Raw genomic sequence first — 115,343 nt, 5'->3', positions numbered from 1 at the left:
TAACTTCCTTCCGCTCCACGTCTTTTTAGAAACAGGCTCAAGATGACGGCAGCAAAGAACAAAAACAGGGAGATGCTAAATATAACCGTATACCCCGTAAATTTTTCTAATGTCGAAATAATGTATCCTGCCGCGAAGGGTCCGATCATCCCGCCAATTGACGTTAAAATACCTAGAAACCCATTGAAGAAATCCCTTGTTTCGGGTTCTGTAATCTCAAAAGTCAACACATTAAATGCAAGCCAATAGAAACCATACCCTATCCCGAGTAATGCCCCAAGCATCAAAAGATAGGTGGAAGCCTTGTCTCCGATAAACAAAACAAACAAATAAAAAAGTGCTAAGAATACGACACCTAAACGTAGCACAATGACTCGATCGATTTTTTTTGCCCATCTTCCTGCCAATATGAAGGTGAGTGGCTGGAAAATGACTATTGCTAAATTGTAAAAGCCCAGATCACTGAATTCACCTGATTGCTTCCAAAGGTAGACGTTCACAAATGTGTTGGATAAAGCGATGCTCAACGAATAGAGTCCACCTATGATCAACAGTAGCTTGAGGTCCTTGTTGACTTCTACATCACCAATTAGTTTTTTTAAAGCTGCCATCTTTACCCCGCTCCTTTATCTACGTTTATTGTGGCTTAAAGGAGTGGGAGTTATGTACTTGGATTTATGAACATCTGGGTAGGTTCTGTTTAACGCCGCTGATGCTTTCCGCAAAAGGCTGCGCTTTCCGCGGGACGATGCTTGAGCCTCCTCACTTCGTTGCGGGGTCTCAAGCAACCGTTACTCCCCGCAGGAGTCTTCGCCTTTTGCTCCAAGCATCAGCTATAGATCACATTAATAATAAAAACCCTCATCCACTTAATGATGAGGGTTTTTGGTTTGGCAATTATTTTGCTTCGTTGTAAAGTTTTCCTACTACGTCCCAGTTGATTACGTTGAAGAACGCGTTGATGTAGTCAGGACGACGGTTTTGGTAGTTTAGGTAGTATGCATGCTCCCATACGTCAAGGCCTAGAACCGGAGTCTTGCCTTCCATTAATGGAGAGTCTTGGTTTGGTGTGCTAGTGATTTCTAGTTCACCGTTGTTTACTACTAACCAAGCCCAACCAGAACCGAAACGGGTAGCTGCTGCTTTAGCGAATTCGTCTTTGAAGTTGTCAAAGCTACCGAACTTGCTAGTTAGAGCGTCTGCTAATTCACCGTTTGGAGAAGTAGCGCCACCTGGAGTAAGGATGTTCCAGAAAAGACTGTGGTTTGCGTGTCCGCCACCGTGATTGCGTACAGCTGTTTTGATGTTTTCAGGTACAGCGTCCATGTTGGAGATTAACTCTTCCACACTTTTGCCTTGAAGATCTGTTTGACCTTCTAATGCAGCGTTAATACCAGTTACGTAAGTATTGTGATGCTTTGTGTGGTGAATGTTCATTGTTTCTTTGTCGATGTGAGGCTCCAATGCGTCGTATGCATAAGGTAATTGTGGTAGTTCGTATGCCATAATTATCTCCTCCTAATTTTTATGTAATGAAACTGAATCAAAAAAAGTGTAACCGTTTTTGATCCGTTAGTTTCAGATTACCAAAACTTGTACAATCTTTCAATCAATCTGCTTTGCTCGGCTGGAATTATTTATCTATCCTACAAAAAGGTCGTCACCATTTAAATGGAAAGCTCCTGTGACAGCTTGTACATGCTCTCATCAATCTTATGTGGCATAGAAAAAACTTCATCAAAGGAATAGTCCACAATTTGGTTTTTCTCCATTCCGACAGCTCTTCCGGCTTTTCCTTCCATTAAAAGTTCTACAGCACGGCCTCCCAATCGACTGGAAAGTACACGGTCAAAGGCAGTCGGGGTTCCTCCCCTTTGGATATGGCCCAATACTGATACTCTCGTGTCCAAACTTGTTTCTTTTTCAATTAGTTTGGCAAAGTCCATTCCACTGCTGACGCCTTCAGCCAACACAATGATCGTATGCTTCTTGCCACGCTTTTGACCGCTTTTAATACGGCCAACCACATCTTCGAGTTTAAAGCCAATCTCAGGGATGACGATGGTTTCCGCACCACCTGCAAGCCCTGCCCATAATGCAATATCACCAGCATGACGACCCATTACTTCTATAATAAAAGTACGCTCATGGGAAGTTGCCGTGTCCCTTATCTTATCAATTGCGTCAATCACCGTGTGAAGGGCTGTGTTAAACCCTATTGTATAATCTGTTCCGGCAATATCATTATCAATGGTACCTGGAAGCCCGATGCATGGAAATCCATGTTCAGTCAGTTTTTGTGCCCCTTTATAGGAACCATCTCCACCGATAACAACCAGTCCTTCGATACCGTGCTTTTTTAACTGTTCTATTCCCTGTTGTTGACCTTCAAGTGTTTTGAACTCTTCACTTCTGGCAGTGTACAGAACGGTACCACCTCGGTGAATGATGTCCCCTACCGATCCAAGTTCCAGTTTCTTAATATTACCGGACATCAAGCCTGCATATCCTTGGTAGACCCCATAAACATTCAGGTTATGGTAAATCGCTTTTCTTACTACCGCACGTACGGCCGCATTCATTCCCGGGGAGTCGCCCCCGCTAGTTAGAACCCCAATTGTTTTCAAATTTAAGCCCTCCTTTTTATGTACCTATCATTGCTATTACACGAAAGCGCCAAATGCAAACACTTCTAGTATATCCTTATTAAACCATTCCATTAGGTGATCTATCCACTGATAAGGTTGGTCATATGAAAATAAAGAAAATGATGATCATCACCGCTTGTATAATACCTTTTACAAGGGCACTGCTGAAGAGGCCTACCACCGAACCAAAACCCGCTTTAATGGAAGCTTTCATATCGTTCCTTTTTACAAGTAGCTCCCCTAATATAGCCCCCAGGAATGGACCAAGAATAATACCGGCAACAGGAATGATAAAAGGTCCAACTAATAATCCAATCGTACTTCCCCAGATTGATGCATTACTGCCACCGAACTTTTTCACCCCTAAAAGATTGGCGAAATAATCTGCCACAAAGAGCAATATTACAAAAAGAAAGGTGATGACCCAAAACAGGAAAGTTAGTTCTTCAAAAGAAAACAATACACCGTAAAGTAAAAAGCCCCCTACCAAAAAAAGCACACTCGGAATGATTGGATAGACGAGTCCTATAAATGAAATGACAAATAAAGCAATAATAATGATCCAATATACCACTTCCATGCGAAAACCTCCTTATTGTGAAAAAAACCAGACCCTAATATGAGTCTGGTTCCTAATTTACGGTATTAATTATAGGCTCTGTTAAACACCGCTGTTGATTTCCGCACTAGGCTTCGCTTTCCTAGGGACGTTTGGGGAGCCTCCTCGGCTTACGCCTGCGGGGTCTCCCCTAAACGCTATCTCCCTAAGGAGCCTTCGCCTAATGCTCCAATCAACAGCTATATTGCTGCAAAAACAACAGTATGCTTTAACAGAACCTAATTATTATAAAGTTTCGTGCTCTTCACCAAGAACGGCTTCAGCAATATTTACAGCATGATCGCCAATACGTTCTAGGTTACTGATGATGTCTACAAAAACGATTCCCGCTTGACCTGTGCACAGTCCTTCATTCATGCGCAAGATATGTTTTTTACGAAGGGAGCGCTCCATTTTGTCAATTTGGTCTTCTTTCAGTCTTACATCATTAGCTAATTCTTTGTTGTTCGTTCTTAATGCTTCAATCGCTTCTTTTACAGTTGATTGAGTAAGAGTGAACATTTCCTCAAGGTCTTTCTCCGCTTTATCTGTGAGTTCCACTTTGTTTCTAAGTTGGTAATCAACCAACTCCACGATATTTTCGAAATGGTCACCGATACGCTCAATATCACGAACAGTATCCATTAAAGTGGAGTGTTCTTCTGACTCACTATCAGACAATGAAGCAGAAGAAAGTTTCACAAGATAATCCGTTATTTTTCTATCCAAGTTATTAATGGCATCTTCCAAAGAATACGCTTGTTCTGAATACTTGGAAGTTCCGGTTTTTAAATAATTATGAGTTGATTCTAAACCGACAACAGAGAATTCACCCATTCTCAACACTTCTTCCTTAGCTTGTCCTAAGGCTAATGAAGGCGATTGTTCAATGAAAATCGGGTCTAAATGTTTGGCTTTATACTCAACTATTGCATCATCGCCTGGAATGATTTTAGTTGCAATCAACGCAAGTAATCCTATTAATGGAAATTGGATGATTACATTGGCAATGTTAAAGGAACCATGTGCAAATGCAATTGTCATCGCAGGGTTTAAATTCAAAGCACTTTGTAAAAATAGAATGAATTTCTCAAAAGGTATTAACAGTAGAAGTACTATTACCGTCCCAAACAAGTTAAAAATAACATGGGATAATGCTGCACGTCTAGCAGCAACAGATGCACCTATAGCGGCTAAGATCGCTGTAATGGTTGTCCCAATATTGTCACCAAACAGAACTGGTAATGCAGCATCTAAGGAGATTGCGTTTTGACTATATAATTCCTGAAGTATTCCAATCGTTGCACTAGAACTTTGAACAATAACTGTAAAGACTGTACCTACAACTACTCCAAGGATAGGATTATCACTCATCGATACGGTTAAATCAGTAAAAGCTTGTACTTCACGTAATGGTTTCAGTCCATCACCCATCGTTTTCAGACCATAAAATAAAGCTCCAAATCCGAATACGATTTGACCGAAGTATTGAATCTTTTGTTTCTTAAAGAAGAAAAGTAATACCGCACCTGCAGCAATAATCGGCAGTGCATACTCATCAATTTTAATACCAATGATAAATGCCGTTACGGTGGTACCGATGTTAGCACCCATAATGACACCGATCGCCTGACGAAGTGTCATGAATCCTGCACTAACCAGACCTACCGTTAATGCGGTTGTACCAGAGCTTGTTTGAAGAAGAATCGTTACTAGAATACCCGCTAATACACCCATGAACGGATTTGTCGTAAACCGATCCAAAATATCTCTCAACTTATCACCAGCTGATTTTTGCAGTCCGTCACCCATGTATTTAATTCCGAATAGGAAAATACCCAGACCACCAACAAATTCAAATATTAACCTCTGAACATCCAAGTCCAATACATTCAACCCCTTAATCGTAAAACTTAATTATGTCGACAAAAATCTACAAAACCAAATACAATTATTAACCTAAATGCATTCCAATGTAAATAGACTTCATGATAAATTTACATTATCTTTACAAACCGTAACTTGAAATTTACATTAGCGTTTGTTTGGCAATTAAATATTGTTCACATACCCAAATTAAGGTAACATGAAAGTGTTATATTACATTAAAAGGACTGATAGGAATTGAATATTTTTTCTCAATTTGTAAAAAGTTTGTATTCCCCGAAAGCAATGGCCTCCTTCCGCTTTCAAGGAATTGGAAAAACCATTCTGTACGTATTTTTTCTTGTTCTCCTTACTTCTATTCCCATGTTCATCACTTTTGGAACCAGTGCCATGAATTTAGTGAAAAGCACCGATGAATTCCTAGTAAATGAAACACCTGATTTTTACATTCGAAACGGAGAATTCTATGCGGATGTTGAAGAACCGTTCATTTCCGAAGAGGGCGGTTTTACCATCATCCTTGATCCAGATAATGAACTCACTTTAAATGAAATACGATCTTATCAGGAAGTCGTGGCCATCCAATCCAATGAAATCATCTTCCAGGGAGCCGGTACAACCGACTTTGTACCACTAAGTGACTTTCAGGGAACGGAAGTAACCAAGGAGGATTTGATCGCCTTCATGGATTCTGTAGGCAGTTCATTTCCTATTATCATTACCATCCTGTTGTTGGTTGGCTACGTGTTCTTCAGTGCTATAAAATTTATTCAGGTAACCATCTTGGCACTCTTCGGTCTGATTGTAAAAAATAGCCTTAAACGAAACAATTTACGTTATCGCCATACTTGGATCTTATCAGCATATGCGGTCACCCTGCCTACTTTAATCTTTGCTTTATTACAGGCTATGCAAATTGCTTTACCATTCTCTTCTTTAATAAGTTTTGCGGTTAGCCTTTTCATTCTTTTCCTAATCATTAAAGAAGTAAAAGTCAAAAAGCCAGCCCATAATACAGTCGAATAATTCATTTAAATACACCGACTATTTGCTTTGCAAATATTGTCGGTGTTTTTTTGTTCTACCCGCTCTTGTCGGTCATATAGTGGTAAAAAGCTTGGACAATCAAGGAGGAGTAGTTTCATGATCAGATTATTCATTGCAGCATTAATTCTCATTACTATATACAGCATCTATTACGATCTATCGGCTGGCACAATACCTGAACCGGCAACTCCTGCCACAGCAGTAGTCCCACCAACTACAGCTTCAGAAACGGAAGCAGAAACTTCTCTTCAGCTTTCAAGTGAGAATATGTACATAGAAGTGGAAGTCAAAGCGGGTGATACTGTATTGACGATTGCAGAAAGGATCGCAAATAAGCCTATTCCCGTATCCATCACACAACTGGTGGAAGACTTTGCACATATGAATGAAGGAATCACCCCAGAAAAAATCCAAATAGGTAAAATCTACAAGTTTCCTGTCTACTGAGCATCAGGAAACTTTTTCACTTGTCAGAAGTGGCGGCGATTGTTAAAATATGTTGGGAGTTAGTGGATAATACTAGCTTTTTCCCTCGTTTATAGGTAATCTGATGAGAGAAAGATGTTTTGATCAATAGATCATTCCTAAAGGAGCGATTCACTCGTGAATGAAATAATACATCGTACTAAAACCCGCCCGGTTAAAGTTGGAGACATAACCATCGGCGGTAGTAACGAACTATTTATCCAAAGTATGACTACCACAAAGACACATGATGTGGAAGCAACGGTAGCAGAAATCAAGCGTCTAGAAGAAGCGGGTTGCCAGGTTGTCCGTGTTGCATGCCCGGACGAGCGCGCTGCAAATGCCATCGCTGAAATAAAACGACAAATCAATATCCCACTTGTTGTGGACATTCATTTTGACTATAAGTTAGCACTGAAGGCCATTGAAGGCGGAGCAGACAAAATCCGCATCAACCCAGGTAATATCGGCCGCCGTGAGAAAGTAGAAGCAGTAGTGAAGGCTTGTAAAGAAAAAGGAATTCCAATTCGTATCGGTGTAAACGCCGGCTCGCTTGAAAAGCGCATCATCGAAAAATACGGATACCCTACTGCGGACGGAATGGTGGAAAGTGCCCTTCACCATATCAAGATATTGGAAGATCTTGATTTTTACGATATTATCGTGTCCATGAAGGCGTCTGATGTGAATTTAGCTATTGAAGCTTATGAAAAAGCTGCAAAAGCTTTTGATTATCCATTACACTTAGGTATCACGGAATCAGGTACCCTTTTCGCAGGAACGGTTAAAAGTGCTGCTGGCTTAGGTGCTATTCTAAACAAAGGAATAGGGAATACATTGAGAATCTCCTTAAGTGCAGACCCTGTTGAAGAAGTAAAAGTTGCGCGTGAGCTATTGAAATCGTTCGGTTTATCTTCAAACGCAGCAACATTGATTTCTTGTCCTACATGTGGCCGGATTGAAATTGACCTGATCAGCATTGCTAATGAAGTGGAAGAATACATTTCCACCATCAAAGCACCAATCAAGGTTGCTGTGCTTGGTTGTGCAGTTAACGGACCTGGTGAAGCACGTGAAGCAGATATCGGAATTGCTGGAGCACGTAATGAAGGATTACTGTTCCGCAAAGGGGAAATTGTCCGTAAAGTACCGGAAGCAACCATGGTGGACGAATTAAAGAAAGAAATAGATAAAATTGCAGAAGAATATTTTGCGAAGCAAGAAGAAGAAAAGGCAAAAGCTTGACACCAATTGGTGCCAAGCTTTTTTCTTTTCACTTGATTTTGTTAAAATTTGTTTTTGCTTATGACTAGTTTCTAGCTACTCCAGCGGGGGAGTACCGATAATCATGAGAACCCGAAGTGAAACAGAGGAGGCTTAGGTCGCCCCGCGGAAAGCGAAGCCTATGGTGGAAATCAGCAGCGGTGTTTAAACAGATCCTTTTCAAACAATAAGACTGGTGAGGTTGCCCTCACCAGTCCATGGTGGTGTTAAAACAATGGTAGAACGAATATACCAACGACGATGGAAACGATACCGATTCCGATCGCCCATGCTCCTAACCCAGATGCCCCACGTTTACGGGCAATAAAACCGACGATTATACCGGCAGCTCCCATGATGATTGGCAAAAAGAACAAGGAAAGGATTGATAACGCCAGTCCTAAGATCCCAAGTCCTCTTCCGCTCATCCCCATTACGTCACTGCGCTCTTCTTCAAAAATCGCTTCTCTTTCCCTGCTTCTATCGGATTCAATAACAGGAGGCACCGCAGCCACTTCAGCAGCGTGCTCTTCTAAATAGTCCCGATGTCCCTTCGCTCTCGAAACATGAGGTTCTTCATAAGCTAAGTCTGAATCAAAACGGTCAAGTTTCTCTTCGTTGTTCTCAAATTCACTTGCCATTCGTATCCCTCGCTTTCTTATGGAAGTTAGGAGCATTTATTAGTATGAACAAGGTACCCCAAAATAATTGGTGTCAATCTTTGTTATATTTTTGGTACTGCTTTTAATAAATCATGTAACATAATGACAGATATAAGGACAAAATATGATAAACTATGGGTAGAAAAAAGACTGGAGGCAACTATGAGAAAACGATTCGGAATTGACATTGACGGTACATTGACTTGCCCCACTACATTTGTACCTTTCATTAATAAAACATTGGATAAAAACATAACCTTGGATGACATGACACAATATGACCTTACCCCTTTAATGGGATTGGATGAAGAAGGTTTCTGGAAGTGGATGGACGAAATGGAACCCATCATCTATAAGGATGCCCCACTTGCAAAAGGTGCTAAGGGTGTAGTGAAAAAATGGAAAAGTCAATTTGATCTATTTTTCATCAGCGCCCGAAGGAATCACCTATATGAAGTAACGAACAATTGGTTTGCTAAACAGGAAATTGATTATGATCATCTAGAGTTAATTGGTACCCATAATAAAATTGCCGCCGTCAAAAAACATGATATCGAGCTCTTTTTTGAAGACAAACACGATAATGCATGTGATATCAGCGAGGAATGTGGGATTCCTGTCATTTTATTTGACACCCCTTACAACCGTGAACCTGTTCCATCTAATGTATTCAGGGTTTCAAATTGGTCAGAGGCCGATCATAAAGTACAAGCGATTCTCGAACAGATGAGTGTGACCCGATAAGCTTGCAAATTGATAGTGTATAAAAAAACTGCGTTGCCTCAAAAAGGGCATCGCAGTTCTATTTTGATTTTGATCTGGACATAGCATCTAAAAGTTGACCTTCTATCGCCTTCACAAAGTCTTCCGTACTTATATCTTTTTTGTTTGACCCCATATCTTTAACCTTTTTCATAATGTGTACAAGGTCTTCCCTATTTAGAGAAGGTAGCTGTTCACTCTCTGCTGTCATCTCAGTCACCCTTACATTTCTTTTAGAAAATGGTTCGTGTACAACCAGCTGTTTTCAGAGGGCAAATAGTGAAAATAGGTGGTTATAACTATATATGGGATTATCAAAAAAATGCTACTTTAGATACATTCCGGGCACTTTCCATAAATTTCAAATTTATGACCTGTGATGTCATAACCTTTCAAATTATCTTCGAGGTCTTGCATCGGACAAGATTCAATTTCTTTTGTTTTGCCGCAATCCATACAGATGAAATGATGATGGTGGTGCTTTGTTGAACAGGTGAATCGGAAATGCTTTTCACCGGATAATTCTGTTGTTTCTAAGATACCAAGATCCACGAAAACAGCAAGATTACGATAGATGGTGTCAAAGCTCAAACCGGGATAATTATCCTTCATGGAGTCCAACACATCTTTTGCCGTCAGATATTTATCTTCTGTTGCAAACAGCTCCAGCATTTCCTGCCTTTTCCCTGTATATTTGAACCCCTTATCTTTCATTAAGTTCAGCGCTTGAGTAACATTCACTTTTTTCCACCCCTTATTTTATTCCAAAGAATGGTGATAATCAAAATAATTACAGAAATGATAACAATCGTTCCGCCTGGTGCAAGATCCAGATAGAAGGACGAGATGAGCCCTCCTATTACGGCAATTTCCCCAAACAATATCGCCAAGAAAATAGTTTGTTTAAATCCTCTGCTCAGCCTCATGCTTGCAGCAACAGGCAATGTCATAAGAGACGATACTAGGAGAATTCCGACAATACGCATGGATGCAGCAATGACAAGGGCTACCATGACAATGAAAATCAAATGAAATATCCTTGCATTTACACCTGATACTTTGGCATGTTCTTCATCAAATGAAAGGACAAACAACTCTTTATAAAATGCCACAATCGTGATGATCACCCCTATCGACACAATCAACACCGTCCAAAAATCGGCTCTTGTTACGGCACTGACACTTCCAAAGAGGAAATTGAATAAATCCGTATTAAATCCATCCGCCAACGAGATGAAGATTACTCCTAATCCAATTCCTGAGGAAAGAATAATCGGGATCGCCAATTCTTGATAGTGCTTATAGACTGCCCGCAGCTTTTCAATAAAGAGTGCTCCCGTTACAGAGAAAGCCATCCCGAAATAAATCGGGCTTACGCCTACCATCAAACCGAACCTCTTTTCCACAAGCAAGCTCGCAGCTATCCCTGCCAAAGTGACATGGCTCAAAGCATCAGCAATAAGGGACAATCTTCTTACGACGACAAATACTCCTAACATAGGCGCAAGGAAACCGATCAGAATTCCTGTATAAAACGCATTTCTTAAAAATTCAAATTGCATAAAAGCTGATATCATTACATATGCCCTCCATCATGGTGATGGTGATCATGACTTAAAACATGCACATCATGACCATAAAACTGGGAAAGGTCATTTGTGCGTAATTTTTCAAACTCATCTGTCACACCGTGAAAATGTAAGTTATTGTTCAAGCAGGCCACATGTGTCACCTTTTCGGTAATTGTTCCAACGTCATGGGTGACTAGGATCAGTGTGATGCCAAGCTTTTTGTTCAAATGAGCCAGCATGGAATAGAAATTTTGGACATTTTTAATGTCCACTCCGACTGTAGGTTCATCCAAAATAAGTAGCTCTGGTTCACTGACTAAGGCACGTGCGATAAAAACTCGTTGTTGTTGCCCACCGGATAGATCACCGATATTTCTGTCAGTGAAATCCTCCATCCCTACCGCTCTGATAGCTTCCACTATCTGTTTCTTATGCTGCTTATTGAAGAATCGGAACAGGCCCACCTTTGAAACAAGACCGGTTGATACCACCTCAAAAACAGTCGCTGGAAACCCCGAATTGAAGCTGTTGGCCTTTTGGGAAACAAATCCAATTTTACTCCAATCCTTGAACTTGCGGATATCTTTGCCGAATAGTTCAATGGAGCCCTTTTGAGGGCGCAAAAGCCCGAGTATGCACTTTAAAAGAGTCGATTTACCGGAACCATTTGGCCCAACAAGACCAAGAAAAGCACCTTTTGGTATAGTCAAATTGATATTTTCAATTACATTCTGTTTATCATATTTATAGGAAAGCCCTTTGATTTCCAGCACTTTTTCCATATTTATCACACCTTAAAGGATAAGAATCATTACGATTTTCTAACAATAGATTAGTATACATCAGCTAGGAGGAAAAGTAAATATAAGTGGCCCTGGTTCTGTTGGTTGTTGCTCACTTGTTATTGCTCATTATGAAGATGGTCAAATGCCTATGTAAGTTCGATGATGACAATCTCAGGCGGTTTTTCTTGGTGAGATTGTCTTTATACCCTCGATGATGACAATCTCAGGCGGTTTCTCTTGGTGAGATTGTCTTTATACCCTCGATGATGACAATCTCAGGCAAATTTTCTTAGTGAGATTGTCATCATACCCCAAAGTACTAACTAAGCCAAACAAAAAAAGCCCTATACAGGCTTTTTCTAAAGTAAAGGTAGTCGATAACAAAAAGTCGATCCTTCCCCTGCTTTACTATCAATGAACAATTCCCCATCATGGTCTTCAATGATTTTTTTGCACAGGGGAATTCCTAGACCGTTACCCTTCTCCTTGGTCGTAAAAAAAGGCTTTCCTACACGTTCCAGCACTTCTTCTGCCATACCCTTCCCGTTATCAATGACTGTAATCTCATAAAAGGAGTCAATTTTCTTGGCTCGCAGGAGAAACAATTTGTTTTTCTGATCTTTTGGGTATGCCTCGATCGCATTGCGTAGAAAGTTCAGCATGACCTGCTTGATCATGGCTTCATTAACAAGTACATGTTCTTCCACTTCATCAATTTCAAAGTCAAAATCTATATTATGTAAGAGACATTCTGATTGAAAGATATATACCAGAGATTGATAAATGCTTTGTGGCTGAATGAGCTGTTTCTTGACTTTCTTTCTGGAAACAGACAAGAAATCTTCGATGATGGAATTCATCCTGTTGATTTCAGCCATGATCGTATCGTAGTATTTACTCCAATTGTTCGTAATTTGGGATAGCTGAATAAAGCCCTTAATGACGGAAAGTGGGTTTCTCAGTTCATGTGCCATGCCAGCAGATATCTGGGAAACGGATTCCATCTGCTGTTTATACACAAGCAGGTTCTCAAATTTTTGCTGATAGGAACGGTCATGAATGATGAAGAATACCTTCTCTGTCCGCTCAAAAAGAATTCCTTGAATCTGATAAAGCACTTCATCATCATAACAAATTCGTTCTTTAAACTTTTTATTGGCCAATACTTCTTCATATATTTCAAATAATTTTTCTTTCAAGAAAACAGGCGTGATTATATCATCAAATTCAAGATTTATGTAGTCTTCTTCCACATCCAACTCCAATAGGGTCAAGCAACGCTTATTGATATACTCTATTCTCCCACCTTTTGAAAGCACCAATATGGCAATGTCGAGGGAATGAGTCATAAACTCATTGACCTTTAGAGATTGTTCGATGGTCCCATAATGGAGTGGCAAGATGGTAGATGTGTCTTTATTCTCAATGACATGACCAGATAAGTAAATACGTTCACCAGAACTCACACCGGTATAAACCACTTCAAAGTAGCTACCATTTATCCTGTGAAACAATATTCTTTTTAATGGTTTGCCTTCTGCTTCAATAATTTCCTTAAGATATGTATAGACCTCATGGCGATAACTTGATGGAAAAGTGAGAAAAAAAGAACGGTCCTCCTCCAAGGAGGATAAAAATGTGCTGGCCCTCTCATTCCATTCTTCAATAAAGCCATTTGCGTTAATTATAATACGTAGGTCTGAACTTAAATGCTGAAAGATATCTTGTTCTTTCTCATCTATTATAAACGACAAGGTGACTCCCCCTTGTTACTCCTTTGAATATCAATCGTTTATGGAATATTTTAATTATACAATAATTTCCCAACAGTTGTCATATTATTTCGTAAAGGTAGCCTTTTTGTTTTTTTATCATAGGCTACTATGGGAGGGATAATATGATGAATATTTATCAACAAATCGTCAACAAAAAACTGCATAACATTACTGCAGAAGAATTAATGAAGTATAGCGGGGAATATAATATTTCGTTGACACCTGATCAAGCAAAAAAGGTTTCTGCCCTATTACAGTCGAAAAAAGTGAATGTGTTTAACAGCTCGGAAAGAATCCAGTTGATGAAGGAAGTCGCAAAGATTACCGGACATGAAACGGCAAAGAAAGTGAATCAGCTTTTTTTGGAATTCACCAAGTAATTTTCCCAAAAAAATTTACTATTGGTTCCATTTGGGCTCTATGACGGCTGACTTTCTCTATTTAGGGGTTCTGGTGGTTCCATACGGCCTTTATGACGATTAACTTTCTCCTTTAGGCCAAATGTAAAAAGAAGCCAGGAACTCGGTTCCTGGCTTCAGACTTTTAGTCGTTTAAAATCTTGTTTAACAGTTCCTCATCAAACTGTCGATTTTTAAGCATTTCAATCTCGTGCTTATATGGCGGTTTACGGTCTTTCTTATCTTCTCCGACATAAGGCGTCTCAAGAATCTTAGGTATATGTTTCAACTGGTCATGGTGCACGATATAGTTGATTGCATCAAAACCGATATGACCAAATCCGATGTTTTCGTGACGGTCTTTTGCTGCCCCACACACATTTTTACTATCATTGATATGAAGGACTTTAAGACGGTTTAGCCCAATGATGTCATCAAACTGTTTCAATACCCCATCAAAATCATTCACAATATCATAGCCTGCATCATGAACGTGACAGGTATCCAAGCAGATGGAAATCTTCTCGTTCAGATGGACCCCATCAATGATTGCAGCAAGTTCTTCAAAGGTACGACCACATTCTGAACCTTTCCCTGCCATCGTTTCCAATGCAATCTGGACGTTCTGCTCTTTTGTCAGCGCTTCGTTCAATCCTTTTATGATCTGGGAAATGCCAACTTCCGTCCCTGCACTAACATGGGCACCAGGATGCAAGACAATCTGCTTTGCGCCTATAGCCTCTGTCCTTCTAACTTCTTCTGCGAGGAAGTTCACGCCTAGCTCGAATGTCTCAGGTTTTTGTGAGTTGCCGATATTGATGATATATGGTGCGTGAACGATAATTTCCTTTAGTCCATGCTCTTTCATATGTGCAAGACCTGTTTCAATGTTTAGGTCTTCGATTTTTTTTCTTCTTGTATTCTGGGGAGCACCTGTATAGATCATGAATACGTTCGACCCGTAGGATGCAGCCTCTTCACTTGCTGCAAGCAGCATTTTTTTTCCGCTCATGGATACATGAGAACCAATCAGTAAATTTTCCACAACATCACCTCTTTTAAAATCAGTCTTTATTTTAACATAAGGATGCCGTGAAAGGTTATCCAAGTACTTTGATTATCTCTTTTTGAGGCGACGTTGTCTTTTCTTGTATTGCTCTACCTCGTATTTATGTTTCTTTTTATAGCCAGGCTTGACTTTGGTGGATTTTTTAACAGCTGTTTTGGCCGCTACATCAATCTCATTGATCTGTTTTTTGCGGTTTTGTCGCTTGTTACGTGGACCAATTTCAACAAGTTCGCCATTTTTCAAGTCCATTTGAGTGAATTCAATGCCAAGCTTTTCAATCTGTGCCAATGCATTCTCATCAGCTGGCTCATAAAGAGTGATGGCATTACCTGAATAATCGGCACGTGCTGTACGGCCTACACGGTGAACATAAAAGTCCAGGTCTGACGGAAGTTCATAATTGATGACATGGCTTACCCCTTCAATATCGATCCCTCTTGCCGCAAGGTCTGTCGCTACTACATATTGATATTCAAGATCATTGATCTGCTTCATCATCTTCTTACGTTCACGAGGGTTAAGATCTCCATGAATTCTTCCGACTTTCAGCCCCTGTTCCAATAGGCTGTCTGCTACTTCATCTGCTTTCTTCTTCGTGTTTGTAAACACAATCGCCAAATAGGGATTATATTGGACAAGGACATCATGCAAGAGCTTTGTCTTGCTTTTTGATTTGACTGGAATCAATAGATGCTTGATTTTTGCTGCTGTCACCTGCTTCGGGGCAACATGTGTATACCTTGGGTTTTCCATATACTTACGCAAGAAAGGCTTCAACTTTTCTGGGATTGTCGCCGAGAATACCATGATTTGTAGGTTTTTAGGCATTGCCGCTGCAATTTTATCAATATCCTCTATGAATCCCATATCAAGCATTAGATCCGCTTCATCCACGACAATCGTTTTTGCTGTATGGACCAAAAGGGCATTTTCCACCATTAGGTCTTTAATTCTACCAGGTGTACCCACCACTATATGGGGCTGTTGCTTTAAACGATCAATCGTTCGTTGCTTGTCCGTTCCGCCGATATAACATCGCGCTGTGATCATTTCTTCCTCTGAAGAGAATTTAGTGATCTTCAGCACTTCTTGGTAAATCTGATTCGCCAGTTCTCTTGTAGGCGCAGTGATGACTGCTTGTACTTCCTGCACTGATGGATCGATTTTACTTATAATTGGAATAAGATAGGCATGGGTTTTTCCTGTCCCTGTTTGGGATTGGCCAATGGCGCTTTCACCATTTAATAAAGATGGAATCATTCTCTCTTGGACTTCTGTCGGCTTCTGAAAACCCAATTCTTTTACCGCTTCCAAAATAAACGGCTTTACTTTAAATTTTTCAAACGTTGTATTCATCTATATACCTCCACTTTTAAAATCATGCATGGAATATGTATCTATGTCATTATTTTAAAGTTCTATTTTGATTGTTAAAATATTTATTCTTGTTGTCCTGTTCAGTCTTTTCAACCCAAACCCCTATTATAAAGCAGTTTTTCCATTTTGGCTACACTACGGTTGTGCCCATTCTTTCCACACAATAAACATGCCAAGCACCATTCGCATAAATTATAGGAGACCAGAAAAGATTAGGCTATTTTCATTTATCCACCTTGTGGAAAAACGCCGAACCTAATAACAACAGGCTCTTTTCTCAAAGATTGTTGCTATTCTCTAGTAAAAAGTCGGCAATTGGACTTTTTACTGTTCAGAGACTTTAAAGGTTACAGTAACAAATTAAGTATTGGAGGGAAAAGAGCACGAAAATAACGAAGGTTACGGCCATTTTATCAGTACGTAAAAACAACAAAGTTTACGAAAAGAGCCTAACAAAATAATACATTCTTTTTAGGAAGAAAGGAGGATCACCATGTTTTTTGGACCAAATCGATCTATGTCACCGATGCAGCAATCCCCTTTTCGCATGGGCAATGGCCCATCTCCATTTATGCAGTCACAACCGAATAACATGTTCAATATGTTTACTATGCCCAATTCGAATATGAGCAATATGTCCAACATGCAAAATCCTATGATGATGAGAAACCCTTCTCCATTTATGGGTGGGTCAGGCAGAGGTATGGGAATGGGTATGGGCGGATCAGGCAGAGGTATGGGAATGGGCGGCGGTAAAGGAGGCGGCGGTCTGCTTGCCAAACTTTTCGGAAGGGGCGGGGCTAACAGTATTGGAAATATGAGCGGAATGGGACAGATGGCAGCCAATACAGGTGCAAGAGGAGGACTAAGCCAGCTCGCAAACGCCGGTACCCTTCAGCAGCTTATAAATCCCAACAATTTAACAGGCATGCTTGGCAATGTTCAAAAAGCGCTAAAAATGGCAGAAGGTGTCATGCCGATGGTTCAGCAATATGGACCTCTTGTAAGAAATGTCCCTGCCATGATTAAGCTTTATAGTGAGTTGAAAAATGTCGATGACACTGACGATGAAACAGAAGAAACTTCCTCTGAAGATCAATCAGGTGAGGATACAGAGGTTAAGGTCACTTCTGACAGTGATGATGTGGTAGCCAAAAAGAAAAAAGTACGCCGTAAACCAAAATCTGATAATGCTGATGATGAAGCAAAACCAAAAGGCAGCTCTGCACCAAAACTTTATATCTAATATCTTCTTTTGTACTAACCCTTCATTTTATACTATAATAGGATGTAAGTAGTGAGAGAGTGTTGACCACTCTCTTTATTTAGGCTCTTTTTCAAGCCTATATTGATGTAAGGAGGGTTTTCCCTATATGGAACTTATTAAAATCGCCCCTCGTGGCTACTGCTACGGTGTAGTGGATGCTATGGTGATTGCCAGAAATGCAGCATTAGATAAAACATTACCACGCCCAATCTACATTCTGGGTATGATTGTTCATAATAAACATGTAACAGATGCTTTTGAAGAAGAAGGTATCATCACATTGGACGGTGCAAACCGTCTTGAAATTCTTGACCAGATCAAGGAAGGGACCGTCATCTTTACTGCACACGGTGTATCTCCTGAAGTAAAGGTCCGTGCCAAGGAAAAAGGGTTGACTACCATTGATGCGACATGCCCGGACGTTACACGAACACATGACTTGATTCGCATGAAAGAAGCTCAAGGGTATGAAGTGATCTATATCGGTAAAAAAGGACACCCTGAGCCGGAAGGTGCAGTGGGTGTAGCCCCTTCCATCGTGCATCTGGTGGAAACTGCTGAAGATGTCGCCGCTCTAACCATTGATAATGAAAAAATCATTGTCACCAACCAAACGACCATGAGTCAGTGGGATGTTGCGGATATCATGGTGAAGGTACAGGAAAAATACCCACACGTAGAGCAGCACAAGGAAATTTGCCTTGCGACTCAGGTCAGACAGGAAGCAGTGGCCGAACAGGCAGGACAAGCTGATGTGACAATAGTGGTAGGTGACCCTAAGAGTAATAATTCGAATCGTTTGGCACAGGTGTCACAGGAGATTGCAGGAACCCCTGCCTATCGCATTTCTGATATCAGTGAGTTGAATGTAGAGTGGTTGATGGGTGCCAGCACAGTTGCCGTAACAGCCGGTGCTTCGACTCCGACCCCGATCACTAAGGAAGTCATTCAGTTTGTGGAGCAGTTTGATCCATTGAATAAAGATACGTGGAACACCACGAAGAATGTTCCATTGCAAAAGATTTTGCCGAAAGTGAAGAAGGCGAAAACTTCATAAGGTTCATCGTTTATTGCACCCTCCTATTAGGAGGGTGTTTTTTGAATGAAACGAGATAGTACGCTTAAATCAAAAAAAGAAACAACCCTGCAAAGGATCATTTCTTTTTCCACAACAAAATTATCACATAAACGTAAAAGGATCTGTGTTGGTCTCCGAAACTAGGACGTCGAGCTCCCAATTCTTCTCCTGCACGGCCTTCTCCAGTCTCTGAGCCACACCCTTTTTCATGATTTTCTCGGCATAATGTCCTGGGTCGACAACATTTAATCCAATTGCCATGGCATCATGGGCAGTATGGAAGTAAAGATCTCCTGTCACATACACATCTGCACCGGCAAATTTTGCAGCATGAATATATTTATTGCCGTCTCCGCCAAGCACAGCTACTTTTTCAATCTTGCTGTTTAAATCTCCGACCACTCTGACATTTTCAACACCCAATCCCTTTTTAACATGGGAGGCAAATTCGGATAAGGTCATGTCGCCCTTCAATTTCCCTATTCGTCCCAAGCCAAGTGAGTTCAATGTATTTTCAAGTTTGAAAACATCATAGGCTACCTCTTCATAAGGATGGGCTTTCACCATCGCATTCAATACTCGCCTCTCTAAACTTACAGGATAGACTGTTTCTACCCGTACTTCCTCTACTTTTTCAAGCTGGCCTTTCTTTCCGATAAAGGGGTCTGTCCCATCTAAAGGAAGAAAACGACCTTCGCCTTCCAAGCTAAAAGAACAGTGGCTATAATTCCCGATATGACCTGCCCCTGCCTCTCCAAGGGCTTCCCTTACCTCTTCCGCATGCGAAATAGGAACAAACACACTAAGTTTACGCAGTTCATCCGAATAAGTGGGTACAAGAACTTTCACGTCTTCCAACTCCAAAGCTTCAGCAAGCAGGTCATTCACCCCACCGGTTGCCACATCGAGATTCGTGTGTGCTACATATACACTGATGTCATGTTTGATGCACTTAGTGACAATCTTTCCTGCTGCAGAGTTGTCGGTTACATTTGGAAGAGCTCTAAAGATAGGTGGATGATGTGCAATAATCAAATCCACATCAAGAGCAATCGCTTCATCCACGACCTGTTCAAGCACATCTAATGTAACCATCACTTTGTGTACAGGCTTGTTCAACGTTCCAATCTGAAGGCCGATCTTGTCCCCTTCAACGGCGTACTTCTTAGGAGAGAACTGTTCAAACCATTCTATCACTTGTAGACCGTTAACTGTTTTCAACACCTAATACCTCCTCTACCAACTGGATTTTCTCACCAAGTTCTTTCATTTTCATCTCATTCGCTTCTGTTTTGGCAGCTACCTCCAGCTGTGCTACGATTTTCTTCCAATGGGCAAGCTCATGGGTCCACTTTTGCACAAAGACATCATTTTTTTCTTTAGCGAGGAACGGTCCTACAAGTAAGTACGCATCCTTTTTGAAAGTATATGGCTTTTCGCTATCGCCACGCTCTGCCACTAAAATTTCATATATTCTGCCGTCATCCAGTAATATCTGTTCTGCTATGAGTTGCCATCCATTTGCAAGGAGCCACTCCCTGACTTTTTTCGCACCTATATTCGGTTGGAGAATAAGCGTTTGAACTCCTTCGAGCTTCTCCTTCCCCTTCTCTAGGATGGATTGGATCAGGGATCCACCCATTCCCGCAATGGTAATACAACTAACTTCATTTGGAGAGATGACTTCAAGTCCATCCCCTTTTCTAACTTCAATGACGCGGTCCAGTTCTGTTTTGCGAACCTGTTGAACAGCAGATTGAAAGGGACCTTCCACCACTTCACCTGCTATCCCCTTCTCAATCATCCCTTGCAAATAGGCATAACATGGCAAATACGCGTGATCGGAGCCGATATCAGCCAATACGCTGCCTTTTGGTATAAAAGAAGCCACAGCTTCCAAACGTTTAGAGAGCTTTAATTCATTCATGTCAATATCCTCTTTGTTATGTATTTTAATTGCTTAACACTAAGTATAAAAAAAAATCCTTCACAAATGCAAAGGATCTTTTATATGTGTAACATTTTGCTAATAAAACAAATCTTACTCTTCGCCTTCTTCTTGGCCTTCTTCACTTTCAGCACCATTGGCAAGCCACTCAGCAAGCACTTCAGCTTCTTGAGGTGAAGCTAGGTTAGCTGGCATTGACCCCTGCCCATTGATGATAACGTCTTTAATCTCATCTTGAGAAAGTCTATCGCCCACATCAGTTAATGCCGGTGCAGCTCCTGCCCCTTCCAAGTTGCCGCCGTGACAGCCGATACAAGAGTTTTGTTGGTAAAGTTCTTCCGCAGTTAATTCTACTGTTTCATCTTCGCCAGATGCGATTTTTTCTGCTTGATCAAGTCCAACGAAAGATAGTAAGAACATTAGTCCGAGACCTAATACCGCAATAAATGCAAAAGGAATAAGTGGATTACGATTCATGCTATTCAAACCTCCTTATGTACATGTACGTGAGTCTAATCTTATACAAGCACTCTCTATTTTACTTTATATTTTACTATAGGAAAAGACTAAAATGCCAACTTCTCTCTTAAATTCACAGTTTAGACAAAAACCTTCATCATGAAGGATGAAGGTTTTTATATTTCTTGACTATATTGTACCTCAAAATGTGACAAGTGATGTGTTTTTAGTAATTTTTTTGTGAATAATGAAGCTCTATACCAACACCGCTGTTGATTTCCGCAAAAGGCTTCGCTTTCCGCGGGGCGACCTTGAGCCTCCTCGGCTTCGCCTGTGGGGTCTCAAGATTGTCGCTTCTCCCCCACTGGAGTCTACGCCTTTTGCTCCAATCAACAGCTAGGAAAAATCACTGGCCAATCCCAATTATCAAATCCCTAATGATCTAGCAATGACCATTCTTTGTACTTCGGAGGTACCTTCGCCGATTTCTAATAGTTTTCCATCGCGCATGAAGCGTTCGACGTGATACTCTTTCATATACCCATATCCGCCGTGAAGTTGGACAGCTTGATCGGCAATTTCCATGCAGACCTCTGAAGCGTATAGTTTACACATGGATGCTTCTTTTGAAAAAGGTCTCCCTTGATCTTTTAGCCATGCAGCTTTATAGACCATGTTTCTTGCCAATTCCAGTTTCATTGCCATATCGGCAAGTTTGAATTGGTTGATTTGGAAGCTTGATAGAGATCGACCAAATTGTTTTCTTTCGGTTGAGTAAGCGAGCGCTCGCTCAAAAGCAGCCTGAGCAATACCAACAGCCATGGCGCCAATTCCGATACGCCCTCCATCAAGTGTGATAAGAAACTGCCTAAAGCCTTCCCCACGCTTTCCTAAAAGGTTCTCTTGAGGCACCCTTACGTCCTCTAGTACCAATTCCGTCGTATTGGAAGCATTCAGACCCATTTTTTCATAGTTATCAATCACTTGGAATCCTTTGGCATCCGTCGGAACGATTACAGCCGAGATTTCCTTTTCGTTTCCTTTTTTATCGGTGATAGCAGTCAAGGCCAAATGCTTTGCATAGGAAGCATTGGTAATGAAGCATTTGTTACCGTTTATGATAAAGTCATTCCCATCTTCCACAGCTGTAGTCTGGGTGCCCCCTGCATCAGATCCTGCATTGGGTTCGGTCAATCCGAACGCACCAAGTGATTCTCCCGTACAAATAGGTACTAGATAATTACGCTTTTGCTCCTCTGTACCGAATAAATTTAAAGGTGCCCCTCCAAGTGAAACGTGTGCGGAATAGGTGATTCCAGTAGATCCACAAGCACGGCTCAATTCTTCCACCACAATCGCAAAGCTTACCGTATCTGCACCTGCTCCTTCATATTCCTCTGGAAATGGTAACCCCATCATTCCCAGCTGTGATAACTGTTGAAAAACCTCAATAGGAAATTTCTTATCCCGATCTCGTTGTAGTGCTCCAGGAGCTACCACTTCATCGGAAAATTCTCTAATTGTTTTCTTAATCATCGTTTGTTCTGACGTTAAATCAAAGTTCAAAATCTTTCCCCCCCTGTTGTTTGAAAAACATTAGCCGTTAATTGTTCTACCATCCTACAAAATGTTGAATGCGCTTTCATTTGTATTATAATAGATATGAGGGAATTTTCACAACTTTTTAAAATAAATAAATTATAAGTAAATTACATTGAAATAATATTCACAACAAGCAATACCACGGTTATGATGGCTGCAATGTTCAAATAGTACCACTTTTTAAAGAAACCAAGAATGAACCAAATCAGTGCCTGAAAAGTAATGCTGATAAAGGTTGCGGGCAGCTGGAAGGCATTCAGTTCCAGAAGTTTGATGGATAAGATTAGAAAAAGCAGCGCACTTACAATGACTGGGATATGTATCAGAATTTGTTCTTTTCGAAAAGTAAAATTCCCGATGAAAGAAAGCAGAATAAAAAAAGTTATCAGGACCATTTGCAAATGAACTGGCATTTCAGTAAAATAAATGACAAGAAATGTTATCGGGATAAGTGAAAGTATCAGGCATGTAAAAACGGTAGATAAGATCTTCTTCCTTTTTCTATCCTTACGTTTAACGACTTCTCCCTCTGTATATAACGCCAATAAATAATCACAATATTGTTCTGGAAGCATGCGACTTTTCTTCCAGTATTCAATTTCTTGAACGATTGTTTGTTTCCTTTGTACATTCACGGATTAACACTCCAGTAATAAGTCCGGTTTTAGATAACTGAATATTATAAAAGTAAAGAATTGCAAAAAAAGAGAAATAGCTTACTCTTTTAAGAAAAGCAAACTATTTCCGTATGTGATTTTATTCTAGAAAATCCTTTAGACGTTTACTGCGACTTGGGTGTCTCAGTTTACGCAGGGCTTTGGCTTCAATTTGTCGGATACGCTCCCTTGTGACCCCGAAGACCTTACCAACTTCTTCAAGAGTTCGTGTACGGCCGTCATCCAGTCCAAAGCGTAGACGCAAGACATTCTCTTCACGGTCTGTAAGTGTATCAAGAACATCTTCCAATTGTTCCTTTAAAAGTTCGTAGGCAGCGTGATCGGAAGGAGACGTTGCATCCTGGTCTTCAATGAAGTCTCCAAGGTGAGAGTCATCCTCTTCCCCAATCGGAGTTTCAAGTGAAACAGGCTCCTGCGCTATTTTAAGGATTTCACGGACTTTATCAGGGGTCAGATCCATGTCTTCTGCAATTTCTTCCGGACTCGGTTCGCGACCAAGGTCCTGAAGCAACTGACGTTGCACCCGGATAAGTTTGTTGATGGTTTCCACCATATGAACAGGGATACGAATGGTTCTTGCTTGGTCAGCGATAGCACGCGTGATAGCCTGACGAATCCACCATGTTGCATATGTAGAAAATTTGAACCCTTTACGATAATCAAACTTTTCTACCGCTTTGATCAGCCCCATATTTCCTTCCTGGATAAGGTCAAGGAACAACATTCCACGTCCCACATAGCGTTTGGCGATACTTACAACCAGGCGTAGGTTTGCTTCAGCAAGTCGACGTTTCGCTTCTTCGTCACCTTCTTCAATTCGGTTAGCAAGGCTGATTTCTTCCTCTGCTGATAGAAGGTCGACACGGCCGATTTCTTTCAAGTACATTCTTACCGGGTCATTGATTTTCACACCTGGTGGTACTGTAAGGTCATTGAGGTCAAATTCCTCTTCTTTTGCTAGCTGTTGAGTGTTTGGATCATCATCGGATTCTGCTTCACCAATGATTTCCACACCTTGTTCGCCAAGGTACTCGTAGTATTCATCCATCTGATCGGACTCTATCTCAAATCCAGCCATTTTTTCGGCTATCTCTTCATAGGTAAGGACACCACGTTTTTTACCCACTTCTGTTAGTTGCTCTTTTACTTGTTCGATGGTCAATTCTGTTTCCATCTCTTTTGATTGCGCTGATTTTTCAGCCATCAACTGTCCCCTCCTTCCAACATTGAACGCGATAAAGAGGTATATTTATTGTTTTAACTCTTTTTTCATTTGTATAATTTCCATCGCGATTTGTGCAGCACCCAGAAAGTCACTTTGTGCTTCTGCCTGTTTCTTTTCTTGCTCTTTTTCTTTTATTGTTAACAATTTTGGATAATTAAACACCTGTTTCATATAATCATGTAACACCGCATCACTTAATTCTTCCTCAAGCGTAAGCATACCGAGTTCGGAAATGATCTTCTTGAGCTCCTGTTCGGGGATGCGCTCCATGAAAATGCTGATGTTCGGTTCATAGCCTTCTTCGTAAAAGGCATATAAATAAGTGGCTATAGCCCGATGCTCCTCTATTATGAAGGAGCCTTCAATCGCTGCTTGCACTTTTTCCGAAACATTCCTATCCTTCAGCATATGTGCAAGCAAATAGCGTTCTGCATTTAAATAAGCCGGCTTTAACGCTTGGGAGAAGATTTTTGGCTTATTAGGTATATTTATTCTATTCTGCTCGTTATAATCCTTTTTTTGAACTAAAGATTTGTACACTTGGAACTGCTGCTGCTTTAAAGCATCTAACGAAATGGAAAATTCATCAGATAACTGACGAAGGTAATGATCCCGCTCCACCGCTTTAGTCAGCATGCTGATCTCCTTCAGAACATCTTCCACATACCGCATCCGTTCGCCTTCATCGTTCATGTTTCTTCCTCTGCGTAAATACCTGAGCTTGAATGCCATGAACGTTAAACTTGCCCCTATTACATCCTTTTGGAATGCGTCTGATCCTTTAGCACGGATATAGTCATCAGGGTCCATTTTATCTGGCATCATGGCAATCCTTACATAGCAACCTTGCTGTATCAGTATATTGGCTGCCCTGTAAGCAGCTTCGATACCAGCATTATCTCCATCGTAGCAGATGACGACACTTTCCACATGTCTGCGTATGATACGGGCCTGTTCCTCTGTCAACGAGGTCCCCATTGTAGCAATTGCATTGGGAAATCCCGCTCCATCAGCAGCTATGACGTCCGCAAAGCCTTCAAAGAGGATGACTTGTTCTTGCTTTCTGATATGAGGGCGTGCCTGATGGAAATTGTAGAGAATCTTACTTTTATTGAAAAGGGGAGTCTCAGGTGAGTTCAAATATTTCGGTTCTCCCTCTCCAAGTACCCTTCCCGAAAAAGCAATAACATTTCCTTTATGATCATGGATAGGAAACATAATCCTATTCCTGAAGCGGTCAAAGTACTCTGCCGTATGTTCCTTCTCGATCAACAGTCCCGCTTTCTCGAGAAGCTGTTGGTTATAGCCTCTTTTGGTCAGGAATTTCAAAGCAAAATCCCAACTGTTAAGAGCATAGCCTACTCCGAATTTCTTCAAGGTTTCATCGGTAAAGCCCCTGCCAGTCACATAATCATAGGCTTCTTGACCCTCTTTTGTATTTAAAAGCAAATGATGGTAAAATTTATGCAAAAGCAAGTGAGCATCCATCATCCATTTTGTTTCCTTGGGCTGTCCGGATTGTTCACGTTGTGATGCTTCCGGTACTTCCACCTCTACATTGGATGACTTGGCGAGCTTCTGTGCTGCCTCAACAAAACTTACCCCATCTATCTCCATGATAAAATTAAAAGCATTCCCACCGGCTCCACAGCCGAAACAGTGGTAGATTTGTTTGTCTGGCGAAACAGAAAAAGATGGAGTACTTTCCCCATGGAATGGACATAGTCCGAAATAGTTGCGACCTTGCTTTTTCAGTTGCACGTATTCACTAATTACATCAACAATGTCGGTAGACTGTCTAATCTGATCAATTGTTTGTTCAGGAATTCGATAATTCATAACAACACTCCGTGATTAACTATTTCTATCTCTACTCGAGAATTCCTGCAATTTTCGACAAAGTTTTTTTCAGGGAGTGGACAAATCTTTCTCGGTCATTCGCCGAAAAAGCTTTGGGTCCCTTGGAATAGTTCCCTTTACGGCGTTCTTTCGCGGATAAAAATCTCATATGAAGGCTCAGTTCCATCTCACTCTCTTCATATAGTTTTCCACGAGGAGTGAGAACGTAAACGTTTCGAGACACCAACATACTTGCTAGACCAATATCTTGCGTGACTACTACATCATTCTTCTTCGCATGATTTAAAATATATAAATCTGCAGATTCCTTTTCATCATCCACATAGATCCAGGTACCTTCTGTTTTGTTGGTCATGACATGGGAATAAGAAGCAACATAGCAGACATCTATTTCATATGTATGACTGATCCTACTTATTTCTTCTTTTACAGGACAAGCATCCGCGTCCACCAAAATAATAGGTTTTCGATTATTTTGCATGTTAAATGGTTTCTACATCCCTTCCCAAAAACCTTCTTTTTTCGCTATGTTTTTTTCAGTTGTCGAACGAAACTATAAAATTGCCCTTGACTTATAACTAGTTTTAGTTTATTCGATAATCCTTCACTCTAAACCTTATCAAGTAATTTTTATCACAATTTTTTATTATAGTATAAAGTTTATGAATTGACTACTGTTTCGCACTGATAAATCAATGGATATTTAGTCCATGAAAAAGAGCACTTATAAAAGCGCTCCGTTATTTCAATCGTTTGTTATATATGTTGGCTATTAGGTTGGCGGTCTCTTCTACGGCTTTGTTGGTAACGTCGATAACCTCACAACCTATTTTATTTACAACAGATTCGAAAAATGACAATTCTTCTTTAATTCTTTCTAGGTTGGCGTAGGCTGCTTTATCATTAAGTCCCAACGCTTTCAATCTTTCTTTACGGATATCATTCAATTTCTCCGGGCTGATTTTTAGGCCAAAGCATTTTTCCGGATTCACTTTAAACAATTCCTCCGGCGGATCCACTTCTGGCACAATCGGAACGTTTGCCACTTTAAGGCGCTTATGGGCAAGGTATTGGGATAGCGGTGTTTTGGACGTTCTTGATACCCCTACAAGTACGATATCTGCTTTGATGATCCCCCTTGGATCTCTTCCATCATCATACTTTACAGCAAATTCGACTGCTTCTATTTTTTTGAAATAATCATCATCCAACTGACGTACAAGGCCAGGTTGGTATTTCGGTTTAACCCCATATTCCTCTTCCATCAAGTCAACCAAAGGCCCAATGATATCATAAACAGGAACTCCTTCTTTTTTGGCCAGTGATACGAGGTGCTTTCTCATTTCTGGTACAACAAGCGTGAATGCAATCAACGCCTGATTGAGTTTAGCGATGGAAATCACTTCCGTCAAGGTAGCGATATCCTCTACATAGGGAATTCTTTTCAAGTGAAAGCTTGCGCCATTAAATTGGCTTATTGCCGCTTTGACTGCCAACTCTGCTGTTTCCCCAACAGAATCCGATACAATATATACGGTACGCTTTTCCATGATTCTCCTCCAATCTAGATAATGTCATCGTGTGCAAGTGCCACCAGCACTTTCGTGATGTTAGTTTTGGTGATTCTACCGATTACTTCGTAGCCTTTATCCGTTTTCTTGACGACCGGAAGAGCATCTATTTGTTTTTCTATCAGTTTTTGTGCTACATCAATTATTAGATCTTCTTTAAAGCAATACGTGACATTAGGCATTCTCGTCATGATAATATTAACCGGGATAGAAGTAAGTTCCTGCTTCCCGATGCTAGCTCGCAACAGATCCTTACGGGAAAGCACTCCCACAATGATAGAGAAGTTGTCCACGACAAAAAGTGTCCCTACGTCCTCTAAAAACATCGTACAGATTGCATCATAGACGGAGACACTTTCATGCACAACGACTGGTATGGACTGGTGGTCGTTGACCTGTATTTTGTTTATTTTATCAGACAAAAGCTGTGAGCCCGTTTTGCCAGTATAAAAATAACCGACCCGAGGCCTTGCATCAAGATAGCCCGCCATAGTCAATATCGCAAGGTCCGGACGTAGAGTTGCCCTTGTCAGGTTAAGTTGATCCGCTATTGCTTCACCTGTAATCGGTCCCTGATCTTTTACAATTTGTAAAATGGTTTCTTGCCGTTTATTCAGTTCGATTGTCGTTCACCACCTATTCGGTTATGGGGAGATGAAGGTGCACTCCGCTTTTCTATTTGTGACATACTGTATATGTAATTGATATATACTAATTATACTGATAAACAGAAGAATTGGAAAGAGGCTGACTAAATATTGTGAGGTAATGCCTTTAGTCAGCCTCTTTTGCATGTTTAACTATTTTACCATAGGGATATGGCTTTGTCTTTTCTAATTACTTGACGATGATCCCATTCACATTTCCGAAAATGGAAATGACTTTAGAAAGGTTATCCATTAATGCTAAGCGGTTTGTTTTGATTGCTTCATCATCTGTCATGACCATGATGTTATCAAAAAATGCATCAATGGCAGGCTTCAAGGAAGCAAGTTCATCATAAGCAGATACAAAGTCTTGGGCTTCCGCCGCCTTTAGGACACGTGCTTTTTGGTCATTGTATTGTTTATAAAGCTCTTGCTCTTCCGCTTGCTTAAGCAGTTCTTCCTGTACTTCAACAGAAGCTGTTGCTTTTTTAGCAATGTTACAAACACGACTCAATGATTCCATTATTTCTTTAAAGTTCGTTTCCTCTTTCTTCGCTTCCAACGTTTCTGCTTTTTTCACTGTGGAGCAGATATTCTCCAATGGAAGCTCGAGAATTGCGTCTACGATATCGTACCGAACACCACGCTCAGATAGGTTATTTTTAAGGCGCAATTTGAAGAATGCCAATAGTTCATCAAGAATCGCTGTTGTATCCTTCTTCGCTATCCCTTTCTCCACATAACGTTGGACAACTGATAGAACGAACTTCTCTACCGATATGGTCCACTGCTTGTTAAGGATGGTCTGTAAGATACCTGCAGCCTGGCGTCTTAACGCATAAGGATCTTGAGAACCAGTAGGGATAACGCCGATTGCAAAGAAGCCGACAATGGTATCCATCTTTTCTGCGATGCTTAGGATTGCTCCAACATCAGAAGCTGGTGTCTGATCTTCAGCAGATCGTGGCATGTAATGCTCATTGATTGCCTTTGCCACTATTGGACTTTCTCCTTTGGCCAATGCATATTTTTCTCCCATGATTCCTTGGAGTTCCGGGAATTCATAGACCATATGGGACACTAGGTCAAATTTATAGATGGAAGCCGCACGCTGGACATGGTTCTTTGATTCATTTTCCATATTTAAGAGTTCTGCCAAATCGGAGGCAATGGTTTGTACACGCCTAACTTTTTCACCGGTTGTTCCAATTTCCTCATGGAAAACGATTTTATCCAATTTTTTAACAGCGTCTTCTATAACCAACTTTTCATCTTCTTTGGAGAAGAATGCTGCGTCCGACAATCTTGCACGCAATACTTTTTCATTCCCTCTTGCCACGATATCTAGGTTCTCATGATTTCCGTTACGAACCGTCACGAAATAAGGAAGCAAGGTTCCCTCCGTGCTTTTTACAGGGAAATAGCGTTGATGCTCTTTCATGGATGTGATCAATACTTCTTCAGGCAAAGTCAGATACTCCGATTCAAACGTACCAAATAAAGCAGTAGGATATTCTACTAGATTATTTACTTCTTCAAGAAGATCTTGATCCACCGGTATGTCCCAGCCATTTTCTTCTCCAATGATAGAAAGCTGTTTCCTGATAGCTCCTTTTCTTTCGGATGCATCGACTATTACATAGTTGGAAAGCATCTCTTCCACATAACTTCCTGCATCCTTCAGTTCAACCTGGCCTCCAAGGAAACGATGCCCAGAAGAAACACGGTCTGACTTCACTTTTGCAATCTCAACTGGGATGATATCCTCCCCAAACAAGGCAATCAACCATTTAATTGGACGCACATACCTTAAGTCCTCATCGGCCCAGCGCATATTTTTAGGAAAGTGCAGGCTTGTTGCAACAGAAGCAATAGAGCTAAGAATCTCTTTCGTTTCTTTTCCTTTCACATGCTTTTGAACATGTACATATTCAACGCCGTTAATCTCTTTGAAATATATATCTTCCACTGTCAGTCCTTGCCCTCTTGTAAAGCCTTGGGCTGCTTTTGACCATTCTCCGTCTGAGCTCAGAGCGACCTTTTTGGCAGGACCCTTCGCTTCTAACGTAACATCTTCTTGTTTTTCGACTAGCCCTTCCACTACCACCGCAAGTCTCCTTGGAGTAGAATACGCATGAATGTTTTCATAGCCAAGTTGATTCGCGTCCAGCCAGGTTTTCACTTTTTCCTGAAGTTGATTCATGGAATCTGTCACAAATCGTGCCGGCATCTCTTCTAATCCAATTTCAAATAAAAAGTCTCTTTTATTCATGGTCGCTCTCCTCCTTTTTCAAAATTGGGAAACCGAGTTTCTCTCTTTCCTCATAGAAGGTCCTTGCCACTTTCCGAGCCAGGTTTCTGACACGCCCGATATAGCCCGTTCTTTCTGTAACAGAAATGGCACCTCGTGCATCTAGTTGGTTAAAGGTGTGAGAGCACTTAAGCACATAATCATATGCAGGATGCACAAGGCCATGGTCCATCTGACGGTGTGCTTCTTTCTCATAAATGTCAAATAAGGAGAAGAGCATGTCAGGGTCGGAGGTTTCAAAAGTATATTTAGAATGTTCATATTCTGGTTGCAGGAAAATATCGCGAACCGTGAACCCTTCTGTCCATTCCAGGTCAAATACATTTTCTTTGTCCTGAATATAGGAAGCAAGGCGCTCAATTCCGTAAGTGATTTCTACAGATACCGGTTTACATTCGATTCCGCCAACCTGTTGGAAGTAGGTGAATTGGGTGATTTCCATTCCATCTAACCATACCTCCCAGCCAAGTCCCGCCGCTCCAAGGGTCGGGGCTTCCCAGTTGTCTTCTACAAAACGGATATCATGCTTGAGCGGATCGATTCCAAGTTTTTTCAACGATTCAAGATAAAGCTCCTGAATGTTATCAGGTGAAGGCTTCATGATGACTTGGAACTGATGATGTTGGTATAGACGGTTCGGGTTTTCTCCATAACGGCCGTCGACAGGTCTTCTGGATGGTTCCACGTATGCTACATTCCATGGCTCGGGGCCGATGCTTCTTAGGAATGTATAGGGGCTCATGGTTCCGGCACCCTTTTCTACGTCGTAGGCTTGCATGAGGATACAGCCTTGTTCTGACCAGTGGTTTTGCAGGGTCAGGATCATGTTTTGTATGTTCATTGTGACACCTTCCTTTTGTTTTATTTTGTTACCGGTGAAAACTCCAGTTAATTTCCGTTCCAGGTGTTCGCTTTCCGCGGGGAGGTGCTTGAGCCTCCTCACTTCGTTGCGGGGTCTCAACCTACCTCTTCCTCCCGCAGGAGTCTCACACCTTGCACTCCAATTAACTGGGGGAATCCACCTTCAAGTCGTAAAATAACTTATCATAACTCCATTTGTTGGCTTGAGTACAAAAAGGAAGAACCTCTTGTCTCTATGCCAACTGTTTTGTCAGCATAGGGACGAGAGGTCCTCCCGCGGTTCCACCCTATTTGTAAAAAGGGAAAGCCTTTTTACCACTTTATCCGTATCGCTCCAGAACGCCTTCCTTACCGCTTGATTCCCTAGCTCACACCGTCCTAGGTTCGCTTTAATCGAGTTTGATAAGTACTACTTTCCTTCAACGCAATCTTTATGAATGTAATTGGATAATATATGATTTCTTTTGCAAAGTCAATCAGGTTTTTCTTTTTTTTCAGGCAGACTTGCTTTCAAGGAGCCTATTTGTTTCAGAAAGCGCTTTGATTTTAACATTATACCTGAATAGGCTTCGTAATATTCATCTATGATGAATCGCAGTTCTTTTCTTGTCTCTTCTTTTAAAGAAAGATTGCCGATACGATTCAGGTCATAATAATAAAACGTTCGTAAAAGCCTCAAAGCTGCAGGGGATACTTTGATAAGATATGGATCCTTATGGAAGCATCTGTTACAAAGAAAACCACCCTCTTTTATGGAAAAGGCAAATGTCCCTTCCGTTGCTCCGCAAGAGGCACACCGATTCAATTCCGGTGTGATACCGATCACATCGCACATCTTCATTTCAAAGATGAATGTCAATATCTCGGCATCAAAACCTTCATCGATATAATGCAGAACTTGATAAAGCAGGTCATAAAGAGCTGGATTTCTTTTTCCTTCATCGGTTGTTTTGTCCATCAATTCCACAATAAACGAAGCGTAGGCGGTAAGAAAAATATCTTCTCTTATAGATCTCATGGAATCCATGATTTCGCCTTGCTGGAGACTGCCAAGGCCCGTCCCCCTTTGAAAGACAAAGGTCCCATGGGAAAATAGCTGGGAAACAGCGGTAAAACGGCTGCTCGGTTTGTTCGCCCCTCTGGCCATCACGCCAACTTTTCCGAGCTCTTTGGAATAGATGGTTACAATTTTATTATTTTCTCCATAGGCATTCGTTCGAATGACAATACCTTCGCATTTATGTAGCAAATCGTACACCGTCCATTTTTTTCAGGCTTTGAATTTATTGTAAAGTTTCCAAAATAAAAAGGCAATCCACAACATCCAAGTGTGCAAATTGCCTTCATTATTTGATCATCTGTCATTATGAAATTGGTAAGTCACGATTCGCTAGCTCTTCTGTCTGTTCGGGTAAATCGCCATTTTCTTTCTCAAGCTCTTTAAAAAGTAGATAGGTATCAATATTACCTGTTTCCTTAAACACCTTCCAGGTAAAATCCAACATTGTAAACCCCACCCTTTCTGTAGTAAAGACCAGCATGCTTGTTCCAATTCCTATATGACTATGATGACCTTAGAAGGGTCAAAACATGTTAGATAAATATTGTAAATTTCCTGTTATGATTTGACTGCGTTCCGCTCGTCTTCCCGATTAATATTCATCCTCATTAAAACCAAAATCCCTAAGCTGCGACTGCTTGTTGCGCCAATCCTTCTGAACTTTCACCCAAAGTTCCAGGAATACCTTGGAGCCGAGCAATGCTTCGATGTCCACTCGCGCTTTTTGTCCGACTTCCTTCAGGACTTTCCCTTGCTTTCCAATTACTATACCTTTTTGGGAATCTCGCTCTACGACAATGGTCGCTTGAATATCCACCATGTCCTTATTTTCCCGTTTTTTCATCGAGTCAATTGCCACTGCAATGGAATGTGGTACTTCTTCCCTTGTCAGATTCAACACTTTCTCCCTGATCAGTTCTGCAACAATAAAACGTTCGGGATGGTCTGTCACTTGATCTGCTGGGTAATACTGAGGTCCTTCTGGAAGGAACTTCTTTATTTGGTCCAACAGTACCTCTACGTTGTTGCCTTGTAATGCTGAAATGGGTACGATTTCTTTGAATGGATACAAAGCTTTATATGTTTCCATTAACGGGAGGAGGTCATCCGGATGGACTTCATCGATTTTGTTTATTACCAGATATACTGGAGTGGAAGTTTCCTTGAGCTTCTCCATAATAAATTCATCGCCTTTTCCCAATCCCTCTTTGGCATTAATCATGAATAGGACAAGGTCAACCTCTTTTAACGTGTTTTGCGCCACCTTCATCATAAAGTCCCCAAGCTTATGCTTAGGTTTATGGATGCCTGGTGTGTCAATGAAAACTATTTGCGCGTCATCTTGTGTATATACACCCTGTATTTTATTTCGAGTTGTCTGCGGCTTGTCGCTCATTATCGCAATTTTTTGGCCGATAACCCTGTTCAAAAATGTAGATTTTCCTACATTCGGCCTGCCAATGATGGAGACAAACCCTGATTTATAGTTTGTAGTTGTATGGTTATGCATCTAAATCCTCCGGTGAGAATGCTCCTGGCAACAATTCAGCCACTGTTAATTCCTGTGTATCACCGTGCAGATTTGTCAGGATCACTTTCATTTCAGGTGCACATAGCTCCGAGATAACTTGACGGCAAGCACCACAAGGTGGAACAGGTCGTTTTGTATCGGCTACAACAGCGATGGCATCAAATTCTTTTATGCCTTCTGAATACGCCTTGAAAAGCGCTGTTCTTTCTGCGCAGTTACACATACTATATGCAGCGTTTTCAATATTGCATCCGCGATAGACCTTGCCGTCTTTTCCTAATAATGCTGCGCCTACTTTGAATTGGGAGTAGGGTACATAAGCCATTTCTCTTGCTGCTTTTGCTTCTTGGATTAGAGCTTCGATGTTCACAGTTGTTTCTTCCTTTCTTCTGTAAGCTTCAGTTGCGCGTTACTTATATTTTACCTCAATTGGCATCGTAAATCACCCTTAAATTAAATAAAAATATGAAAAATTTTAAATTTTCAATTTATTTAAAGGTAGCCCATTATATAAGGGCCAAATAAGATTACACCAATTATAACAGAGATACAAGCAAAAACTAAGGCTGCAGAAGCAGCCACATCTTTCGCTGTTTTTGCAAGGGGATGGAATTCTTCTGTCACAAGATCCACCACATTTTCGATGGCTGTATTGATGATTTCGATGACAAACATCCCGCCGATAACTAGGAAAAGAATCATCCATTCCACTTTGGTAATATCAAAATATAAGGATAATCCAATCATCATTAAGGCTATGACTAGATGGAATTTTATGTTTCTTTCTGTTCGAAGTACAAAAAGCAATCCTTCAAAAGCAAAGAAAAAACTTCGAGTGAAGGACCCCCGGTATCCCTTATTGTTACGATCGCGTGAGTCCATATGCATCCAAAATTTCCTTTTGTTTATCAAACATCACTTTTTCATCCGCTTCATTTTCATGATCATATCCTAATAGATGCAATAGTCCATGAAGGGCTAGAAACCCAAGTTCCCGCTTAACGGAATGTCCGTATTCTTTTGCTTGTTCTTCCGCTTTTTGAATGGAAATGATGATATCTCCAAGCATTCTTGGTGCTTCATCATCATAATGAATTTCCATTTCCCCCTCACCCATTTCTTCCATCGCGAAAGAAATGACATCTGTAGGTCGATCCTTGTCTCGATATTCACGGTTGATTTCCTGGATTTTCTCATTATCCACAAAGGTTACCGATAGTTCACCTGTTTGGATGGACTCTATATCAGCAGCAAAGATCAACAAGTCCTTGATATCTTCCCATTGCTCCTCCGTCAGCCTTGACGTTTCGTCCATCATATCGATTTCCATCATGATTCTTCCTCTCCTTTCGGATACTCGATTCTTGAATGAAAGATTCCTTGTAACGTTTCACAGAAGGAACGGCCGATTTCCTCGAGCTCTTTGAATGTCAAAGCGCAGTCACTATATTGGCCATCCTGAAGCCGATCTTTAATGATAGCTTTTACAATACTCTCAATTTTATCGGGGGTTGGATTATTCAAGGATCTCACCGCCGCTTCGATGCTATCTGCTGTTCCCACGATTGCCGCCTCCTTCGAGGAAGCTTTCGGGCCAGGATAACGGTACTCGTCTTCCGGCGTATCTTCATTCTGTTCTTTTGCCTTAAAATAAAAGTACTTTAATAGTGTTGTCCCATGATGTTGGGCTGCAATGTCCACAATTTCTTTTGGCATATTATGTTCACGGAGGATCTGTGCCCCATCTGTCGCGTGGGCGACTATGATATTCCTGCTAGTTTGAGGAGGGAGCTTATCATGTGGGTTGGATCTTCCCATCTGATTTTCAATGAAATAATGCGGCCTTTTTGTTTTGCCTATATCATGGTAATAGGAAGCTACCCGTGCAAGCAATCCATTTGCACCCACGGCTTCACATGCCGATTCTGAAAGATTCGCCACCATGACACTGTGATGGTACGTACCTGGTGTTTCCATCAGGATTTTTCTTAATAGAGGATGGTTTGGGTTGGAAAGCTCCAACAATTTCATCGTGGAAAGCATTCCGAATCCAACCTCGAAGAATGGTAATATTCCGATTGTGAGAACTGCGGAAACCACCCCTGAACCAATGGCCATGGTTCCATTGACTCCAAGCTCCAACAATTCCGTCATTCCAGACAAATCCCTGTTTGTAAGTAGGACCATGGCAATGACGGTTACTACGTTTATGAAAGACACAAACAAACCTGTCTGTAAGATGGTGAGTCTCCTATTATGCTGATTCAAAAATAGAACAGATGCCACAGCAGAAATGATAAGATAGGACCCAACCGTATAGTTCATCGCACCTGGAACCATATTAAAAATAAAGCTGCCACATATTCCGAAAATGATACTCGAAAGTATGGCGATGCGATCATTTATCAGCATTTTAATCAGCATTGCTCCCATCGCAACTGGGGCAATATAACCGATTTCGGTCGTATTCAATGTTTGAAAGAAACTGAAGATCTTTAACAAGATCAGCGTAATGGAAAATATCAATAAGTACATCGTTAAGTACGTATTTTTACTATGAATGGTCGTATCGATGTTCTTAAACAGATAAACTAGTGCACAAATCATTAATCCAATGATGATCAATAAGCCTACAAAAGGGGTGATACTGTTGGATTGATCAACAAATCCAGCAACTGTAAGGAGTCGATAAATATCGCGGTCAATGAATTGACCGGCCTTCACTAATGTATCCCCTTGCGAAATTCTCACAGGCTCAACGGAGTCGATTGCCTGTTGCCGCTTTTCTTGCGTTTGGGCAGAATCATAGATGACATTCGGCACGACAGAAAGGCTGGAAAGGTTAATGATGACACTTGGGACATTACCTGATAGGGATAGTTCTGTTCTGGCAATATTTCTCGCTTCCGTTAGGTTCTCAGGTGTACGTATATCCCTTGACATGGCATTATTAATTGCTGTCACAGAGGCATTCTTGTACCTGATTAAATCGGTTTCTTTGGAAGCCAGTAAAAATAGTAGATCTTCATTATCGAGTTCATCGTTCCATTGTTCCGGCACTTGACCGGCAAGGGATTCATTCAATAGTTTCAATTTTTCGGTATCCGTCAGTTGTACAGCTTCTTGCTCTTCAGGGGTGGCAGAATCCTCCCCCTCTTCTTCAGATGGAGGTGTTGCTTCCGGCGGTTTTTCGAGTTCTGCCACCTGTTTCTTCGTATCAATTAATACGTCGAAAAAGTTTTCTACCCTAGCAACTTGCTGGTAAGCTTGATCCTTGTCTCGATTATACTGGTCCGGAACTTTATCTTCCGCTTCTTTCCTCAGGTTCTCTGTCGCTTCCCTGTCTTCGAAGCTATGAGGTGCCACAATCGTCTTCTCGGCATTGGAAAACAGCTGTACATTTATCTTCTCTGGTTTTACATTACTGAACATGATCCCGAACATGATAAGTCCCAATAGGACGTAAATGATTACATGATAAAACTTAAAGGTCTTTAAGTGTTGAAAAGAAATTTTCCGTTGTTTCGATTTCTTTTTCACTTTTTTTATCCCCTTCCATAAACGACGTGCCAGAAATAATTTATCCACTTCAAGTGAAAAGTGAAAGAGCCCCAGTTAAGGGGCTTTATTTTGATTCCAACTTATCATATGCTTCGATAATTCGAGCCACTAATGGATGACGGACTACATCGGATTGTTCCAATTCAATAAATTGAATGCCTGACGTATTCTTTAATATATCACGTACAACCGCAAGTCCTGATTTCATCCCTTTAGGAAGATCGACTTGAGAAATATCTCCCGTTATCACCATTTTTGATCCGAATCCAAGTCTTGTCAGGAACATTTTCATTTGGGCTGCAGTAGTATTCTGCGCTTCATCCAAGATGACAAAAGCATCGTCTAATGTCCTGCCCCTCATATATGCCAAAGGTGCAATTTCGATGGTCCCTCTTTCAATCAATCTTTGGGTGTGCTCCGACCCAAACACATCATGCAATGCATCATACAGCGGGCGGAGATACGGATCCACTTTCTCTTTTAAGTCTCCTGGGAGAAATCCAAGACTTTCTCCTGCTTCCACCGCCGGGCGGGTTAGGATGATACGCTTCACTTGTCCATTTTTCAATGCGGTGACTGCCATCACGACAGCCAGATAGGTTTTCCCTGTTCCCGCTGGACCGATGCCGAAAACTAGATCTTTTTTACGGATGGCTGAAACGTACTGTCTTTGTCCCAATGTTTTCACGCGAATGGATTTACCTTTTACATTCTTGGTCAATTCTTCATCATAAAGCTCCAGGAAGGAGTCGATCTTGTCCTCTTTGGCGAGCTGTATAGCATAAATCACATCTCGCTCACTGATGGAAACACCCTTACGGATAACCTGTAGTAAATGTTGAATGACGATGTCCACTATCTCCACCTGCTGCACATCTCCTGAAACATTCACTGTTTCCCCGCGTGTCACAATGGACACATTCAACTCTTCTTCCATTCTCTTCAGATGTACATCCTGGTTTCCAAATAGGGCTATTGCTTCGTTTGGATTATTTAATTGTTGATTCATCATCACTAGTTCTTCTGACATTCATTAGTCTCCTTGAATAATTGGTTCGATTTTGACAATATTTTCAATGACTTGGTAATGTATATCTACACTTACTTTACCATTCTCCTTAGAGGTGCGCAAAACTTTTTCACCTTTTATTGACGCATCTCCATCCAAATTGGAGAGAACTTGATTCCTCCCCATATCCAGGGCCTGTTCAATCACTTCTTCATCATCATAAATTCTCTCGACAATTTCTTGTTCATAAACGGTTTTTCCTACATAGGAGATTGGCAGCTTCCATTTCCAGAAATAAAAAGGGCGTTCCGCTTCATATTCCTCTTGTCTTTCAAAGTCCGGGTTAAAAAATCCCCATACCGGCATTTTCAAGCTGCCCACCTTAAGAGAGTGCCTGCTATAAGCCTCCCCTGTTAAAACCGGCAGTGTCGTCTTGATAGGGATATCCACCTGCGTTAAATACCAAGTTTCCCCTAACACCTCTCCAACTGCCGCAATCGACTTTTTATTATCTTCTTTCCCTATAAGTCCAGATACCAAAACTTGCCCTTTATCTACGTAATCATTTACCTGAACAAGTGGTTGTCCTTTTTCCACATATATTTTAGCAATCATCGCTTTTTTCTTGGCGACCAGGCTTCTTGGGGTCAAGGGTTCAATCTTTTTCGGTTCATTTTTTTCTACCACTTCAAAATGGTAGGATGTTCCGTTCAACACAACACCTATCCATGTAATTTCACTTATTGTGTCCGTTAAACTGCGCTGAATACTCTCAACATCCATAAGGAAAAATTGGAACTTCCCCTTTTTCACGCCAAGCTTGTCCAACTCCTGCATGATCTTGTGCTCAGTTGCAGGCTCGGCCCCCTTGATTTCAATACTCCAAACCATATTAGATAATAAGAAAACGGTGAGGAAGCAAAGGATGACGCCGACAATCAATCCGCTATTCTTAAGGGAATACTGCGTCAGGAAAGGAAGTCCTTTTCTCGTAAGGAAACGGAAGGTACAATCCTGCCTTTTAATGAGGGTTCTGAGCTTCTTTACATCCTTTAAAAGTACATGGCAGGTATATGCCTCCTGCCCCAGTTTTTTGACATTCCATATTTGTATGCCATTCCGAGTACAATCATTAAGGAACCTTTCTATACCTTTGCCGTGGACAATTATCTTAACGCTACCTGTAAAAAAGTTCATCCATTGATTTTTCATGTGAATCCCCCTATTTTATTCTTCCAGATACATTACTTGACTGATCTTCCCTTCAAGTAGGATCTCTTCAGGTAAGATGGTTCTGATCACAAACGAATCCCCTTTTACGAGAAGCTGTCCCTGTTTCAGCAGCAAGCGAATTTCCGTATCGCTAAACGTAATCAATCCTCGGTGATTTTCAATATATATATGTATTTGTCCTATCATTGTTATGCGCGGCAGATCCATCATGACATCTGCGGGTAATTCCATATTGTTGGTGATCCAATTGTTCATACGGGAACGAAACTTTTTCAGCATGGAAAAACCCCCTTTCCTTTCATATGTATGAAGGGAGGAGAGGGTTTAACACAGAATTTTTCGGTCTGTTTAGGCGATTGACTCTGTTTGGTTTTCGTTTCAGGCACTTCGCTTTCGTGCAGTCGGTACGGGAACCTCCTCGGCTTCGCCGATGCCACTGAAAAAGTACATAATCCTGATCATCTGAATAACACCGCTGTTGATTTCCGCAAACGGCTTCGCTTTCCTCGGGGCGACCTTGAGCCTCCTCGGGCTACGCCCTGCGGGGTCTCAAGATTGTCGCTATCCCCCGCAGGAGTCTTCGCCTATTGCTACAATCAACAGCTAGAAATTCAAATAGATAAGTTATAGGGTTTTTCAGTGGCCTCGCTTCGCCTATGGGGTCACTTATGTCCCTTCCTGCCGCGGGAGTCTGCTCGCGCCTTCCAATCAGATTATATGTTTTTAATGCACATAAAAACCCCTGTAGAAATTAGTTACCTACAGGGGTTTAGCGCCATTATTTTCTTTTTGAAAAGTGTTCTGCGTAAACAGGGCGATGAGGATTTCTGGAACGAGGTTGGCCTAATATTTCAGACCACATCACACCTTCCACCACATGGTTCGGTTTAATACGATGACGGGAATTCACGACTTTTCCCTCTGAAAGCTTAAGTTCATCCCTTAAGATAGGACTGTCCTTAGAGATTTCCTGACCTTTAATGGACAGCTCTTTCACCTCTTGGGACATCCTCTCTCTTATAGGTGTAACCTGTTCTTTCTTCTTTTCTACCTTCTCGAGGTAAGGGTTCACTTTTTCCCGAACTTTTTGTTCCAGCTCTTCAAGTTTACCTTCTCCAAAAACATCTATATCCCAATCAAAACTTGGTTTTTCTTCACGCTTCGGGGTTGGGGCGCTCTCGCGTCTGTAATCCTCATAGTCTTCCTGTCTTTTTTGGGCAGCTTGCGTTGCAGCCTGTTGGCGTTGTTGACGCTGCTGTTGCTGTCGTCTTTGCTGTTGTTGCTGCTCTTCTTGCTTTTTGCCTCTAAATAGGCTCGAAATGATACCTAGCAGTACAATCAATAGCCAGGGCGCCTGCTGAAGTAAATCAAAAATGAATTCCAATTGCACATCGTCCTCCCTTCCTTAAAGGAGTAGCAGGAAAAGCGATTCAGCTTTTCCCGCCTCATTATCTAGCTTACTTCTCGCCGTCTTCAGGCTGATCAGAAAGTTTTCCAATCGAGTCTCTCATATCCGTATCAGCTGTAATGTTCTTGATATTCATGTAATCCATTACACCGATGTTCCCAGAACGTAAAGCTTCTGCCATCGCTAGCGGTACTTCCGCTTCGGCTTCCACAACTTTCGCACGCATTTCTTCTACGCGGGCGCGCATTTCTTGTTCTTGGGCGACGGCCATTGCACGACGTTCCTCGGCTTTTGCCTGTGCAATTTTCTTATCTGCTTCGGCTTGGTCAGTTTGTAGTTCCGCACCAATATTTTTCCCGATATCAATGTCGGCAATATCGATGGATAAGATTTCGAATGCAGTACCTGCATCCAAACCTTTGGATAGAACTGTTTGAGAAATCATGTCAGGGTTTTCCAGTACTTTCTTATGATCTGTAGCAGAACCGATTGTACTTACAATACCTTCACCTACACGTGCGATAACTGTTTCTTCACCAGCACCACCGACAAGACGCTCGATGTTTGCACGAACGGTGATACGCGCCTTTGCTTTCACTTCAATACCATCCATTGCAACACCGGCGATGAATGGTGTTTCGATTACTTTCGGGTTAACGGACATCTGTACCGCTTCTAAAACGTCACGACCTGCAAGATCAATGGCAGCCGCACGTTCGAATGTCAATTCGATATTTGCACGTTGAGCCGCGATAAGTGCGTTTACAACACGGTCAACATTACCACCAGCTAGATAGTGACTCTCTAATTGATTCGTTGAAACCGCCAATCCAGCTTTATGAGCCTTAATTAGTGGATTAATTACACGACTTGGAATAACACGTCTTAATCTCATCCCTACAAGCGTGAAGATGCTGACTCTTACACCTGCTGCTAATGCGGAGATCCATAGCATTACCGGTACAAATGTCAGTAATACGGATAAAAAGATAATTCCTAGTACAACAGCTAACAAAATTACTAAAGTAGTTGGATCCATATTCTAATTCCTCCTAAATATTATTCAACAGAATGGATTTCCCGAACGATGATACGGGATCCTTCCGCTTTTACAATTCTCACTTTTTTGTTTGCCCCAATAAAGTTCCCCTCTGTGACAACATCAATACGTTCTTCGTTGATAACAGCGGTTCCTGCAGGCCTTAGTGGTGTCATGGTGACCCCTTCTTGACCTACCAATTCAATTCTCGAAACGTTTGATACATAGCCCTGCTCCGTATTGGTCGAATCCCGGAGTACAATCCGGTCGAACAAGCGAATTTTCTTACCGAATACCGTAAATAGCAGCACCATCGCAATTATAGTAACCAACATAGCAATCAATAAGGATAACCCCATTCCTGCAATATCATCTGTAGCCAAAAAGAAACTCGTAATAACTGCACCAAGTCCGATAATGCCAAGTATTCCACCAGGCACAAAGAGCTCTAGCACAATCAACACCACCCCTACGACAAACAGGATGATCGTTTCCATTCCTGCCAACCCAGCCACAAGATGGCCGTAAAAGAATAATAACAGTGCGCTGATCCCCATGGCACCCGGAATTCCAAATCCAGGGGAATACAATTCAAGTACGAGTCCAAGCGATCCTATCGATAATAGAATCGGGACCACAATAGGGTCAGTTAAAAATCGCGCAATCTTCTCAGCGAAAGTCACTTCGGAAGTGACAACCTCTGCATTTTCGAATCCTAAGTTGTTTAGAAGTTCATCCAGAGTGGAAACTGTCCCCTCAGAATATCCAACCTCCAGGGCATTCTTGGGACCCAATGTAAGCAAAGAGCCTTTTGCAGCCCCTACTTCCGGCAGGTCAATCTCTTTATCTGCCATAGCCATCGCGTATTTTGGATCACGATCATTCGACTCTGCAGCATTTTTCATTTCATTAAGCCAATAGGACTGTGCCTTATCTTCGGCAGCATTGCCATCTCCAGTTATGACTGCGGCTGCCCCCATACTAGCATTTGGCGTCATATATATTTCATCCGCATATAATGCCAAATATGCACCTGCAGATAAAGCCCGGTTGTTGACAAAGGCAATTGTCGGTATGGAAGTGCCTTGGAAGCTGTCGGCAATTTCACTTGCAGCATCCACAGCCCCACCTGGTGTATTAATTTCAAATACTATTAAATCGGCACCGGATTCCTCTGCCGTTTCAATGGACCTATTGATAAATGCAAGCAGCCCCTTCTCCACCGTTCCATTGACAGGTATCACATGCACCAACTTCTCGGCACTGCTAGTATGAGATGGAAAAAGCGGTAACGCCGATAAAATAAGTGCAAGTACAAAAGCGCTAACATAACTAATACGAAGAACTTTTTTCATCATGTCCTCCTCTCCAAATACCTTTTCAATTTATTTTCACCTTAACCAGTATGTAATACGCATGGAAAACCACAAAGTTTCATCGTTGCGGATTTTTTTATATATTTCGGCTAAAATGTGGCGGTTATGTGAACAACATGATTTGAAAGGAATTTCAATTCTCAGGAGATTGATTAACGAAATGCAATAAGCCGGAAACTACCAATCCTATCGGTGGACTTGGTAAACTCAGCTTAAAAAATAGCACCTTACAAAGGTAAGGTGCTATTTTGGGTTTTTATGAAAGATGTTGTTGTACAAGTTTGTTAACAAGGCTACCGTCCGCTTTGCCTTTAACTTTAGGCATCAGTGCTCCCATTACTTTACCCATATCAGCTTTCGAAGAAGCATTCACATCCGCTACCGTCTGTTGGATGATGGCAGACAGCTCTTCTTCAGATAGCTGCTCAGGCATATAATGTTCAACTATTGCAATTTCACCCTGTAATTTATGAACCAAGTCTTCACGACCGGCTTTATCAAATTCTTGGAGGGAGTCTTTACGTTGCTTTAATTCACGAGACAATACGGTAAGTTCTTCCTCTTCAGATAAGTCTCTGCCGTGCTTGATCGATTCGTTTTGAATCGAAGACTTAACCATTCGGAGTACGGAAAGCTTCTCTTTGTCCTTATCCTTCATAGCTTGCTTAATATCGGTATTTAAACGCTCGAGAAGACTCATTCTTACACCCTCTTGTTAAAATTTACGCTTTCTAGCAGCTTCAGACTTCTTCTTGCGTCTTACGCTTGGTTTTTCATAGAATTCACGCTTTCTTGCTTCTTGCAACGTTCCAGTCTTTGAAACTGAACGTTTGAAACGGCGAAGAGCATCTTCAAGCGATTCGTTTTTACGAACAACTGTTTTTGACATTCTAATTCCCTCCCTCCAGAACAACCACTAACATTTTCAGAAAAAACATGATTCCATAAATGCAAAAAAGCATGCATAGAACATGTACTTACCAATTATAATATATTCACTATTGATGGTCAACAATTATAAGGAATTGCTTTAAAACTATCTGGACTAACTATTATCCCGATATAGGTTTAACACCTTGGAATCCTTATTTGCCAGCATGTATTGGGACCTCCCCAGGTATAACGGGATCGAAAGTTCATCCCAATTTGGCAGTCCATTTTCGGCAAAAAGGGCTCCGTCTTTGTAAAATCCGGTCATCTCTCCTACAAACCAGTCATGATCACCATACGTCCGCTGATCCATCACTTTACATTCATATGCGATATAAGCCTCTTTTAAAATCGGTGCAGAAACGGTTCTCCCTTGATCATATTCCATTTTCAGTTCTTCAAATTTGTTATGCTTTTTTCCAGTCAGCATACCTGACTGCTGTATGTAATGTGCGAACTTCTCTGGCACAAAGTTTATCGCAAACTCTCTGGAATTCTCAATCAAGTAATGTGTATATCTTTCCTTCGCAATCGCAACCCCATAGATTGGAGGGTCGTATGAAATATAGCTGTGCCAACCTGCTGCCATAATGTTCTGTTCACCGTTCCATTTTGCCGTTACCAGGGCAACCATGCCTGGATAGCTATGCATGACGGTATTGGTCGTCCACTCCCTCATGTATTCTCTCCCCTTTTCTTGTCATTCTTGTCCATCATCCGCCATATATTGAAAAGGAGGTGATGGGCTTGTTTTCTATTATAACGTTATTGTCTGTTTATTTAGCTATTTTTTTGATTGGGATGACTGTCATGAGGTCGGGATTGCTTCAATTGTCCGAGGAGAGGACAAAAGGGTATCTCACCAAGTTCACCGATATGCCTTGGAAAGGTCTATTGATCGGGATATTGATTACAGGTCTACTCCAGAGCAGTTCTGCTGTCATGGTCATCACCGTGGGATTGGTAGCGGCAGGGTATCTCACTTTTTATCAATCAATCGGAATTATGCTTGGAAGCAATATCGGTTCTACTTTTATAACAGAGCTTATCACCATAGATATTTCACAATTGATTCTCCCGATGCTTGTGATCGGATTTTTATTTTTGTTTTCTAAAAAGAAATTACCTTTCAGTTTCGGGTCGAGCATGTTCGGGTTGGGATGCTTGTTTGTTGCTATGAACGGATTTGAATCTTTGGCAGTTCCTTTGTCAGGCTTCCCGAAGGTGCAGGACATGCTTGCCATGACAAATGATCATCATTTATTTGGTGTAGGTATCGGGACTTTGTTGACAGCCATCATACAATCAAGTTCCGCAACAACGGGGATCAGCATGAGTTTTTTGAATAATGATCTATTGTCCCTTCCCGCAGGAATTGCGATTATGCTCGGATCCAATATTGGGACATGTGTGACTGCCTATTTGGCGAGCCTGGGCTCCATCAGGGAGGCAAAATTGACAGCATATGCGCACATTTGGTTGAACGTGATAGGGGTGGCAGTGTTCTTCCCATTGATTCCTTGGTTGGGTGGCTTGGTGGCTATGCTTGCTTCAAGTGCCGATGTGCAGTTGGCACACTCCAGCTTGATTTTTAATGTACTAAGTTCTGCGGCGGCGTTGCCGTTTGTCCGACCGTTTGCGAGGTTTGTGGAGAGGCTGCATGGGTGATTGATATGGAGGAAGTGGAAATATTCCATGACTTAGGTGAGGTAAAAGGGTGGATAGTTTGCGTTTATACGGGAAGTCGTGGAAAGCGGTACTACATGGTAAAGAAATTGAATAGAACACCCATTTATATGGAGAAGAAGCGAGCTTTAATTTTCGTGTGACGTTGAGGCGGAAGTTTTTTTGTAAAAGGTTGTTACTTTTGGACTGTCAGCGTCCCTTTATCTCATCTTTCTAGCTAATTATAGCTTTGCCAACCATCATTGTAACTTTTCGAGAGGTCATTGTGACTATTTTCGAGGCTATTGTGACTTTTATAGCTGTTATTGTGACTTTTCCTGGAGTTATTGCAATAATGGTACAATTTGACCAACCAACCTCACTATATCTATCAATAGTTAGTTGTAAACAAATCAAAAAAACACCCCTTCAAGTAAAAACCTGATGGGGTGCCTAACTAAACTCAGTAAACTCTACATTTACTTCTTAATAATCCGTATCAGCCGTTAACCCTTTAACGATCGCGATACCAGAACTTGCTCCGATACGTGTAGCTCCAGCTGCGATCATTTCTTCCGCACCTTTTGCATCGCGAACTCCACCGGAAGCTTTTACTCCGATTTCTGGTCCAACTGTTTCTCTCATCAGTGCGATATCAGCAACTGTTGCTCCGCCTGTTGAGAATCCAGTGGACGTTTTCACGTAATCCGCTCCAGCTTTTACAGCAAGCTTACATGCTCTAACTTTCTCTTCGTTTGTTAGCAGGCAAGTTTCAATGATCACTTTCGTCAAGGCGCGTCCTCTAGCAGCGTCTACAACTGCACGGATGTCTCGTTCCACTAACTCATCGTCGCCATCTTTAAGTGCGCTGATATTGATAACCATGTCCACTTCCGTGGCACCGTTTTCAATAGCGTTCGTCGTTTCGAATGCTTTGACTTCAGGTGTGTTTGCTCCAAGAGGGAATCCAATTACAGTACACACTTTTACGTTGCTGCCTTCTAAAAGCTCTGCAGATGTTTTTACCCAAGTCGGGTTAACACAGACAGATGCAAAGTTATATTCTCTCGCTTCTTGGCAAAGTACTTCTACTTGTTCTTTTTTTGTATCGGCTTTCAATAATGTATGATCAATCATTTCTCCAATGTTTGTATGCATGTTCATACTCCTTTCAAGTTAAGAGGTCTGACCTCTAACATCATAACATGATTCCATTATTTTGGCGAGTACAATGTTAGTATTGCCTTCAACTTTTTCTTCACGACAAAAAAGTGACTCCATAATAATGGAATCACTCTCTTTATTTTCTTATGAACTCAATCGAACACTTTCTTCTTCCAAGCGTGGCGCATCCTCAAGCACGCGAACGAATTGACCTTCGTTGTATGGATAACCAGCTTTGGTAATTTTTACTTTCACAAGCTTGCCGACCATCTCCTCTGTTGCAGGGAAAACCACTTTTAGGTAGTTGTCTGTGTATCCAACATATAGGCCTTGGTCTGGTGCTTCTTTATAGATTTCTTCCGGGATTACTTCCAATACTTCGTCTTCAAAAGTGGAAGCATATTCTTTTGCCAGTTGATCGGAAAGTGCAATCAGGCGATGAACTCGCTCGTTTTTCACTTCTTCATCCACTTGATCGGTCATTCTTGCTGCTGGCGTTCCTGTTCGCTTGGAGTACGGGAATACATGCAGCTCGGAGAATTTATGTTCCTTGATGAAATTGTACGTTTCCATGAACTCTTCTTCTGTTTCACCAGGGAATCCAACAATTACATCGGATGTAATCGCAAGACCAGGTAACGCTTCTTTCAATCGATCTAGACGTTCTGCAAAGAATTCCATCGTGTATTTACGACGCATTCTTCTTAAAACAGTGTTGGAAGCGGATTGAATCGGAATATGCAAATGGCGGACAATTTTATCAGAATTGTTCAGTACTTCAATTACTTCATCCGTGATTTGACTTGCCTCAATGGACGAGATACGGATACGCTTTAAGCCTTCCACTTTTTCATCCAATTCACGAAGAAGCATGGCAAAGTTGTAATCCTTCATGTCTTCACCGTAACCACCTGTGTGGATTCCGGTCAAAACGATTTCCTTGTATCCTGCATCTACCAGTTGTTGTGCTTGTGTGACAACCTCTTGTGGATCGCGGGAACGCATAAGGCCGCGGGCCCAAGGGATGATACAGAAAGTACAGAAGTTATTACAACCTTCTTGGATTTTCAAGGATGCACGTGTACGGTCTGTAAAAGCCGGTACATCCAACTCTTCATATACACGAGCCTTCATGATGTTTCCGACTCCATTGATTGGCTGGCGCTCCTGTTTGAATTGCTCGATATAATCAAGCATTTTCACACGGTCCTGCGTTCCAACGACGACATCCACTCCAGGAATCGCCATTATCTCTGCAGGAGAAGTTTGCGCGTAGCATCCCGTTACACAGATGACAGCATCTGGGTTTTTACGGATGGCACGACGGATGACTTGACGGCTCTTTTTATCACCGGTATTTGTAACGGTACAGGTATTGATGACATACACATCTGCCGTACCTTCGAATTCTGTACGCTCATAATCATTTGCTTTGAAAAGCTGCCAGATAGCTTCTGTTTCATAATGGTTCACTTTACACCCAAGTGTGTGAAAGGCAACAGTTGGCATGTTTTCCACCTCACATTAATTCAAAATGATACGAAATCGCGGCTAGCGCATATAGCGGTGCCGTTTCCGTTCTTAATATTCTTGGCCCAAGAGCGCAAGGAACAAATCCATGCTCCAAAAGTCGATCGATTTCTTTTTGTGTCAGGCCACCTTCAGGTCCGAACACACAAATAACCGATTCACCATGTTTCATCTTTTGGAGTGTGGAGGCAAAATTAGCCCGTTCCCCTTCCTTTGCACTCTCCTCATAGGCGACAATCTTATAAGTATAGTCTTTACTCTTCTCTAAAAGTTGGGCTAGTGAAGAAGGCTCCTCTACAACAGGCACCATCGAACGATGTGACTGCTCTGCCGCCTCCTTGGAAATCTTATTCCAACGATCGACTTTCTTTTTTCCCTTCTTTTCGTCCCACTTCACGATCGAACGAGCAGCATTAAAAGGGATAAACGACTCTGCTCCGAGTTCTGTTCCCTTTTGTATTACTAACTCCAATTTATCCCCTTTAGGCAACCCGTTCGCAATGGTAACTCGAACTGGAATTTCCGTTTCAGCCTTTATCCATTCTACAATATCTGTCACTACCATATCATTGGTAATTTCAGCAATTTTGCAAAGGGCCGTCTGCCTTGTTTCCGAACAGCTGCAAAGAAGTTGATCGTCCACGCTCATCCTCATAACCCGAACTATATGATGAACATCTTCCCCAGTTATAGTAATGGATGTATCATCTATTTGATTGGAGTCAATAAAATAACGTTGCACGATTTTCACCCTCGCTTATTCTTCTTTTTTGGCGATAAATGCTACCCAATCTTCCATCATCATCGTTTCTTCAATTTTGAAGCCTGATTTGATGAGGGCGTCTTTCACTTCTTGCTTTTTCATGCTGATGATCCCCGAGGAGATAAATGTCCCTCCGTTTTCTAGGACGCGATACACATCGTCTGTGAAACGGACAATAACCTCTGCCAATATGTTAGCAACAACTACGTCTACAGGACCTTCTACATTTTTTAGTAGGTTATTTTGTTTCACCGCCACTGTGGGATGCACTTTATTCAATTTGATATTCAGCTTAGCAGATTCCACTGCCACATCATCCAAATCAAGAGCAAGGACTTCCTTCGCATCTAGCATGGCTGCCGCGATACTTAAAACCCCGGAACCTGTCCCTACATCTATCACTTTATCTTGTGGCTTGACGGTTCTTTCGATCGCCTGTATGCAAAGTACCGTTGTCGGATGGGTACCCGTTCCAAACGCCATTCCCGGGTCAAGCTCGATGATTTTCTCGTCAGAGCTTACTGGTTCATATGTCTCCCATGTAGGCACGATGGTAAACTTCTCGGAAATTTTCACAGGATTGTAGTACTTTTTCCATGCTGTTGCCCATTCTTCTTCGTTCACTTCACTGATGGATATGTTGTTCAACCCTAAGTCGATATCATAGACCAAAAGGTTATTGATTGCATCCTTTATACCTTCTACTGTTTCACCTAAAAAGCTGTTAACAGGAAGGTAGGCTTTCATTACAACGCCTTCTTCTGGGTAATCATCTGGATTGAGTTGGTATATCTCTCCGAATTGATCTTCTCTTTCCTTAGTGAGTTCAAATGGATCCTCTATGACCACTCCACTAGCGCCTGCCTCATGAAGAATATGAGATATTGGTTCCACCGCCTCATTTGTTGTATGGATACTAATTTCTGACCATTTCATACATACCAACTCCAATCCTAGCTTACTGAAAGCTATTGATACTTTTTATTCACCTTTTAGGACACGTTTTACTTTTGAGAAAAAGCTATCTTCTTGTTCGTCCGGAGCTTGCCCGCTTGTTTCAGCAAATTCACGGATTAATTGCTTTTGTTTTTCTGAGAGTTTTGTAGGTGTGATCACTCTGATCTTGATATGTTGATCCCCTTGACCATAACCACGAACATTGGCAATTCCCTTACCTTTTAGGCGGAAGTTTGTGCCAGTTTGTGTTCCAGCCGGTACTTTCAGCTTTACTTTACCATGCAAGGTTGGAACTTCTACTTCATCTCCAAGTGCTGCCTGAGCAAAAGTTATCGGCATTTCACAGTACACATCATCGCCGTCACGTTCAAAGAACTCGTGCCTGCGAACATGGAATACTACATATAGGTCCCCAGCAGGGCCGCCGTTCACTCCAGCTTCCCCTTTTCCAGCTACGCGCAGTTGTTGTCCTTCATCCACACCAGCCGGGATGTTGACTTTGATTTTATTGCGTTTTTTCACACGGCCTGCGCCATGGCATGTCGTACATTTGTTAGGGATGGACTTTCCTGAACCATTACATTTTGAACAGGTTCTTCTGTTTACAATTCGTCCAAACGGAGTGTTTTGTTCTACACTTTCCTGACCTGTTCCACGACAATGTGAACATGTTTCCACTTTTGTACCAGGTTTTGCTCCTGTACCTGAACATGTATCACAAGTTTCTTCCACAGGGATTTCAATGGTCGTTTCTTTTCCGAATGCTGCTTCTTCAAAAGAAAGGGTCATTGTATATTGAAGATCTGCCCCTTGTCTTGGTGCGTTCGGATCACGACGTCTTCTTCCGCCGCCTTGACCGCCAAAGAACGTTTCAAAAATATCTTCAAAACCAAAGCCACCGTCAAATCCAGCGCCGCCGCCAAATCCTTGGTTAGGATCTGTATGTCCGAATTGGTCATAGTGCGCTTTCTTTTGGTCATCGCTTAGTACTTCGTAAGCTTCTTTGATCTCTTTGAATTTGTCCGCTGCATCTTCTGCTTTATTGATGTCCGGATGGTATTGTTTCGACAGCTTTCTGTAAGCTTTCTTTATTTCATCTTTCGACGCGCTTTTACTGACGCCAAGCACTTCATAGTAATCGCGTTTACTCATTAAATACCCACTCCCGTTTCATTCACATAAAGGTTATTGTATCACCTGAAAGAGGGAAAAAGCAATAAAAGTTATGTGCTTAATCCCTATCTGGTTAACTCCTCGGCGCCTTCCGTTTCAGGTGGTCGCTTTCCGCGGGGCGGTGCTTGAGCCTCCTCGGCAAGCCTGCGGGGTCTCAAGCTACCGCTACTCCCCCGCAGGAGTCGACCACCTTCCACTCCAGGCACCAAGGGAAATCTAATTTACATAAAAAGAAAGCCAAAGCCATGGCTTCGACTTTCTTTTATCTTTATCAGAAAAGCCCTAGGACTTTATCTTACTTTTTATCGTCGTTTACTTCTTCGTACTCTGCGTCGACTACGTTGTCGTCGTTGTTCGCAGCGCCTTCTGCACCTTCTGCTCCTTGAGCGGCTTGTTGTGCTTGTGCAGCTTGCTCGTAAAGCTTCATGGAGATTTGTTGAACGATTTCTTGAAGTGCATCCTTTTTCGTGCGGATCTCTTCTAGGTCGCCTTTTTCGATGGCAGCTTTCAATTCTTCTTTTGCGTCTTCCGCTTTTTTCACTTCTGCTTCTTCCACTTTGCCTTCTACTTCTTTGAGTGTTTTTTCAGTAGTGAATACAAGCTGATCTGCTTCATTGCGTAATTCTACTTCTTCTTTACGCTTTTTGTCTGCATCCGCATTCTCTTCCGCTTCTTGAACCATGCGGTTGATTTCGTCCTCGGATAGACCTGAAGAAGATTTGATGGTGATTGCTTGCTCTTTGTTTGTACCAAGGTCTTTCGCACGAACGTTTACGATACCATTTTTGTCGATGTCAAAAGATACCTCAATTTGTGGCACACCACGTGGTGCTGGCGGGATATCCGTCAATTGGAAACGACCTAATGTTTTGTTGTCGCTTGCCATTGGACGCTCCCCTTGAAGAACGTGAATGTCTACCGCTGTTTGGTTGTCAGCAGCCGTAGAGAACACTTGGGACTTACTTGTAGGAATAGTCGTGTTTCTTTCAATAAGCTTTGTGAACACGCTACCCATTGTTTCAATTCCTAAAGAAAGTGGTGTTACGTCAAGAAGTACTACGTCTTTTACGTCACCAGTAAGTACTCCACCTTGGATAGCTGCACCTAAAGCAACTACTTCATCTGGGTTAACCCCTTTGTGAGGATCTTTACCTGTTTCTTTTTTGATTGCATCTTGTACTGCAGGGATACGAGTAGATCCACCCACAAGGATAACTTTGTCAAGTTCAGAAGCAGAGATGCCTGCATCTTGCAATGCTTGACGAACAGGACCCATTGTACGTTCTACAAGTCCAGCAGTAAGATCATCAAATTTCGCACGGGACATGCTTACTTCTAAGTGAAGTGGTCCAGCTTCCCCAGCTGTGATGAATGGTAGAGAGATTTGTGTGCTTGTTACACCAGAAAGGTCTTTTTTCGCTTTTTCTGCTGCATCTTTCAAGCGTTGTAATGCCATTTTATCTTTAGAAAGGTCGATGCCGTTCTCTTTTTTGAATTCTGCTACAAGGTAGTCAATGATAACTTGGTCAAAGTCATCTCCACCAAGACGGTTGTCACCAGCTGTAGAACGTACTTCGAATACGCCATCTCCAAGCTCTAGTACAGAAACGTCAAACGTTCCGCCACCAAGGTCATACACAAGGATTGTTTGATCTTCGTCCATTTTATCAAGACCGTATGCCAATGCCGCTGCAGTCGGCTCGTTGATGATACGCTCTACTTCAAGACCAGCGATTTTACCTGCATCTTTTGTAGCTTGACGCTCAGCATCATTGAAGTATGCAGGAACTGTGATAACAGCTTTTGTAACTGTTTCCCCAAGATATTCTTCTGCATATCCTTTTAAGTGTTGAAGGATGATTGCTGATACTTCTTGTGGAGAGTATTCTTTACCTTCCACTTCCACTTTGTAGTCTGTACCCATGTGACGCTTAACAGACATGATGGTGTTAGGGTTCGTAATGGATTGGCGTTTTGCCACTTCCCCTACTTGGCGTTCGCCGTTTTTGAAAGCAACAACGGATGGAGTTGTTCTGTTACCTTCTGGGTTAGGGATTACTTTTGGTTCGCCGCCTTCAAGCACAGCTACACATGAGTTTGTTGTACCTAAGTCAATACCGATGATTTTACTCATTTTGTTTTTCCTCCTATTGCAACTAGCATTAATATGTAGTTATTTTTTATGGTACATTTACGTCGATTTTCGTTTTATGCACTCGCCTTCCGCGGGGCGATCTTGTGCCTTCTCGCAATACTGGGGGGCTTTACATTGTCTCTATTCCCCCGCTGGAGTCTCGTGCCTCTCACTACCATCCACTATTGCTTTACTTTTACCATGGACGGGCGGATGACGCGATCTTTGAGCTTATACCCTTTTTGGAACTCTTCCAAAACAGTGTTAGATTCCGCTTCTCCCTCTTCCACCTGCATGACTGCTTGGTGTAAATGAGGATCGAATGACTGTCCAACCGCTTCGATCGCTTCGAGTCCTTCTGACTTCAGTGCCTCCACTAACTGACGGTGCACCATTTCCATGCCTTGTAAAAATGTTTTGATTTTCTCATCCTCAGAATCGACTTTAAGCGCACGCTCAAAGTTATCAAGGGCAGGAAGTATATCTGTAACAAGATTTTGTGCACGGTATTTCTGTGCAGCCTCTTGGTCAAGTCTCACACGACGACGGTAGTTATCAAAATCGGCTTGTAAGCGAAGTAGGCGGTTTTCCGACTCCTCAAGCTTAGCTTCCAATTCTGAAATTTTTTGTTGTTCTGCAGAAACTTCCACTTCTTCGACTGTTTCCGTCGTTTGTTCTGTTTCCTCTGTTGATACCTCTTCATTTTCGACTGTTGCTTGTTCGTTGTTCTCGTTTACCAATGGTTTCACCTCCCTCAAAGTGTAAAAATCATGTTGTTTTTTCCATGGTGATAGGACGGAGCGGCAACTCCATCCTCTAACAATATTTCCATGCTCAGTCCTTTTGATACAGTTTATTGACCGCCTGTGAAAGGTCGGAACTGACAAGTTGCAGGAGACTGACCACACGGGAATATTCCATTCTGGTCGGACCGAGCAAAGCGATCGTACCAAGCTGTTCAGGTCCAATGGAATAGCTTGCGGAAATGATGCTGCAGCCTTCCATGCCAGGAATATTATTTTCACTGCCTATCTTGATATGGATACCTGCTTCTTTAGCACGAATATGCTGAGACAGGTCTTTCCCTTGATCAATTAATAGCATAAGAGAACGTATCTTATTGATGTCATTAAACTCGGGTTGGGCAAGCATATTCGTTTTGCCTCCAAAAAACACCTTATCCTTTTCTTCCATATATAGAGTGGAGCTCAAGGATTGTAAAATGTTTTCATAGTTACCGATATGAGACCTTAAGAGGGTGGCTACTTCCTTATATAGCTTATTGATCAGCTCAGATAGGGGTACCCCCACTAGACGTTCATTTAAAATGTTGACCATCTTCTGGATATCGGATGAATCCATGCTGGCCGGAAAAGAAAACATGCGGTTTTCAACATGTCCTGTATCCGTCACGATGATCGCTACCGCTTGTTCCGGGTTGATCGGGATGATCTGCAAGTTTTTAAGCCTGTGATCCCGTACTCCCGGCCCAAGGACAATGGACGTGTACTTGGTCAGATCAGAAAGAATCTGTGCGGATTTCTGGACGGTTTTTTCCAATTCATATATTTGCTCGCGAAAGATGGATTTAATTTCAAACACATCCTGCTTCGTAAGCCTTTCTGGAGAAAGCAAGTGATCCACATAATAGCGGTACCCCTTTTCCGATGGAACCCTTCCTGAAGAAGTGTGTGTTTTTTCAATAAATCCTAATTCCTCTAAATCAGCCATCTCATTTCTGATAGTGGCAGAACTGAAAGAGATCTCCTCTTTCTTCGAGAGCGTTCTGGAGCCAACAGGTTGTGCAGATCGGATAAAGTCGTCAATTATGACTTGCAATACTAACAACTGTCGTTCTGTAAGCACTCAGCATCACCTCTGTTAGCACTCCTATTCATCGAGTGCTAATTCTATAAATAAATTACCAAATACCTATTCACATGTCAATCAGATCGCACCAATAAAAGCTTGAAAAACTTCATTGCCGAGAAATTTCCCTTTTCTCGTAAGTCGGATGTGTCCATTTACGTACTCTAAGAGGCCCTTCCCTATGTTTTCTTCGATAGGGTCTTTGAAAATAACCAACAGTTCTTCTCCAAATTTACTATGGAATGTGGAGCTAGAAACTCCCTCATTCTTGCGAAGCCCAAGGAACATCTCTTCTTCCATTTTCTCTATTTTTGTTACATCATGTTGCTCTTTATACGGAAACCTAGTTTCTTCTATAGCATCCATGAATTTTTTCAAAGGGCCGTGATTGGCAATTCGCACGCCATCTAAATAACCGTGGGCACCTGCACCTATCCCATAATAGAATTCGTTATCCCAGTAGGTAAGATTATGTCTGCTTTCATAACCCTCTTTTGCAAAATTGGAGATTTCGTATTGTTGGTAGCCGTATTTTGCCATTTCATCTAAAAGAACATCATACATTTCTGCCTCTTCTTCTTGTGTCGGTAGGGGAAGTTTCCCTTTATTCATCAAGTTATAGAACACCGTTTTCGGTTCAATGATCAATGAGTAGGCAGAATAATGCTCCATCCCTAAAGACAATGCAGTGTGCAATGTTTCCTTAAAGTCCGCTACTGATTGATCTGGGAGACTGTATATTAAGTCAATGCTGATATTTTCAAAACCTGCATTTCTTGCATGTTCGATCGATTTGAAAACATCTGCTTTTCTATGCGATCGACCGATTCGCTTTAATAGGTCATCATTGAAGCTTTGCACGCCAAAACTGAGCCTGTTGACTCCGCCTTCTTTAAGGAGTCGGAGTTTTTCTAATGAAAGATCGCCAGGGTTGGCTTCAAATGTGTACTCCATATCTGGTCTAACCGGGAAATGCCTTTGAACCGAATCTAGCAAGTATGCCAGCTGCTTTTCGTTTAAGGCAGTAGGCGTTCCCCCACCCACAAATATAGTTTGAAGCTCTGTGGCAGGGTGTTTTTCTATTGTATTTTTCATTTCTTTATCCATGTATGCCAAGTATTCATCTACTGGCTGGTTTTTCAAGAATACTTTATTGAAATCACAGTAGTGACAAATATGTTCACAAAAAGGGATATGAATATAGGCTGATTTAATCATAAGATCACACTTTCATTTGTTTACTTCGTATCTTTTAGCATATCACATATGGCGCATGTATGAAAAAATACCGCAGAATGAGCTGCGGTATTTTTCTTATTATTTTTTGTTGGCATTGTCGTCCATTTTCAAGACAGCCATAAATGCTTCTTGCGGAACTTCTACAGAACCAACTTGCTTCATACGTTTTTTACCTTCTTTTTGCTTATCTAAAAGCTTACGTTTACGGGAGATGTCTCCTCCGTAACATTTAGCAAGAACGTTTTTACGCATCGCTTTGATGTTTGACCTCGCAACAACTTTCTGTCCTATCGTCGCTTGGATCGGCACCTCAAATTGCTGCCTTGGAATAAGTTCCTTTAGCTTCTCCACAATGATTTTTCCGCGTTCATAAGCAGAGTCACGGTGAACGATAAAGGAAAGTGCATCAACCTTCTCAGCGTTAAGCAAGATATCCATTTTTACAAGATGTGACGGTTTGTAGCCGATCAATTCATAATCAAACGAAGCATATCCTTTTGTATTGGATTTCAATGCATCAAAGAAATCATATACAATTTCCGCTAATGGAATTTCATAGATAACGCTCACGCGAATATCATCAAGATACTGCATGTCAATGAAGTTTCCACGCTTCTCCTGGCACAATTCCATAACTGCACCAACGTAATCATTCGGTACCATGATCGTAGCTTTTACATATGGCTCTTCCACACGGTCAATTGTCTGAGGATCAGGCATGTTGGAAGGGTTGTCTACACGCAATTCCTCCCCATCAGTCAAATGTACATGATAGATAACGGAAGGTGCTGTTGTAATCAGATCAATATTGAACTCACGCTCGATACGCTCTTGGATGATTTCCATATGAAGCAATCCTAGGAAACCACAACGGAATCCGAAGCCTAGTGCTTGGGAAGTTTCCGGCTCATATTGAAGAGCAGAGTCATTCAATTCCAGTTTTTCAAGCGCTTCACGCAAATCATTGAATTTTGCTGAATCAATCGGGTAGAGTCCACAGAAAACCATTGGATTTAGTTTACGGTAACCTGGAAGTGGTTCTGTCGCTCTATTTTTCGCATGTGTGATAGTATCACCAACACGTGTGTCTCCAACATTTTTGATGGATGCAGACAGGAAACCAACATCTCCGACGGTTAGCTCATCAAGCTGTACAGCTTTCGGTGTAAACACCCCAACCTCATTTACTTCAAACTCTTTTCCTGTAGCCATCATTCGAATTTTATCCCCAACCTTAACAGTACCTTCCACAATACGGATGTATGCTACAACCCCGCGGTAAGGATCGAATAGACTGTCAAAAATTAGTGCTTTCAACGGAGCATCAGGGTCACCTTGAGGGGCAGGGATTTTCTCCACTACTTGCTCTAAAATTTCACCAATTCCGATACCAGCTTTTGCACTTGCTAGAACTGCATCTGATGCATCAAGCCCGATAACATCCTCAATCTCTTGACGCACTCTCTCAGGCTCTGCACTTGGAAGGTCAATTTTATTGATGACAGGCATGATCTCGAGTTCATTATCAAGTGCCAAATACACATTTGCTAATGTTTGAGCTTCTATTCCTTGTGCCGCATCCACGACAAGAACCGCTCCTTCACATGCAGCCAAACTTCTGGAGACCTCATATGTAAAATCGACATGTCCAGGTGTATCAATAAGGTGGAAAATATATTCTTCGCCATCATTAGCTTTATATCGTAATTGAACGGCATTCAATTTAATGGTGATCCCGCGTTCACGTTCAAGGTCCATGGAATCAAGTAACTGATTCTTCATTTCCCTTTGTGTCAATGCAGACGTTTTCTCTAAAATACGGTCTGCTAAAGTTGATTTCCCATGGTCAATATGGGCGATGATGGAAAAGTTTCTTATCTTTGATTGTCGTTTTAACCGTTCTTCTCTGTTCATTATCTGTTTCACTCCTACACTTTCGGCAACGTACACTATTTCTGATTATAACAATACGAACAGGAAGATTCAATGAAATTTCCGAGCATCGGTCTTCTTTACAAAAAAGTCTGTCCAACACCGCTATGGATTTATGCAAATGCCTTCGCTTTTTGCGGGACGACCTTGAGCCCCTCGGTCCCCTGCGGAACCTCAACCATGTCGCTACTCCCCCGCTGAAATTCTCCAAAAAAAGAAAGCTTAAGCCAGGGCATCTTTTTTTCACACCACCCTTTTGGCCGCCGCTTTCTTAATGAAGTCATTCTTCCGTTTTTTCTTCTATTGTATCCTGCACTTTATTGAAAATGCCGCTCATCATGCCTGACATGCCGTCTGCCAGTTTCTTTCCCGCAGAAGAGAATACATTATAAGCTTTAATGCCCTCCAACTTTTCCTGTTTCTCTTTCATATCCTGCGAATTTATCTGGCGTCCGAGGATGGTGCCATTGATCCCCTCTGTTGTTTCAGCCACATGAAAGGCTTGGCCACTAAAAGCTGGGTCATCATATCCCTTCATTTTCCGCATTCCTTCATTTGCCTGTTGCATCCCCAAAAGCACTCCAAGAAACATCACCAGAGATATGAATACACATTTTACCATAAATCTTTTCATCGCACTTTCAGCTCCTTTTTCCTTTATTGCGCTTCGCCCTCAGGTGTTCCGTCCACTTTTTCTGCTTGCCAGTAAATTTCACTGAACACATCCGCAAAAATCTCCAAGGTACGGTTCATTTCTTCAAACGTATTATCCACTCCCCCCACTTCAATTAACATCGAATTTGGGGAAAGGTCCTGATTATAGATACCATTACGAGTCTCGACAGCCGGCGGGACAAATATACCTTTGCTTAATCCCGGATACTTTTGCTCCAATTTTTTATGAATCTGTTCGGCCAAGTACTGGTTCTTCTCATAGTGTTGATTTTTCTTCCCTATCACAAAATAAAGCCTCGCATGCGGAACGCCATTTATGTCCATCGTTGTGCTTTTTCTTCTCCCCGAATCCCGATGGACATCAATCAGGTAATTGAGATGTTGGTTCCCAGCCATCGCTTCTTCCACGATAGGCCGTGTCACATCATAAGATTGACCGTACACCCAGCCTCTGTTCTTCAAAGCCAAGGCAGTGTCCGTTGTATCGATATCGGTCCCGATACCTCGTTGGACCAATTCCTCCTGAAGCTTTTTTCCAAGCCTCGTTACATTCACTTCTGGATGACTTGCTGCATTGGGACTTGTCACACCTTCAAGATAAGGTAGGAACGACTCCCGAGAATGCGAGTGATAGATGAGAACAGTACGCTTGTCCCCTGTGGTCTGGGCAGGCGGTGGAGCACTTTCCTCCTTTTCTTCTTCCTCGTCCAAATCGATAATGGAAGCTTGTCTTTCTTGTAGAAGCACTTCCATCGGAGGCGAAGATTCCACTGGCATATCCGTATAATTGACCCCTGATCCTGCTACTAGAATTTCTCCGTCATAATAAGCAAAGCCTGGAATTTCATTTCGGATAAGACTGCGCGGATCATCAAGGTTGATGCTTGTCGTTAACTCAAATAAAGCGGAAGCATAATTGGGCGCTTTCGCTTCACTTGATAGTCCTTGTGTGAAATAGGCATTGGTATAGCCGAAAATATATAACAGAGACTCCCCCGAAAACCTCTTGGAAAACTCATTGATGGAGCTCGAGGTGACTCGGTATTCTGGCTTGAGAGATGTCATAACACCGGATACCGCAAATACAAGAATAAAACCTAAGATCACTGCTACGACTGATTTCTTAATGCTTGTCCCATTTAATACGACGACGTGTGAGGAGCGGTAGCCCTTCATTTTCTCACCCTTTCACATACTTGTTGCTACTATATGTATGCAAAAGGGGGAAAAGTAGAACACGGACGCCTAGTGTGTATAAGCGTCTACATTATCCTGGTTCACATGGAAATGCAGCGCCGAGTTCAAGCCTTCCGCTACCACATTTGCCATGTCTTCAATAAAATCATCCACTTCTTTTGGTGTAACCATCAGGTTATGACCAAGTGGAGACAGTACTTCGTGAATCAGCTTCCGTTTTTCCTCTTCAGGTAACGTTCCAACGATACCAAGGAAATTCTTACGATGCTCTTCCCCAGGAAGATCCTCTTCTGTCAGCTTCCTTCTTTCCCCAAATGTCATTCCTGCGGGCGCGAGTGACCTTGAAGGACTGTCCCCCTCCCTCATCTCTTTACCAAAATGCTTCAGGATGAAATCGATGGTGTCACTTGCCATGGAAACTGCATCAACCACAGTCGGAATTCCAATTGCAATAACAGGAATCCCAAGTGTATCCATGCTCAGCTCCTTACGCTTGTTCCCTACACCTGAACCAGGATGTATCCCTGTATCAGAAATCTGGATGGTCGCATTGACCCGTTCGATGGACCTCGCAGCCAAGGCATCAATGGCTATCACAAAATCAGGCTTCGTCTTTTCCACCACTCCCAAAATGATGTCACTCGTTTCAATTCCTGTAATCCCCATCACCCCCGGGATGATCGCACTGACAGGCCTGAATCCATCCTGTACGGATTCAGGTTGCAACTTGAACAAGTGCCTTGTGATCAACAAGTTTTCACATACCAATGGACCAAGTGCATCCGGTGTCACATTCGTATTACCAAGTCCTACAACTAGACAGGTGGCATCCTTGGATATATTAAGAGAGGTAAGGAAGGCGCTAAATTCCTTTGCAAAAACCGTCTCGACTTTTTTCTGCAGATCGGAATCCTTTTGCCTGATTCCCACCGCTTCCAATGTGAGGTAGTTACCAGGCTTCTTTCCGGTCATTTCCGCCCCTTTGTCTGAAATGGTCACGGTTGTTACATTGATACCATCCGTCTGTCTTTCTTTAACGACTACTCCTTCTATGGCCGATTTTGATGTTTGGTTATTTTCATTGTTCTGTTGGTTTTGGTTTTGTTGGTTTTGGTTCAGCCCATTCTGTTGGTTCTGTTTCTCAATAGCCATCTGATTGGCTTCTATCGCCAAGTCGGTTCTCACTTCATATTTACTTAGATCCAAAGGTTGTGGTTGATTCATTCTTTTCCGCCTCCAGCATTGCCAAATTTTAGTTTTATTTTGACCCCACAACCGTATTTCATGCATGAGAATGTAGGTGTTTTACACTTTCAAGAAAATTCCCTTGACTCCCTATTGCATAATCATAATGGATTTGATAAAATATCACTTGTTCTCATAAGTATAGAAATGTCGAGTTTTATATAAATCTCGATCGTTGAATTGTATGGAGGTGAAAGATATGCCAAACATTAAATCTGCTATCAAACGTGTAAAAACTAACGATGTACGTCGTGCTCATAACGCTACTATCAAGTCTTCTATGCGTACTGCTGTGAAGAAAGTAGAAGCTTTTGTTGCTAACAACGATGTTGAAGGTGCAAAAACTGCTTACCTAGAAGCTGCTAAACGTTTAGACAAAGCTGCGCAAAACGGTATCATCCACAAAAATGCAGCAAACCGTCAAAAATCTCGCCTAGCGAAAAAAGTAAACGGAGCTACTGCATAATAAAAGGGCGATCCGGTTGGGTCGTTTTTTTATTTTTTGTCCTTTGGGGGTCAGACCCCCAAAGGATTTTTTAAATTTACGGCGAATACATTATATTACTGTGGTCTTCTTTGCTTGTGTGGTTGAGAGAGAGGGCTCTTTTCTTTTAAGGTTGGTTGCAGTTCTGCCGTTGGGGAAGGTTTCTTTCATGGTGCTGGTAAATGATTTTACAAAGTATAAGCGTTTTTTCTTTCTGTTTTCGAAATGTCCGAAGTTTTTTGATTGTTGTCCGAAGATTTTAAAAAGTTGTCCAAAGATTTTGCATAGTTGTCCGAAGTTTGGATGATTTTGTCCGAACCAAATTTTCAAATGTCCAAACGTACATATAAACTTGTCCGAACCAAGCGGTGAAATGTCCGAACCCCCTCGAAAAAAGGTATTTAATTGTCCGAACAACTGAAAAAGTTGACCGAATGCTTTTTAACACCTCAAAAATGCTCTAATTTTCATTCGTTCCGTTCTGATTCCGAGCAGTCTATCAATCCTTCTTATTCCACAAAAACATCAAATCCCCAAACAATCAAAAAAAACCACCGAAACTGATAAATCAGTTCGGCGGTCTGACAGTATATCTTTTTCCATTTTCGTTACTTAACTGGCGCGAGCTTGATCAGTAGCATTTCCATCGCGAGTTGTTTATCTATTTTTCCACTTTTCATCAAATAGTCAGCCTCTGCCAGATTGTCGACCATCTTCATTAACTCCGCTCTTTCAAAATACCTGCCCTGCTGGGATGCAAGCTTTACACGGTAAGGGTGAACCCTCAAGATGCCTGCCATCTTCTGCTGACTATAACCTTGTTCACTTAAATCTTTTACCTGATACAATAAGCGGAACTGATTAGCTATCAATGCATGCAATTTGATTGGCTCTTCATTGTTTCTCACCAAGTCGTAAAACAATTCCAATGCTTCGTCCACTCGTCTATGAACCATTTTCTCAATTAATTCAAAAACGGAATGCTCTATTGATTTGGCTGCCAACAGCTTGACTGTATCAACGGAAATCTCTTGATCGGAAACGCCGATATACATAGCCATTTTATTGATTTCCTGGGCTAGGACGGAAAGATTGACTCCCGCAATTTTCAGTAACTCTTCTGCTGCCGCATCTTCAAGAACCGCTCCATTTTGCATTGCTTTGTCTTTCATCCAAAGTTTTAAATCCCTTTCCCCGAGCGGCTGCGCTTCAATGACTTCCGCTTGCTTCTTCAGTTCCTTAACAATTTTTTTTCGCTCATCCAGCTTCTCGTAAGGTGCTTGAATTACCAAAATGGTATAAGGTGCAGCTTCTTTTATGTAAGAAATAAATCGGTCTGTGTTGTGTTCCATCTTGCTTTTGTTTTTTTCTGCTGTCAGAAAGAAGGGATTGGTCATGACCACCACTCTTCGTTCCCCCATGAACGGTAGCGTTTCCGAGTCCTCGATGGCTACATCCACCGATTGTTCTTCCATATCATAAAAGGAGAGATTAAAATCATGTTCCTCCACATCAAGAGCATGCTCGATGATGGCATTCCTTATTTCCCTCATTAAGAATCCTTCGGTGCCCAATAATAAATAAATCGGCGCGAAATGTTTTGCTTTTATTTTCTTTAATGCTTCGAATCCCATGGTTATGCTCCCGTCATTTGTTTCTACTCCTTCTTATCGTACATGAGAAATGAATGAATTGACAAGGAGTTATATTAGCAAACAAAGTCAAAGGAGACTAGTTCTCACCTACAAAGAACTAATCTCCATTTTATATAAACGTCAACGATGCAAGCCCCAGGTAACTCGCCCGTTAACGATTGCCCCGTTTGGGTGTAATACTATGTTCTCCCTGAATTTCCGAACTATTTGTGACAACTCTTGTCAAAGGTGGAAAAGCAAAAATGTCTGGTGGATTTTTTTTGCCGTATAGCTTATACTAATGTGTGATAGGAGGGATACTTATGAACGAATTTGAGAAAAGCGTCCAAAGTAAACGTAACGATGCAGTAGATTCTGGTGTCGGTTTTATCGTATCCTTCGGTTTTTTCGCAACAATCTTTGCAATGGCAACATTGATTCATTACCTAGGATCTTAATGGCGGCATAACAATACATACCGTCGTGATTCTTTTCCAAAGCGGTTGTGAAAAGAATGAGGATAACTCAGAAAAGCTTCGCTATAAAAGAGACTGCGTCTAAATGGTGCAGTCTCTTTTTCATTTTTGATACTGTATCCTATGGTAGTACCGTGGAAAACGTTCCTCCCCGATGTGTAAATTCAAAGATAATCGCCCCTTGCCTATCCGTACGATACACCATGGCCCCCGAACGCTCCAGCCTATCGAGCACTTCCTGATGTGGATGACCAAAACGATTGTTTCTACCTGCGGAAATAATAGCGATATCCGGTTTCAGCCTTTCCACAAATGCTTGACCGGTAGAAGTCTTGCTGCCATGATGACCAGCTTTTAACACATCCACTTTCATATTTGGGTAGCGAAGTAACACCTCCCTCTCCCCTTCGCTTTCCATATCTCCTGTAAACAGCCAACTCCTGGCGCCAAAAATGGCGTAAAGAGCAATCGATCCTTCATTTTTATTTTCATACGCTTTGGCTGGGTGTAGATATAAAAAACTGGCACTATCCACCTCCCACCCTGTATTCGGAACAGCAGTTTGTATCTTTGCTCCCCGATCCTCAGCCTCAAGCAATATATCCTCTTCCAGTCCACTTCCGCCAAATCCCAATGGAACCACCACTTCGCTTACCTTCACATGTCCCCAGAGACTTGCGACATTCCCGATATGATCATAATCTCCATGAGTTAATAATAACTTGTCCAACTTCCTGACTCCTTCTGCTTTCAAAAAAGGCAACAATACATCCGTACCACTGTTATACTCCCTCTTCCTATCTTTCCATTCTTCTTTTGGGAATGGAAATGTGCCCCCTGTGTCAATCAGGTACGTCCCTTTATTGAAAGGAAGTCGAATAAATATGGCATCTCCCTGACCAATATCCACTACCACCACTTTTCCATAAGGGTTTATATATGGAATGCACCATTGGAAACACAAACAGCCCACTAGCATTGCCGATGCAACCGGCAACCTTCCTTTTTCCCACAGATAAAAAAATAAAGCTGTGAAAGACACGAGCAGTCCCATCATCCCGATAAAAGGTTTTCCAAACACCAATGTACCGAATGGGATACTCGCAAACCACACCGCAAGTGAATTCATAAGCTTAAGTGGAAAAGCGAATAAAGGGACAAGTAAGGGGAGCAGTGAAGGATAGAAGAGCATCGTAAAAAAGAGAATGAATGCACTAGGAAGGACAAACAAGGAGAAAAAAGGGACAAAGATTATATTTAAAAACGGGCTCCAGATGGAAAACTGGTAAAAGTGAAAGAGCAGCAGTGGCAGTGAAGCGACTTGTGCAATAATGGAGACATAGAAAATTTGAAGAAGTCCATTATTGAGAGAGCTGATTTTCCTTGAGGTCAATATTAGGGCCATACTGACCGAAAAGGATAACTGAAATCCGATATGATACAAGTAATAGGGATTCAATAACAAAACAAAGATGCAGGCAAGGCCGATTGTATCGATAGAGAAGATTTTCTTTTTAAAAAGCAACAGAACAAGGGCTACGGCTGTCATTGTTGCAGCTCTCATGACAGACGGTGCACCGCCTGCCAAAATGACATAGAAAGGTAATAGGAGGATTAAGAGGATGTTGACCGATTGCCGGGTTAGCCCCAAACGAATACCAGTATAGAAAGCAGCTGATGTAATGATTCCTACATGCAGTCCAGAAATCGCCAATAGATGAATGAGTCCTAATTGTTGGTATGCCTCCAATACCATACGATCAAGATATCTCCTGTCCCCGAAAATCAAGGAAACCATAAAGCTTGCCACAACTGGATCCATATTTTCATCAATCGTTTTAATTCCCTTATCACGATACTTTTGGAGCTCTTTAAGAATTGAAATACTTTCGCCTGGGGCACAAGATTCCGGCAACCTGTCCAATGAAAATATCCAATGTTTTTTTTGTTCGTAAAGGTAGTTCTTGTAATCAAACGCATGGGGGTTGGTGGCTGGCTGAGGTGATGTCAAGACTCCTTGCCAATTACATAACTCACCTATTTGCAAAGATTCAAGGAGGGAGATCTCTTGTTGCTCCTGGAGAAAATATTCCACTAACATCGTTTCTTTTTGATCACTTTTCATTTCAAAACTGGCCTTATTTCCATCAATATGAATGGATGTCGTGATGATTCCAGAAATTCGAGTGTCACTTCCCATATGAACGGATACATTCTGGGATTCAATCATGTTCATATAGCCATAAAATGCAGTACTGAAGAGGAGACTGAGAAGGAGTAGTCTGTGAGGTTTTTTATCATGAAGGTAAATCCATACATAAAAGACAACTAGAAGGGAAAGCGGTCCCCAGTGAAGACCTGACCTGGAGACAGCAATTCCCAAACAGCTTGCGATGGCCAAATAAGCAAAGAAGCCTGTCCTATTTTTCATTAAATGATGATTATCCTTGCTTACTAAAAAGCTCGGTGGATTGTTCATACCAGCGCTTTATTTCTTCATCACTTGCACCGGATTCCTCCAATCGTTCAATCAAGCTGTTAATGAATCCTATTTTTTCAGGATCGTTCAAGCTAACAGCCATTTCATCCAGTTCCACGTGTTCCACACGGACATCAGCCTGTTCGAACATTTCCATGGCATATGGATGGTTCTTATATTCCATTGCATAGTAAACCGTTTTAATTCCCGCTTGGATTATGGCTTTACAGCAATGAAGGCATGGAAAGTGGGTGACATAAATTTCAGCGCCAGTCGTCGGTACCCCAAATTTGGAGCATTGAAGCAAGGCGTTCATTTCGGCATGGATGGTCCGCACACAATGATTATCAATGACATAACAACCTTCATCAATGCAATGTACTCCACCTGCAATTGAGCCGTTATACCCTCCAGCTATGATTCGTTTATCTCGTACAATGGTTGCTCCGACAGCAAGCCTTGTACAGGTACTTCTTAGTGCTAACAAATGGCTTTGCGCCATAAAGTACTGATCCCAAGATATTCTTGTCATCTTCCCACATGCCCCCTAATCTTCTTAAACAATATCCTTAGTGTATCGGGTTTTCTTATCTTCCGTCAATTCAATTGGCTACAGTAATTTCATCCTTAAGCTTTTCAAAAGATTTCTCTCCAAATCCTGTCACATTCATAATTTCTTCAATACTTTTAAATAAGCCATGGTCGGTCCTGTAATCAATGATGGCCTTTGCTTTAGCAGGTCCGACACCTGTAAGGGTTGTCAGCTCCGCTTCTGAAGCAGAATTTATATTTACCTTACTTGCAGCGGAAACAGTTTCAGGGCTATTGGAAGATTTAATAAGGACCTCCCCCACCTCTTCATCTCCCTCACGCGGGACGATGATGACCATTTCATCTGTCAGGAGCGAGGCCAAATTAACTTTCCTCGTATCTGCGTCATCCAAAAAACCTCCTGCCGTCTCCACTGCATCGATGACCCGGTCCCCCGTTTTCATTTTGTACACTCCGGGCCGGAACACAGCTCCTTTTATATCAATCAATACCTCTATATTTATTGGCTGGGGACTTTCCTGTTTCCCATCGTTTATCTCCAGATCCTCTTCCATTTCAGCTTCAGCTGCTTCCATCAATAAACTCACTTGTTGTTCCGCCTGCGTTTCTGTGGGAACATATAGCCTGGACCAAATGAAAAAGCAAAAAAGCACAAAAACACCAATCACAATCAATACTTTTGTTTTATGGACATACCACAATTCTTTCAACGCACTCACCTTCTATTCATATTAATAAGCATAAAAACATATAGTGTATGAGAAACTTTTTTGGATGGAGGAGGGAATGGAACATGAAGATTGGAATGATCGGCACAGGCAACATGGGGAGAATCTTGGTGGAATCTTTTGTCGACTCGAAAGCAGTACCTCCTGAGAATATCACGATTACTAATCGTTCCATAGAGAAAGCATTTAATTTACAACGCAAATATCCTGACCTATATGTGGCTGAAACGGCGGCAGAAGTGGTAAATGCTGCTGATATTATTTTTTTATGTGTAAAGCCATTGGATATTCACCCCCTTTTAACAAGAATCAATAAAGATTTGACGGCCGATAAATGTGTTATTTCCATTACGAGCCCGGTATCTGTCACTCAGCTGCAGACAATCATAAACTGCCAGGTGGCACGTATCATCCCAAGTATCACAAACCGTGCCTTAGCTGGTGTCACATTGGTGACATTCGGCGAGAGTGCGCGAGAAGAATATAGGGAGTTCTTACTGACTATTTGTTCAAAAATTTCAACACCTATTCATATTAAGGAAAATGTTACAAGGGTGGCATCGGATATTGTAAGTTGCGGACCTGCATTTTTCAGTTATATTTTGCAGAGGTTCATTGACGGGGCTGTAAGTGAGACGGCCATAACCAAGGAGCAAGCGACAGATTTGGCGAGCCAGATGATCATCGGAATGGGAAAATTGATTGAAAAGGATATTTATACCCTTCAAACCTTGCAAGAAAAAGTGTGTGTAAAGGGTGGTGTTACTGGAGAAGGCATTAAAGTGCTGGAGAATGAATTGGGCGATGTATTCCATCATGTCATTCAAAAGACACATGAGAAGTTTGATGAAGATCTTGTGGAGGTCAAAAAACAGTTTCATTGATTTTTCACTAATAAGTTATTCGCCATCATGCGACAAATACCTTTAAGTTTTTTCAACTTTTTCCGTTATACACAAAAAATAGGCCTCCCTAAGGTGGGAAGCCTATTTTTTTGCGGCGAAGAATATTCTTTCAGCAGTTTCTCCTAAATGTTCAGTGGAATAGTCTCCTGTTACCGATAAGATGGTGAACCCCACTTCTTCTAGCCATTTTCTGTAGGTCTCAACAGGAAAAGTCCGTTGGAAATGAAGTTCATCAAACCGGGTATACTGGTTTGTTTCTTCTTGAACGAAGAAGGAAAGCTCATGTTCAACACTATTCGGATGCTCTCCGGGGAAGCTGTTCCATATGTAGGCAACATCCTCTTCTGCACTGGTGAAAGTGTTATTCATGAATACTTGTGTCATTTTGAAGAGGGAATGCACGTCGAATAAAAGGAGCCCCTCTTCTTTTAACTGCTTATAGGCAGCGGAGAAGGTTCTTTTGACATCTTCTTCTGATTCAAGATAATTCAAGGAATCACAGAAGATGGTGATGCAATCGACGTCTTGGAATCCATCAAGCTCTGCCATGTTCTGCTCATAAAAGGGGATGGAAACCCCCGCTTCGGTTGCCTTTTCATAGGCAATGGCCAGCATGCTCTCTGAAAGATCCACTCCTGCCACGTCCCAGCCTTCTTTGGCAAACCGTATGGCAAGCTCCCCTGTGCCGCATCCAACATCCACAACAGAGAATCCCTTGGAACCCGTATGTAAATGTCGATCTTTCATTGCCTGCACAAATGACACCCATTTTTCATAGGGAACATCCTGCATCAATTGGTCATAAATATAGGCAAATTGTCCGTAAGCCATTTAAGTTAACTCGATTTGAATGTCCTCGCGTGGAGCATCTCCCCAAAGACGTTCCAAGTTGTAATAGCCGCGCTCATCTTTATGGAACACATGGGCCACTACATCCCCAAGGTCAACGAGGACCCAGCGAGCTTCATCAAAGCCTTCCATTCTCTTTACATGCTGTCCGTTCTCATCTGCCGTTTCTTTTATCGCACGTGCGATTGCCTGGACCTGTTTATCGGAGTTACCATGACAGATCAAGAAATAATCCGAAACAAGGGAGATCCCCTGCATATTCAATGCGACCAATTCTTCTGCACGTTTATCATCTGCAGCCTTTGCTGCAAGCTGTAATAATTCTTTAGACATTTATGTTAACTTCCTTTCTTTAACCTTCATGGTCATATCGTTATAGGCGTGAAATGTATCAGGATAGACAGGCTGATTTCGTTTCAATAAAAAAGTGATGGTGTTCTTCATTGCCTGGATGACAGCGATATCAAGAGAAGTCATGGCGGATTCCCTAACCTGTTCCACTCCAGGGAAATCCCTGCCAGGTTCGATATAATCGGCTACATAAAGCACCTTATCCAAGGGGCTCATATTTATTTTCCCCGAAGTGTGACATCTTATGGCTTCTAATACTTCAGGGTCTGTAATTCCCGCCTCTTTCTCCACCAGATAGGCTCCCACCGGCGCATGCCATAATTCGTCGTGGTGTTGCAACAGGTCATGGGGCATTTTTTGATTGATGATGATCTGCCGCATTTCCTCTTTGTCCCTAAATTTCGCGTAATCATGGAAGATGGCGGCAAGTTCTGCTTTCTCCGCATCAACCTTATATATTTCTGCTAATTTGATAGCCGTTTCCATCACACCAATAGTATGCACATATCTACGCTCTGTCAGCTGTTCCTTTACCACTCTTAATGCTTTATCTCTATTCATATAGGCGTTTCCCCTCTATCATTTCTTTTACCTTCTCAGGCACCAGATATTGAGAAGTCCATCCTTGTTGAACCCGTTTCCGGATCATGGTGGAGCTGATATCCATTTGTGGTGTTTCCACCTCGAGCACCGGATACTCCGAAGTGAAAGAATAACCCGGTCGTTTCACACCTACAAAGGTGACAACCTCCAGTAGCTTCTTAATGTTGTGCCATTTAGGCAGGTACTCAACCATATCCGCCCCTATGATAAAGTAGAAGCTTGAATCCGGATTTCTTTCCCTTAGTAACAACATTGTATCATATGTATAGGAGGGACCCTCCCGCTGAAGCTCAATGGTTTCCACCTTGAAACTCTCATTGGTCTCCACTGCTGCTTTTAGCATGTCAACCCTGATCTCCGTCGGTGTAATGGCATTATTCTGCTTATGGGGAGGGATGTGGTTAGGCATAAACCAGATTTCATCAAGAGCCAACTTCTGTCTCACTTCATTGGCTATCAAGAGGTGGCCTATGTGAGGTGGATCGAATGTACCGCCAATTATACCTATTTTCCTCATCAAGATCCCTCCATCCGATTATCTTGGTAATACGATTTGTTTGTTTTCCCTAGATTCCTTATAAAGGATGATAGTACTGCCGATCACCTGTACAAGCTCGGCTTTTGTACCGGCAACAAGCTCCTCTGCAACTACTTTACGATCTTCATCGTTATTCTGAAGTACACTGACCTTCAACAACTCTCTCACTTCTAAAGCCTCTGAGATCTGCTTTGTCATATTTTCATTCACTCCGCCTTTTCCCACTTGGAAAATCGGATCTAAATGATGCGCTTCTGCGCGTAAGAATCTTTTTTGTTTACCAGTTAACATGATATTCCTCCTAGTTGTTCTTTCACTAAATTCTTCATTCTGTTTGTATCAGGAAAAAGACCTGTCCAATGTTCAAATGCAAGTGCAGCCTGATAGGCAAACATGTGAACACCATTTTGTGTCACAGCACCTAACGCTTTCGCATCTTTTATTAGTTTTGTTTCATAAGGATTATAGATTATATCACTGAATACGGCACCTTGCTTGATTACGTTCAAGGGCAACGGGGAGTTTTCCGTCTGTGGAAACATTCCCACAGAGGTTGTCTGTATGACCACATCATAAGCTTCAAGCCTTCTAATCGCTTCTTTCATGGTTATACTCTCAGCAAGATGTCCCAGAGAAAATTCCTCTATTAAATCAGCAGCCTTGGAAGCGGTGCGGTTAAAAAGATCTATTTGGACGCCTTGCTCTTTTGCCAATGTATAGAAAATCGCCCTTGCCGCTCCTCCTGCCCCGATTATAAGGATGCGCTTATTATTCAGCTTCGTAACTTCTTTCAACGCTTCTACAAACCCCTTGCCATCTGTATTATAGCCGATCAGCAGACCATCTTTGTTTACCACGGTATTGACAGCCCCGATACGTTCTGCCGCTTCATCTACTTGATCAAGCAAGGGAATGATTGCCTCTTTATGTGGGATGGTGACGTTAAAGCCGCTAACACCAAGTGCCCGCATTCCTTTCACTGCCGGTTTCAGATCTTTCGGTTCTATATAAAAAGCATGGTAATGGGCATTGTAGCCCGTTTGTTGGAATGCATCATTATGGATAAGCGGAGACATGGAATGTTCAATGGGAGCACCAATCACTCCGTATAGCTTTTTCATACTGTCTCCCTCCATTTATATTAAGGTTTTATTCATGCCGCTGTTGATTTCCGCAAACGGCTTCGCTTATCCAGAGGGCGACCTTGAGCCTCGTCGGGCTACGCCCTGTGGGGTCTCAAGATTGTCACTATCCCCCCGCAGGACAAGGAAGGCTGCGACAGCGATACATCGCACGCAGTAAATGCTCGCATTTTCAAGGAGTCTTTGCCTTTTGCTCCAATCAACAGCTTATAGAGTTTGCATAATCCGCTATCATTTACCAATGATTAGATCAAGGATTTACGTACCATTACGCCAACGCCTTTTGGAACGTGAGCGACCACTTTGATTCCAGGTTCATTGATGGTGACCCAGCCGAGACCTGAGAAGACGATGTCCGTTTTCTCACCTTTTATGGTAAATTCATGGGCTACAAGTTCCGGGAAGTCTTCTACAAAGTCTTTACCAGGCGGTTGCAGTAAATCACCCAAATGCTCCTTGTATACATGCTCTGCATTCTCAAGCTTCGTCCGGTGAATGTAAAGATCATTGGATACATAACATGTAAAGGAGTTTCGACCACCCTTTACGTAATCAAAACGAGCCAATCCTCCAAAGAACAAGGATTGCCCTTCATTTAACTGAAAGATTTTCGGCTTGATTTCCTTTTTAGGGGAAATGACTTTCAATTCCTTTTTATCTATAAAGTGTGCCATCTGGTGGCGGTTGATGATCCCCGGTGTATCGTACAGAGAAGAACCGTTGTCCAATGGTATATCGATGAGATCAAGAGTGGTACCTGGGAACTGTGATGTTGTGATAACATCCTTCTCCCCTGAGAATTCTCGGATAATTCGATTGATAAAGGTAGATTTTCCAACGTTCGTACAGCCGACCACATACACATCTTCACCTGAACGGTATTCCTCAATGGCCTGAGCCAGCTCTTTTACACCTGTCCCTTTATCAGCACTGATTAGGAAAACATCTTCTGGTTTGAGTCCGAGCTCTTTGGCAGCCTGTTTCATCCAGTTGATTACTTTATTCGGCTTGACGGACTTAGGCAAAAGGTCCACTTTGTTTCCTACGAGCAACACCTTGTTGTTACCCACAAAGCGATGCAAACCAGGCAACCAGCTACCGTCAAAATCAAAGATATCAACAATTTTCACTACAAGTCCTTTTGTTTGTCCAATGGAATTCAATATCCGAATAAAGTCGTCATCTGTCAAGGATACATCCTGTATTTCATTATAGTGCTTCAAGCGGAAACATCGCTTACAGATGATCGCTTCCTTATCTAATGAAGAAGGAGGGGCATACCCCAACTCTTTCGGGTTTTCTGTCTGTATGGCAACACCGCACCCGATACATACTACTTGTTCTTCCATGTTTTTTAGTCCTCCCAATTAATCATACCTTTTCGTTTCATCCAAGAAAGGATACGCCTTTCCACTCTGCGGTTAAACTTTGTTACAAACCCGTCCGTCTGGGCTACTGGGACAACAAGAATTGTATGCAATCCTAGGCGATTTCCTCCCAACACGTCAGTCAGTAGCTGGTCACCGATTACCACCACTTCTTCTTTTTGAAGCTTCATATCTTTAAGAGCCCTTCTGAATGCCCGTCTCATGGGCTTTCTTGCACCGTATATATAATTGATTCCCAACGGATCAGAAAACATTTTCACTCTTTTTAATTTATTATTAGAAACTACTGTTACCAAGATGCCCACATCCTGCATTCCCTTGAACCATTCTATCAACGCTGGTGTGGCTTCTGGTCGGTCCCATTCAACCAACGTGTTGTCAAGGTCCGTAATGATACCCTTGATTCCTTTTTCCTTCAACTCTTGCGGCTTTATCTCAAACACGCTTTTTACGTGTTGTGCAGGCAGAAAATATTTAAACATTTCAAATCACCCTTTATTTGGTTCTATTATTCGGCTATGTAACCGTGTTATTGTACAAAAATGAATTGCTTCATCCATTAAATACTTTACCATCTTACCTAAATTCCATGTCTGTGTTAAGCACATTATAGATATTTATAGTGTTAGCTTGCATCAAACTTCTTATAAAAAGTGTTGAAAATAAAAATTTTTCGACAAATTCCTGACGATTTCAACACCTGTGGATAAACTTATCTACATTATACAGTTTGTCCTACCTCAATTACTGGTAATTATAAACAGATTACCCACATGTTATCCACTGTTTATTGTGGATAACAGAACGGTTGTTCTCCGGAAAAATACGTGGTAGAGTTATCATACAAACAAGCGAAACTACCATTATATGATCATCTTATAGAAACTAGAACTGACAAACACACATAATAAAATCGACAATACATAGTGACGAAACACTAGGAGGTGTAGGGCAGAGGCCTATCTGATGAGAAAACTTTCTGATGAACTTTTACTGGAATCCTATCACAAAGCGACAGAATTGAAATTAAGCCATGATTTTATTCTACTGATCGAATTAGAGATTAAACGCCGTTCCCTCAGCTATAAAATCAAAGCAACTTCCTAAAAGAACCGGATCCTCGGTTCTTTTTTTATTAAAAGCCGTGCAATTCGCAAATGCTTCGCTTTCCGCGTGGCAACCTTTAGCCTTCCCGCAACACTTGAGGGGTCTCAAGATTGTCGCTACTCTCCCACTAGAGTCTACACCTTTTGCTCCAAACAACTGCTCATTATTAACAGGAACCTTTTAACAGCGCCAATTAAAAAAGAAAAGCTAGTGCCTCCACTAGCTTAGCCACGTTCCAATCTTTTGTCCTACCCGAACCTCTTCTTTTTCCTTAATCTTATCATCCATTACAAAACCGTTCTTTTCAAACAACAAGATGACAGTGGAACCAAAAGAGAAATAGGCCATTTCTTCTCCTTTAACAAGTTGTTCGCTTTTATGTGTCAATTCAATACTATTGACAAACATTGCCCCTACCTTCACAACAACTACATGCTTACCGCTGTTTTCAATTTCCGTTAATCGGCGATAATTTTTGGCAAGAGGTTCTTTTCCATATTTAAGTCCCATCTGATTTACAGGATAGGATTTCCCACCAAGTGTCCACTGCTTCGTAACAATTCCTGATAAAGGAGTATGGATTTTATGGTAGTGGCTTGGACTCAAATAGAGCACCATGTAAGATCCACCCATATATTTTTGAGCAAGCTCTGGATCCGATAACATTTCCCCAACAGAATAGTCAATCCCTTTCGCGGTAAGAAGAAGATCATCGGTAATGGCGCCAGTCTTTTCTACCACCGCATCCACTGGGCTCACTACTGAATTCTTACTAGAGTCGATCGGTCTTACATTCGGCTTAAGACTCCGGATGAAAAATTGCTGGAGGGTTGGAAATGAATCCATTTTCTCCTGCATTTCTTCGGTGTTAATATTATATACCTTCGCGAAAGATGGGATAAACCGCTTGCTCAGCTTAGAACTGGCAAAACGCTTTACAGCCATTGATGACAATTTATGGTTTGTCAGTTCAATGGATAATCGATACACATTTTTCAACAATTCGCATTCCTCCAAGTTTGATTCTATCTATATTAAAGGTTGGTTTTTTTCCTATTATCTACCGTCTACTTGACTCCATGAGTGATATTATAACATTTGACCGGCCACTACACTAATAATTTTTAGTTCAGACTGCCACCAACCCAAAAAAAGAGGAATCTCCTTTGTGCGGAAATTCCTCTTTACTTTATGAATTTTTTGTGAGTTGTAAAAATTCCTCGACGTCTTCTAGGGATTTCTTTACCGCCTTTTCCCAGAAGTCACGTTGAGTCAGATCGACTCCAAGGTGCTTCATCGCGAGATCCTCCACTGTCATGGATGCAGTGTCTTTTAGTAGAGCGATGTATTTCTCTTCGTAATTAGTTCCTTCTTCCAATGCTTGTGTATAGATGCCTAATGAGAACAAATAACCGAATGTATACGGGAAGTTGTAGAAAGGAACCTGAGTAATAAAGAAGTGCATTTTGGAAGCCCAGAACGTTGTGTCGTATTCTCCCAATGCATCACAATAAGCTTCTTTTTGTGCCTCTACCATCAACTCATTCAGTCTTTCCACACTTACCAGTCCATTTTTACGCTCATCGTAGAATCTTGTTTCAAACAGGAAGCGGGCATGGATATTCATGTAGAATGCAACGCTGCGTTGAATCTTGTCTTCAAGCAGGGAAATCTTCTCTTGTTCGTCCTTTGCATACTTTACAGCTGCATCCGCAACAATCATTTCAGCGAATGTGGACGCCGTTTCCGCCACATTGCTTGCATAGAAGCGGTTTAATGTCGGCACTCCATGCATGGCATGCTGATGGAATGCATGACCCAACTCATGAGCCAATGTAGAGACATTGGACAGCGTACCAGAATAAGTCATAAAGATTCTAGATTGGCCAGATACAGGGAAGCTTGTGCAGAAGCCACCAGGGCGTTTCCCCGCTCTATCTTCCGCTTCAATCCAGCGGTCTTCAAATGATTGTTTCGTGAATTCAGTAAGCTCCGGACCGAACTTGGAGAATTGTTCTATGATAAATTCTGCCCCTTCTTGATAGGAAAGAATGGTTTCTTCAGCAGATAGAGGTGCGGACACATCATACATGTTCAACTTTTCCAGACCTAAAAGCTCGGCCTTGCGCTCAAGATATTTCTTCAGTGTACCTTTATGATCAGTGATGACCTGCCACATCATATCAAGTGTTTCCTGTTTCATTCGGTTGTTTTCAAGTGGTTCTTTCAACACAGAATCCCAACCACGTTGCTCATATACTTGCAAACGGAAGCCTCCAAGATGGTTTAATGCCGCTCCAATGGTTTCCGCTTGGCCTTCCCAAGCCTTCTTCCATGCAGCTGATACTTTTTTCCTGACTTCACGATCGCCATTTGAAAAGCGATTTTGTGCTTGTCCTACTGAAAGTTCTTTTACTTCCCCGTTTTCTTCCACAGGGATTTTAATGGTACCGACAATAGAGTTGTAAAGCTTACCCCAGGCATGATAACCGTCAACTGCTAGGGATGTAATCAATTTTTCCTGCGCAGCCGGCAGTTTATCTCCCGCTCTGCGTCTTCTTTCATTTAAAACGTATTCTAATGGCTGAAAAACATCCTTTTGAATAAGCTTTGACCACGATACCTCATCTATACCCACGAGTTTCTCATCTAAGGCGCCTAACTGAACTTGCAACTTTGCATGTAATTGTGCCACTTTCCCTTGCAATTGGGAAGCCGACTTATCCTTTACGTCCTGGGCAAGCAGACAGCTGATGAATGCGGAAGCTTGTACCACTTTCTTCACTACACTTTCGTAGGAAGCCAGTACGTCTTCCAGGGAGTCCGTTGAAAATTGTTGAATTTGTTGTTCGAACTGATCTAATTCTGTTTGGATTTCAGATAGATATGTATAAAATTCTTTTGAGTTACTTCCACCTTGGAAAAATACTTCTAAATCCCAAGTTTCACTATAAGTTTTAGTAGTCACGTTGTAATGTCCCCCTTTTGGCATTATGGTTTCATTATAAACGAAGTGTGTAAATATTTCTACAATTCCAAACTATTTGGCATACGTAATTTTCGTATTACGAAGTTTCGGTAAGAAAAAGCCTATGCCCGAGAGCATAAGCTTATCTATAAAGGTGATTTTTGCAATAGTAAGCGCCGCCGATAAGCAACAAGATAAACAGAATAACCAGAAGGCCATACACCCATCCACCATAGAATCCAGGTCCATATGGTCTTGGATATGGAGGAGGACAACAACCAAACCCAGGGTACCCGTACATACCAACAACCCCTTTCCTAACTAGGTATCTACACTACTACCATATGCACATCCCAAAAAAGAGACAGGGCAAACGCGGAGAAACCGGGGAAAAATTTCAATTTGTTCATTACATTTTGGTTACTGGGGAATTAAATTTCTAAGAGGGGTCAGACCCTCAAAGGAATTCTTACCTTCACGTCGAAACCCCTTGGAGCTGTTTGCAACCAAGGGGTTTAAGGTTATGATTCTATTGTTTTTTCTTTTCTTTTTCAGCTCGGTAGAATTCGTGGAACATTTTCATGAGGGCCCGCTTTTCGATCCGAGATACGTAGCTTCTAGAGATACCAAGTTCTTTGGCTATTTCCCGCTGCGTCTTCTCATCTTTCAAGTCGAGACCAAAACGTCCCACAATCACCTCACGCTCTCTTTCATCAAGGACATCAATATACACCTTGATCTTTTCAAGCTCCATATTTAGCTGGATGGTATCAATCACGTCTTCGGATTCCGATTTCAATACGTCTATCAGGCTAATTTCGTTCCCTTCCTTGTCTTGACCAATCGGATCATGCAACGACACATCCTTCTTTGTTTTCTTTAAAGCCCGAAGATGCATCAGTATTTCATTTTCAATACAACGAGCTGCATAGGTCGCTAGCTTTGTCCCCTTTCCTGAGTGGAAACTTTCAATCGCTTTGATCAACCCGATTGTCCCGATGGAAATCAAATCTTCCGAATCTTCCCCGGTATTTTCAAACTTTTTTACAATATGTGCCACAAGCCGCAAGTTATGTTCAATAAGTAGATTCCTTGCCTCTTCATTCCCCTCTGCCATCAATTTCAGGTATTTCGCTTCATCCCCAGATGACAATGGTTGTGGAAATGCATTGTTTTTGACATAAGAAACTAGGAAAACAAGTTCTTTGATTAAGTATCCTACCGATGCTAGTATGCTTGACACACTTTCACCTCCATAGAAATGCTTAGGCAAGAGCCTAGTAATAATTCTTATGTAGGAAAAGGCTTACGTGTGCAAGTACACTTCAAAATAAATCCAAAATTAAGTGTCATACTAACTATTCCTAAAAAACATAAATAATGTGCCAATTCTGACGATTAATGGTACAATTTCAATAAGAACAAATGTTCAACCTAAAGAACAGAAAAATCTTCCTAACGAAGTAGGAAGATCTTAGTATTGAATATAGGGGTATTTTTTCAATTTGGAAGGGATGGTACCTTTGCCCACTTTGACTACACTGTACTCTTGAAACAATGTTTCAAACCACTTAGAGACTTCTGCATATGTTTTATTTTTGTAATCCACAAGCTGGGCAACCCGGTAATGCCTACGTGCCTTTTGCTCACGATCTACTACGATAAACCAAAAGCAAGTAAGCTCAAAAGTGTTCGTACTTGTCGTCGACATGATATCAACCTTCCTTTTTAATTTAATAAATTAATAAAGTGGTGGTAACTCATTCGTTTTATAATCTTCTGAAGGACCAGCATGAGAAGTAACTGCACTTGCGCCAAACAACGTTAAGGAAACTACTAGAAATGTTAAGATGAACTTCTTCATTATCATAACCTCTTTCTACTTTTTATTTGAATTTCTTTAATGCTATCTTTAATAAGTATTTTACACTATATTTAAAAAACGCAAATTCCCCGTTATCGTATGATTTCTTGAACAAATCTATGTTTTCCTTCTGTTTACTACGATTTTCGATTCAAATTATAACTCTAGGAATATTTTATTAGTTAGGATGTGATATATTGTGGATTTTTCGTTAATTGGGAAAGAGATAAAAATCCTGCGATCTGCACTAAACTTATCACAAGCTGAGTTGAGTGAAGGGATCTGTACACAATCACAGATCAGTAAGATTGAGAAGGGGGAAGTGTATCCTCTTGCTAACACATTATATTATATAGCAGAAAGGCTTGGGGTGGATATAAATTATTTTTATGATTTAGCTACAAACCCTCAACTTTCCTACGTAAATGAGGTTTTTACACAAGTTAAAGAATTACTAAATCGCAGTGAATTTGAAGAAGTTTACACTATAGTCGAGAATGAGAGAAAAAATCCTCTATTCGTCAACAATCGTAAAAACAAGCAATTTCTCCTATCTACTGAAGGTGTTTGTGTCTATCATTTAAAAAAGAATAAACGCGAGGCTTTACGACTATTACAAAGTGCCCTTGACCTAACAAAAATGACTTCAAAATTGTTAGGAGAAAGAGAAATCGAAATCCTTAACAGCATGGCAATTGTTCATTTCGAAACTAAAAATTTCGATGAAGCTTTAAAAATATTCAACCTTGCTATTAATAGCTATATGAAAATCCCTTACCATCACGATCCAACAATTAAAACAAAAATTTTATACAATAAGGCAAAAACATTAACAAGAATGAACAAATTAGAAGAATCTAACGAAACATGTAAGCAGGCTGTAAAATGGTGTGTAAGCCAGAACAGCTTATATGGTTTAGGCAACCTATACTACCATATTGGCTACAATTTCAGCCTTCTACTGAATCATGACATTGCCATTGAATACTATAACAAATCTATTCAAATTTTTATGATTCAGGAAAACAAGGTGTTTGTTAAACATATTAAAGAAAAAATTGATGAATTATCCGTTCTCATTGATTAAGTTTTTTTGTAAACTTTATTGCTTTTTCGTACAACTCCTTACTTTTTAATAGCAATCAAAAAAACTAGGCCGCTTAGCCTAGTTTTTTCGTTTATTCGCCTAAAAGTCCTTTATTTTCAAGGAACTCTTTAGCTACTTCATAGGTTGTTTTCCCTTCTACCGTTACCTGGTAGTTCATATCTCGCATTTCGTCATCATTGATTTGGTCTTCTAATTTGTTTAGGATGTCTTCAAGTTCAGGGTGCTCATCAAGGGTTTCTTTTCTAAGTAGTGCGGCTCCTTGATATGGTGGGAAGAGGTTTTTATCATCTTCGAGTACCCGGAGGTCGAATTGTTTAATTTCTGCATCTGTCGAGTATGCGTCCACCAGGTTGACATCTCCACTTTCCACCGCCTGGTACCTTAGCTTAGCCTGCATGGTTGTGAGGTTGGGGAAGGTAATGCCATACACTTCCTGAATCCCAAGATAGCCATCTTCACGGTCAGAAAATTCAAGGGTGAACCCTGCTTTTATTTCATTTTTTGCTCCATCGAGGTCTGTGATGGTGTTTATGTCATTTGTTTCTGCAAACTCCTCTGGGACAGCTAAAGCATAAGTGTTGTTAAAGCCCATTGGTTGCAAGAAAACCAGTTCGTCCTGTTCCAACAGTCCTTTTTTCGCTTGTTCAAATACTTCTTCGTCATCGATGCTTACCGGTTCTTGTTCCAACAGGGTCATGATGGCCGTTCCGGAATACTCGGGGTAAATATCGATATCCCCATTCTTCAATGCTCTATACACAAAGCTTGTATTCCCAAGCGAAGGGCGTAATTCCACACGTAAGTCTGTATCTTCTTCAATCAATAATTTGTACATGTTAATGATAATATCCGGTTCCGCTCCTATTTTACCACTGATGACAAGATCTGCTTCGGTGGCTTTTATTATTGCAAATGGGGATAGGAAAAGGAGAACCACCACGATGCCAATAATCATGGCTTTTTTTCCAGAACCTTTTTTAGCAGCCCTTTCAATCATTCTTAACACAATATCAAAAAGGATGGCCAGGAGTGCTGCCGGTATTGCTCCCAATAGAATTAGGGCATTGTCATTCCGATCGATTCCAAGAAGGATGAGACTTCCCAGCCCTCCGGCTCCAATCAAGGCGACAATCGTTGCCGTTCCGATAATCAAGACCATTGCAGTCCGAATTCCAGCCATGATCACCGGTAAAGCAAGCGGCAACTCTACCCGGAATAACCTTTTCATGGAGGTCATTCCCATCGCTTTAGCAGCTTCGCGTAAGGAAGGATCCACTTCCTTTATCCCGGTATAGGTATTTCTCAAGATTGGAAGAAGTGCATATAAGAATAATGCAATGACCGCTGGCACAAATCCAATTCCAACAAGTGGGATGAGCAAACCTAATAAAGCAAGAGATGGAATGGTCTGTAAAACTGCAGTCACACCGATAATGGGTTCTGCTATCTTTTCCTTTCTCGTTAAGAAAACACCCAGTGGAACAGATATGAATACCGCAATGGCAAGGGCTATCACGGAAATTTGAATATGTTCGAGCAGGGCGGTCCATAGCTGGTCGCCACGGGCAGCATATAAATCCTGAAGAAATGTCATTATACTAGCCCTCCTTCCTGGCTATGTACATGAAGGAAATGCAGGACCATATCATTTGTAAGGATTCCGACCGGTTCACCCTTACGCATTATGGTGAGGGCTTTTTCATCGGCTATTACCGCCAATGCTTCACCAAGAGTGGTACTGCTATCCACTTCCCTAGCTGGAGTCAAAGGTGGATTCAGTTGCAGGTCCTCCAATAATTCTTCCAATGGCAGCTGAAGAACACTACGTCTGTTGCCGATGAAAGATTTTACAAAGTCATTCTTTGGCTGGTTCATAAACTCTTCGGGTGTTCCCACTTGCACGGTTTCCCCATCCTTCATCAGGCAGATCCTGTCCCCTAACGTCAATGCTTCGTTCATATCATGTGTGACAAAGACGATGGTTTTTTGAATTTTTTCCTTCAATCGCAGAAAATCTTGTTGCAATTGCTCTCTGCTTAGAGGATCAAGTGCACTGAATGGCTCGTCCATCAAAATGATGGGGGGGTTTGCCGCTAGAGCTCTTGCCACGCCAACACGCTGTTGTTGCCCTCCAGACAATTCAGATGGTTTTCGCTTTTTATATGTAGATGGATCTAATCCAACCAGGTCAAGAAGTTCATCCACACGCTTAGAGATATCCCCCTTTTTCCATGACTTAAGCTCCGGGACGATTGAAATATTCTCCTCGATGGTCATATGAGGAAACAATGCAATCTGCTGTAGTACATACCCGATATTCCAGCGCAGCTCATGAATATTATGATCAGAGATACTTTTCCCATCAATAAGGATATCTCCATCCGTTACATTATGTAATCGATTAATCATTTTCAGGGTGGTGGTTTTCCCACATCCACTCGGTCCTATTAAAACAAAGAACTCCCCTTCTTTTATCTCAAGACTAAAGGATTGAACCGCAGTGGTACCATCCTCATAGGTTTTCGTTACATCACGAAAGGTTATCAAAACCCGCTCACTCCCCGACATTATTTTCTCTTTAGCATTTCCTAAAAGCACAAACTATAAATACCCTACTTTTCCACCTGATAAACTTCCTTTAACATTATCGCCAGGTTCTATTCCTTTCCATGATATAATTGGGAAAGATTTTGAGGATAGAAAGGTGACAGCGATGAAAAAGTTTTTGTATGTATGGTGTTTGGCAGTCGTCCTTTTGTTGACAGGATGCGCAGTAGAGGACGGCTCCTCCACTCAACTTGCCAATAACACCACCGACCACGAACCTACTACAAATGGAATGGAAGAAACAGAACCCAATATAGAAGAGAATCACGAATTTCCACGAACAGAGGTGCCACTTGTTAGAGTCATTGATGGCGACACCATCAAGGTAAAAATAGATGGAAAAGAAGAAAATGTGCGATTTTTATTAGTGGATACGCCTGAAACCAACCATCCGAGGATGAATGGGCCACAGCCTTTTGGACGGGAAGCAAAAGAGTTCATGGAAGGATTTGCAGCAGCCGGAAAACTGGAACTTGAGCTAGATGTAAGTGAGCGCGACCGCTATGGCCGAGTTTTGGCATATGTGTATGTAAACGGAGTGTCTGCACAAGAGGAGCTTCTGAAAAGGGGGTTGGCACGCGTGGCTTATATTTATCCTCCTAACACCCGATATGTAGATCATTATCAAGCCCTTCAAGAAAAGGCCCAAGTTGATGGTGTGGGTATCTGGAGTGTGGAGAACTATGCACAGGAAGATGGCTTTTATCCTGAATATGTAGAAGAACCTGCTTTGAAAGAATCCTTAGAGAAACAGTCTGTTACAGAAAACTGTCCTGTCAAAGGAAACATCAGCTCAAGTGGAGAAAAAATCTATCACGTGGAAACTGGTGCCTTTTATGACAGGACCATCCCCGAGGAGTGCTTTAACACGGAAGAAGAAGCAAAGAAAGCGGGATATAGAAAATCAAAACGATAAGTTCCCACTTTTTTAAAAAAGGGAAAAGAAAAGGAGCCCCTCATAAGGCTCCTTTCAGTGTGTAGACAATACAAAATATATAGCAGTTTTCAAGTTGATCGTAGAGGAAGGCGCGAAGGCTCCCGCGGGAGGAAGGGACAGGGAAGACCCCGCAGGGCGTAAGCCCGAGGAGGCTTCCGGACCGCCCGCAGGAAAGCGAAGCGCCTGGAACGCAGATCAACTGTTTCAACAGTTAACCTAATTAATTTATAGTTTGTCAACAGTCTGAAAGGAGCCCCTCATAAGGCTCCTTTCTTACATTCACTGATTATCTTGTTCTTGCAACAACTTCTTCAGCTTTCTTGCTCTTACCACGAAAAACACTGCTCCACCAAGCAGAAAAACGGTAGTGCCCATCATCGTAAAGATTTGAATTGCTTCTTTTCCTGCATGCTGGAAGGCCACACCTATATATAAAAAAACGCTGACGGTCGTTAATATCATGGCATATCTAGTATAATCTTGAACTTTTGCTTGTAACTCTTTCACATTCATCTAGAATCCCCCCATCTACCATCCACTTTAACATAGTTTACTAGTTTTTCCGGCTTGTAATTTTTTCCGCATGGTGAGGAAAGGCTTTGTTTTTTTCCGTATTATTCCTTATTCAGAAACCTTTTTCCCACTTCTTCACAGAGTTTCTTAGGAACTTCCTATCAATCTGTGTTTTTCAAGGAGCTAAACTTTTTTCAACTGGTAAATATCGTTATAATGAAACAATAAATTAGGGAGGAGGAACAAAAATGAAAAAACTGTTCATCGCTATTTGCCTCTTATCCTTGCTGACAGCCTGTTCCTCTGCAAGTGATACGACAGAAGAAATCATCATTGTCGACAGTCCAAGTACATCCAACGGGGAGCCTGAAGAGAATGCTAAAGATGGTACACTTTATAACAAGAAGAATAATGAGGAAAAGAATCAAAATTGAATAAGGAAAAGTCCTTCCGCAACTTGGCGGAAGGACTTTTGTTTTTAAAACTGATATATGGCAGAATATTTTTCTTCCAGATATTTCACAAGATATTTGGCATCCAACTCTTCTCCTGTGACCTTGAGAATCAACTCGTTTGGAGAATAGAGCTTCCCATATTGATGGATGTTTTCTCTCAGCCATCCACGGATCGCCATGAAGTCTCCCTGCTCGATTTTATCGTAGAAATCAGGCATTTCCTTGATGAATGTATAGAGGATTTGAGCTGCATAAAGGTTCCCAAGTGAATAAGAAGGGAAATAGCCGAATCCACCAAAGGACCAGTGCACATCCTGCAGGACACCCAATGTGTCTGTAGGGGGCGTAATTCCAAGGTACTCTTCCATTTTTTCATTCCAAACCTTAGGTAAATCCTTTACTTCATATTCCCCTGCAAATAACCCTTTTTCAATTTCATAACGGATCATGATATGAAGGTTATAAGTCAGTTCATCCGCTTCGACTCGAATGTAGGAAGGATCTACACGGTTTGTCGCGGCATAGAAGTCTTCCAAGGAAACTTCCTTCAGCTGCGCCGGGAAGTGGTCCTGCAGGTCTTTGTAGAAAAAGGTCCAAAACTCTTTACTGCGCCCTACCATATTTTCTAAGAAACGTGATTGAGATTCGTGGATCCCAAAGGAGGTCCCTCTGCGAATGACTCTCCCTTCAAAATCCGGGTTCACACCTTGCTCATACATACCATGACCCGCTTCATGGATCGTTCCAAAGATGGCAGAACGAACATTTTCTTTTAAATAACGGGTAGTGATGCGCACATCCCCTGTGTTGACGGAAGATGCAAACGGGTGAACCGTTTCATCGAGGCGTCCGCCTTCCATATCAAACCCGATAATTGGGAGTATAAATTGGTTGAATTTCTTTTGTGCTTCAATATCATAATCTTGTGCAAAAATGTCTTCGCGTGGTTGGGACTTTGATGCTTTGATCTTATTTAAGATCTCCACGCTTTTTTCACGTAGTTCTTTAAATAGCACATCCAGTTTTTCTACCGTTAGGCCTGGTTCAAATTCATTCAGCATGGCGTTGTATGGATGACCTTCATATCCATAATACTCCCCAAACTTCTTTTTGAATGATAGCACCTTTTCAAGGACAGGGGCATAAGAATCGAAATCATTCTTCTCGCGCGCTTCTTCCCATGCCTCATTGGCATCATTGACTAGGATCACATATTCCTGGTACTCTTCGGCAGGGATCTTGCTGGATTTGTCAAAATTCTTTTTGCGTTCTGCCACACAAGCTTTTGTTGCCTCATCCAATTGGGACCATACATTTTCTTCTGTCAAATAACTCAGCAATTCTCCCATTTCATCTGAGATAGACAATTTGAACGCTTCCGTTGATAAAGTACCGCGAGCCTTCCCGAATAAGGATCTCCCCTTCTTCGGTGCTTTTGTTTTGGAGTCCCAGCTAAGCAACCCCAACACATCATTATAATGGCAAAGCTTTTCATCAAGCTTGTTGAAAGCATCCACTTTTTCTTGTATGTTCTTTTCTAAAACTGGCATAGTTGTCATGCATTCTCCCCCTAGCAAAAATAGTATGAAAATTATGTATTCTTTCTTATTATAACAGAATTTTGCCCGGGTGAGAAAATTAATGACAACAAAGCCCTATAAGAGACTAGCTCCTATAGGGCTTGATTTTCATTGATTATCCTTCGATTGCTTGCTTGAGATCTTCAATTAGGTCTTCCACATCTTCAATACCTACCGAGATGCGGACCAGTCCATCGACAATACCAAGCTCTGCACGGCGCTCAGCAGGAATGGACGCATGCGTCATACGAGCTGGAACAGAGATAAGGCTCTCCACCGCTCCAAGGCTTTCCGCCAACGTAAAATATTTGATTCTTGTCAAGAGCTGGTCGGCTTTCTCTGCACTTCCGATATCAAAGGATACCATCCCGCCGAAGCCACCTGCCTGCTGCTTCGCGATATCATGGTTCGGGTGTTCTTCCAACCCTGGATAATATACCTTCCCTACAAATGGATGGCTTTCTAAAAATTCTACAATACGACGTGTGTTCTTTTCTGTCGCTTCCATACGCAGTCCAAGCGTCTTGATTCCACGCATCAATAACCAGGAATCCTGTGGTCCCAAAATACCGCCAGTAGAGTTCTGGACGAAGTGGAGCTCTTCTGCAAGTTTCTCAGAATTCACCACCACAAGGCCGGCTACCACATCACTGTGACCACCAATGTATTTCGTTGCACTGTGAAGGACAATATCCGCTCCAAGATTGATTGGAGTCTGCCAGTATGGTGTGCTGAAGGTATTATCGACAATCGTCAGTAATTTATGCTTCTTTGCAACCAGGCTTGCTTTCTGGATGTCCGTCACTTTCAATAATGGATTAGTTGGTGTTTCAATGAAAAGTGCCTTCGTGTTATCTTGAATGGCCGCTTCAATATTTTCCACCTTGCTAGTATCCACAAACGTGGAGCTGATGCCCATTCTGTTTAACACCTTGGTCATGACACGGTATGTTCCGCCGTACACATCATCCGTTAAAACTACATGGTCTCCGCTGTCAAACAACATCATAACCGCCGTGATGGCCGCCATACCAGAACCAAAAGCAAAGCCTGCTTTTCCGTTTTCTAGGTCCTTAATCAGCTCTTCTAGCGCAAAACGTGTCGGATTGCCTGTTCTCGAATACTCATAGCCCTTGAAGTTTCCAACACTCTCTTGTTTGTATGTGCTCACTTGATAGATCGGTGTGGATACGGCACCCGTATGTGGGTCACCAAAGATTCCACCATGTATCAATTTCGTTTTCTTATGCATATCAAATGCCCCCTTCATAAATCTTTTTGCTTAAATAGCGCTCACTGCTATCGGCAAAAATCATCACAATGTTGGTTCCGGCTTTAGCAGTCTTTGCTTCTTCCAAGGCCGCATGCAGCGCTGCACCTGAAGAACTCCCTACCAACAATCCTTCTTTTTGTGCCAATTCCTTGACGCGATTGAACGCATCCACATCATATACCGTGTGGATGGCGTTGAAATATGTTTCATCCATATAGCCCGGTAAGAATTCCATTCCAATGCCTTCTGTTTTGTGAGGACCCGACTCACCGCCGTTTAAAATCGACCCCTCTGGTTCCACGATGACCGTCTTCACTTCTGGGTTCTTTTCTTTTAAAAACTTGGCTGTTCCCATAAAGGTTCCACCCGTTCCCGCTCCCGCTACAAACACATCTACCTTTCCTTCTAACTGCTCCCATAGCTCAGGACCCAGTGTTTTGTAATAGGTATCTGGATTGGCAGGATTGCCGAACTGTTGTGGACAATAGGAATTAGGAATCTCCTTGTTAAGCTCCTTGGCTTTTTCGATTGCCCCCTTCATTCCAAGTGGAGTTGGAGTGTGAACAATCGTCGCACCAAGTGCCTTCATAAGCTCCTGTTTTTCCACACTGAATTTCTCCGGCATACAAACCATCACCTTGTAGCTGGTGCCGACTGCAGCAAGCGCAAGGCCGATGCCAGTATTGCCAGCCGTTGGTTCGATGAGGGTTCCGCCTTCTTTCAGCTTTCCGGAACGCACCGCATCTTCAAGTAACTCTTTTCCTAAGCGATCTTTAATGCTTCCGCCAGGATTATAAAATTCAAGCTTCGCAAAAAGGCGTACCCCTTCTGGCACCTCAAAATTAGTCAATTCCACGACAGGTGTGTTGCCAATCAAGCCATGGACATTTTTAAAAACGTTCATCCTTTATCCCCCCGCAGACATTACATCTTTGTGTTAAGCGTTTTTCAGCTCACTTAGCATATTTTCAATTAACATGGAAGAATGCAATGCTGCTTTGCTCAAAAATTGATCGAAACTGATATTGGATTCTTTTCCAGCGATATCAGACAGTGCGCGAATTACCACAAACGGTACCTCAAACGCATGACACACTTGTGCGATTGCCGCCGCTTCCATTTCCGCAGCCTGTAACTCAGGCATCTTTTCACGAACCGCTTCCACGCGCACCGGATCATTCATAAAGGAATCCCCTGTCGCGATCAGTCCTTCCACCACCTGCATACCGCTTACGTTTTCAGCAGCTTTTTTGGCAACAGCCATAAGCTTCGCATCCGCTTCGAATGCTGCCGGCAAGCCCGGAACTTGTCCGTATTCATATCCAAAAGCCGTCACATCCACATCATGGTGACGAACTTCCGTTGAAATGACAACATCTCCAACATTCAAGGATGGCGAGAACCCGCCTGCAGATCCTGTATTAATAACTACTTCCGGCTTGAAACGCTCTAAAAGTAAAGACGTGCTAAGTGCCGCATTTACTTTTCCTATCCCTGATTTTGATAAAATGACATCTACGCCATTCAAAGTCCCTGTATAATATTCACAACCTGCAACAGTTGTTGTTTCCATGTCTTCAATCTTTTCACGCATGATGGTTACTTCTTCTTCCATTGCTCCGATGATTGCTACTTTCATTATGAGAATCCCTCTTTTCATAGAATTAGCGGACGGACCGACTCACTACTTCAAAAAGAGAGAATGTGATTGCCCGCCTACTATTGTTTCGTCGCTTCCATTACCCAGACAAAATGATTAAAACGCTGGAACTCCACCTTAAAACCATGTTTTTCAAAAATTACGGTGAGAACCCCCATCGTTGTATAGTATTCCGTTCTTAAATCGTTCGCCAAATTCAGAAACGTATGCTTTTCTGCCTGTTCAATTGTCGCTCTGTACGCCTCTTCATTTTCAAAGACCGTATCAGCAAATACTATTTTACCACCTTTATCAAGTAACTTTCCATAGTGCGCCACCGCTTCTTCTTTTTCTTTATCCGTCAGATGATGAAACGCATAAGTGCTGACTATGGATTGGATCGATTCCGGTGGTGCAGGGAAACTTAAAAAGTCCCCGTCTTCAATGCTGACCGTCTCGGGCAGCTTTTCCGCCGCCTTCTCCCGCATTGTTTTGGAAGGCTCAATAGCATAGACTTTATGCCCTTCTTTCAACAGCTCGGCAGTTAGATTCCCTGTACCAACCCCGAACTCCACGACAGGACTCAATGCCTTTGCCGCCACATCCTTTAATATATCCTCATATCCACGGAAGACCTCCGCATATTCCTGATCTTTCCCGCTCACCGTGGCATCATAATAGTTTGCCCAATCATTAAACAGTTCGACGAATTCACGCCCCATTGATGATCACTCCACCTATCCCAATAATTTATACAATTCCTATGAGTATAGTATGTTTTTAAAAAATTACTGTTCTTAATCTATCACATCTTTCTATTTTCTACAACGAAAATGTTTGGTACGATGTACAAAGAAAGCTGATAATAGAAGGATGGGAACGTTTACAATCGTTCTGATTTTTCTGTAAAATAAAGCCGACGAAAGGACTAGGAATTATGAACTTTGAATTTAGTTTATTGGAAGATAAAGTGGAGTTTTTTGAAGCACTTGACTTGAAAACGTTGGAAAAGAAGTTAAATGAACAAATTGATCATAACCGAGCAATAATGTTGGGTGTGCATTCTGTGTCACATCAGATGCATGTGGATGAGGAAGGTAGACGGTTGTATAGTGCGGTGGTGCATTTTAAGTTGAAAGGGAAATGATGGTATGGAGGAACGCTCGGGAGTGGGCGTTTTTGGGGGCTTTCCCTATAAAAAGTATTTCCTGCCTTTATAGTCTCCTTCAAATCTGAGATTTAATGATGATAAGTATTTAGAAGTAGCTGTTCTTGTCGGTAGTTGTAGGAACCACCTTATTCCTTTATTAGTGATTACAGCTCCAATCAATAGTTTATGATCCGAAAGCGCATCAAGATGAGTGATCTTTGAGCACGCCCCACATTTTAAACAATACCATATCGTTCTTTTTTTACGCATTGGGGAAGATGCACATGTAGAACATATCACTCCTGGTATTAACTCATGGGGCTGTATCTTATAATAGCCAAGGAAATTAAACTTATCAGGAGTATGCTTTTTGATCATTAGTTTGGAGAGTTTAAGAAGTTCTTTCCTACTCATATGTTCAGTAGAATGATTATCGTCAATTTCTTTTATTCTGTTTGGTAAGTTTGTATGAAAAGTGACTTTTTTTCGAACGGAGGGTGTTGTCTTAATAAGTGTGGCATTCGTATGGGTTAAAGCTATAAGACTTGAGATTGGGATCGGGGGGAAGTTATGCTTCTCAAACCAAAGTGCAAGCTGATGACTTTGCCGTACCATTTGAGAAATTGGATCACTTAGCTTTTCTATATCACCATTATCGGGTAAATGTCGTAAAAGTTGATTTGCTTGTTCATCAAACTCCAAAACACCATTTATATATTTTGAATCTACTATAATACAATGGGTTTGCGAAAGAAGCACTGTATCCATCTGAAAAAACCTACCTTTTGGATCTTCAAGCCTTAGACTATTAAGAATTAAATATTTGTCATCAGGCAGAAAGGTTAAAAAGTAATCCATGGCCTCCTCACCTTTATGGCCATAGAACAATCTACCATGTTCCTTTTCCATTATTGGAAATTTAGGATGATTTTTGGGAACTCTTCGCATTCCTGCCTCATGTGTTAGAAGCCTATGGGACTTTTCTCTCTGTTTTTGGATCATTTTGCACCTCCTTTTTTGGACTTTTAACTGTATTCTCTTCCTCCCCCTTGATTTCCTGCTACTATTTTTTAATAAAGGAGTTTGAAATCCCCAAACTCTCTTTTTATTTTCCGTTATTCAAATTTACGAGTAGTTAGGCAACTTTTATTTTCCGTTAATTAAAAATACGAGCAGTTACGCAACTTTTACGAGCAGTTCGACATAATATCGCAAAATTCGATATGAGTAGCGAACCTCCCGCCCCTATACTAAACAACCCCATCCCAATAAAAAAAACCCACCCCCAAAGGGATAGGCCCACCACACTAACACTCTCACTTATATATTACAATGACTTAACCTGCTCCACCTTTGTTGGCTTCCAACCTTTGTTGGTCACCCACTCCAAGTAAACTTTGAAGTTTTCACCTGTGGATTTGTCCTTAATGGAAGCTACAGCCAAGTGCTCGCTCCCGCCATTACCTAGGAAGTACAAGGTGTAGTCCCCACTGTTCAGGCCGGTTGCCGCATGAACAGCATCCAACTTTTCTTTCCAGTCAACATGGCCTTCGTCATAGACGGAAGTATGTGGTTCGGACTGAGTTGTGCCGACAGGACCCCATCCAGGATTTGTCATCGTTTTGATGACGTTAGGGTCATCGGAGTTTTCAGAAACCTCTGTTTCGGATTCGACAGACTCGTTGGACTCCTCTTCCTTTTCTTCCTCGTCAGCTTCGTCAGCTTCCTCAGATTCAGGCTTTTCCTTTTCTTGCGGTGGAGCAGCTTCCTCAGTTTCTTCTTCTGCTGCTTCGTTTTCTTGTGTTTCGTTTAATTCTTGTTCTTCTGTTGCCAGCTGGTTTTCGCTGTCTTTTTCTGGATTATTTTTTCCAAAGAACAGAGAAGATGCTAGAACAATGATAAATATGAATACAACACCAATCAGGATATTCAAGATCATGTTTGTTTTTTTGCGTTTGGTTGTTCGGCCGTAACGTGAGCCACCTTTGTTAAAGTTTAAAGACACGACAGTCCCTCCTAGTCAAAGCCATATATAGTATAATTACAATAGTTTATTGTACCATCAATACTATAAAAAGCACAGTGAAAAGGATTGGTATTATCGTTCCGGGTTTTCCAGATTGTACAGCTGTTGGACCATCTCCACATAGACAGATGAGACATTGTTCTCATCCAACACGTCCAACTCTACCATCACCATGGCATATTTAGGGCTTTGGATGGGAAAATATCCCGCGAACCATCTATTTAACAGTTCCCTGTCTCCCTCTATAACCTTTCCAGTCTGGGCAGTACCGCTTTTTCCCGCTACCTCATAAGGTAAGTCCCTCATCCTCCATCCCGTTCCCGTATCTGCTGCCACCACTTCTCTCAGAAGATGTTGGAGCTGCATGACCGTGTAAGGGGATAGCTTGTCTACCTTTCTGTCATGCTCCGGAAATGTGTAGAGCGATGTCCCGTTTTTGTAAAGGATGTCACTGACAAGCTTCACTTCTTTTGACTTGCCTCCCCGGGCGATGGTCGCCATCATATTGGCTACGGCAAGCGGTGTCACCTTTACATCCTTTTGGCCGATGGAGGTTTGGGCCACTGCGAGCGGGACACCTTTTTCCTTATCATCTGACCAGACGATGTTCTCTTTTTCGGAAGGGATTTGAGTGAAGTCTTCAAAGCCGAACATATCTCCATGCCAACCGATTGTCCCTGTCAGCCCCATCATTTCTGCGTACCTGTCCAACACATCCCGGTCTTTTGCTACCAACTGTTTTCCAATTTCGCCAAAAGTATAATTGCAGCTTTGAGCGAAACTTGTTTCGAGATTAAGTGTACCCATCCGTTTCTTTTCATCATCAAGAAGGTTTCCCCTAATGTCTAGGTCACAATTATACGCCATCTCTTTATCTACCATGTTTTCTTCAATCGCAGCTGCTGTTACGACCGTTTTGAAAACAGAGCCAGGAAAATGGGGCTCTAGCATCAAATTATGGGCACCCGGACCTTTAATAGGATTTTCGGGATTCGTGGCAGGTCTAGAAGCCATGGCTACCACTTCATTTGTAGCAATGTCGATAACTACCAAACCACCCTTTTTCACCTGATAGTCATCTAATACTTTTTCCGCCATCTGTTGGATATTCTTATCAAGGGTTGTCTTCACAGATAGAGGATAATAGGCATTCGACGGTGACATATACCGAACATCGATACCAAACAATGGACCACCATAGCGATCTACGTGATAGAGAAGCTTGGTGGATCCTTCCGGAAGGATGATTTCGTCAAAAGCCTGCTCCAAGCCCGATACACCGATTGGCGTATGAGGAGAGTAATTTTCTTTTGACACTTTTTCAGGATACCGCTTCAAAAACGTATCTGCATCTTCCCCGGTCATTCCTATTACATGCTCAGCGATATTATCCTCGAGCTTGAATTGACGATACAACGCAACCACGCCTGGATAGTCAAGATCATTAATCTTCTCCATCTTCTCTTCCGTCAGACTTTCTGAGAGTACTACCGGCTTCTCAGCATCCGCAAGCAAACGATCAATTTCATTGGTGCTCATTCCTAGAATGCTTCCAAGTTCATCTTTTGGCCAATCAAGTCCGTTCAAAAATGGAAACAAGATGACACTTGGAAAATAGTCATGAGTTAGCGGTAATCCATTTCGGTCAATGAACCGGCCACGCCCTTCATCGATGACGAGGGATTGTGTCCGCTGCTTGACACTTGCTTCGATAAGATTAATATGGTCTTTTGTAAAGGATTCGGTGCTGATTAGCTGCACTTGAACAAGCCTGCCGATTAGCAGGCTTAATAGCAGGATCACACAGATTCCAAGTTTATTGATTCTCCCTCTGATTAACCGTTGCATAAAAAAACACCTCATCAACATTGTTGACGAGGTGGGGTTTTTTTAATCAAAAGGCTGTTTTCGAAGAAATTTATGTTATTAGTTTGAAAGGTTGACCGTTCCTTTTCGCTACAGGCACTCGCTTTCCGCGGGGCGGTGCTTAAGCCTCCTCACTTTGTTGCGGGGTCTCAAGTCTACCGCTACCTCCCGCCGGAGTCGAGTGCCTTTCGCTCCAATTTACTAATCCATCTAACTTTAAAATACCAACAAATTTACAGTAACAGCTTTTATAATCTTATTTTACAGAAACGATTTTCACGTTCATTTCTCCGCCTGGAGTTTGGATGGTTACTTCATCGTTTACACGTTTGCCCATAAGGGAGCTTCCCATTGGGGATTCGTTGGAGATGTTGCCTTCGAATGGATCAGCTTCAGCACTACCCACGATAGTGTATGTTTCTTCTTCTCCATCTGGAAGCTCAACAAATGTTACTGTCTTTCCTAGACCTACTGCATCTGTTTCCTTGTCTTCCTGGATGATTTTTGCGTTACGGACCATTTGCTCAAGAAGCGTGATACGGCCTTCCACGAACGCCTGCTCTTCTTTTGCGGAATCATACTCGGAGTTCTCGGAAAGGTCTCCGAAGCTACGCGCTATCTTAATACGTTCTACCACTTCTTTACGTCTTACGGATTTCAAGTTTTCTAATTCTTGTACAAGCTTGTCTTTCCCAGCTTGTGTCATTGGATATACTTTCTCTTGTGCCATGACTATTCACTCCTTCTAGTAATTGCATTCCCCAATTTACGTTGTATCTTTATGGCAATAAAGTTCAAAGCCTATGTAAATGTGGAAAAAGATGTACCCATTTAATGGAATACATCGTCGTCCCTTCCACAATTGGAAAATTCTCTAGCTTCTCATATGTTATTACAAAATCTCTTTTTGTTCAAGAATTGTTTGAATTTTTGTTACCATCAGGTCGATGGCAACGTGGTTTTGTCCACCTTCAGGGATAATAATATCTGCATATCTCTTCGTCGGTTCAATGAATTGGTTATGCATCGGTCGGACTACGGTTACATATTGTTCGATGACAGAATCAATGGTACGTCCACGTTCCTTGATGTCACGAAGCATGCGGCGGATGATGCGGATGTCGGCATCTGTGTCCACAAAAAGCTTTATATCCATTAAGTTACGCAAACGCTCGTCTTCTAATACCAAAATTCCTTCTACAATAATAACATCCTTCGGTTCTACTTCAATCACCTGAGAGGACCTTGTATGAAGTGTGTAATCATAAACCGGCTTTTTCACGGTATCATATTGTAATAAGTTCTCAATGTGCTCAATCAACAGATCGTTGTCGAATGCAAGCGGATGATCATAGTTGGTTTTCAATCTCTCTTCCATTGGTACATCTGCTTGATCCTTGTAATAGTAATCCTGTTCAAGCATCAGGATGGACTTCTCTGTAAAATGATCAAAAATTGCTTTCGTTACACTAGTTTTACCTGAGCCAGAACCTCCAGCTACCCCGATTACGATCGGTTTCTTCCCCATTTCCTTACTGCCCCTTTCGCATCATGTTATTTGGATAGACCGGTTTTTCCACTCTGAATTTCACGATCTGCAAGGGATGACGGGCCGCATCTAATTCATTGCCCTTTTCATCCCATATTTTCTCTATCTTCTGGGTGAAGTTATCCATTTCAGGTCCGAAAAATTCTACCTCTTCACCAGGCTTGAAAAAGTTCCGTTGTTGCAATGTTACCATTTGCGTTTCCGCGTCATAGTCAAGTACCTGTCCCACAAAGTCAAAGGCAGTCTTCTTGCTATGGTTACCAAACATCTGCTCTTTATACCCTGGAACACCTTCAAAGAAAGCAGGCGCCGTTTCACGGTTTGCACATTTATCAAGCTCTTCCAGCCATTCCTGTTGGATGATGAAGTTGTCTGGGTCTGCACAATAAGCGTCAATCACTTTGCGGTACACGCTCACCACTGTAGCCACGTAGTGAATGGATTTCATACGTCCTTCAATTTTCAAGCTGTCGATTCCAAGCTCTATCATTCTTGGAATGGATTCAATCAACTTCAAATCCTTAGGACTCATAGCGAATGGTGAATCGTTTTCGGCAAACAATGCTTTCTCTTCACCGTCTTTCAGCTCATACAGATCGTAGTCCCAACGGCAGGACTGGCAACAACCACCTCGGTTAGAGTCACGTGCTGTCATATGATTACTTAGCGTACAACGTCCGGAATAGGCGATACACATAGCACCGTGGATGAACGTTTCAATCTCGATGTCCACCTTTTCTTTCATTTCACGGATCTCTTCCGCACTTGTCTCACGCGCAAGCACAACTCGCTCCAATCCTTCCTCTTTCCAGAACTGGACAGCTTTCCAGTTGGACAAGGATTGCTGAGTACTTAAGTGTACTTCAAGCTTAGGAGCCACTCTGCGGCAGGTTTCGATAATAAGGGGGTCTGCCACGATAATACCATGGACCCCTGCTTTTTCAATGCCGATAAGATATTCATCAAGGCCATCCATGTTTTCGTTATGGGCGAATATATTGGTAGTAACGTATATTCTTGCCCCAAATCTTTCTGCAAACTGTACCCCTTCCGCCATTTCTTCAAAAGTGAAGTTGCCGGCGTTGGAACGCAGTCCATATTCCTGCCCACCGATAAAAACGGCGTCAGCCCCATACTGGACGGCAATTTTCAGTTTTTCGAGATTACCTGCAGGGGCAAGCAATTCGGGTTTCTTCACAATTACACGCTTGCCATCTACTATTTTAGAAATTTTATCATTCACGTAGGTTGTCATAAAGGCTACCTCCTTTTCTACTTAATAAACTGTTTCCTTAAAGAAGAACCCTGTATCCAGTGGGCGGTGATCCTGCTGCAGCTCTTCCAGTTCACTTAGAAGATCCTCTTTGATTTCTTCATATTGCTCTCTATTTTCCACGCACAAATCGATTGCTTTGCGGTAGCGTTTTGTCACTTCCACCATATATTCAGAAGTTTGGAGCACCCCGTCAATTTTGAAGCTGTCCACTTCCGCATCAATCATTTCTTCTAATTCATCAATGATGCACATATCATTTGGACTCATGATATGGGTTCCATTCTCATCTTCATAAACAGGATACTTGTTATTACGTTCTTTATCATGGAGAAGCATCGCTCTTTCTTTTCCTTTTTCCACTTCCATTGTTTTCCCTTGGTATTCGAAATAGTGACCGATCAGGGAACGCTTCGATTGGAACATACAGGTCATGCCATGCACCTGTACCTCTATTTCCACTTCCGCATTTTCTTTGATTTCCACAATGGAATCCATGTTTATTTCACGAGCCAGAACCGCACGCTTTGAACCTTTTCTGCCCCAATAATTACAGGTGTAATAATTGGTTGCCGTCGTTTCGGTATTCCAGTGTAGCTTCATATCTGGCGCAACTTCCTTTGCTGCCATCAACACTGCTGGATCTCCAAAGATTACGGCATCAGCATTCACTTCGTTCAAAAATTGCAGATAGTCGGAAAGCTCTTCCACTTTTTCGTTATGAAAGAGTGCATTCATAGCCACATAAACCTTTTTGTCCTGATTGTGTGCGAGTGTAATCGCCTCTTTCAATTGAGCTCTGTCAAATTCCCCAGCCAGGCGCAAACCATAACGTTGTTCGCCGATGACGAATGCATCCGCGCCAGCGTCCATCAGGTCTTTCATATTTTCCAGATCAATTGGAGTCACTAACAGTTCAGGTTTCTTCATATTCTTTCACCTCTTTTTTTACTGATGGCAATTCCATCTCCCACAGGCAGGATGGTAGTTATATAATCTGGATGTTCCATCAGCCATCTGTTATAGGAGTCAATTTTCTTCACGAGATTTCTTATTCTCTTCGGTTCAATGGTTTCCTGGTTCTCAGCTACCAGCCCACGGAACAGTACATTATCAGTAATGATGACACCCAAGTCATTCAATAGAGGCTCATACATCGTAAAAAAACGCTCATATTGCCCCTTTGCTGCATCCACAAAAATTAGATCAAATGGACCTTGCTGTGCTATTTGTGCCTGCACCTCTAAGGCATCCCCAAAAATCAACTCAATACGCTCGGAAAGCCCAGCTTCAGCGATGTGTTGCTTTGCTTGTTGGTACCTATGCTCCTCGCGCTCGATTGTGACAATGGTTACATCCGGTATTGCTTGTGCCATTCGAATGGCCGAATATCCGATTGCAGCACCGATTTCAAGGATTCTTCTTGGTTGCGACAGTCTCAATAGCTGGAGCAATGTCTCCATACCTACAAGATCCATAATCGGAACATTTTCCAATTGTGCAAGCTTTTCCATTTTTGTAACTAAATCGTTTCTTGTGGGGACAAGGGAATCAAGGTAAGTAATTACTTTATTTTCATTGGCTTCCAATCTAGGCAGCCTCCTTCTTCTATTTAAACAAGGTTTTGAAAAACATTGATGTTGGGTCAATTCCCCTCTAGATTGAAGTGCAAGGTGTGAGACCCCCGCGGGAGGTAGCGGTAGGTTGAGACCCCTGAAGCGTTGTGAGGAGGCTCAAGCATCGCCCTCTGGATAAGCAAACACCTGGAACGGAAACCTAGAGATGTTTATAGGTCAAATAGTTTCCATAAACAAAGAAAATAGAGGTGACCTCATAGGAGGAACCCTCTTTTTGTAATAAATACTTTTCAGTTCAAAACAACTCGATATATTTTACCACAAAAAAATGGGGAATGCGAATTAATTTCGCACTTCCCCTACAGCCCTAACTGTTGTCTTGATTAGTAATATATTGGTTCTTATCGTTATTATGCTCTTCAAGTGTTTCGTTGAATAACACTTCTCCATCCGGAGTCGCAAGGAAGTAATAGTACTCTGTCTCCGCAGGGTGCATTGCCGCCTGTAGCGAAGACACACCTGCATTGGCGATCGGACCAGGAGGCAGACCTTGATGTTTATAGGTGTTATACGGAGAATCCACTTCAAGGTGCTCATATAATGTTCTCTCTTTGTGTTCCCCTAAAGCATACAGTACGGTCGGATCGGTTTGAAGAGGCATGCCCACATCCATTCGATTGTAAAAGACACTTGAGATGCTTTCCCGATCGGTTTGCACGGTAGCCTCTGCCTCTATGAGACTTGCCAATGTCAATAATTGATGCGGAGTCAAATCTCTATTTGCCATGCCGATTCGAACTTCGTCATCTGCAAGTATTTCACTCGTTTTCTGAAGCATGACGTCAATGACCTCTTCTGCAGTCGGATTCTCCACATAGAAAGGATATGTTGCAGGGAACAGATATCCTTCTAAAGCATATTTTATATCCTCATTCAGAACCTCATCCGTCACAACATTCGGATATTTTTCCATCATGCTTTCTATGAACTCTTTATCATTGACGGTTTCAAGGAATTCCTTTTCTTTAAGACCGATTCTGTTTTCAAGAATGACAGCAATCTGTTCCAGTTGTCTTCCCTCGGGGATGGTAATCGTGAAAAGGACATCCTGCTGTACCTTCCCCTCTTTCAAGAAGCCGACGATTTCATCCAGATTCATGGAAGGACTTAATTCATACTCCCCTGCCTGAAAACCGGATTCATTTTTGAACTTTACATAATAGCGGAAAGCTTTACCATTATGTATAATTCCATTATCTTCCAGGATATTACCTATCGCGGTTGGAGATGATCCGATCGGAATATCCACCATTACAGTTTCTGTTGATTCCTCGTTCACTGGCTTTAATGCATTTTTTATATAGAAATAACCGCCACCGATAATTCCGGTCAAGGCAAGCATAAGAATGACGAATACGGTAAAAACGATGCGGCGAACAATCTTCGCTTCAAAATGCTTCTCTTTCAACTTTTCTTGAATACTGTCCTTATTATTTTTATCTGACAACAAAAAGCCCCCCTCTCGCACACCAATTAATTATACAACAATTTCATTATATTTTTGACAAAAAAACAAGCAATTTTGTTTTTCCGACACATTCCTACATCATATTTTATCATTTTTCTTGAGCTAAGCATTACTTTTGTCCTGATATTTTTGAATTTATTAGGAAGTTGTTCTAGTTTCCATTTAGTAGTTTTTCCATTTTCATTCAGGATAGAGATTATGGTAAGATAAATGTGGAGGGACAATATGAAACTTACACTATACACTGATTACTCATTGAGAGTTTTATTGTATTTAGCTAGTTTGCCTGAGGAGAATAGGCTTGTACAAATCAAGGAGATTGCGGAATCCTATAAGATTTCCAAGAATCACTTGATGAAAGTCACCTTTAACCTTGGAAAACTCGGCTACGTAGAAACGATACGTGGACGTAATGGGGGCTTGAAGCTTGCAGTTTTACCGGAAAATATAAACATTGGAAAGCTAGTGCGCGAGACGGAGGAAGACTTTCATATGGTGGAGTGTTTCCAGGAGCATTCTTCCTGTATCATTTCCCCTAATTGTAAATTAAAGGGCGTCTTATATCAGGCACTTCAAGCATTTCTTTCTGTGTTGGACCAATATACCTTAAATGATTTAATCACAAATAAAGAACAGCTGACCTCCTTACTGTTTCCCGAGCAGAAACAAGGAGAAGGCAGCACATAAAAAGAGAGCAAACAGAATTTTCTGCTTGCTCTCTTTTGTATTCTTACTCTTCTTCTTCCGCCAAGAACGTGTTCAACATTTCTTCGATCATGTCCCACTCTTCATCCGTTTCAACTGGCTGAAGGTCGCCGCCTTCTTCTGACTCGCTTGGAACGAAGCTGGAAGCATGGATTTCAATGTCATCTTGATCATCATTATCTGCTCCGACAGGATAGTAAAGTACATATGACTTTCCAAACTCCTCTGAGTCAAATGTGAAAAGCACCTCACATAATTGTTCGTTCCCGTTTTCGTCTACTACTGTAATATTTTGTTCTCCGTGTTCCATTCTGCTCACCTCTAATTTATTGTTGGCTGTCTAAATATCCTTGTAAAATAACAACTGCAGCCATCTTGTCAATTACTTGCTTTCTTTTTTTTCTACTTACGTCAGCAGAGAGAAGAATCCTTTCTGCTGCTACAGTAGAAAGACGTTCATCCCAATAGATGACAGGCAGCCCGGTTTTGGAGGTCAGCATCTCGCCATAGTGCTTGCTGGCTTCTCCCCTGGGTCCGATGGAGCCATTCATGTTTTTGGGTAGTCCTATCACCACTTTATCAGGCTTATATTCTGCGATAATTTGCTTCAATCGCTTAAAGCCCAAATTTTTAATTGCTTCATCAATTTTTATCGTTTCCAAACCTTGTGCAGTCCATCCCATTTCATCGCTGATGGCCACACCCACCGTTTTGGAACCGACGTCTAAGCCCAAAATGCGCATGTACTACTCCTTGCGGTGCTGTTCTAAGTAGGACTTCACCAATTCTTCAATTAGCTCGTCCCTTTCAATTTTCCGAATAAGCGTTCTCGCGTCTTTATGACGAGGGATATAGGCAGGATCCCCAGATAATAAGTAACCTACGATTTGATTGATCGGATTGTACCCTTTTTCCTGCAACGCCTCATAAACCGTTATTAATACGTCATCAACATTAGCTTCCAATGCATCTTCCGGAAAGTTAAATTTCATTGTTTTGTCAAAGGAGCTCATCATTTGCACCTCTCTCTTAGACTTCTATTTTCTGGGCTCTGTTAAAAGCCGCTGTTAGTTTCCGCACTAGGCTTCGCTTATCCTAAGGGCGTTTGTGGAGCCTCCTCGGCTTTGCCTGCGGGGTCTCCCCTAAAGCGCTACCTCCCGCCGGAGTCTTCGCCCTGTGCTCCAACCAACAGCTATGATATCTTTCTTTCAACAATATCCTTTAACTGGGCCTTTTCTATCTGCTTGTCAATTGTTACCTTTATTGTACACCAAATGTCGGCAATGTTAAACGGATTTTATCCAATCTTCAACAGATTGTAATGCAGAATCGACTTGTTCCGGGTTTTTTCCGCCTGCTTGTGCCATATCAGGACGACCACCACCGCCGCCACCACAACGTGTAGCTACTTCTTTCACAACCTTGCCGGCATGGTACCCTTTTTCAATAAGATCTTTGGTAACACCTGCAGAAATGTTCACTTTTCCATCTTGTACACTTGCAAGTACTATGATACCAGAACCGAGTTTGTTTTTTAAATCATCCACCATAGTACGTAGGTTATTCATGTCTGTACCCGCCACTTTGCTCACTAGCATCGTTACTCCATTGATGTCTTTTGCTTTAGAAGAAAGATTGGCTGCTTCGATGTTTCCGAGCTTTGAAGCCAAAGATTGGTTTTCACGCTGTAATTCCTTCATGTCGGAAAGAAGAACATCGATCCTTGCTCCTACCTCTTGTGGTTTTGTTTTCAATTTGGCAGCAGCTTCTTTCAGCAATTGAACCTGATCGTTCAACAGACGGTACGCACCTTCACCAGTAACGGCCTCCATACGACGTGTTCCTGCACCAATTCCAGACTCAGACACAATTTTGAATAGACCAATCTCAGAAGTATTCGGTACATGACATCCTCCGCAAAGCTCTAGGCTATACTCGCCAACTTGGACCACGCGCACGATATCTCCATACTTTTCACCGAATAATGCCATTGCCCCCATCGCTTTCGCTTCTGTTATGGACTTGTTTTCAATGACAACATTCATGCTAGCCCAGATCTTTTCATTGACGATTGCTTCTATTTGTTCCATCTCTTCCTGTGTTACCTGACCAAAATGTGAAAAGTCAAAACGAAGACGGTCTGCAGTAACCTGGGAACCAGCTTGGTTTACATGTGTGCCAAGCACATCTTTCAATGCTTGGTGCAGAATGTGCGTAGCGGTGTGATTTTTGATGATTTGGGCACGGTTCTTTGCATGAACTTCTGCTTTTACCATTTGCTCTCTGTTCAGCACACCTTCCTCTACAACGATGGTGTGTAAATTTTGGCCGTTAGGAGCTTTTTGAACATCCTTCACAAATCCTCTTCCGGACTCGGTCACGATATATCCGTGATCAGCAATCTGTCCACCACTCTCGGCGTAAAAAGGTGTTTCTGCCAAGATGACTTGTACCTCATCGCCGGTTTCAGCTAAATCTGCCAGCTCCCCATTTTTGACGATGACAGAGAGTGTTGTATCTGCGGATAGTTGGTTATACCCAATAAAGCTACTTTCCGAACGGATCTCCCCTAGAACTCCGGATTGGACCTGCATGGAGCTTGCGTCCTGACGAGCGGAACGAGCACGATCACGCTGGCCTTCCATCTCTTTTTCAAACCCATCGTGATCAAGGGACATGCCCTGTTCTTCCACATACTCTTCTGTTAATTCCACCGGGAAACCATACGTATCATAAAGACGGAATGCATCTGCACCGGAAACGACTGTTCTGCCTTCCTCTTTCGCTTTTGCTATGACGGTAGATAGGATTGCCAAACCGTCATTTAGTGTTTCATGGAAACGCTCTTCTTCTGTTTTTACCACACGCTGGATGAAATCCTGTTTTTCTTTTACCTCTGGGTAGAAATCCACCATGATTTCCGCCACTACCGGCACAAGCTCATACATAAATGGACGGTTGATGCCAAGTTGTTTAGCGTAACGAACTGCTCTTCTTAAGAGGCGACGAAGAACATAGCCGCGTCCTTCATTAGAAGGAAGGGCACCGTCACCAACTGCAAATGTCACCGTACGGATATGATCAGCAATTACTTTAAATGCCGTATCTTTTTCCTCGTTTGTTCGATACTTTTCGCCAGATACTTTTTCAGTCGCTTGTATAATCGGAATGAAAAGGTCTGTATCAAAGTTGGTCGGTACATCTTGAATGACAGATACCATACGCTCGAGGCCCATACCTGTATCAATATTTTTCTTTGGAAGTGGTGTATAAGTATGGTCTGGGTTGTGGTTGAACTCAGAAAATACAAGGTTCCAAATTTCGAGATAGCGTTCGTTCTCTCCACCTGGGTATAGTTCTGGATCATTCAGGTCATTGCCATAGCTTTCACCACGGTCATAGAATATCTCCGTATTCGGTCCACTTGGGCCTTCACCGATGTCCCAGAAGTTACCCTCGAGTCGAATAATTCTTTCTGCAGGAACACCAATCACTTCATTCCAATATTGATATGCTTCCTCATCTTCAGGATGGATGGTGACAGAAAGTTTTTCCGCTTCAAACCCGATCCATTTTTCACTTGTAAGGAACTCCCACGCCCAGTCAATTGCTTCTTTCTTGAAGTACTCTCCGATGGAGAAGTTACCAAGCATTTCAAAGAAAGTATGATGTCGGGCTGTTTTTCCTACGTTTTCAATATCATTGGTACGGATCGATTTTTGTGCATTGCAAATTCGGGGATTTGCTGGGATGACACGGCCATCGAAGTATTTTTTTAAGGTTGCAACTCCACTGTTGATCCATAATAGGGATGGGTCTTCGTGTGGAACAAGGGATGCGCTGGGTTCTACGGCATGGCCTTTTTCTTTGAAGAAGTCCAGGAACATTTGTCGAACTTGAGCGGATGTTAGGTGTTTCATTTGATTTTCCTCCTTAAAATGTTACTAAAAAACAAAAAACTCCCGTCCCTAATAACAGGGACGAGAGTGTTCTCGCGGTACCACCCTGATTATGACAGATTAATTCTGCCATCTCTCAGATTGCTTTAACGGTGCAAGCCGGCAGGATTTTACCCTGCTCTCCGGATTAGCTTTCCATTACCCTTCACCCTAGAATTCTTTCAGCCGTGGAATTCCTCTCTTATCAGGATGGTCTGTAATGTACTCAGATCCTTCTATGAATTGGTTTATGTAGCTTGTATGCTTCGATTATATGCAACAGAAAGACCGTTGTCAATGTTTGATGAAATGAGCAGTAAGATGGGTCAAAGTGACCTTTAACACAGCAAATACCGGTACTGCTAATATCAATCCAATCACTCCCGCCACCTCTCCACCTATCAAAAGTGCCAGTATGATGAATACTGGGTGGATATGCAGACTTTTTCCTACGATGAGGGGAGATAAGATGTTGCCCTCTATAAATTGCAGCCCAAAAATGATGATAATGACGAGGATCACCATTTTCACTGACATGGTCGCAGCAATAATCACAGCAGGGAAGGCCCCTATTATCGGGCCAAAATAAGGGATGATATTGGTGATTCCGATAATGACGCCAAGAACTAAAGGATATCTCATACCACTTAACCAAAGGGCTACCGTTGCTAAAAAGCCAATAATCAGGCAGACAGTAAGTTGGCCTCTTATATAGCTACCTAAAGAGATGTCCACATCTTTTAAAAAGGCGAGCCCCGGCTCCCGCCATTTTCTAGGTGTGAGATACCAGACAAGTTTCTTAACCTGATCGTAATCCTTCAACAGGTAAAATACAATAAATGGGATGACAATCAGAATGAAAAAGGAATTTAATATTCCTTTCAACCCCGCTACGACCCTTGTTAAAAGATTGGAGAGCATCGCTTCGAATTCAACAAAAGTCTGATCTACCCTTTCATGGATTCCGTCAGGCCAACTTGAGGTGGAGCTATGAATCTGTTTGATCCAACCACTATAGGTTTGAGCGAGTCTCGGAAAATTATCGGAAAGCTCCCACAGTTGGTCAATGATGACAGGTATGCCTTTGTAGCCTATGAGACCGATTCCACCAAAAAACAATAGATAGATCAGAAGAATGGCTATAGGTCTTGGCATGCCTCTATTGTGCGTGTATTCTACAACCGGATGCAACAGGTATGTAATGAAAATACTGATTAAAAACGGGATGCTTATAATTATTATAACTCTTAGAACCGGTTCCCATAACGGGCTCAGCTTCATGAAGACATACAAAATGATCATAACGAGTAGAAGTGTACCTAGGCGTAACAGCCATTTCTTCTGATTTTCCAAGAGAAACGCCTCCTACTCGTTATTCTCTATTTAGTTAAAGGTATTTATACGGGTATTTTACTTCAGGTCCGAAATAGAATCCGCCACCGTCTCAATGATGAACTGAAGGTCTTCATCACTGATCGACAAAGGAGGAGAAAGGGTTAGCACATTATTAAATCCAGCAACTGTAGCGCCGTTTTTCCCTACAATCAAGCCTTTCCTTTTGCAAGCAGCAATGACTCCATTAATCTTATCGATTTCAATTGGCTCTTTTGTCTCTTTATTCCTAACGAGTTCCAATCCGACAAGCAGTCCTTTGCCACGTACATCACCGACATATGGATTTGCTGATAATCGTGATCGAAGTTCACTTAAAAGTATGGCTCCTTTTTCAGCAGAACGCTCTATCAACTTTTCGTTCTCCATGATTTCCAAGTTTTTTAATGCTAGTGCACACGAGGCAGGGCTTCCGCCGAAAGTGTTCACATGTCGCAGGTAATCGTATTCCTCTGACCCTTTAAATTGCTCATAGATTTCCTTTTTAACAGCAGTTGCAGACAGCGGCAGATACGCGCTGGTGATTCCTTTGGCCATCGTGATAATGTCAGGTTTTACACCATAATTCATAAATCCAAATGGCTTTCCTGTTCGTCCAAACCCGCATATCACCTCATCCACAATCAGGAGGGCACCATGTTTCTTGCAGATCTCAGCGACTGCCCCCATATATTTGTCTGGTGGGGTAAGTATCCCTCCCCCTGTTATGATAGGTTCCATGATCATGGCTGCAATGGTTTCACTGAGCTCCCACGTCATGACCTGATCAACATCTTTTACGCAACGCATCTTCATTGGATCTTCCGTTTGGACATCTTCCATCCTATAGGTATCCGGTGGTGGTACGTGCACAAAACCTGGTGCTAGGGGCTCATATTTGTATTTTCGTTGCGCCTGTCCAGTGGCGGCAAGCGATCCCATTGTATTTCCGTGATAAGAACGGTATCTGGAAACGATTTTGTAGCGGTTGGCATCGCCACGCTGGGCATGATATTGCCTTGCTATCTTAAAGGCTGTTTCATTCGCTTCTGAACCACTGTTGGAGAAAAAGATGACATATTCCTCCCCAAGCCACTCGTTCAGTTTTTCGGCAAGCTTGATGGCAGGGACATGACTTTGCGTTAAAGGGAAGTAAGCCAGTTCTTTCAGTTGTTCATATGCCGCTTCTGCAAGTTCCGTTCTTCCGTAACCGACATTCACACACCATAGACCGGACATGCCGTCCAAATATCGGGTTCCGTCAATATCTGTTACCCACGCACCTTTCGCCTCTTTTACCACCATCGTGGAAGTTGGGCTGTAAGGTTTCATGGAATGCCATACAAACCGGTCATCCTGAGCCAATAAATCATGTTCTTGCGATTGGTTCACTTTCGCCATCCGATACACCCTTTCCATTTTTAAGGATTTGGGAAAATGCTAACGCAGCTGTTGATTTCCACAAACGGCTTCGTTTTCCGCGGGGCGCTTGCGGAGCCTCCTCGGCAAGCCTGGAGGCCACTGAAAAAGTATATAATTTTGACAACCTGATTAACACCGCTGTTGATTTCCGCAAACGGCTTCGCTTATCCAGAGGGCGACCTTGAGCCTCCTCGGGCTGCGCCCTGCGGGGTCTCAAGATTGTCGCTATCTCCCCGCAGGAGTCTTCGCCTATTGCTCCAATCAACAGCAAGAAAATCTTAAAAAAGATAGGTTATTGGGTTTATCAGTGGCCTCGCAAGCCTGCGGGATCTCCTCTAAGCGCTACCTCCCGTAGGACAAGGAAGGCTGCGACAGCGATACATCGCACGAAGAAAATGTGTTAACATTTTCGAGGAGTCTTCGCCCTGTTCTCCAATCAACAGCTGGGATATCCTATTAACTAATCCTTATTTCAAAAATCGAATCTTGATGTGATCATTTTTTTGCGGGTGAAGAAATTCACTCCATCTTTTCCGTTTACATGAAGATCACCGTAAAAGGAGTCTTTCCAGCCTGAGAACGGGAAAAACGCCATCGTTGCTGGTACTCCTACATTCACACCAATCATGCCTGCATCTGCTTCTTCCCTGAACTGGCGAACTGCCTTGGCATCTTTCGTGTAGATGGTCGCACCATTTCCAAAACGGGATTTCTCAATATGTGACAATGCTTCATCAAGGTCTTTTGCTCGCAGAAGGCTCAAAACCGGAGCAAAGATCTCTTCCTTGGCAATTGTCATTTCCGGTGTCACATGGTCAAAGATAGTTGGTCCAAGGTAGTTTCCTTCTGTCATCTCTTCCATTTCCTTTCGCCCATCCCTGATCAGGGAAGCCCCTTCTGATACACCTTGTTTAATATAGCCAAGTACTTTTTCCCTATGGCTTTCCCTTATAACAGGGGTCAATAATACTTCTTCATCCATCCCATTACCGATAGTAAGGGTATTCGCTTTTGCTTTTAACTCATCTACAAATTGATCATTATCCCCGACTACCACAACTGCACTACACGCCATGCACCGCTGACCCGCACTCCCGAATGCGGAAGTCAAGATATGCTGTGCTGCCTTTTCTATGTTTGCATCGGGCATTACGACATGGTGGTTTTTCGCTCCTGATAGGGCCTGAACACGCTTCCCATTTTTCGCAGCAGTTTCATACACATATTTTGCTACAGGCTGTGAACCGACAAAGGATATTGCTTTTACATCCTCATGGTTAAGCAGTCCATTTACCACATCGTGTGCTCCATGAACTATGTTTAAAATCCCCTCAGGCGCTCCAGCTTCTGTAAAAAGTTCAACCAAACGATTTGCAAGCATAGGCGTTCGCTCTGAAGGCTTCAGGACAAACGTATTTCCGCATGCGATGGCAAGCGGGAACATCCATAGGGGAACCATCATCGGAAAGTTGAAAGGCGTGATACCTCCCACCACTCCAAGAGGATAGCGGTACATGCTGGAATCAATATCTTCTGCTATATTGGATAAGGTTTCCCCCATCATCAAGGTCGGGGCACCGGCTGCAAATTCCACACATTCCAACCCTCTTTGCACTTCCCCATGCGCTTCCTTGAAAGCCTTGCCATTTTCGAGCACGATGAGCTTTGCCAGTTCATCATGGTTTTCCGTCAGCAGACGATGATAGGCATACATAATGCGCGCACGCTTAGGGACAGGAGTATTCTTCCACATTTGAAACGCGGTTTTTGCAGCCTTAACTGCTTCCTCCACATCCTCTTTCGTTGAAATTGGAACTTTTGCCAAGCATTCCTTTGTCGCTGGGTTGATGACTTCCATCTTTTCTGTCCCCTTGGAATCAACCCATTTGCCATCTATGAAATTCTGCAATACTGCTGTTTCTTTTGAAGTGATTGTCATGTCTTTGTCCTCCTCATTCTTCTATGGAATTTTTAGAACTTATGACTATTATCTGACAAATTAGAAAGGCTTTCATTAGACAAAATGTAAAATGGATAAGGTTTTGCCTCTGACATTTTGCCAGAAAAAAAGATTGGTCCGTTTAGGAGACCAATCTCAGACTGTTGACAAACAATACATTAGTTTAGTTATTCAGGCTTCGCCTTTTGCTCCAATCAACAGCTAGAAACTCATAAAAAAGACAGTTTATTGGGTTTATCAGTGGCCTCTGCTACGCACTCCTTACTATTGTGAATATTGCTTTGTATACCAACTGAGAGTAGTCCTTTCAGGAAACCAATCTCCATACTTCTTATAGGGTGTACGATTTGCTATCTCCTTCCAGATACGCATTTGTTGTATTCAGGTATTCATAAACCATCACCATGAATTCGATTACTAATCTCTTTTCCGAATTCATGAAATCTTCCCCCAGCAAGCTCTCAAGCTTCTGTATCCTGTGATAGAGGGTCTGTCTGACGATATAGAGTTTGCTTGCCGTCTCTTTTTTAGATCCATTGCAGGCCAGATAGGTTTTCAAGGTATCGAGCAGCTTCCCATTATGCTTTTGATCATAAACAATCACAGGCTCGAGATATTCCATGACAAAATCACGAAGATCATGATGCTTTTGCATAAAAGAAATGAGTCGGTAAATATGGAGATCTTCAAAAAAGGAGAAATACTCCTCTTTTAACAGCTGTTCTTGTATCTGTAATGCCTCCCACGAGGACTGATAGCTTCTTGATAGCTGATCAAGGGGCTGGACATATTTTCCTACAGCTAAACGCAACGAAAAATTTCCTTTGTTATCTTTTTGTTTATTAAGAATAACAGCAGCACCTTCAGAAAGCCTTTCTTTCCAGCCTCTTTCTTCCCTCCTGTTGATCAGGATTACCGTTAACGTGTTTTTCATCTCTGTAAAAAAAACCGAAAAGCCCTGCTGTTCAAAAATAGAACGAAATAACAGGGTGAGATAGGTCTTGTCCAAGGAAGGCGCCTGCTGGTTCTTCTTTTTACATAAGAGCACAACTCCCCCTTTATGAAAGATTGCCTCATTTCTTCCCAGGAATTCCCGGATAGATTCCTTGCCCTGACCACCTTCGAGCCAACTGCGTAGCCACTCGCTTTCTTCCAGTCTTCTCTTCTCCTCCACATACAACCCTCTTAAAATATGCTGTGCGAGCGCTGTTACCGTGCGATCCAAAAGAAGATGGTCAAACTCACTCATCGTACGGTCCTGTGAAAGGATGTGAATGACACCATGCTGCTTATCCAATACTTGTACAGACTCCTTCAAATACCTTTCCTTCATGGGATCGGATTTTAGGGAGCAAAGAATTTTCTTGCGTTCATGGATAGGGACGTCTGGGATAAAGAACCTTTCTTGGTTACCATTTTCGTAAATGATTTGTGTTTCCAAATGTTCTTGAAGATAGGTGAGGATGTCAAGTTCATGTGTAATGGTCAATAGTTTTTTGTTCAAGGTTTGAGAGTAGCTTTCTAACTGAGAGATCATCTGATATTGCTGGTTGATTAAGACAGAATGAATATCTTGCGTAATATCTACAAATGAAACTTCCTGATGAAAGAAAATAAGAGGGAAATGATGTGCATTGGCTAAATCAATAATTTCTTGAGGGATGACGGGGATGTAGGAACCTTTCTCAATACATAATCCGGCGGCTTGACAGTTTATCAGCTGTTGAACAAATGAACGGAACTTCTCGATGTTTCCACCAAAAGAGACACCTGTAGATAAAATCAGTTCTTGTCCATTTAATAGTTTTTCTATATTGGTTATTTCCACGACATGCACCCATTTCACTTGGCGATGCATTCCTTGTCCTCCTGCAATTACTTCGGATCTTTCAAACTGTTTTCGCTTCATGATTTCCTGTAAGGAGAGCATGGTTTTCATTTATTCACCTCGTAATCCTTAAAGTATGACTAGGTCCTAAAGCCATACTCTTATTATAACGTAAGAGGGAGTTATATTTAATTAAAAATTCAGACAAATTAACACAAAAGATGACATGTCCAGTAATTCAACATGTCATCCTTTCATTTACTGTTAATTATTTATGGGAAAATATAACTGTATCTCCTGAACCATTTCCTGAAATTCACCCTCATCATTGAAATCACTTGAATCCCAATTTTCCAGAATCCAATTGACCAACTCCTCTGGTGAATTAAAGAACTCTCCGCTAGAATCGGCTTTACGTATTGTAAATCTGTTGTTATCCTCGTCAATGGTTACCTCACAAGGATAAGCACTTTCTTTGCATTTCAATTGATATTCCATAAAAAGAATTACTCCTTTCACGATGCAGTTTACATGATTTTATTCCAATCTTGCTCAAACTATGAGGAATTTGTTAACTTTCTTGCCGCTGCTGTTTGATTATTAGGGAGGCAAAATACTTCCTCGAATCTGCATGTTTTATGTGTAGAGTTTCTTCATGGGGAATGTCCTTTTTTCCATCATTCATCTCCAGGACAAGAAATGCACCCTCTAAGTTTTCTTCTACATCTTTGATACGGAACCCTTTATTTATAAAAAAATCTATTTTATCTTTTTCTGCTATATATTGTAGATAATCACTCAAAAAATATTCCTCCTCTCAGGTAGTCAGCTCGAAAGCTCCCGTGGTTCTTCATAGGCATCCGCATCATCAAGGATAACCCAATCCCTTCCCACTGTTATTCCTAAATATTTCTCATCATCCGGGTCTTCCAGTTCAGCCTGCTGATATTTTTTGAAATACCAATATTTTGCTAGGACATAATATAAACCTCCACCTACTACAAATCCCACAATGAAAGAGTAGTTTGCCAAATAATAAGCCGCTGCCCCTCCTACAAACCAGGCGATGAACCCTGCAAGATTAAATCCATTTGTATATCTAAACTGACCGTTATTTTCATAAAGATCGTGGACATTGACTCTCCTTTTTCTCAATAAATAATAATCTGCAAACAAGATTCCTACGATTGCAGATAAAATGCCTCCTACAATCAACAGGACAGGAATCAAAATGTCAAAGAGGTTCCATGGTTGAACGACAGATCCCACGATTCCTGCGATCACAACCCCCGCCCAAAAAGGAACTTTCGGACCGCCGACATTTGAGAAGATGGTGGCAGCCGGAATAAGGTTCGCCGAAGCATTGGTGGACCACTGTGCAAAAATAATCATCAACAATAGCACTCCCAGAACAATTCCTGTAGCAGCCTCCTGCAAAGCGACTACAGGGTCATAATTGGATACGGCGATATACGATACGCCTCCGATAGCCACCATAAATGTTTGTGTAATCGGAAGGGCTATCACACTTCCAACTATGCTGGACTTGTTCCGTTTCAGCCAATTCCTTTCATACCTTGGTGCTTTGATAAACCGGGAAATGGATGGAATGTCGGCAGCTAACGTTGCCCAGAAACCCATGTTACTGAAAATAACCACAAGGAAGGCAGTAACCGCGGCTCCCCCAGTCACCGGACTTTCAATCCATGACCAAACCTCTCTCCCCTGTTCTAATGCCCTATCCGATAGAGTGGTGTACATCCAGGCAGAAATGATGATGATGATTGGTGCAGCAAGGTCTGCGAATCGTTCCACCGCTTTGATTCCCAGTGCAGTATTCAATAGCTGGACCGCAGCAAAAATCAGGAAGCAGACAAACCAATTGTTAAAACCGGTCAATGTAAAAAGAATGGCGTTCATGGCAGTTGCGCCGAAGAATGTATTGATCCCAAACCAAAATGATGCTGCCAATCCCCGTATAATGGAAGGGATATGGGTACCCACCGTCCCAAATGGAGCCCTCATATAGACTGGGAAGGAGAGTCCATGCTCAATGCCAATGTCTCCTGTGATTGTCATGAATAATCCAATGGCGATACTTCCGATGATCGTCGCTATGATTACCCAACCGAGCGATAAACTTTGTACACCTGCTCCTCCGATAGCAAATGCTGCCAGGACCACTGCCATTCCAACCCACATGACCGCAAATCCTAATGTACCAATTTTTCTGGCAGAATGAGCAATCGGTAGCAGGTCTGGTGATTTTAAATAGCTTTCATTCTTTTTCATTACAACACCCCATTAACTAAATTTAAGGCCCCGTTATACACCGCTGGTGATTTCCGGAAACGGCTGCGCTTATCCGGAGGGCGACCTTGTGCCTCCTCGTGCTACGCCCTGCAGGTTCTCAAGATTGTCGCTATCCCCCCGCTGGAGTCTTCGCCTGTTACGCCAATCACCAGCT

General features: G+C 42.0%; 116 protein-coding genes and 1 other annotated feature (1 of these 117 cut by a window edge). Of the genes, 17 read left to right on the top strand and 99 right to left on the bottom strand.

Annotation, left to right across the window (positions count from 1 at the left end):
- From EKQ44_RS12090 to EKQ44_RS12070, 5 genes are all read right to left on the bottom strand, one after another.
- On the bottom strand, nucleotides 1-611 hold the beginning of the coding sequence (locus EKQ44_RS12090; protein ID WP_237663797.1) for an MFS transporter. 673 nt of this gene lie to the left of the window's left edge; the window shows 611 of its 1,284 coding nt (coding positions 1-611); its start codon is at nucleotides 609-611; its stop codon lies off the left edge, out of view.
- Between the two features lie 286 nt (nucleotides 612-897).
- Nucleotides 898-1,506 carry a superoxide dismutase gene (locus EKQ44_RS12085; RefSeq protein WP_237663796.1) on the bottom strand — a complete coding sequence of 203 codons (609 nt, stop codon included), beginning with the start codon at nucleotides 1,504-1,506 and terminating at the stop codon, nucleotides 898-900.
- A 161-nt stretch (nucleotides 1,507-1,667) separates the two neighbouring features.
- On the bottom strand, nucleotides 1,668-2,627 hold the full coding sequence (pfkA, locus tag EKQ44_RS12080; RefSeq protein ID WP_237663795.1) for a 6-phosphofructokinase: 960 nt from the start codon (nucleotides 2,625-2,627) through the stop codon (nucleotides 1,668-1,670).
- A 121-nt stretch (nucleotides 2,628-2,748) separates the two neighbouring features.
- Entirely contained in the window at nucleotides 2,749-3,228 is a 480-nt protein-coding gene (locus tag EKQ44_RS12075; RefSeq protein ID WP_237663794.1) for a DUF456 domain-containing protein, read from the bottom strand.
- 264 nt (nucleotides 3,229-3,492) lie between these two features.
- Nucleotides 3,493-5,133, bottom strand: coding sequence for a Na/Pi cotransporter family protein (locus tag EKQ44_RS12070; protein ID WP_237663850.1), 1,641 nt, complete (start codon nucleotides 5,131-5,133; stop codon nucleotides 3,493-3,495).
- 237 nt (nucleotides 5,134-5,370) lie between these two features.
- Here EKQ44_RS12070 and EKQ44_RS12065 point away from each other — a divergent pair, with 237 nt between their 5' ends.
- The 3 genes from EKQ44_RS12065 to ispG all read left to right on the top strand — a co-directional run bounded on the left by EKQ44_RS12065 (nucleotide 5,371) and on the right by ispG (nucleotide 7,890).
- The gene (locus EKQ44_RS12065; protein ID WP_237663793.1) at nucleotides 5,371-6,159 is read left to right on the top strand and encodes a DUF1189 domain-containing protein; all 789 of its coding nucleotides are present in this window, start codon (nucleotides 5,371-5,373) and stop codon (nucleotides 6,157-6,159) included.
- Between the two features lie 117 nt (nucleotides 6,160-6,276).
- On the top strand, nucleotides 6,277-6,627 hold the full coding sequence (locus tag EKQ44_RS12060) for a hypothetical protein (protein WP_237663792.1): 351 nt from the start codon (nucleotides 6,277-6,279) through the stop codon (nucleotides 6,625-6,627).
- A 165-nt stretch (nucleotides 6,628-6,792) separates the two neighbouring features.
- Nucleotides 6,793-7,890 carry a flavodoxin-dependent (E)-4-hydroxy-3-methylbut-2-enyl-diphosphate synthase gene (ispG, locus tag EKQ44_RS12055; RefSeq protein WP_237663849.1) on the top strand — a complete coding sequence of 366 codons (1,098 nt, stop codon included), beginning with the start codon at nucleotides 6,793-6,795 and terminating at the stop codon, nucleotides 7,888-7,890.
- 245 nt (nucleotides 7,891-8,135) lie between these two features.
- Here the strand turns inward: ispG and EKQ44_RS12050 are convergent, their stop codons facing one another.
- Nucleotides 8,136-8,549: a DUF4190 domain-containing protein gene (locus tag EKQ44_RS12050; RefSeq protein ID WP_237663791.1), complete on the bottom strand. Its 414-nt coding sequence runs from the start codon at nucleotides 8,547-8,549 to the stop codon at nucleotides 8,136-8,138.
- A gap of 183 nt (nucleotides 8,550-8,732) precedes the next feature.
- On the opposite strand from EKQ44_RS12050, the gene EKQ44_RS12045 reads away from it, so the two are divergent.
- On the top strand, nucleotides 8,733-9,314 hold the full coding sequence (locus EKQ44_RS12045) for a hypothetical protein (RefSeq protein ID WP_237663790.1): 582 nt from the start codon (nucleotides 8,733-8,735) through the stop codon (nucleotides 9,312-9,314).
- A 58-nt stretch (nucleotides 9,315-9,372) separates the two neighbouring features.
- Here EKQ44_RS12045 and EKQ44_RS12040 read toward each other — a convergent pair whose 3' ends face one another.
- The 5 genes from EKQ44_RS12040 to EKQ44_RS12020 all read right to left on the bottom strand — a co-directional run bounded on the left by EKQ44_RS12040 (nucleotide 9,373) and on the right by EKQ44_RS12020 (nucleotide 13,442).
- A complete protein-coding gene (locus EKQ44_RS12040) occupies nucleotides 9,373-9,543 on the bottom strand; it encodes a hypothetical protein (RefSeq protein WP_237663789.1) in 171 nt (56 codons plus the stop codon).
- 119 nt (nucleotides 9,544-9,662) lie between these two features.
- The gene (locus EKQ44_RS12035) at nucleotides 9,663-10,073 is read right to left on the bottom strand and encodes a Fur family transcriptional regulator (protein WP_237663788.1); all 411 of its coding nucleotides are present in this window, start codon (nucleotides 10,071-10,073) and stop codon (nucleotides 9,663-9,665) included.
- Nucleotides 10,070-10,909 carry a metal ABC transporter permease gene (locus EKQ44_RS12030; protein WP_237663787.1) on the bottom strand — a complete coding sequence of 280 codons (840 nt, stop codon included), beginning with the start codon at nucleotides 10,907-10,909 and terminating at the stop codon, nucleotides 10,070-10,072. Before EKQ44_RS12030 ends, EKQ44_RS12035 begins: the two co-directional genes overlap by 4 nt.
- Nucleotides 10,909-11,685, bottom strand: a complete 777-nt coding sequence (locus EKQ44_RS12025; protein WP_237663786.1) for a metal ABC transporter ATP-binding protein — start codon at nucleotides 11,683-11,685, stop codon at nucleotides 10,909-10,911. The genes EKQ44_RS12030 and EKQ44_RS12025 overlap by 1 nt, the downstream gene beginning before the upstream one ends.
- A gap of 362 nt (nucleotides 11,686-12,047) precedes the next feature.
- On the bottom strand, nucleotides 12,048-13,442 hold the full coding sequence (locus EKQ44_RS12020) for an ATP-binding protein (protein WP_237663785.1): 1,395 nt from the start codon (nucleotides 13,440-13,442) through the stop codon (nucleotides 12,048-12,050).
- A 143-nt stretch (nucleotides 13,443-13,585) separates the two neighbouring features.
- Here EKQ44_RS12020 and EKQ44_RS12015 point away from each other — a divergent pair, with 143 nt between their 5' ends.
- On the top strand, nucleotides 13,586-13,843 hold the full coding sequence (locus EKQ44_RS12015; protein ID WP_237663784.1) for a DUF2624 domain-containing protein: 258 nt from the start codon (nucleotides 13,586-13,588) through the stop codon (nucleotides 13,841-13,843).
- 163 nt (nucleotides 13,844-14,006) lie between these two features.
- Here the strand turns inward: EKQ44_RS12015 and EKQ44_RS12010 are convergent, their stop codons facing one another.
- Together EKQ44_RS12010 and EKQ44_RS12005 are read right to left on the bottom strand one after the other, a co-directional pair.
- Entirely contained in the window at nucleotides 14,007-14,906 is a 900-nt protein-coding gene (locus EKQ44_RS12010; RefSeq protein ID WP_331254660.1) for a deoxyribonuclease IV, read from the bottom strand.
- A 72-nt stretch (nucleotides 14,907-14,978) separates the two neighbouring features.
- Entirely contained in the window at nucleotides 14,979-16,286 is a 1,308-nt protein-coding gene (locus EKQ44_RS12005) for a DEAD/DEAH box helicase (protein WP_237663783.1), read from the bottom strand.
- A gap of 514 nt (nucleotides 16,287-16,800) precedes the next feature.
- Between EKQ44_RS12005 and EKQ44_RS12000 the strand changes: the two genes are divergently transcribed.
- Entirely contained in the window at nucleotides 16,801-17,553 is a 753-nt protein-coding gene (locus EKQ44_RS12000) for a YqfQ family protein (RefSeq protein ID WP_237663782.1), read from the top strand.
- A 127-nt stretch (nucleotides 17,554-17,680) separates the two neighbouring features.
- Entirely contained in the window at nucleotides 17,681-18,631 is a 951-nt protein-coding gene (locus EKQ44_RS11995) for a 4-hydroxy-3-methylbut-2-enyl diphosphate reductase (protein WP_237663781.1), read from the top strand.
- A gap of 123 nt (nucleotides 18,632-18,754) precedes the next feature.
- Here EKQ44_RS11995 and EKQ44_RS11990 read toward each other — a convergent pair whose 3' ends face one another.
- The 28 genes from EKQ44_RS11990 to EKQ44_RS11855 form a co-directional block, all read right to left on the bottom strand.
- Entirely contained in the window at nucleotides 18,755-19,876 is a 1,122-nt protein-coding gene (locus EKQ44_RS11990) for a Nif3-like dinuclear metal center hexameric protein (RefSeq protein ID WP_237663780.1), read from the bottom strand.
- The gene (locus EKQ44_RS11985; protein WP_237663779.1) at nucleotides 19,860-20,579 is read right to left on the bottom strand and encodes a tRNA (adenine(22)-N(1))-methyltransferase; all 720 of its coding nucleotides are present in this window, start codon (nucleotides 20,577-20,579) and stop codon (nucleotides 19,860-19,862) included. The genes EKQ44_RS11990 and EKQ44_RS11985 overlap by 17 nt, the downstream gene beginning before the upstream one ends.
- Nucleotides 20,580-20,693: 114 nt before the next feature.
- The gene (gene cccA / locus EKQ44_RS11980; RefSeq protein ID WP_237663778.1) at nucleotides 20,694-21,077 is read right to left on the bottom strand and encodes a cytochrome c550; all 384 of its coding nucleotides are present in this window, start codon (nucleotides 21,075-21,077) and stop codon (nucleotides 20,694-20,696) included.
- A 408-nt stretch (nucleotides 21,078-21,485) separates the two neighbouring features.
- Nucleotides 21,486-22,625, bottom strand: coding sequence for an acyl-CoA dehydrogenase family protein (locus EKQ44_RS11975; protein ID WP_237663777.1), 1,140 nt, complete (start codon nucleotides 22,623-22,625; stop codon nucleotides 21,486-21,488).
- A 143-nt stretch (nucleotides 22,626-22,768) separates the two neighbouring features.
- Nucleotides 22,769-23,296 carry a hypothetical protein gene (locus tag EKQ44_RS11970; RefSeq protein WP_237663776.1) on the bottom strand — a complete coding sequence of 176 codons (528 nt, stop codon included), beginning with the start codon at nucleotides 23,294-23,296 and terminating at the stop codon, nucleotides 22,769-22,771.
- Nucleotides 23,297-23,417: 121 nt separating this feature from the next.
- Nucleotides 23,418-24,542 carry an RNA polymerase sigma factor RpoD gene (rpoD, locus tag EKQ44_RS11965; protein WP_064099988.1) on the bottom strand — a complete coding sequence of 375 codons (1,125 nt, stop codon included), beginning with the start codon at nucleotides 24,540-24,542 and terminating at the stop codon, nucleotides 23,418-23,420.
- A 45-nt stretch (nucleotides 24,543-24,587) separates the two neighbouring features.
- Nucleotides 24,588-26,402: a DNA primase gene (dnaG, locus tag EKQ44_RS11960; RefSeq protein WP_237663775.1), complete on the bottom strand. Its 1,815-nt coding sequence runs from the start codon at nucleotides 26,400-26,402 to the stop codon at nucleotides 24,588-24,590.
- Nucleotides 26,403-26,433: 31 nt separating this feature from the next.
- Nucleotides 26,434-26,904, bottom strand: coding sequence for a YaiI/YqxD family protein (locus EKQ44_RS11955; RefSeq protein ID WP_237663774.1), 471 nt, complete (start codon nucleotides 26,902-26,904; stop codon nucleotides 26,434-26,436).
- A gap of 259 nt (nucleotides 26,905-27,163) precedes the next feature.
- Nucleotides 27,164-27,973: a pyruvate, water dikinase regulatory protein gene (locus EKQ44_RS11950; protein WP_237663773.1), complete on the bottom strand. Its 810-nt coding sequence runs from the start codon at nucleotides 27,971-27,973 to the stop codon at nucleotides 27,164-27,166.
- 14 nt (nucleotides 27,974-27,987) lie between these two features.
- Nucleotides 27,988-28,617, bottom strand: coding sequence for a helix-turn-helix transcriptional regulator (locus tag EKQ44_RS11945; RefSeq protein ID WP_237663847.1), 630 nt, complete (start codon nucleotides 28,615-28,617; stop codon nucleotides 27,988-27,990).
- Between the two features lie 214 nt (nucleotides 28,618-28,831).
- Nucleotides 28,832-30,913 carry a glycine--tRNA ligase subunit beta gene (gene glyS / locus EKQ44_RS11940; protein ID WP_237663772.1) on the bottom strand — a complete coding sequence of 694 codons (2,082 nt, stop codon included), beginning with the start codon at nucleotides 30,911-30,913 and terminating at the stop codon, nucleotides 28,832-28,834.
- Nucleotides 30,906-31,793, bottom strand: coding sequence for a glycine--tRNA ligase subunit alpha (gene glyQ / locus EKQ44_RS11935; protein ID WP_237663771.1), 888 nt, complete (start codon nucleotides 31,791-31,793; stop codon nucleotides 30,906-30,908). The genes glyS and glyQ overlap by 8 nt, the downstream gene beginning before the upstream one ends.
- A 492-nt stretch (nucleotides 31,794-32,285) precedes the next feature.
- The gene (recO, locus tag EKQ44_RS11930) at nucleotides 32,286-33,062 is read right to left on the bottom strand and encodes a DNA repair protein RecO (RefSeq protein ID WP_237663770.1); all 777 of its coding nucleotides are present in this window, start codon (nucleotides 33,060-33,062) and stop codon (nucleotides 32,286-32,288) included.
- Nucleotides 33,063-33,177: 115 nt separating this feature from the next.
- Complete coding sequence (locus EKQ44_RS11925) at nucleotides 33,178-33,318, bottom strand: YqzL family protein (protein ID WP_082380828.1); 141 nt, start codon at nucleotides 33,316-33,318, stop codon at nucleotides 33,178-33,180.
- A 147-nt stretch (nucleotides 33,319-33,465) separates the two neighbouring features.
- The gene (gene era, locus EKQ44_RS11920) at nucleotides 33,466-34,383 is read right to left on the bottom strand and encodes a GTPase Era (RefSeq protein WP_237663769.1); all 918 of its coding nucleotides are present in this window, start codon (nucleotides 34,381-34,383) and stop codon (nucleotides 33,466-33,468) included.
- Nucleotides 34,376-34,774, bottom strand: coding sequence for a cytidine deaminase (locus EKQ44_RS11915; protein WP_237663768.1), 399 nt, complete (start codon nucleotides 34,772-34,774; stop codon nucleotides 34,376-34,378). Before EKQ44_RS11915 ends, era begins: the two co-directional genes overlap by 8 nt.
- Before the next feature lie 122 nt (nucleotides 34,775-34,896).
- Complete coding sequence (locus tag EKQ44_RS11910) at nucleotides 34,897-35,292, bottom strand: diacylglycerol kinase family protein (RefSeq protein WP_237663767.1); 396 nt, start codon at nucleotides 35,290-35,292, stop codon at nucleotides 34,897-34,899.
- Nucleotides 35,267-35,740 (bottom strand): rRNA maturation RNase YbeY, encoded by a 474-nt coding sequence (gene ybeY / locus EKQ44_RS11905; protein WP_237663846.1) that lies wholly within the window; start codon nucleotides 35,738-35,740, stop codon nucleotides 35,267-35,269. The genes EKQ44_RS11910 and ybeY overlap by 26 nt, the downstream gene beginning before the upstream one ends.
- Nucleotides 35,734-37,944 carry an HD family phosphohydrolase gene (locus tag EKQ44_RS11900; RefSeq protein ID WP_237663766.1) on the bottom strand — a complete coding sequence of 737 codons (2,211 nt, stop codon included), beginning with the start codon at nucleotides 37,942-37,944 and terminating at the stop codon, nucleotides 35,734-35,736. The genes ybeY and EKQ44_RS11900 overlap by 7 nt, the downstream gene beginning before the upstream one ends.
- 85 nt (nucleotides 37,945-38,029) lie before the next feature.
- The gene (locus EKQ44_RS11895) at nucleotides 38,030-38,995 is read right to left on the bottom strand and encodes a PhoH family protein (protein WP_237663765.1); all 966 of its coding nucleotides are present in this window, start codon (nucleotides 38,993-38,995) and stop codon (nucleotides 38,030-38,032) included.
- Nucleotides 38,996-38,998: 3 nt separating this feature from the next.
- Complete coding sequence (gene yqfD, locus EKQ44_RS11890) at nucleotides 38,999-40,186, bottom strand: sporulation protein YqfD (RefSeq protein ID WP_237663764.1); 1,188 nt, start codon at nucleotides 40,184-40,186, stop codon at nucleotides 38,999-39,001.
- A 15-nt stretch (nucleotides 40,187-40,201) separates the two neighbouring features.
- The gene (gene yqfC, locus EKQ44_RS11885; RefSeq protein ID WP_063560198.1) at nucleotides 40,202-40,486 is read right to left on the bottom strand and encodes a sporulation protein YqfC; all 285 of its coding nucleotides are present in this window, start codon (nucleotides 40,484-40,486) and stop codon (nucleotides 40,202-40,204) included.
- A gap of 499 nt (nucleotides 40,487-40,985) precedes the next feature.
- Nucleotides 40,986-41,597 carry a hypothetical protein gene (locus EKQ44_RS11880; RefSeq protein ID WP_237663763.1) on the bottom strand — a complete coding sequence of 204 codons (612 nt, stop codon included), beginning with the start codon at nucleotides 41,595-41,597 and terminating at the stop codon, nucleotides 40,986-40,988.
- Between the two features lie 67 nt (nucleotides 41,598-41,664).
- Nucleotides 41,665-42,654, bottom strand: coding sequence for a flotillin-like protein FloA (gene floA / locus EKQ44_RS11875; protein ID WP_237663762.1), 990 nt, complete (start codon nucleotides 42,652-42,654; stop codon nucleotides 41,665-41,667).
- Nucleotides 42,655-42,674: 20 nt separating this feature from the next.
- Nucleotides 42,675-44,009: an NfeD family protein gene (locus EKQ44_RS11870; RefSeq protein ID WP_237663845.1), complete on the bottom strand. Its 1,335-nt coding sequence runs from the start codon at nucleotides 44,007-44,009 to the stop codon at nucleotides 42,675-42,677.
- Between the two features lie 277 nt (nucleotides 44,010-44,286).
- Nucleotides 44,287-44,730 (bottom strand): GatB/YqeY domain-containing protein, encoded by a 444-nt coding sequence (locus tag EKQ44_RS11865; protein WP_237663761.1) that lies wholly within the window; start codon nucleotides 44,728-44,730, stop codon nucleotides 44,287-44,289.
- Nucleotides 44,731-44,745: 15 nt separating this feature from the next.
- Entirely contained in the window at nucleotides 44,746-44,919 is a 174-nt protein-coding gene (rpsU, locus tag EKQ44_RS11860) for a 30S ribosomal protein S21 (RefSeq protein WP_010196218.1), read from the bottom strand.
- A 156-nt stretch (nucleotides 44,920-45,075) separates the two neighbouring features.
- Nucleotides 45,076-45,639: a flavin reductase family protein gene (locus EKQ44_RS11855; RefSeq protein WP_237663760.1), complete on the bottom strand. Its 564-nt coding sequence runs from the start codon at nucleotides 45,637-45,639 to the stop codon at nucleotides 45,076-45,078.
- 62 nt (nucleotides 45,640-45,701) lie between these two features.
- Between EKQ44_RS11855 and EKQ44_RS11850 the strand changes: the two genes are divergently transcribed.
- Complete coding sequence (locus tag EKQ44_RS11850; protein ID WP_237663759.1) at nucleotides 45,702-46,628, top strand: Na/Pi symporter; 927 nt, start codon at nucleotides 45,702-45,704, stop codon at nucleotides 46,626-46,628.
- A 483-nt stretch (nucleotides 46,629-47,111) separates the two neighbouring features.
- Here EKQ44_RS11850 and deoC read toward each other — a convergent pair whose 3' ends face one another.
- From deoC to gpr, 13 genes are all read right to left on the bottom strand, one after another.
- On the bottom strand, nucleotides 47,112-47,783 hold the full coding sequence (gene deoC / locus EKQ44_RS11845) for a deoxyribose-phosphate aldolase (RefSeq protein WP_237663758.1): 672 nt from the start codon (nucleotides 47,781-47,783) through the stop codon (nucleotides 47,112-47,114).
- A gap of 150 nt (nucleotides 47,784-47,933) precedes the next feature.
- Nucleotides 47,934-49,298, bottom strand: a complete 1,365-nt coding sequence (gene mtaB / locus EKQ44_RS11840; RefSeq protein ID WP_237663757.1) for a tRNA (N(6)-L-threonylcarbamoyladenosine(37)-C(2))-methylthiotransferase MtaB — start codon at nucleotides 49,296-49,298, stop codon at nucleotides 47,934-47,936.
- Between the two features lie 10 nt (nucleotides 49,299-49,308).
- Nucleotides 49,309-50,061, bottom strand: a complete 753-nt coding sequence (locus EKQ44_RS11835) for a 16S rRNA (uracil(1498)-N(3))-methyltransferase (RefSeq protein ID WP_237663756.1) — start codon at nucleotides 50,059-50,061, stop codon at nucleotides 49,309-49,311.
- Between the two features lie 15 nt (nucleotides 50,062-50,076).
- Nucleotides 50,077-51,018 carry a 50S ribosomal protein L11 methyltransferase gene (gene prmA, locus EKQ44_RS11830; RefSeq protein ID WP_237663755.1) on the bottom strand — a complete coding sequence of 314 codons (942 nt, stop codon included), beginning with the start codon at nucleotides 51,016-51,018 and terminating at the stop codon, nucleotides 50,077-50,079.
- Between the two features lie 45 nt (nucleotides 51,019-51,063).
- Nucleotides 51,064-52,191 (bottom strand): molecular chaperone DnaJ, encoded by a 1,128-nt coding sequence (dnaJ, locus tag EKQ44_RS11825; RefSeq protein ID WP_237663754.1) that lies wholly within the window; start codon nucleotides 52,189-52,191, stop codon nucleotides 51,064-51,066.
- A gap of 316 nt (nucleotides 52,192-52,507) precedes the next feature.
- Nucleotides 52,508-54,346: a molecular chaperone DnaK gene (gene dnaK, locus EKQ44_RS11820; protein WP_237663753.1), complete on the bottom strand. Its 1,839-nt coding sequence runs from the start codon at nucleotides 54,344-54,346 to the stop codon at nucleotides 52,508-52,510.
- 182 nt (nucleotides 54,347-54,528) lie between these two features.
- Nucleotides 54,529-55,086 (bottom strand): nucleotide exchange factor GrpE, encoded by a 558-nt coding sequence (gene grpE / locus EKQ44_RS11815; protein WP_237663752.1) that lies wholly within the window; start codon nucleotides 55,084-55,086, stop codon nucleotides 54,529-54,531.
- 94 nt (nucleotides 55,087-55,180) lie between these two features.
- On the bottom strand, nucleotides 55,181-56,212 hold the full coding sequence (hrcA, locus tag EKQ44_RS11810; protein WP_237663751.1) for a heat-inducible transcriptional repressor HrcA: 1,032 nt from the start codon (nucleotides 56,210-56,212) through the stop codon (nucleotides 55,181-55,183).
- 81 nt (nucleotides 56,213-56,293) lie between these two features.
- The gene (gene hemW / locus EKQ44_RS11805; protein ID WP_237663750.1) at nucleotides 56,294-57,433 is read right to left on the bottom strand and encodes a radical SAM family heme chaperone HemW; all 1,140 of its coding nucleotides are present in this window, start codon (nucleotides 57,431-57,433) and stop codon (nucleotides 56,294-56,296) included.
- A gap of 99 nt (nucleotides 57,434-57,532) precedes the next feature.
- Nucleotides 57,533-59,368: a translation elongation factor 4 gene (lepA, locus tag EKQ44_RS11800; protein WP_168864416.1), complete on the bottom strand. Its 1,836-nt coding sequence runs from the start codon at nucleotides 59,366-59,368 to the stop codon at nucleotides 57,533-57,535.
- 298 nt (nucleotides 59,369-59,666) lie between these two features.
- Nucleotides 59,667-60,020 carry a DUF3679 domain-containing protein gene (locus EKQ44_RS11795; RefSeq protein ID WP_237663749.1) on the bottom strand — a complete coding sequence of 118 codons (354 nt, stop codon included), beginning with the start codon at nucleotides 60,018-60,020 and terminating at the stop codon, nucleotides 59,667-59,669.
- A gap of 23 nt (nucleotides 60,021-60,043) precedes the next feature.
- A complete protein-coding gene (spoIIP, locus tag EKQ44_RS11790) occupies nucleotides 60,044-61,237 on the bottom strand; it encodes a stage II sporulation protein P (protein WP_237663748.1) in 1,194 nt (397 codons plus the stop codon).
- A 69-nt stretch (nucleotides 61,238-61,306) separates the two neighbouring features.
- Entirely contained in the window at nucleotides 61,307-62,482 is a 1,176-nt protein-coding gene (gene gpr, locus EKQ44_RS11785; protein WP_237663747.1) for a GPR endopeptidase, read from the bottom strand.
- Nucleotides 62,483-62,702: 220 nt separating this feature from the next.
- Here gpr and rpsT point away from each other — a divergent pair, with 220 nt between their 5' ends.
- Nucleotides 62,703-62,969, top strand: a complete 267-nt coding sequence (gene rpsT, locus EKQ44_RS11780) for a 30S ribosomal protein S20 (RefSeq protein ID WP_010196181.1) — start codon at nucleotides 62,703-62,705, stop codon at nucleotides 62,967-62,969.
- A 626-nt stretch (nucleotides 62,970-63,595) separates the two neighbouring features.
- On the opposite strand, the gene holA is transcribed toward rpsT, so the two are convergent.
- Nucleotides 63,596-64,621, bottom strand: a complete 1,026-nt coding sequence (gene holA / locus EKQ44_RS11775) for a DNA polymerase III subunit delta (RefSeq protein WP_237663746.1) — start codon at nucleotides 64,619-64,621, stop codon at nucleotides 63,596-63,598.
- 323 nt (nucleotides 64,622-64,944) lie between these two features.
- On the opposite strand from holA, the gene EKQ44_RS11770 reads away from it, so the two are divergent.
- A complete protein-coding gene (locus EKQ44_RS11770; RefSeq protein ID WP_237663745.1) occupies nucleotides 64,945-65,079 on the top strand; it encodes a YqzM family protein in 135 nt (44 codons plus the stop codon).
- Nucleotides 65,080-65,218: 139 nt separating this feature from the next.
- On the opposite strand, the gene EKQ44_RS11765 is transcribed toward EKQ44_RS11770, so the two are convergent.
- From EKQ44_RS11765 to EKQ44_RS11755, 3 genes are all read right to left on the bottom strand, one after another.
- Entirely contained in the window at nucleotides 65,219-67,528 is a 2,310-nt protein-coding gene (locus tag EKQ44_RS11765; protein ID WP_237663744.1) for a DNA internalization-related competence protein ComEC/Rec2, read from the bottom strand.
- A 10-nt stretch (nucleotides 67,529-67,538) separates the two neighbouring features.
- Nucleotides 67,539-68,108 (bottom strand): ComE operon protein 2, encoded by a 570-nt coding sequence (locus EKQ44_RS11760; protein ID WP_237663743.1) that lies wholly within the window; start codon nucleotides 68,106-68,108, stop codon nucleotides 67,539-67,541.
- A 70-nt stretch (nucleotides 68,109-68,178) separates the two neighbouring features.
- A complete protein-coding gene (locus EKQ44_RS11755) occupies nucleotides 68,179-68,838 on the bottom strand; it encodes a helix-hairpin-helix domain-containing protein (protein ID WP_237663742.1) in 660 nt (219 codons plus the stop codon).
- Nucleotides 68,839-68,921: 83 nt separating this feature from the next.
- Between EKQ44_RS11755 and comER the strand changes: the two genes are divergently transcribed.
- On the top strand, nucleotides 68,922-69,740 hold the full coding sequence (gene comER, locus EKQ44_RS11750) for a late competence protein ComER (protein WP_237663741.1): 819 nt from the start codon (nucleotides 68,922-68,924) through the stop codon (nucleotides 69,738-69,740).
- Nucleotides 69,741-69,842: 102 nt separating this feature from the next.
- Here the strand turns inward: comER and EKQ44_RS11745 are convergent, their stop codons facing one another.
- The 8 genes from EKQ44_RS11745 to EKQ44_RS11710 form a co-directional block, all read right to left on the bottom strand.
- Entirely contained in the window at nucleotides 69,843-70,592 is a 750-nt protein-coding gene (locus EKQ44_RS11745; protein ID WP_237663740.1) for a class I SAM-dependent DNA methyltransferase, read from the bottom strand.
- Entirely contained in the window at nucleotides 70,593-70,943 is a 351-nt protein-coding gene (gene rsfS, locus EKQ44_RS11740; RefSeq protein ID WP_237663739.1) for a ribosome silencing factor, read from the bottom strand.
- Nucleotides 70,944-71,522, bottom strand: a complete 579-nt coding sequence (gene yqeK / locus EKQ44_RS11735; RefSeq protein WP_237663738.1) for a bis(5'-nucleosyl)-tetraphosphatase (symmetrical) YqeK — start codon at nucleotides 71,520-71,522, stop codon at nucleotides 70,944-70,946.
- On the bottom strand, nucleotides 71,515-72,081 hold the full coding sequence (locus EKQ44_RS11730) for a nicotinate-nucleotide adenylyltransferase (RefSeq protein ID WP_237663737.1): 567 nt from the start codon (nucleotides 72,079-72,081) through the stop codon (nucleotides 71,515-71,517). Before EKQ44_RS11730 ends, yqeK begins: the two co-directional genes overlap by 8 nt.
- A gap of 18 nt (nucleotides 72,082-72,099) precedes the next feature.
- Nucleotides 72,100-72,393 carry a ribosome assembly RNA-binding protein YhbY gene (yhbY, locus tag EKQ44_RS11725; RefSeq protein ID WP_237663736.1) on the bottom strand — a complete coding sequence of 98 codons (294 nt, stop codon included), beginning with the start codon at nucleotides 72,391-72,393 and terminating at the stop codon, nucleotides 72,100-72,102.
- On the bottom strand, nucleotides 72,387-73,223 hold the full coding sequence (gene aroE / locus EKQ44_RS11720; protein WP_237663735.1) for a shikimate dehydrogenase: 837 nt from the start codon (nucleotides 73,221-73,223) through the stop codon (nucleotides 72,387-72,389). Before aroE ends, yhbY begins: the two co-directional genes overlap by 7 nt.
- Nucleotides 73,224-73,489: 266 nt before the next feature.
- On the bottom strand, nucleotides 73,490-74,593 hold the full coding sequence (gene yqeH, locus EKQ44_RS11715) for a ribosome biogenesis GTPase YqeH (protein WP_237663734.1): 1,104 nt from the start codon (nucleotides 74,591-74,593) through the stop codon (nucleotides 73,490-73,492).
- Between the two features lie 5 nt (nucleotides 74,594-74,598).
- Nucleotides 74,599-75,114, bottom strand: a complete 516-nt coding sequence (locus EKQ44_RS11710; RefSeq protein WP_237663733.1) for a YqeG family HAD IIIA-type phosphatase — start codon at nucleotides 75,112-75,114, stop codon at nucleotides 74,599-74,601.
- A 484-nt stretch (nucleotides 75,115-75,598) separates the two neighbouring features.
- Between EKQ44_RS11710 and sda the strand changes: the two genes are divergently transcribed.
- A complete protein-coding gene (gene sda, locus EKQ44_RS11705; RefSeq protein WP_063560167.1) occupies nucleotides 75,599-75,739 on the top strand; it encodes a sporulation histidine kinase inhibitor Sda in 141 nt (46 codons plus the stop codon).
- A 219-nt stretch (nucleotides 75,740-75,958) separates the two neighbouring features.
- Here sda and EKQ44_RS11700 read toward each other — a convergent pair whose 3' ends face one another.
- From EKQ44_RS11700 to EKQ44_RS21465, 5 genes are all read right to left on the bottom strand, one after another.
- On the bottom strand, nucleotides 75,959-76,741 hold the full coding sequence (locus EKQ44_RS11700; protein WP_237663732.1) for a phosphatidylserine decarboxylase: 783 nt from the start codon (nucleotides 76,739-76,741) through the stop codon (nucleotides 75,959-75,961).
- A gap of 187 nt (nucleotides 76,742-76,928) precedes the next feature.
- Nucleotides 76,929-78,707: a M3 family oligoendopeptidase gene (locus EKQ44_RS11695; protein ID WP_237663731.1), complete on the bottom strand. Its 1,779-nt coding sequence runs from the start codon at nucleotides 78,705-78,707 to the stop codon at nucleotides 76,929-76,931.
- 529 nt (nucleotides 78,708-79,236) lie between these two features.
- Nucleotides 79,237-79,950, bottom strand: a complete 714-nt coding sequence (gene sigK / locus EKQ44_RS11690) for an RNA polymerase sporulation sigma factor SigK (protein ID WP_010196129.1) — start codon at nucleotides 79,948-79,950, stop codon at nucleotides 79,237-79,239.
- A gap of 231 nt (nucleotides 79,951-80,181) precedes the next feature.
- Nucleotides 80,182-80,418: a hypothetical protein gene (locus tag EKQ44_RS11685; protein ID WP_237663730.1), complete on the bottom strand. Its 237-nt coding sequence runs from the start codon at nucleotides 80,416-80,418 to the stop codon at nucleotides 80,182-80,184.
- A 30-nt stretch (nucleotides 80,419-80,448) separates the two neighbouring features.
- Nucleotides 80,449-80,571, bottom strand: a complete 123-nt coding sequence (locus tag EKQ44_RS21465) for a hypothetical protein (protein WP_269151636.1) — start codon at nucleotides 80,569-80,571, stop codon at nucleotides 80,449-80,451.
- 199 nt (nucleotides 80,572-80,770) lie between these two features.
- Here EKQ44_RS21465 and EKQ44_RS11680 point away from each other — a divergent pair, with 199 nt between their 5' ends.
- Nucleotides 80,771-81,658, top strand: a complete 888-nt coding sequence (locus EKQ44_RS11680) for a helix-turn-helix domain-containing protein (RefSeq protein ID WP_237663729.1) — start codon at nucleotides 80,771-80,773, stop codon at nucleotides 81,656-81,658.
- Nucleotides 81,659-81,749: 91 nt separating this feature from the next.
- Here the strand turns inward: EKQ44_RS11680 and EKQ44_RS11675 are convergent, their stop codons facing one another.
- Together EKQ44_RS11675 and EKQ44_RS11670 are read right to left on the bottom strand one after the other, a co-directional pair.
- On the bottom strand, nucleotides 81,750-83,273 hold the full coding sequence (locus EKQ44_RS11675) for an ABC transporter permease/substrate-binding protein (RefSeq protein ID WP_237663728.1): 1,524 nt from the start codon (nucleotides 83,271-83,273) through the stop codon (nucleotides 81,750-81,752).
- The gene (locus EKQ44_RS11670) at nucleotides 83,273-84,226 is read right to left on the bottom strand and encodes an ABC transporter ATP-binding protein (RefSeq protein WP_237663727.1); all 954 of its coding nucleotides are present in this window, start codon (nucleotides 84,224-84,226) and stop codon (nucleotides 83,273-83,275) included. The genes EKQ44_RS11675 and EKQ44_RS11670 overlap by 1 nt, the downstream gene beginning before the upstream one ends.
- A 166-nt stretch (nucleotides 84,227-84,392) precedes the next feature.
- Between EKQ44_RS11670 and EKQ44_RS11665 the strand changes: the two genes are divergently transcribed.
- The gene (locus EKQ44_RS11665; RefSeq protein ID WP_237663726.1) at nucleotides 84,393-85,202 is read left to right on the top strand and encodes a thermonuclease family protein; all 810 of its coding nucleotides are present in this window, start codon (nucleotides 84,393-84,395) and stop codon (nucleotides 85,200-85,202) included.
- Nucleotides 85,203-85,502: 300 nt separating this feature from the next.
- Here EKQ44_RS11665 and EKQ44_RS11660 read toward each other — a convergent pair whose 3' ends face one another.
- Nucleotides 85,503-85,736 carry a YrhC family protein gene (locus tag EKQ44_RS11660; RefSeq protein WP_237663725.1) on the bottom strand — a complete coding sequence of 78 codons (234 nt, stop codon included), beginning with the start codon at nucleotides 85,734-85,736 and terminating at the stop codon, nucleotides 85,503-85,505.
- A 248-nt stretch (nucleotides 85,737-85,984) separates the two neighbouring features.
- Here EKQ44_RS11660 and EKQ44_RS11655 point away from each other — a divergent pair, with 248 nt between their 5' ends.
- Nucleotides 85,985-86,170, top strand: a complete 186-nt coding sequence (locus tag EKQ44_RS11655; protein WP_237663724.1) for a membrane lipoprotein lipid attachment site-containing protein — start codon at nucleotides 85,985-85,987, stop codon at nucleotides 86,168-86,170.
- Nucleotides 86,171-86,214: 44 nt separating this feature from the next.
- Here EKQ44_RS11655 and EKQ44_RS11650 read toward each other — a convergent pair whose 3' ends face one another.
- The 5 genes from EKQ44_RS11650 to EKQ44_RS11630 form a co-directional block, all read right to left on the bottom strand.
- Complete coding sequence (locus EKQ44_RS11650; protein ID WP_269151635.1) at nucleotides 86,215-87,750, bottom strand: carboxypeptidase M32; 1,536 nt, start codon at nucleotides 87,748-87,750, stop codon at nucleotides 86,215-86,217.
- 136 nt (nucleotides 87,751-87,886) lie between these two features.
- Nucleotides 87,887-89,023, bottom strand: coding sequence for a bifunctional cystathionine gamma-lyase/homocysteine desulfhydrase (locus EKQ44_RS11645; protein ID WP_237663723.1), 1,137 nt, complete (start codon nucleotides 89,021-89,023; stop codon nucleotides 87,887-87,889).
- A 1-nt stretch (nucleotide 89,024) separates the two neighbouring features.
- On the bottom strand, nucleotides 89,025-89,948 hold the full coding sequence (locus EKQ44_RS11640; protein ID WP_237663722.1) for a PLP-dependent cysteine synthase family protein: 924 nt from the start codon (nucleotides 89,946-89,948) through the stop codon (nucleotides 89,025-89,027).
- A 33-nt stretch (nucleotides 89,949-89,981) separates the two neighbouring features.
- Nucleotides 89,982-90,683, bottom strand: a complete 702-nt coding sequence (gene mtnN, locus EKQ44_RS11635; protein WP_237663721.1) for a 5'-methylthioadenosine/S-adenosylhomocysteine nucleosidase — start codon at nucleotides 90,681-90,683, stop codon at nucleotides 89,982-89,984.
- Between the two features lie 80 nt (nucleotides 90,684-90,763).
- Nucleotides 90,764-91,405: a class I SAM-dependent methyltransferase gene (locus tag EKQ44_RS11630; protein ID WP_237663720.1), complete on the bottom strand. Its 642-nt coding sequence runs from the start codon at nucleotides 91,403-91,405 to the stop codon at nucleotides 90,764-90,766.
- A gap of 215 nt (nucleotides 91,406-91,620) precedes the next feature.
- On the opposite strand from EKQ44_RS11630, the gene EKQ44_RS11625 reads away from it, so the two are divergent.
- On the top strand, nucleotides 91,621-91,830 hold the full coding sequence (locus tag EKQ44_RS11625) for a YrzA family protein (RefSeq protein ID WP_237663719.1): 210 nt from the start codon (nucleotides 91,621-91,623) through the stop codon (nucleotides 91,828-91,830).
- A gap of 45 nt (nucleotides 91,831-91,875) precedes the next feature.
- On the opposite strand, the gene EKQ44_RS11620 is transcribed toward EKQ44_RS11625, so the two are convergent.
- From EKQ44_RS11620 to mltG, 9 genes are all read right to left on the bottom strand, one after another.
- Nucleotides 91,876-92,835, bottom strand: a complete 960-nt coding sequence (locus EKQ44_RS11620; protein ID WP_237663718.1) for a nuclease-related domain-containing protein — start codon at nucleotides 92,833-92,835, stop codon at nucleotides 91,876-91,878.
- 325 nt (nucleotides 92,836-93,160) lie between these two features.
- Nucleotides 93,161-93,838 (bottom strand): YrrS family protein, encoded by a 678-nt coding sequence (locus tag EKQ44_RS21580; RefSeq protein WP_237663717.1) that lies wholly within the window; start codon nucleotides 93,836-93,838, stop codon nucleotides 93,161-93,163.
- A gap of 93 nt (nucleotides 93,839-93,931) precedes the next feature.
- Nucleotides 93,932-95,707, bottom strand: a complete 1,776-nt coding sequence (locus tag EKQ44_RS11610; protein WP_237663716.1) for a peptidoglycan D,D-transpeptidase FtsI family protein — start codon at nucleotides 95,705-95,707, stop codon at nucleotides 93,932-93,934.
- Between the two features lie 274 nt (nucleotides 95,708-95,981).
- The gene (gene greA / locus EKQ44_RS11605; RefSeq protein ID WP_237663715.1) at nucleotides 95,982-96,455 is read right to left on the bottom strand and encodes a transcription elongation factor GreA; all 474 of its coding nucleotides are present in this window, start codon (nucleotides 96,453-96,455) and stop codon (nucleotides 95,982-95,984) included.
- A gap of 162 nt (nucleotides 96,456-96,617) precedes the next feature.
- Complete coding sequence (gene udk / locus EKQ44_RS11600; RefSeq protein ID WP_237663714.1) at nucleotides 96,618-97,253, bottom strand: uridine kinase; 636 nt, start codon at nucleotides 97,251-97,253, stop codon at nucleotides 96,618-96,620.
- 4 nt (nucleotides 97,254-97,257) lie between these two features.
- Nucleotides 97,258-98,529: a peptidase U32 family protein gene (locus EKQ44_RS11595; protein ID WP_237663713.1), complete on the bottom strand. Its 1,272-nt coding sequence runs from the start codon at nucleotides 98,527-98,529 to the stop codon at nucleotides 97,258-97,260.
- A gap of 21 nt (nucleotides 98,530-98,550) precedes the next feature.
- Nucleotides 98,551-99,477 (bottom strand): peptidase U32 family protein, encoded by a 927-nt coding sequence (locus EKQ44_RS11590; RefSeq protein ID WP_237663712.1) that lies wholly within the window; start codon nucleotides 99,475-99,477, stop codon nucleotides 98,551-98,553.
- Nucleotides 99,474-100,136 (bottom strand): O-methyltransferase, encoded by a 663-nt coding sequence (locus EKQ44_RS11585; protein ID WP_237663711.1) that lies wholly within the window; start codon nucleotides 100,134-100,136, stop codon nucleotides 99,474-99,476. The genes EKQ44_RS11590 and EKQ44_RS11585 overlap by 4 nt, the downstream gene beginning before the upstream one ends.
- 355 nt (nucleotides 100,137-100,491) lie before the next feature.
- Nucleotides 100,492-101,631: an endolytic transglycosylase MltG gene (gene mltG / locus EKQ44_RS11580; protein ID WP_237663710.1), complete on the bottom strand. Its 1,140-nt coding sequence runs from the start codon at nucleotides 101,629-101,631 to the stop codon at nucleotides 100,492-100,494.
- 246 nt (nucleotides 101,632-101,877) lie between these two features.
- Here mltG and EKQ44_RS11575 point away from each other — a divergent pair, with 246 nt between their 5' ends.
- Complete coding sequence (locus tag EKQ44_RS11575; protein ID WP_237663709.1) at nucleotides 101,878-102,339, top strand: Rrf2 family transcriptional regulator; 462 nt, start codon at nucleotides 101,878-101,880, stop codon at nucleotides 102,337-102,339.
- A gap of 43 nt (nucleotides 102,340-102,382) precedes the next feature.
- Here the strand turns inward: EKQ44_RS11575 and EKQ44_RS11570 are convergent, their stop codons facing one another.
- From EKQ44_RS11570 to EKQ44_RS11520, 11 genes are all read right to left on the bottom strand, one after another.
- Nucleotides 102,383-102,667, bottom strand: coding sequence for a DUF1292 domain-containing protein (locus tag EKQ44_RS11570; protein ID WP_237663708.1), 285 nt, complete (start codon nucleotides 102,665-102,667; stop codon nucleotides 102,383-102,385).
- A gap of 16 nt (nucleotides 102,668-102,683) precedes the next feature.
- Nucleotides 102,684-103,100, bottom strand: coding sequence for a Holliday junction resolvase RuvX (gene ruvX / locus EKQ44_RS11565; RefSeq protein ID WP_237663707.1), 417 nt, complete (start codon nucleotides 103,098-103,100; stop codon nucleotides 102,684-102,686).
- Nucleotides 103,101-103,103: 3 nt separating this feature from the next.
- Nucleotides 103,104-103,370, bottom strand: a complete 267-nt coding sequence (locus EKQ44_RS11560; protein ID WP_237663842.1) for an IreB family regulatory phosphoprotein — start codon at nucleotides 103,368-103,370, stop codon at nucleotides 103,104-103,106.
- A gap of 273 nt (nucleotides 103,371-103,643) precedes the next feature.
- Nucleotides 103,644-106,277 carry an alanine--tRNA ligase gene (gene alaS, locus EKQ44_RS11555; protein WP_237663706.1) on the bottom strand — a complete coding sequence of 878 codons (2,634 nt, stop codon included), beginning with the start codon at nucleotides 106,275-106,277 and terminating at the stop codon, nucleotides 103,644-103,646.
- 53 nt (nucleotides 106,278-106,330) lie between these two features.
- Nucleotides 106,331-106,543: a binding site (T-box leader), on the bottom strand.
- A gap of 46 nt (nucleotides 106,544-106,589) precedes the next feature.
- Nucleotides 106,590-107,648 (bottom strand): AI-2E family transporter, encoded by a 1,059-nt coding sequence (locus EKQ44_RS11550; RefSeq protein ID WP_237663705.1) that lies wholly within the window; start codon nucleotides 107,646-107,648, stop codon nucleotides 106,590-106,592.
- Nucleotides 107,649-107,705: 57 nt separating this feature from the next.
- Nucleotides 107,706-109,067: an aspartate aminotransferase family protein gene (locus EKQ44_RS11545; protein ID WP_269151634.1), complete on the bottom strand. Its 1,362-nt coding sequence runs from the start codon at nucleotides 109,065-109,067 to the stop codon at nucleotides 107,706-107,708.
- A gap of 493 nt (nucleotides 109,068-109,560) precedes the next feature.
- Nucleotides 109,561-111,027: a CoA-acylating methylmalonate-semialdehyde dehydrogenase gene (locus EKQ44_RS11540; RefSeq protein ID WP_237663704.1), complete on the bottom strand. Its 1,467-nt coding sequence runs from the start codon at nucleotides 111,025-111,027 to the stop codon at nucleotides 109,561-109,563.
- A gap of 352 nt (nucleotides 111,028-111,379) precedes the next feature.
- Complete coding sequence (locus EKQ44_RS11535) at nucleotides 111,380-112,987, bottom strand: PucR family transcriptional regulator (protein WP_237663703.1); 1,608 nt, start codon at nucleotides 112,985-112,987, stop codon at nucleotides 111,380-111,382.
- A gap of 153 nt (nucleotides 112,988-113,140) precedes the next feature.
- Nucleotides 113,141-113,374: a hypothetical protein gene (locus tag EKQ44_RS11530; protein ID WP_010196066.1), complete on the bottom strand. Its 234-nt coding sequence runs from the start codon at nucleotides 113,372-113,374 to the stop codon at nucleotides 113,141-113,143.
- A 73-nt stretch (nucleotides 113,375-113,447) separates the two neighbouring features.
- A complete protein-coding gene (locus EKQ44_RS11525) occupies nucleotides 113,448-113,678 on the bottom strand; it encodes a hypothetical protein (RefSeq protein ID WP_237663702.1) in 231 nt (76 codons plus the stop codon).
- 23 nt (nucleotides 113,679-113,701) lie between these two features.
- A complete protein-coding gene (locus EKQ44_RS11520; protein WP_237663701.1) occupies nucleotides 113,702-115,168 on the bottom strand; it encodes an NCS1 family transporter in 1,467 nt (488 codons plus the stop codon).
- Nucleotides 115,169-115,343 lie beyond the last annotated feature (175 nt).

This window comes from Sutcliffiella horikoshii (assembly GCF_021991925.1).
In the GTDB taxonomy this organism is placed as follows: domain Bacteria; phylum Bacillota; class Bacilli; order Bacillales; family Bacillaceae_I; genus Sutcliffiella_A; species Sutcliffiella_A horikoshii_F.
The sequence above is the reverse complement of the archived record's forward strand: the minus strand, read 5'-3'. Positions and strand labels throughout refer to the sequence as shown.

What these genes read in the sequence shown, in the direction of transcription:
- EKQ44_RS11795 (WP_237663749.1), bottom strand. Translation starts at nt 60,020, where the DNA reads ATGAAAAGATTTATGGTAAAATGTGTATTCATATCTCTGGTGATGTTT.
- EKQ44_RS11545 (WP_269151634.1), bottom strand. Translation starts at nt 109,067, where the DNA reads ATGGCGAAAGTGAACCAATCGCAAGAACATGATTTATTGGCTCAGGAT.
- EKQ44_RS11745 (WP_237663740.1), bottom strand. Translation starts at nt 70,592, where the DNA reads ATGGCTTACGGACAATTTGCCTATATTTATGACCAATTGATGCAGGAT.
- EKQ44_RS11530 (WP_010196066.1), bottom strand. Translation starts at nt 113,374, where the DNA reads ATGGAATATCAATTGAAATGCAAAGAAAGTGCTTATCCTTGTGAGGTA.
- alaS (WP_237663706.1), bottom strand. Translation starts at nt 106,277, where the DNA reads ATGAAACACCTAACATCCGCTCAAGTTCGACAAATGTTCCTGGACTTC.
- dnaK (WP_237663753.1), bottom strand. Translation starts at nt 54,346, where the DNA reads ATGAGTAAAATCATCGGTATTGACTTAGGTACAACAAACTCATGTGTA.
- EKQ44_RS11925 (WP_082380828.1), bottom strand. Translation starts at nt 33,318, where the DNA reads ATGTTGGATTTTACCTGGAAGGTGTTTAAGGAAACAGGTAATATTGAT.
- EKQ44_RS12000 (WP_237663782.1), top strand. Translation starts at nt 16,801, where the DNA reads ATGTTTTTTGGACCAAATCGATCTATGTCACCGATGCAGCAATCCCCT.
- EKQ44_RS12075 (WP_237663794.1), bottom strand. Translation starts at nt 3,228, where the DNA reads ATGGAAGTGGTATATTGGATCATTATTATTGCTTTATTTGTCATTTCA.
- EKQ44_RS12025 (WP_237663786.1), bottom strand. Translation starts at nt 11,685, where the DNA reads ATGGAAAAAGTGCTGGAAATCAAAGGGCTTTCCTATAAATATGATAAA.
- EKQ44_RS11770 (WP_237663745.1), top strand. Translation starts at nt 64,945, where the DNA reads ATGAACGAATTTGAGAAAAGCGTCCAAAGTAAACGTAACGATGCAGTA.
- EKQ44_RS12050 (WP_237663791.1), bottom strand. Translation starts at nt 8,549, where the DNA reads ATGGCAAGTGAATTTGAGAACAACGAAGAGAAACTTGACCGTTTTGAT.
- EKQ44_RS11660 (WP_237663725.1), bottom strand. Translation starts at nt 85,736, where the DNA reads ATGAATGTGAAAGAGTTACAAGCAAAAGTTCAAGATTATACTAGATAT.
- yqfC (WP_063560198.1), bottom strand. Translation starts at nt 40,486, where the DNA reads ATGCTGAAAAAGTTTCGTTCCCGTATGAACAATTGGATCACCAACAAT.
- rsfS (WP_237663739.1), bottom strand. Translation starts at nt 70,943, where the DNA reads ATGTCTAAAGAATTATTACAGCTTGCAGCAAAGGCTGCAGATGATAAA.
- greA (WP_237663715.1), bottom strand. Translation starts at nt 96,455, where the DNA reads ATGGCACAAGAGAAAGTATATCCAATGACACAAGCTGGGAAAGACAAG.
- EKQ44_RS11955 (WP_237663774.1), bottom strand. Translation starts at nt 26,904, where the DNA reads ATGCAAAATAATCGAAAACCTATTATTTTGGTGGACGCGGATGCTTGT.
- yqeK (WP_237663738.1), bottom strand. Translation starts at nt 71,522, where the DNA reads ATGAATAGAGATAAAGCATTAAGAGTGGTAAAGGAACAGCTGACAGAG.
- era (WP_237663769.1), bottom strand. Translation starts at nt 34,383, where the DNA reads ATGCATAACCATACAACTACAAACTATAAATCAGGGTTTGTCTCCATC.
- EKQ44_RS11595 (WP_237663713.1), bottom strand. Translation starts at nt 98,529, where the DNA reads ATGACAACCTACGTGAATGATAAAATTTCTAAAATAGTAGATGGCAAG.
- EKQ44_RS11850 (WP_237663759.1), top strand. Translation starts at nt 45,702, where the DNA reads ATGGGCTTGTTTTCTATTATAACGTTATTGTCTGTTTATTTAGCTATT.
- EKQ44_RS11575 (WP_237663709.1), top strand. Translation starts at nt 101,878, where the DNA reads ATGAAACTTACACTATACACTGATTACTCATTGAGAGTTTTATTGTAT.
- glyS (WP_237663772.1), bottom strand. Translation starts at nt 30,913, where the DNA reads ATGAATAAAAGAGACTTTTTATTTGAAATTGGATTAGAAGAGATGCCG.
- EKQ44_RS21465 (WP_269151636.1), bottom strand. Translation starts at nt 80,571, where the DNA reads ATGAAGAAGTTCATCTTAACATTTCTAGTAGTTTCCTTAACGTTGTTT.
- sda (WP_063560167.1), top strand. Translation starts at nt 75,599, where the DNA reads ATGAGAAAACTTTCTGATGAACTTTTACTGGAATCCTATCACAAAGCG.
- EKQ44_RS11985 (WP_237663779.1), bottom strand. Translation starts at nt 20,579, where the DNA reads ATGAATGAATTAAAGCTCTCTAAACGTTTGGAAGCTGTGGCTTCTTTT.
- holA (WP_237663746.1), bottom strand. Translation starts at nt 64,621, where the DNA reads ATGGGATTCGAAGCATTAAAGAAAATAAAAGCAAAACATTTCGCGCCG.
- EKQ44_RS11645 (WP_237663723.1), bottom strand. Translation starts at nt 89,023, where the DNA reads ATGCATAAGAAAACGAAATTGATACATGGTGGAATCTTTGGTGACCCA.
- comER (WP_237663741.1), top strand. Translation starts at nt 68,922, where the DNA reads ATGAAGATTGGAATGATCGGCACAGGCAACATGGGGAGAATCTTGGTG.
- EKQ44_RS12085 (WP_237663796.1), bottom strand. Translation starts at nt 1,506, where the DNA reads ATGGCATACGAACTACCACAATTACCTTATGCATACGACGCATTGGAG.
- rpsU (WP_010196218.1), bottom strand. Translation starts at nt 44,919, where the DNA reads ATGTCAAAAACAGTTGTTCGTAAAAACGAATCGCTTGAAGATGCTCTT.
- EKQ44_RS11610 (WP_237663716.1), bottom strand. Translation starts at nt 95,707, where the DNA reads ATGCAACGGTTAATCAGAGGGAGAATCAATAAACTTGGAATCTGTGTG.
- EKQ44_RS12030 (WP_237663787.1), bottom strand. Translation starts at nt 10,909, where the DNA reads ATGATATCAGCTTTTATGCAATTTGAATTTTTAAGAAATGCGTTTTAT.
- EKQ44_RS11540 (WP_237663704.1), bottom strand. Translation starts at nt 111,027, where the DNA reads ATGACAATCACTTCAAAAGAAACAGCAGTATTGCAGAATTTCATAGAT.
- ruvX (WP_237663707.1), bottom strand. Translation starts at nt 103,100, where the DNA reads ATGCGCATTTTGGGCTTAGACGTCGGTTCCAAAACGGTGGGTGTGGCC.
- yhbY (WP_237663736.1), bottom strand. Translation starts at nt 72,393, where the DNA reads ATGTTAACTGGTAAACAAAAAAGATTCTTACGCGCAGAAGCGCATCAT.
- rpsT (WP_010196181.1), top strand. Translation starts at nt 62,703, where the DNA reads ATGCCAAACATTAAATCTGCTATCAAACGTGTAAAAACTAACGATGTA.
- EKQ44_RS12005 (WP_237663783.1), bottom strand. Translation starts at nt 16,286, where the DNA reads ATGAATACAACGTTTGAAAAATTTAAAGTAAAGCCGTTTATTTTGGAA.
- rpoD (WP_064099988.1), bottom strand. Translation starts at nt 24,542, where the DNA reads ATGGCTGAAAAATCAGCGCAATCAAAAGAGATGGAAACAGAATTGACC.
- yqfD (WP_237663764.1), bottom strand. Translation starts at nt 40,186, where the DNA reads ATGAAAAATCAATGGATGAACTTTTTTACAGGTAGCGTTAAGATAATT.
- EKQ44_RS11730 (WP_237663737.1), bottom strand. Translation starts at nt 72,081, where the DNA reads ATGAGGAAAATAGGTATAATTGGCGGTACATTCGATCCACCTCACATA.
- EKQ44_RS11590 (WP_237663712.1), bottom strand. Translation starts at nt 99,477, where the DNA reads ATGAAGAAACCTGAACTGTTAGTGACTCCAATTGATCTGGAAAATATG.
- EKQ44_RS11630 (WP_237663720.1), bottom strand. Translation starts at nt 91,405, where the DNA reads ATGGGGCGTGAATTCGTCGAACTGTTTAATGATTGGGCAAACTATTAT.
- EKQ44_RS11685 (WP_237663730.1), bottom strand. Translation starts at nt 80,418, where the DNA reads ATGTCGACGACAAGTACGAACACTTTTGAGCTTACTTGCTTTTGGTTT.
- lepA (WP_168864416.1), bottom strand. Translation starts at nt 59,368, where the DNA reads ATGAACAGAGAAGAACGGTTAAAACGACAATCAAAGATAAGAAACTTT.
- EKQ44_RS11870 (WP_237663845.1), bottom strand. Translation starts at nt 44,009, where the DNA reads ATGAAAAAAGTTCTTCGTATTAGTTATGTTAGCGCTTTTGTACTTGCA.
- udk (WP_237663714.1), bottom strand. Translation starts at nt 97,253, where the DNA reads ATGGGGAAGAAACCGATCGTAATCGGGGTAGCTGGAGGTTCTGGCTCA.
- deoC (WP_237663758.1), bottom strand. Translation starts at nt 47,783, where the DNA reads ATGCATACAAACATTGGAGAAATGATTGATCATACATTATTGAAAGCC.
- EKQ44_RS11675 (WP_237663728.1), bottom strand. Translation starts at nt 83,273, where the DNA reads ATGACATTTCTTCAGGATTTATATGCTGCCCGTGGCGACCAGCTATGG.
- gpr (WP_237663747.1), bottom strand. Translation starts at nt 62,482, where the DNA reads ATGAATCAACCACAACCTTTGGATCTAAGTAAATATGAAGTGAGAACC.
- EKQ44_RS11570 (WP_237663708.1), bottom strand. Translation starts at nt 102,667, where the DNA reads ATGGAACACGGAGAACAAAATATTACAGTAGTAGACGAAAACGGGAAC.
- EKQ44_RS11760 (WP_237663743.1), bottom strand. Translation starts at nt 68,108, where the DNA reads ATGACAAGAATATCTTGGGATCAGTACTTTATGGCGCAAAGCCATTTG.
- spoIIP (WP_237663748.1), bottom strand. Translation starts at nt 61,237, where the DNA reads ATGAAGGGCTACCGCTCCTCACACGTCGTCGTATTAAATGGGACAAGC.
- EKQ44_RS11855 (WP_237663760.1), bottom strand. Translation starts at nt 45,639, where the DNA reads ATGAGGGAGTGGACGACCAATACCGTCATGCATAGCTATCCAGGCATG.
- dnaG (WP_237663775.1), bottom strand. Translation starts at nt 26,402, where the DNA reads ATGAATTATCGAATTCCTGAACAAACAATTGATCAGATTAGACAGTCT.
- EKQ44_RS11560 (WP_237663842.1), bottom strand. Translation starts at nt 103,370, where the DNA reads ATGAGCTCCTTTGACAAAACAATGAAATTTAACTTTCCGGAAGATGCA.
- mtaB (WP_237663757.1), bottom strand. Translation starts at nt 49,298, where the DNA reads ATGCCAACTGTTGCCTTTCACACACTTGGGTGTAAAGTGAACCATTAT.
- prmA (WP_237663755.1), bottom strand. Translation starts at nt 51,018, where the DNA reads ATGAAATGGTCAGAAATTAGTATCCATACAACAAATGAGGCGGTGGAA.
- EKQ44_RS11655 (WP_237663724.1), top strand. Translation starts at nt 85,985, where the DNA reads ATGAAAAAACTGTTCATCGCTATTTGCCTCTTATCCTTGCTGACAGCC.
- hemW (WP_237663750.1), bottom strand. Translation starts at nt 57,433, where the DNA reads ATGATTAAATCAGCCTATATTCATATCCCTTTTTGTGAACATATTTGT.
- EKQ44_RS12015 (WP_237663784.1), top strand. Translation starts at nt 13,586, where the DNA reads ATGATGAATATTTATCAACAAATCGTCAACAAAAAACTGCATAACATT.
- EKQ44_RS11665 (WP_237663726.1), top strand. Translation starts at nt 84,393, where the DNA reads ATGAAAAAGTTTTTGTATGTATGGTGTTTGGCAGTCGTCCTTTTGTTG.
- EKQ44_RS11625 (WP_237663719.1), top strand. Translation starts at nt 91,621, where the DNA reads ATGAACTTTGAATTTAGTTTATTGGAAGATAAAGTGGAGTTTTTTGAA.
- EKQ44_RS11995 (WP_237663781.1), top strand. Translation starts at nt 17,681, where the DNA reads ATGGAACTTATTAAAATCGCCCCTCGTGGCTACTGCTACGGTGTAGTG.
- glyQ (WP_237663771.1), bottom strand. Translation starts at nt 31,793, where the DNA reads ATGAACATACAAAACATGATCCTGACCCTGCAAAACCACTGGTCAGAA.
- aroE (WP_237663735.1), bottom strand. Translation starts at nt 73,223, where the DNA reads ATGAAAAAGCTATACGGAGTGATTGGTGCTCCCATTGAACATTCCATG.
- EKQ44_RS11950 (WP_237663773.1), bottom strand. Translation starts at nt 27,973, where the DNA reads ATGGAAAAGCGTACCGTATATATTGTATCGGATTCTGTTGGGGAAACA.
- EKQ44_RS11535 (WP_237663703.1), bottom strand. Translation starts at nt 112,987, where the DNA reads ATGAAAACCATGCTCTCCTTACAGGAAATCATGAAGCGAAAACAGTTT.
- EKQ44_RS11520 (WP_237663701.1), bottom strand. Translation starts at nt 115,168, where the DNA reads ATGAAAAAGAATGAAAGCTATTTAAAATCACCAGACCTGCTACCGATT.
- EKQ44_RS12040 (WP_237663789.1), bottom strand. Translation starts at nt 9,543, where the DNA reads ATGACAGCAGAGAGTGAACAGCTACCTTCTCTAAATAGGGAAGACCTT.
- EKQ44_RS11765 (WP_237663744.1), bottom strand. Translation starts at nt 67,528, where the DNA reads ATGAAAAATAGGACAGGCTTCTTTGCTTATTTGGCCATCGCAAGCTGT.
- mtnN (WP_237663721.1), bottom strand. Translation starts at nt 90,683, where the DNA reads ATGAAAGTAGCAATCATCGGAGCAATGGAAGAAGAAGTAACCATCATG.
- EKQ44_RS11865 (WP_237663761.1), bottom strand. Translation starts at nt 44,730, where the DNA reads ATGAGTCTTCTCGAGCGTTTAAATACCGATATTAAGCAAGCTATGAAG.
- EKQ44_RS11895 (WP_237663765.1), bottom strand. Translation starts at nt 38,995, where the DNA reads ATGTCAGAAGAACTAGTGATGATGAATCAACAATTAAATAATCCAAAC.
- EKQ44_RS11910 (WP_237663767.1), bottom strand. Translation starts at nt 35,292, where the DNA reads ATGCATATGGACTCACGCGATCGTAACAATAAGGGATACCGGGGGTCC.
- EKQ44_RS12060 (WP_237663792.1), top strand. Translation starts at nt 6,277, where the DNA reads ATGATCAGATTATTCATTGCAGCATTAATTCTCATTACTATATACAGC.
- EKQ44_RS11640 (WP_237663722.1), bottom strand. Translation starts at nt 89,948, where the DNA reads ATGAACGTTTTTAAAAATGTCCATGGCTTGATTGGCAACACACCTGTC.
- EKQ44_RS11620 (WP_237663718.1), bottom strand. Translation starts at nt 92,835, where the DNA reads ATGATCCAAAAACAGAGAGAAAAGTCCCATAGGCTTCTAACACATGAG.
- EKQ44_RS11650 (WP_269151635.1), bottom strand. Translation starts at nt 87,750, where the DNA reads ATGACAACTATGCCAGTTTTAGAAAAGAACATACAAGAAAAAGTGGAT.
- cccA (WP_237663778.1), bottom strand. Translation starts at nt 21,077, where the DNA reads ATGAATCGTAATCCACTTATTCCTTTTGCATTTATTGCGGTATTAGGT.
- EKQ44_RS11710 (WP_237663733.1), bottom strand. Translation starts at nt 75,114, where the DNA reads ATGTTTAAATATTTTCTGCCTGCACAACACGTAAAAAGCGTGTTTGAG.
- yqeH (WP_237663734.1), bottom strand. Translation starts at nt 74,593, where the DNA reads ATGGAAGAACAAGTAGTATGTATCGGGTGCGGTGTTGCCATACAGACA.
- dnaJ (WP_237663754.1), bottom strand. Translation starts at nt 52,191, where the DNA reads ATGAGTAAACGCGATTACTATGAAGTGCTTGGCGTCAGTAAAAGCGCG.
- floA (WP_237663762.1), bottom strand. Translation starts at nt 42,654, where the DNA reads ATGGATCCAACTACTTTAGTAATTTTGTTAGCTGTTGTACTAGGAATT.
- EKQ44_RS12045 (WP_237663790.1), top strand. Translation starts at nt 8,733, where the DNA reads ATGAGAAAACGATTCGGAATTGACATTGACGGTACATTGACTTGCCCC.